The following is an 84,179-nucleotide window of genomic DNA, read 5'->3' on the forward strand; positions in this document are numbered from 1 at the left end:
CCCATTAGTCCGTTGGGGTCTGTCTCCGCCAGTTTGTCGGCGCAGTCTGTGCAGCAATACGTTTCCGATCTTTGCAGGGTAATGGCGCAGAACACGCACACCAAAGCAGATAGCTCGCCAGCGCCAGTAGGCGGATTTGATGGGGTTGTGTTGCTCATACTCCTCCCACTTGAGGTCTGTTTCACACGTTTCGCATGCGACTGAGTACCAGTGCTTATCTTCACTGGTGAGGATGGTGTGGCAGCGGTGGCAGCGTTCAGGCATGGTTTACCGTCCACTTTTCTTTGGTGGTGTACTTAATCAAACCTTTCTTTCGTAGCGCCTGGAGTCTGCGGTCGATTATGCGGAATGCTGAGCTTTTTGTTTGCCCCTTTAGAAATTGAGCTTGCTTATAAACCTCACCGCTATCGATTTTTGAGAACGTATTGTTGCCATCTTCAATGCGCTGCTGAATTAGCATGTCGAGGTATGAGTAATCCGTTTTATTGTTCATCACTGGCTCCATAATGAATTCTGATGCTGCTTGCTGGGTTTGGGTTCGTGGCTGGATTCGGGTAGCAGCGCGGAAACGAGCCAGAACTTCGGATCGAATGCGAGCGTCTTTTTGGTTTGAATCTGCCGGGAGGTGTAGTGCTGAATGAGTTCGTTTGCGGTGTTGGTGTCGAGTGGTTCCGGGTGGGTGAACCATGTTCGCTTCATCTCGCCCTCGCACACATATGGCGGCATGTATCGATGCTGCATCCCATTCGCTGGCTGATGATTGCGTATGTCAGCCCCATTTTTCTCAGCTTCCCTACCTTGTTGCACTCTTCCTGTGTGTGGTGTTGGTATCTGCCTTTGCTCATGCTGCCCTCCCGAAGTAATCGCCGGTGTACCGCACTTCGCGAAGGTTCACGCCGTTGCCGACTGCCCACGCGGTTGAGTACTCGATTAAACTTGTCATGCGCTTAATGCCCATTTTTGCGGTTGATTCCCTGATGTTGCAGAACTCACCTTCCAGCCCCGGAACCACATCAGCGCCAAGACCAGTCGCCACTGAGTGACCAGACACGAAGAGCGTTTTCCACTGCACCGCTGTTCGCTGCGCATTCAGCCAGATAGCCTGACGCGCCACGTCGCCACATAGCGCGTGGAACATGCTGTTCTGTAGTAGTGAGCGGTCGAAGTCGGTTATGCGTACTGTGAGGGGGTGATGGTCGTTCAGGGGGAGTTTGTTGATTTGCTCTATCAGGTTTCGTCGTACCTGCTCGTTACGCAGGAAAAACGTTTGTTTGTCCATTGCGTGCCTCAATCATTTTCTGCACCAATGCCAAAGCCTCATCAGCGATGCGCTTAGTCTCTGGTGTAGGGTTGGTGTCGTGGATGCTGTCGATTAGTTCGTAGAGATTGCGGAGTGGGTCAGGTCTGAGGGGAAACACGTTGTTCATCTGGTTTTCTCCGGTGTTCGTCTGTTTCCGGGATTGGGAATTTGCCGATTGGAGATGCTTCACATCGTATGCACCACTTGTTCCACCACGGCTGGTCTTTACGGTAACGATCCGGCGGCTTTCTGACTCCGCACCGGTCACATCGATAATGCGGCTCTTTTTTAATGGTTTGCCCCTCTCCACTTTCACGGCAATCATCGCCGATGGTTTGATGGTTCATAAACCCTCCGGCTTTTCTGGTAATGGCTGCCAGTGGACATCTTCCTGCCTTGTATCAACTTTTGTTGCTTGCCATCCGCCAGCGTCATAAATAGAAATAATTTTCCCGCCGAACGTCATGCCGAATTCCCAATCGTTCCGATACCAAACGAGAACGGTTTTACCTTTAGGCGGCATTTGCTCTGCGCATTTAATCCATGTGCTCACTATCCTTCCCTCCCATCATTTTCAATCACCCGATAGGCGATGATGTCGTATGGATCTTGGTCGCCTAGCGGGCTTCTGCTCCATAGTAATTCGCCAGCAAAATTATTTTTGGAAACCGACCCATCCCGAAACCTAACATCAACAATATTTTCAACGCGAACAGGCCTAGCCCCACCCTTCCACTCAATCCAGTCATCATTTTCAATCTGCTGGTAGGTGTCCGTTGTGGTCTGCGGTGGTGATTTCACTTCCTGCGCATTGAGGATTTCAGTTATCACTTTCACTAGTCGGTCGGTGTTGCTCAGGGCTGCATGGCGATGAAAATCCTTAACCTCTCCACCCTCAAGAAGGTCTCTGGCAAGGAATGCGCCATCACTCATGGATATCCGTAAAAGCTCTTTCCAACCACAAGGGAATGGGCACTCGATTGGTTTCGCTGTCTCGGCCTGCTGCTCCAGTACTGGCAGGGCAATCTCAATCAGCGTCAAAATGTTCTCCGGGCTGGCTAAATCCTGCCATGCGTCTGACGTGTCAGAAGCTTCGCGACACATGATTTCTTCTTGTGCTGCTGACTTGAGTTGGTGCAATAGTTCAGCGGTTAGTTTGTTCATTGTCGACTCCTTCTCCGGAATAGCTGCCATACCACCAACCATCATCGGCAAGCGTCAGGAAAATGCGATCAGCACCAAGGATTTTAAACAGGCGAATACTGCATGAGAACTGACCACCTTTAGGTTCTACACGGTAACCGTTTTCATCTCTGCCTATGCGAATCTGCTTATCTTCTTCGTCAATCTGGATGTCAATCTGCTCGCCACGAAAAGGCATAGACCGGTTCAAGCTCCCACAGCAGGCTCCTGATTTAGACCGCCTGAACACCACGAATGGCGGAAGCTTTGCTGCGCCTTGCCGACCTTTTGTAACTGCTAGGCCAATTTGAGATACGAATGCCATAGTTAAAACCCACCCTTAGTTTTGCTCTTGCCGCCTTTGTCGGAACGGGAATCGCTCTGGTTCAGGCCTTTGACGATGATGGTTGTCACCGCTCCAGCTACCAGTGACTTGTTGAATACCTGCGCCAGCAACTGCTCGCGGGTTAGTCCGTGAATTACCTGTGTCATTGTGCCCTCGCTGATTTCAGCCTTGCGCGGAGCATGGCGACACCTTCAAGAGCCTTCTCGCTGGTTGATGGGATCGACAATTTCAGCAGCTGCTTGCGCGGTTCCGGGATGTCTTCGCCAGCCTCAATGCGCTGCGACATCTTGCGCAGCTCTGACCGGCATTTGATACGCAGCTCTGCTTCACTCAGGTTTCCGGCGCGCATCATGCTGTACAGGCCAGTGACCATCCAGTAATCAGCATTGGTCTTCCACGGGTATAGCTCGGCGGTCTCGTAGTCACCACGCTTAGCGCAGTAGGTCATCACCATCGAATACAGGCTGTCTTCATCAGGCAGGCCAAATGCGCTGAAAGACGCCTCTTTGCACCACTCAATGAACTGGCCCGGCGATGGCAGGAACGGCGAACCGCTGGCGCGCGCGTGTTTCATGCCTGCTGATAGCTGCTGCTTGCTGTGGATTCCGTTCTCTGCGAAAGCCGCAATCCACTGGCGTTTGGCATTCGCTTCGTCGGCGGGATTCTTCCAGGCGGTGCTGACCGATGCCGGGAATACCTGTTTCAAACTGCTAAACAGCGCATCGACTAACCTTTCATCGCCCTCTTGCAGGACACGGTCAGCCGGTTGTGCGCTATCACCAGCCAGGCGAGCCAGCGCGCTACCGTCGCGGTTCTGAATTGCTGATACGAGTTGTCTCATATGAAATTGTCCTCCCAGGCTTCGCGGCTGTTCCAGTGCTGAGCGGGTTGCTGCGGCTCTGGCGCCTGTCGGTTTCGGTTAGGTTGATTCATCTGTGCCTTGAGCGTGTCCCACTTTTCGCGGAGCTTTGCAGGGCTCATAACGTTGGTTTGCCAGAAGTGATCGGCGTTGGCCCATTTGAACAACTCGCATATTTCGTGATGGCTGACGTTCAGGGCATTGCGCATTAGTCGGATGTCGTTCGACCAGGCTGGAAAATTTGGTTGCTGCGCAGTTGGTGCGACGATCACCACTTTGCAGAACATCCATTCAGCAGCCTTCAGGTCGTCAGCAGTCCCCCACTTGTCACCCTTGGGTGATTGAATGGCTGCATCAGGACGAAGAACTGGAGGCTGTTTGGAGGGTGAGTCAGGGGATTCGTTAGAATTCTCTGACGTAGTGTTTTTAATACTGTTCTTGTTCTTGTATTGGGTGGCTACCGTTTCCGGGAAGGTTTTTCCTGCTTTCGGGAAGGATTTTCCCGTTTTCGGGAATCTTCTTCCCGTTTCCGGTTTGTCCAAAATCCATGCTGAAATCTCGGTATTCACCCCAACAATTTTCATCATTCCCTGCTTCTGGCTGAAGATGATTTTTCTCTCTGCCAGAGATTTGATGGCGTCCGATACGTGTGTGTCGCTCAACCCTGTTAGGTCGGCGATCACCGTGTTCGTTACCCTGTCCTGTTTTTTATTCCATCCGTAGGTGAGCCATATCACCGCTTCGAAACATTGCCATTCCCTCCCTGATAATCTCAGGCGCGGTTTAAGCTTCTGAATCTCGTTGGCGACTTTGGTGTACCCGTTGGACAGGTCGGCCATATGACCTCCTGTTTGCTCGGTTTTCTTGGGGAATGAAATGACTTTGGCGAGGCTCATGAATCCTCCCACTTACCGGGAAAGCCAGCGCGATAGTCGGCGACGATCTGTTTAATCTCTTCGGAGGTATCCATTGCCAGCATGAAGTCGGCTTCGTCATTGCTGTAAATCTCAGCTTGAGCAACCAACTCAACCAGGCGACGAGCCTTAGTGGCGCTAAATAGAGGTATGGCAGCACTGCGTGACAGCTTGGTTTTACCAGCAGCCTTCACCTTAGCCATCTGCTCAAGCGCTACCGCGCCAGCCTTTGGCCCATGCTCTCGTGAAAGCGCCACAGCCGTTGTTGCCGCCACGGCGCCAGACTTAACCATTTCGATCAGCTCGTCGCCGCAGGTAAGCAACTGGAGATGGTGATCGACATCGGAAGGAGATCGCTTAACGCGTTTGGCAATTTCAGCCGGTTCCCATCCCTGATTAGCCAGGCGCTGATATGCCGCCGCGCGTTCCAGAGAGGTTAGCGGCTTGCCCTGACTACTGGTAACCATGAAGGCGATGCGATCGGCTTCAGTACCGGAAAAATCCTTGCACTCAAGGCGCGGGATTTCGGTACCGGATTGAGTCGCCAGCAACGCGCCGTGATAGCGGTGGTGACCGTCGATTATCTTGATGCCTTTGTCGGTCACCTGAACCGCCAGAGGCGGCACAAATTCACCGGCGATGTAAGCGTCGCGGAATTCTTCAATGTGCGCCTGGTCGATTTCACGCACGTTGTAACCCGGCTCGATATACAGCTCAGACAGCGGCACCAGGAACGTTTTCTTGGCTGACATTTCGGTGCCGTTTTTCTCTTTGGCCTTGTAAAGCGAAAGTAAACTACTCATAATTACTCCTGTATGTTGATCCAGTTAATCCATACATCAGGCCGGGAATGAGTTACCGCTCATCTCGGCTTTTTCTTTGCCCAAAATCAGGGCCACTTCTTTCGCCACTGCTTTAGCCAGTTGCGCTGCGTCGTCATCAACAATCCCGTATTCCAGAATGTCGATTGCCATGCTCATCTGACGGAAGAAATTTTTCTTCATGCGGCTGACCTGGTACTCGGCGATACCCAGCCTTTCAGCGAAGGTTTTCTGGCTGATTGATGCCAGCTTATTCAGCAGCGCCGATTCGATGCGGCGTGCGTTCTTGCTTTGAGTTGCTTGTTCCATAGTTGATACTTGTCCTTGTTAGTTAATTGGTTGCGTGACATTGCGGTGAGCAAGTCACTTAGGTTTTGCCCTGGTGTTCCGAGGGCGGTCAGATTGATAAAGAGCGGTGTTACTTAAGCTGCTTGACCCGGGTGTGGGAACAGAGCTGGTAAATCAGGTCGAATCTGATGCGCCTCAATCTTCCCGTCTGTCGCCTTAACCAGAGAAGCAACGTTTTGTGGCGCTACCTTTGCCTTGTTATGTAGCCACTTCTGTACAGCGGCTTGGCTGACTCCGCACGCTTGGGCTAATTCCTTTTGCGTGCCAACAATGGCAATGGCAGTTTTAATAACTTGGTTCATAAAACCACCTCCGTTGTAATGCAGTAACAAATATAAAACTATGGTTGTTATTTTGCAAACACTTTAGTTGTTTGACGCTGTATTACTGTGGTTGTATTTTTGCGGCATGAAAATGACACTTGCAGAACGTTTAAAGCTCGCAATGCGAGAGGTAGGACTGACTCAGACTGGCCTTGCTGATAGGGTAGGTGTGTCTCAGGCCGCCATTCAAAAATTGACATCAGGTAAAGCATCTAGCTCTACAAAGCTGATTCAGATCGCAGAAGCTTTGGGCGTAAGCGCAGCGTGGTTGGCAGACGAAACAGGACCGATGTATGTTAGTAGCAAAGGCGAACATCACCCGGCTTCAACTACCCCGCCGCTCAATGACTGGTACCCAGTAGACCCGTGGGATAAAAACACCCCTCTTGAGGATGATGAGATAGAGATCCCATTCCTCAAAGACATTGAATTTGCATGTGGTGATGGAACGATCTCTGACGAGGACTACAACGGATTTATGCTGCGTTTCTCAAAATCCACAATGCGCAGGAGTGGAGTTAACACGGATGGCTCAGGCGTTTTATGCTTCCCAGCCCATGGGAATAGCATGGAGCCTGTGATACCTGAAGGAACTACAGTTGCCGTTAACTGCTTTGACAAGAAAGTAGTTGATGGGAAGCTCTACGCCATCAGCCAGGGCGGATGGAAGCGCTTAAAGCTGCTCTATCGCACCGGGCCTGACAAGTTAGGCATCAGAAGCTATAACTCTGCCGAGTACCCTGATGAAGAGGCCGATATGAAAGAGGTCGAGATTATTGGTAGAGTATTCTGGTCTTCTACACTCTGGTAAGAATTGCCCCCACCTACTAACCCGCCAACGAGCGGGTTTTTTATTGCCTTTAAAAAAAAATCACAACTTTTTTCCTTTCTAAAACAACCACAAAACAACCAACACGCAAATAATAACAACCTTAGTTGTTGACATGATTACAACCATAGTTTTAAATGAGCTCATCAGCAGGACGCTGGCGAACAACGAAACGGATTTCAGCTCTTTAAAAATTTAGCCCTGTGAATACACAGGCCGAGGCGAGTGCTTCGGGGTGGCAAGAATTGCAGCGTGAAAAAGCGCAATCACGAAGATCAGCGGCGTGACATGTCACCACCTAAGCACTCATCGAGGAATACCCATGAACAGAAATCAACGCCGTATGGCTGCGTACAACGCACGTAAAGCCACTGAACATATTGAGCGTGACGGTTACACCAAAAGAATCGATCGGGCCTTCACGAGGCTCTCATTGGGCTGCACGGCGAAGGTTGCCCGCGCCACCTCATCCCCTAGTCTGCGTGATAAGCAGGAAGGTGGAGGGGTTTGTTTGCCGGATGTGGCTCAGTTCGCAGCTGGCTATCGGAAATCTAAAGACAACGTGACGGCGAGGTGAACTATGGCACTTGACCACGGCATGTTAAATGTCCCGCTGAATAAGCGTGGCAACTTCCATAAGGAACTGGATGACCATCTGGCGGCTGAGAAGAGCCGCAAAGAGGATGAGATATTCGTCCGCAAGTCAGCATTCAATGACGCCAAATCTCAGGCACAGCACCTTTATCTGAAGTTGGATAACGACCTAGTTAAAGCCGAAGCAAAGCGCCGTGGAATGAAGTTGAGTGAGTTTCGAGAAGTTCTGAAAGACATCAGGGACTTCAGGCCAAAGCAGGCGCCAATAGCGTTTGCACCATTCATCAAGGCTACCTAACCCGCAGCTATTAGTCCCAGCGTGGACGCAGCAGAACTGATAAGAGGTGAGTATGGAAACTAAGTTTCTCTCAGATGGCCGCAAGGTCGTCATTGTTGGACAGTTGAATAACACTGAAACCATCGTGCAAGAAGTGTTTGTAACTCAGGCTGGCGACGAGTTGCCCGGTGGCGAGCGCTTTGTGGTTAAAAGCCTGCATGACCAGCCCGTTGAATCATGGCTGTCTCGCGAGACAGTTAAGCACGAGAAAGCGCTGGCTGATGCCAAATCTAAGGTTGAAGGAATCAACAAGGAAATCGACGACTTACGTAATAAACTGAGTTTCTGGAAAGGCATGGTTAAGCAGGTCGCCGCATTTGCTAAGCACATCAACGATGCTAATTTGGATCACTTTGCAGACGTGCTGACCGGGCAGGTTAAATATGCGGTGAGTCGCGGGTACGGGTTACCTGAAATCGAAAAATTCGAAGATTATATGTCTTCAATTGATAACTATTACGGACGTAAAGAATTCAAAGGCATTAAGTGCATATCCGTCCTAGGTAGCACTGACGGAAATATTGCTTTAACTGTTTCTGTTTATTCAGATGGAAGTGGCGGCAGTAATCAAGTTGAGTTTTACAAGACCATCGAGGAGGCCAGAAAGCGAGTGAAACAAATTGCTTTGGAGATGCTGAATGGGAATGGTTTGAGCCTTGATGCTGTCAGGAAGTGCAGCAGTATGGGCATTATTTTCAGCAAGGATGAGTTACAGCAAGTAAGAGATCGCCTGTTTGTTGCCTCAGAGAAGAGCCTCGCCCATCACCAAGAGCAATTCGATAAGCAGGTTGTCCAAATAAACAGTAATAAGCAGGCCATAGAGCAAATGCTTAACGAAGCAATCAACTAACCCGCCCCCGAGCGGGTTTATTTTTACCTACACAAAGGCCAACCATGAGCACATATGGAAGTGTAACCAGCTTGATATTGATAGCGCTGCTTATGGTGATTGGGTTTATAGCGAGGATGTGATGGAAATTCAGGAAAGCAAAACAGTTTGGTTAACGATGACCAATGAAAACCTAACGGATGGTTACGGCAAATCAAAAATTCTCTTTGTTTGTGAGCAGAAAGAGACTGCGCGCAGGCTGGGGAAAAAAGGTTACATACAGGGAAGCGATTGCCCAGTTGAGCGGGCAACCGCAGTTAAAATTTCTGGGGTGTGGTTGGTGCCGGGAAATATTCAGCAGGAGAGTGATTCAGACAAAAAAATACGAATCGCTAACGAGGAGCGTGATGCAGTTTTAAACAAAATGCGTGACGCAGGATTCTCTGAGGAAGAAATAGCAAAACTAAACAGGTAGGTGAAACATGAGCGAAGAAACAATGAAGGGATTTGAAGAGGCAGCGAAGCCATTAATTAAATGGCTAGCTGAGAACGTCAATCCTCACCATCAGGCAGTTGTAACAAGCACTGATGCTGAATTGCTTTCTACCGAGTGCTTCGTGAAAAACGAGTCATTCCTGAAAGACTGAATAGCAGCGCAATGGCTTGTCACGACAGGCCATGACGGTGCTAGTCACCAACGCTTTAGCATTGAGCCGCTGAGCAACAAATAGAACGTTACATCCTTATGGGGACCGCAATGGTTCCCTTCTTTTTGCCTGAAGGAAATCAAATGAGTGAAACAACGGATCTTGTCGTCATTGAGAAGGCTAACGCCCTCACCGTTTTCAAATCAGCCGACCAGATTGAAGAGATTCTGGCAAAGGTTGAGCGTGAAGTTATGTCCTTTGTGCCGGATGTCACCACGGCGAAGGGCAGAAAGGAGATCGCTTCACTGGCCTACCGTGTATCGCAGACGAAATCTTATCTGGATGGCTTGGGTAAGGATTTGGTCGCGGAGCTGAAAGAGGTTCCAAAGCTAATCGATGCCAACCGCAAGACGGTGCGTGACCGGTTGGATGCACTGCGCGATAAGGCTCGCCAGCCAGTAACGGATTGGGAGGCCGAACAGGAACGAATCAAGGCCGAAGAAGAAGCGCGTATCGCCGCGGAGAAACTGGCTGCACAAATCGAAGCCGACCATGAAATTGCCCTGCTCCTTAATGACAAATTCGACCGTGACGCCGCGGAAGCGAAAGCCGAAAAAGAGCGCCAGCGCATTGCTCACGAAGAAGATATTAAGCGTCAGGCTGTCGAGCAGGCACGCATTGAGGCTGAGCAGAAAGCACAGCAGGAACGCGAAGCAGCAGCACGGCGCGAGGCTGATTTGAAGGTAGCCAAGGAAAAGGCTGAGGCCGACGCTAAAGCCGCACAGGAGCGTGCAGAGCGTGAAGCCAAAGAAGCGCAAGAGCGCACTGCAAAACTGGCGCAGGAAGCGCGTGAGCAGGCTGAGCGTGAGAAACAAGCGGCTATCGCCGAAGAGCAGCGGAAGGCTAAAGCAGCTGAAGATGCCCGCCTGGCTGAAGAGAAACGCATAGCCGATGAAGCCGCAGCGCGTGCAGCGAATGAAGCGCATCGTAAAACAATCGGAACCGCTGTCGTAAACGCTCTGATGGGCCACGCCGGATTAACCCGAGTACAGGCCATCGACGTTCTGACTCAAATCAAAGACGGCAACATCCCGCATACCAGCATCACCTACTGATTTAACCACTTAACCAACACCAAGGAATCACCCATGCAGACTTACGCCGTCGCTGGGGCCACCCACATGGGTGACCTCGGCTTTAACACGTCACAACTTGACCGCATAGTGCGCCGCCTTCGTTCTGGCTTGCGCTCCCTTATCAACACGCTGAAACAACCGGGCACCCCATGAAAATTCGTTACTTCATGAAAGCACAGGAGCTTTCGAGAGAAGCACATTTATTCGGCGATAGCGCTAAGTGGGCAATGGCAATGCAACTTCTACGGAGAGCAATCGGATGAAATTTCCTCAATCCCGTATCGCGCTTATCTCATGGCACCGGCACTACCTATTGCTGGCTAAGGAGAGTCGCAACAGTGGCGACCGTGAGTCCGCAGCGCACCTACAGATGATGGCGGCAACAACGCGCCAACACATCGTAACTCTTCACACAAAGGCGGCGGCATGAGCGAGGACGACTCAGCATTCATTGAATTCATGCAGGGCGCGCTGGGCGACCTGTCCGACCCTATGACATACGAGCAAGCCGCAAAGGATGCGATTGCCGATCACCGCACGGAACGCCAGTCGGATCGAATGGAGGGCTGAATGGAGCTGAACAGATTAGATGAGCCGTTTGCACCACAGGATATTGAGTGGCGCATTCAGCAGTCAGGCAAATCAGGGCAAGGAAAGATTTACGCCATGGTGCTGGCATACGTTACCAACCGGGCAATCATGGCTCGTCTGGACGATGTTTGCGGCAAGGCTAACTGGCGCAATGAGTACCAACCTGCACCGGCTGGCGGCGTGATGTGCGGCATATCCATCAAGGTTGATGGTGAATGGATTACGAAATGGGACGCAGCTGAAAACACCCAGGTTGAAGCTGTTAAGGGCGGCATGTCTGGCGCCATGAAGCGCGCCGCTGTGCAGTGGGGAATCGGTCGATATCTCTACAACCTCGAAGAGGGCTTCGCGCAGACCAGCGATACGAAACGCAATGATTGGAACCGAGCAAAACTGAAGGACGGAAACACCACGTTCTGGTGGTGCCCACCTCAACTGCCATCATGGGCGCTTCCTCCAGATAATCAGCAGCATAAACAACCCGCCACTCAACCTGAAACGCCTACCCGAACACCTGACGATATTCTCCGTGAATTCACGGAAATGGTGAGCAAGGAGAGCGATTTAGAAACAATTAAAGGCCTGTACAAAGCTGCATGGAATGCACTTTCTACATCAGCCGAACACCAAACCAAGTGTATTGAGGTTTACCAGATACGCGCTAAAGAACTGAATAAGGCGGCATAAATGAGCAGCAGAGGCGTCAACAAAGTAATTTTAGTGGGCAATCTTGGGCAAGATCCGGAAATTCGGTACATGCCAAATGGTGGTGCGGTCGCCAATATAACCCTGGCAACATCGGAGAGTTGGCGCGACAAAACCACTGGCGAACAGAAAGAAATTACCGAATGGCACCGGGTAATTTTATTCGGGAAGCTGGCTGAAGTTGCAGGCGAATACCTGAAAAAAGGTTCACAAGTCTACATCGAAGGCAAACTTCGAACCCGCAAATGGCAAGACCAATCAGGCCAGGATAAATACACAACGGAAGTGATCGTGAATGTCGGCGGTGTGATGCAGATGTTGGGCGGAAAACAGGACGGTGGTGCGGGAAACAAACCGCAGCCATCGCAGCAGCAGCAGCGCCAACCTGGGCCATCTACTCCACCGGCGAATAACGAACCTCCAATGGACTTTGACGACGACATTCCCTTCTGATTTAACCCACCAATAAGGCCTCAACCATGGAAATGTCACCGCTACAAGCGGCGCATTGCGCTCGCCTGAATGATGCAGATCGCGCCCGATACATCGCAAAACTTCAGTTCGATAAGCAGCAAGCGGCGCAGAAGGCGGCGATGCTGGAAGACCTGAAGTTAGCACTCAAATGCGCTGAAGAGGGTAAGGACCACCCTCGCCTTAGAACGCAGGAAAAGAAAAAGAAATGGATGGAGTCGTCAATCGAAAAGCGCCTGAACCGGTATTTCGACTTTAGGGATGCAGTCGAAAGAAACCATCAAATTGAACATGCAGCGCCAGACAACGATACCAACCCGGCATATCCGCAATGGGCTGAAAAGCACTTCCATGGCGACTAGCAGATTAATCGACGCTGGCCTGTACCCGGTTGGCGAATGAGGGGAAATAGGATGAATGAAGTTAAGCGCTTTGATGGCTTTGGCATTGTCGACGAAGAGGGCTGTTTTGTTCGTCACAAAGATTACGCCGCACTACAGAAGCAAAACGAAAGCAACGAAGCCCTGCTATACGCAATGCGCCAAGACATGCGGGAGTCGCGCAAGAAGATGGGAGCGATGCTGGGTGAGAATGTGGCGCTGAAGCAGGCCATCGACACCCATAAGCATGGCTTTGTTCGATGCGAGTGCTGTGGTGAAGAGAATATGTGCCACAACGACGATGTCTGTCGTGTGTTAGGCGAAACGCCCGCCACCGACACCATTGCCAACGAATTGCGCGCTGAAGGTATTCATTATCTGTCATCAGAAGCTGGCGAAATGGCCCAGAAATTTAAGCAAGGATCATCTGACTGGAGGCGATGGAAGTCGATCGTGTTTTTCGCTGAAACTGTAGAAACACAACTCCGCGCCGGCAACGTAGAGGGAGGTGAGTGATGGGCAAGAGACACACTAACCGCAAAGCACGCATCGAGAAAAAACTCAGCAAGCAAGCGATGGAGCTGCTTATTCAACTCCTCCCAAACACCTGCAAGCGAGAAGATTTCAGCCTGGAATATGACACATTCGACGGACCGCGCGGACTTGTTTACCACGAAGATTGGTGCATGAACTTCGGGCCTGACTATTGGGGAGAATGTGATGCCACCTCTGCATTCTTTTATCTCCACGACCACTTAATAACACGCACCACTGATTGGGAAGGTGAAATGAAAGCGCGTGAGGAGCATGGCTGGGAACGTGATGATTTCGACTGTTCGCCATATTACTCGCCGTGGCGACTTGGTGACATCACGCGAGGTCAGATTATCGGTCACTGCCGCCGATTAGTTAAAGCCGGAATTACTTGGGAGCCGAAATGATGACTAACCAACAACTAGCCGAAACCTGCCGCGATATTCTGGCAGAAGCGGAGAAGCACGAATCATGGTGCGTTGAGATTGCTCGCGTGGCGCTGGCGAGTCTGATGGCTAAGCCGATTGCGTATGCTGATTCGAAAGCCATTATACGCATGCTGGATGGTGACATACGATTCTTCACGGCTTTCCCTAAAACATCAAAAACAAAGCTCATACCACTATTCATTGAAGCTCCAGAACCAACGGTGAAGTTACCAGAACTTAAACCGGAAGATATCAACTTTGCTGCACATCGCATCGAGGCAATATCGTGGAACCGCTGCATCGCCGAAATTAAGCGACTGAACCGAGTGACATCATGATGACCGAAGAGCAACAGGCGCTGATTGATACATGCCATCACATGATTTCACGTGAATCATCATCAGAATACTCAGGAAACTTGCGGGAGGTTGCACGCATCGCACTTGCCGCACTCACCCAACCTGCAAGCCCGGCTTTGAAGTTGCCTGAAACTATCAGTGTGAGAACTGCAATTGCAGCGCTCGATAATGCCAGTGAGGTAACAACCATGGCGCAAAGCTACAAGATGGCGTGGAACGCATGTATTGCCGAAGTGAAGCGCCTCAACGCCCCACACACAGCGCATATTGAGCCTTCATGCGCTACAGGTGGTGCATGGGTGAAGTGTAGTGAGCGGATGCCGCTAGAGTTATCAGATGTGCACATCAGTGAGGTTGAAGTCATCGTGACGGACGGAACTCAGGTAGGAACCTGTGAATGCCGTAGGGGATATATGCCTCGTCCGTGGGTAGAATGGTCTAATTACGGTGATATTGACGCCGAGAAAATCACCCATTGGATGCCACTACCAGCAGAGCCGGAGGCAGAATGAAGAATTACGATTGCCTTCGCTTCGATGGCGGCAACGCGTCAATAGCTGAGTTGCAGGCTGGCGGTTTAACTTACTTTATTCACCTTCCATCGGTGAGCATGATTAGCACTCGCGTACATAACCTTGAGGAATGCACGGAAGTCGTGAACATGGTTATCGATGGCGAAAATACGCAAATAATTTTGAACTGCGATGTGTATGACGAACTGATAAACGCCTGGCTTTTCTGCAGGGGAGATAACCGACCTTCCCGCCCATTTCGTTGATAACCCACCCCGAATAAATCCCAATGCCGCGAAAGCGGTTTTTTTATTTCTGGAGAATCATTATGTGTGCCGATCCAATTGATGATGCAGCAGAACTCGAAATGCTCAACACGCAGATTGCGCTGGCTAACAGGAAAAAACCTAGCATGGTATTTACCGGCGCTTGCCACTACTGCGAAGATAAAGTGGATAAGGGCTTCTTCTGCTGCCCTGAATGCAAAGATGATTATGAGCGCATTGAGCGTGCGGCTAAGCACCGGAGGGCGGCATGAAAATAACGCAAAGCACCATTCAGCAACTAGTCATCACCGATGTTAAATCACTCGACCCAGTGAAAGTGATGATCGAAAACATTCAGCCTGGCGTCGGCAATATCACAATCACCTGCTTCGGCAAATCATGGACGTCATATTGGGGCGCGATGTCCGATCAGACGATTCAGGAATTCTTCGTCGATTGCAACGATTCATACCTCATTAACTGTCTCGACCGCGGCATCAGGTCAATGATTGATGGCGAAGATAACGAAGCCAACATTCAGTTCGTGAAGGCTGAGATTTGCAGGCAGCGCCGCGAACGTGACATCGAGCGATTAGAAGCGCGTGAGTGGTGGGATGAAGCCGAAGATGCGGTCGACATAAAAGACTTAGTTTGCAGCTGGCATAGCAATTCAACCTTATGCAAATTATTTGGCGACGAACCGTGGCATGCAAACTGGCCTAGCGTCCCAAATCCTGATTACGAATACCTTGAGCGCATCGTTCAGGTTGTCCGCGAAGCAATTAAGCAAACGTTAGCCGTTCCAGCCTAATCCCCCACACCATTAACCTTTATCGCGCTCTGCGTGAGGAGTTGTTATGCGCCGGATTTCATTGTTCGCACCAACCATTATGGCCTCCATGATGAGCATGACACGTTCTTGGTCGCCGCCGGTTTATCACTGGCATTCGCATCCGTCAGCGCCGGGCGCTAAGGCAACAAATGCCGCGGCAATCAAGCGTCAGGCAAAGAAGCGCCGCAATCGGAAATGACCACCACCTGCGAAGACATCACCCCGGCTGAGGTCATCATAGATTTCAGCCTTCTCGCTGCTGTAATCATCGCTTTTATCCTCGGCAAACCACCTAAGGAGTGAATGTGCCTATATGGTCACATTTGCTCTGATTGGGTGGGATTGTTGCTATATACCGACATTGGAGAATCCATGGAACACGACGAGCCGTTAACGCTGTCGGAGGCGGCCTGCTTCCTGAAAGTATCTTCCCGCACAGTGAGCAATCTCATTAAGCGTGGCGATTTGGTGGCGCGGAGAACCGGCGGCGACAGTGGCAAATACCTGGTGCTGCGTTCGGCCTGCCTTGCTTATCTTTCCAATCCATCTCAAAATCGCCCGGCGAGCATGGGTGATGGCACAACTGGAGGTCCATCATGTCAATCACCCTCAGGGGCGGAGTATGGCACTGTCATTTCTTTACCCCGAATGGCAAAAGAGTTAGACGATCGCTTGGCACAACGGACAAAAAGCAAGCTCAGGAGTTGCACGACAAACTGAAGGCGGAAGCCTGGCGTGTCGAAGAGTTGGGAGATTTACCGCAGCGGTCATTTGAAGAGGCTTGCATGCGGTGGCTGGATGAGAAGGAGCACAAACGCAGCCTTGATGATGACAAGGTAAAGATTGGCTTCTTCCTTCAGCATTTCGGCGGGAGGGATATCGCCACCATTACCGGCGAAGAGGTTCAGAAGATTGTCAGCAAGATGATCGACCGAAACCACCGGCGCAAATGGGAAATTCAACGCGATGCGGCCGTCAGGGATGAAAAACCATTTCCGCTGTATAAGGAAAAGCAGGTAAGCGCTGGCACAAAGAGCCATTATCTTTCCTTCATGCGTTCTTTGTTGCGCGCCGCGGCGAATGAATGGGGATGGATTAAAGCCGCGCCGGTTATCAAGACCAAGAAGCCTGTCAGTAAGCGCATCCGATGGCTGACGCGTGAAGAAGCAAATCGCCTCATTGAATGCATGCCTGAAACGCTAAAGCCTGTGGTCATCTTCGCCCTTTCTACCGGCCTGCGCCGTTCCAACATTTTGGATCTGGAATGGACTCAGGTTGATATGCAGAGGAAGGTCGCCTGGATAAATCCAGAGAACGCCAAAGCGGGCAAGGCTATTGGCGTGGCTCTGAATGATACGGCGTGCAAAGTGCTGAAGGGGCAAATCGGAAAGCATTCTCGTTGGGTGTTCGTGCACATCAAACCGAAGCACCGAAGTGATGGGACGCTTGCACCGGCTGGCAGGAAAATGCGCAGTGATGATAACACGGCGTGGAATATCGGTCTAAAGAAGGCAGGCATCGAAGACTTTCGTTTTCACGACTTGCGGCATACGTGGGCAAGCTGGCTTATTCAGTCCGGCGTTCCATTGTCAGCGCTTCAGGAAATGGGCGGATGGGAAAGCATCGAAATGGTTCGTCGTTACGCTCACCTTGCACCGAATCATTTAACGGAGCACGCGCGCAAAATTGACTCACTTTTGGGAGGTGACGACACAAATACGACACAAGGAGAAAATCAGGTGGGATTGAAGCTGGCGTAACTCATTGAAATCACTTGGCACGCCCTACAGGATTCGAACCTGTGACCTACGGCTTAGAAGGCCGGTGCTCTATCCAGCTGAGCTAAGGGCGCATAGTGATGGGGTCGGATTATACGTCCAGCGGCTCGCGCGTCAACGTTTTTGCCCTTGAACCACTGCGAAGTGCTGGCAGATTAACCAAAACGCCTTAATGCCGCTTGCGCCAGTCGCTCATCGACACCAAATTGCCGCCCTGCGCGGTTTCGCCTTCCAGCTCAATCCCTTGCTGCGAGAAGTGCGCGTTGTACTGATCGCGCAGCGCGTGCAGTTCCTGGCTGTCCGGCTCAAGCTGGCGCAAGAAGCCCAGCGCCAGCAACAATTGCTGCCGTGATATCAGCGCCGAAAAGCCTGCGCGGTTCAAAATGCCGTGCCAGCGCTGCATGTTCTCTTCGCTGCCATCGACAATTAACACCTGCCAAATCAGCAGCACCGCCGCGCCATTGTACAGATGCGTGTCGTTATCGCCCGCGATGTAATCGGTGAACTCTTTGGCCGCCTCTTTGCCCATCAACGAAAGCATCGATTCAAGATGCACCGGCGGCAGTTGCAGCCGTTTGTTCAGCGCCTGCACCGCGTGGCGCGAGCTGGCGGTCAGCAACTGAAAACCTATTACAAACACCACCGCCAGCGTGGCGAGAATTAACCAAATCATCACGTCATCCATATCATTCACTGCCCGGCATCATAAGCGCTAACGCGGTGTTTCGTCACGGCGAAAAAATCGGGAATGCGGCGCGCAAAGCGAATCTCTACCTGACAGCCGCACGCGCTTCTGACAGAATAGGCGCCATCCCCGATCTAACCCTCTACAGATGGATTTCCTCTCTGATGGCAGCAAAAATTATTGACGGTAAAACGATTGCGCAGCAGGTGCGCCTTGAGGTTGCCGAAAAAGTACAGCAGCGTCTGGCGGCCGGTAAACGTGCGCCAGGTTTGGCAGTCGTGCTGGTGGGTGAAAACCCCGCTTCGCAGATCTATGTCGCCAGCAAACGTCGCGCCTGTGATGAAGTCGGCTTCGTGTCGCGTTCTTACGATCTGCCCGCGACCACCAGCGAAGCGGAGTTGCTGGAGCTGATTGATGCGCTCAACAACGATAACGAGATCGACGGCATTCTGGTGCAGTTGCCGCTGCCGGCTGGCATCGATAACGTCAAAGTGCTGGAGCGCATCACGCCGGACAAAGACGTCGATGGCTTTCATCCCTACAACGTCGGTCGTCTGTGCCAGCGCGCGCCAAAACTGCGTCCGTGCACGCCGCGCGGCATCGTGACGTTGCTGGAGCGTTATAACATCGATACTTACGGCCTGAACGCCGTGGTGGTTGGCGCGTCGAATATCGTCGGCCGTCCGATGAGCATGGAACTGTTGCTGGCTGGTTGCACCACCACCGTAACGCATCGTTTTACCAAAGATTTGCGTCATCACGTTGAGCACGCCGATCTGCTGGTGGTTGCGGTGGGTAAACCGGGCTTTATTCCGGGCGACTGGATTAAGCCGGGCGCGGTGGTGATCGATGTCGGTATTAACCGTCTGGAGAGCGGTAAAGTGGTGGGCGATGTGGAGTTTGAAGCGGCGTCTGAGCGCGCTTCTTACATTACGCCAGTTCCGGGCGGCGTCGGTCCAATGACCGTTGCCACCCTGATCCAAAACACGCTGACGGCGTGCGAAGAATTTCACGATATTGAGGAGGCATAATGGCCAGTTTTTCTCTCGGTACACATGCCCACGTTGATTTGTGCGATCTGCTGAAAATCGAAGGTTGGGTGGAAAGCGGTGCGCAGGCGAAAGCCGTGATTGCTGATGGTGAAGTGCGCGTTGATGGCGCAGTTGAAACGCGCAAGCGTTGCAAGATTGTGGCAGGCCAGAAAGTTGAGTTTGCCGGTTATAAGATTACGGTTGTCGCGTAATCGTTGGGCGTCCCAATCGGGACGCCTTAAATCAGATCTTCCCCTATCACCCGCGTTTCCCCTTCTATTTGTTGCAACTCGATATGATTCACCGCCGTATGTTGAGCAATCAGCGTCGCCAGTTTTGGTGAATGGCTAGTGATCCATAATTGGCTGAACTGGCTGGCTTCGGCAATCAGGCGCGCTAACGCCGGTAGCAAATCTTCATGCAGACTGTTTTCCGGTTCGTTGAGCGCCATGAACTGCGGCGGACGCGGGCTGAGCAGCGCCACCACTAAACACAGAAAACGCAGCGTGCCATCCGAAAACTCGGCGCTTTCCAGCGGACGCAAGATGCCGCGCCGCGACATCAGCATCTGAAAACGCCCATTCTGCACATCAACGTGAAACTCGCTGTCGGGGAAGGCTTCGGCTATCACCTGAAACAGCAATTCGGAATGGCCACGTTCGACAATCGTCGCCCACGCCGCTGCCAGATTGCTGCCATCATGCGACAACACCGGCGCACGCACGCCAATTTGCGGTGCACGAATCGGTGAACCGGGCCACACGGCGAATTCGTGATAGAAGCGCCATTCGCGCAGCCGTTCACGCACCTGCGACAGTTCCGGATAAAGATGCGGTTCGCCCAGTTGCCCAAACAGCGACTCTTCAGGATGCAGCACCGCCGGATACGCCACACGCTCGCCATCGACGTTGTGCAGAAACGCGGTCTGATTTTCGCGCTGCATAATGCACGACGAGGGACGCCGACGCTGACCGCTCAGCCAAATGCGTTCGTCTTTCACCAGCGGATCGAGATTGAACATGCTGGTGGCTAGCGGCTCAGGAAAACCGACCTCGAGCTGATAATCCATGTCATCCATCACCACCGCCAGCGACAGACGTTTTGGATCGTGCCGACGATCGCCGCGTCGCAATCCGCCCGCCCACATCGCTTTCTGAATGCCGCCCTCTTCCGCCAGCGCCAAGGCCAAACGTCCGCTGGCCGCTTCGTGCAGCAATCGCACCGCTTTGTAGAGATTGGATTTGCCGCAGCCGTTTGGGCCGCTGACTACGTTGAGCTGTTGCAGTGGCAACGTGAGATTGCGTACCGAGCGGAAGCCGCGAATCTGGATCTGTTCAATCGACATAATAAAAAAGGGCGATTTCTCGCCCTCTCCGGTTATTTACGACGCCAGCTGGAACCTTGCGGCCCGTCTTCGACGATGACGCCCAATTCGTTGAGCTTGTCGCGCGCCACATCTGCCTGCGCCCAATCTTTGGCCGCACGCGCATCGGCACGGGTTTTGACCCAATGCTCGATTTCCGCCACTTCTTCGTCATTGACCTGCGCACCACTTTGCAGGAACTGTTCAGGATCTTGCTGCAAGATGCCAAGCACGTTGGCGATCTGGCGCAGTTTCGCTGCCAGCGCATCCGCCGCCGCGTTGTCTTCGCCTTTCAAACGATTGACTTCACGCGCCATGTCGAACAGCACCGAATAGGCTTCTGGCGTATTGAAGTCGTCATCCATCGCCAGACGGAAACGCACTTCAAACTCCTCGCCGCCCGCTGCGGTGGCATTGGCATCGGTGTGACGCAGCGCGGTGTACAAGCGCTCCAGCGCGGCACGTGCCTGATTGAGGTTATCTTCGCCATAGTTGAGCTGGCTGCGATAGTGGCCCGACATCAGGAAGTAACGCACGGTTTCAGCATCGTAATGCTGCAACACGTCGCGCACAGTGAAGAAGTTATCCAGCGATTTCGACATCTTCTCGCGATCAACCATCACCATGCCGGAGTGCATCCAGTAATTCACATACGGGCCGTCGTGCGCGCAAGTGGATTGCGCCACTTCGTTTTCATGGTGCGGGAACATCAGATCCGAGCCGCCGCCGTGAATGTCGAAATGGGTGCCGAGCTGTTTGCAGTTCATCGCTGAACATTCGATGTGCCAGCCGGGACGACCGTTGCCCCACGGCGAATTCCACGCCGGTTCATCGGCTTTGGACATTTTCCACAGCACGAAGTCCATTGGATTGCGTTTCACATCGGCCACTTCAACGCGTGCGCCAGCTTGCAGCTGTTCCAGATCCTGACGCGATAGCGCGCCGTAATCTTTGTCGCTCAGCACGTCGAACATTACGTCGCCGTTATCCGCGACGTATGCGTGACCGCGTTCGATCAGCTTGCCGACCAGTTCGATGATTTCATCAATATGGCGCGTGGCGCGCGGTTCGAGATCCGGCGGCAGAATGCCCAGCGCGGCAAAATCGGTGTGCATTTCGGCAATCATGCGATTGGTCAGCGTTTCAATGCTTTCACCGTTCTGATTGGCACGTTTGATGATTTTGTCATCAATATCGGTGATGTTACGCACATACTTTAGCGTGTAGCCCACGTAACGCAGATAACGCGCCACCACATCGAATGCCACAAAAGTCCGCCCATGACCGATATGACAGAGATCGTAAACCGTGATACCACAGACGTACATGCCGATTTGACCGGCGTGGATAGGTTTAAATTCCTCTTTCTGTCGACTCAGGGTGTTATAGATCTTCAGCATTGAATGGTTCCGTTATTGACGTTTGCGGGATACGCCCTTGCAGCGTAGCCGGTTATTGTGCCGTATTTTTCTGACTTGTGCATCGCTCGCTTGCCAACTGAAGTCCGGTTACTGACGCGTTATTGGAAATTGTGATATAAGAAGCGTCTACAAAAAAAGCCGCGCTGCCTTGCGGCGTGGTAGTTGACACTGACGACAAACTTTACAGGAAGAAAATAATGGTCACTTTCCAGACGAACCATGGCGATATCGTAATTAAAACCTTCGATGACAAAGCGCCGGCTACCGTGAAGAACTTCCTGGAATACTGCGCGGAAGGTTTTTACGATAACACTATCTTCCATCGCGTAATCAACGGTTTCATGATTCAGGGTGGTGGTTTTGAGCCTGGCATGAAGCAGAAAGACACCAAAGCAGATATCCGCAACGAAGCGAACAACGGCCTGAAAAACACCAAAGGCACGCTGGCGATGGCGCGTACCCAGGCTCCTCACTCTGCTACTGCCCAGTTCTTCATTAACGTGGCAGACAACGACTTCCTGAACTTCCGTGACGAAAGCCTGCAAGGTTGGGGTTACTGCGTGTTCGCAGAAGTGGTTGAAGGCATGGACGTGGTTGAGAAAATCAAAGCGGTGAAAACTGGCCGCAGCGGCATGCATCAGGACGTTCCGGTTGACGACGTTGTCATCCAGAAAGTGACTGTTAGCGAGTAATGTCGCGCACGCTGTTTATCGCAGATCTGCATCTGTGCACTGAAGAACCGGCAATTACTGCCGGTTTTCTGCATTTTTTGCAGGGTGAAGCGCAACAATGCGATGCGCTTTATCTCCTCGGCGATCTGTTTGAAGCGTGGATTGGCGACGACGATCCCAATCCGCTGCATCAGCAGATCGCTGCGGCGCTCAAGGCGCTGCCGGTGCCGAAATTCTTCATTCATGGCAACCGTGATTTCCTGCTCGGCCAGCGTTTTGCGCGCGCCGCAGGCATGACGTTGCTGCCGGAAGAACAAGTGCTGGAACTCTATGGCCAACGCGTGTTGATCATGCATGGCGATACCTTGTGCACCGATGATCAAGGCTACCAACGCTTTCGCGCCAAAGTGCATCAGCGCTGGTTGCAACGGCTGTTTCTTGCCTTGCCGCTGCGCCTGCGGATGCGCATTGCCGCGCGCATGCGCAATGGCAGCAAGCAGGCCAATCAGCACAAATCATTGAACATCATGGACGTCAATCAGCAAGCGGTGGAAGCGGCGATGACGCGCCAACAGACGCCGATTCTGATTCACGGTCACACCCATCGTCCCGCCATTCATCAATTTTCGCTGCACGGCGAAAACGTGCAACGCGCGGTGCTCGGTGCCTGGCATGAAAACGGCTCGATGATTCAGGTGGATGCCAGCGGCGTCAGCTTGATCGAATTCCCCTTCTGAAATCCGGGCATCAATGCCCGTTTTCCGCCTACGCAACCGTTTTCCTTGCTGCCATCTCATGCTATTCTCTGTGCCCTTCTTCGCCTGCCCGCCCGGCCAGGTTCGTTTTGCATATTCACAGGAGTTGACCGCATGTCATCCAACGCCACCCCGGCTCGTATCGCCATTGTCATGGGTTCCAAAAGTGACTGGGCTACCATGCAGTTCGCCGAGGAAATTCTTAACAGCCTGGATGTTCCGTTCCACGTAGAAGTGGTCTCCGCTCACCGCACGCCAGACAAACTGTTCAGCTTCGCCGAAAGCGCTGCCGAAAACGGCTATCAGGTGATCATCGCCGGTGCCGGCGGTGCAGCCCATTTGCCGGGCATGCTGGCCGCCAAAACGCTGGTTCCAGTGCTGGGCGTGCCGGTGCAAAGCGCCGCGCTGAGCGGTGTCGATAGCCTGTATTCCATCGTGCAAATGCCGCGCGGCATTCCGGTTGGTACGCTGGCGATTGGTAAAGCCGGTGCAGCCAACGCGGCATTGCTGGCAGCGCAAATCCTGGCGATCCACGATCAAGCGCTGTCCACGCGCCTCGCCAACTGGCGTCAAACACAGACCGATGAAGTGTTGAACAACCCGGATCCGCGGGAGGACGCATGAAGCCGGTTTGCGTATTAGGAAATGGTCAGTTAGGCCGCATGTTGCGCCAGGCGGGTGAACCGCTGGGCATCGCGGTATTCCCGGTGGGATTGGATGCTGAACCGTCGGCATTGCCTATCGCCGAAAGCGTGATCACCGCTGAGATCGAACGTTGGCCGGAAACCGCCTTAACCCGCGAACTGGCGAGCCATCCGGCGTTTGTGAATCGCGATATTTTCCCGCGTCTGGCCGACCGCCTGACGCAAAAACAACTGCTGGATCAGCTCAATCTCGCTACCGCGCCGTGGCAATTGCTGGCGGATAAAGCCGAGTGGCCGAGCGTGTTTGATTCGTTGGGTGAGCTGGCGATTGTTAAACGTCGCACTGGCGGCTACGACGGTCGCGGTCAATGGCGTTTGCGCGCCAATGAAACCGATGCGCTGCCGGACGAGTGCTACGGCGATTGCATCGTCGAGCAAGGCATCAACTTCAGCGGCGAAGTGTCGCTGGTCGGTGCGCGCGGACACGATGGCAGCACGGTGTTTTATCCGCTGACGCATAACCTGCATCAGGATGGCATTCTGCGCACCAGCGTAGCTTTCCCGCAGGCCGATGCCGCACAGCAGCAGCAAGCCGAAGCAATGCTCAGCGCCATCATGCATGAGCTGAAATATGTCGGCGTTATGGCGATGGAGTGTTTTATTACGCCGGAAGGTTTGCTGATTAATGAGCTGGCGCCGCGCGTGCACAACAGCGGACACTGGACGCAAAATGGCGCATCAATCAGCCAGTTCGAACTGCATCTGCGCGCCATTCTGGGTCTCGCGCTGCCGCAGCCGGTGGTGTTTGCGCCGTCGGTGATGGTGAATTTGATTGGCACCGCAGTGAATCTCGATTGGCTGCAACAGCCGCTGGTGCATCTGCATTGGTACGATAAAGACGTGCGTCCGGGCCGCAAGGTGGGGCATCTTAATCTGACCGATAGCGATCAGGTACGTTTGGTATCCGCGCTGAATGCGCTGGTGCCGTTGCTGCCAGAAGAGTATGCCAGCGGTATCGCGTGGGCGGTTGAGAAGCTTTGATCGACAAGGTCGCCATCACTGGCGTAATGCTGATCAATTAACCGCACATTCCGTAGCGGCGCAATTTATTGCGTTCCGTTGATTTTAAAAGGTCAACATAACGCAATAAATTGCGCCGCTACGATACGTGCGCTTTAGAATTTCGATTACCCGCTTTAAGCTGCCTCAAACCGTCTAAACAACGCCTTTCCTTGCAGCAATCGCACGCCCAGCCAGCCGCCGCACAGCGACAACAGCAGCGCGCCGACAATGGGCAGCGCAAACCACAGCGTCCAATCTGGCTGCCACGGGAAATCAAAGATCTTACGCTGTAATCCCCACAGCGCCGCCTCAGCACCTAACGCCGCCGCAATCCCTGAAACCACGCCCAACAGCGCAAACTCGCACCACAAGGTACCGCGCAGCAGTCGTTTACTGGCCCCCAACGTGCGATAGACCACTAACTCTTGTTGACGCTGACGCATGCCAACCTGAATCTGCGCCATGAGCAACAATACGCCACAAATCGTTACCAGCACTACCATCACTTCCAGCGCCTGGCTGACCTGCGTCAACACCTGGCCGATCTGGCGCATCATGCTGCCGATATCCAGCAAACTCAGCGTCGGAAAGGCGCGATTGAGCTGCGCCAGCAGCGCCGGATTGTTATCCATGCGGAAGCTAGTCAACCAGGTTTGTGGCTGTTGATCCAACGCGCCCGGTGGGAAGATGAAGAAGAAGTTGGGCCGTAAACTCTCCCAATCCACCTTACGCAAGCTGGTGATTTTGGCGCTGAACTGCTGAGTATCGCCGCTGAAGGTCAGGGTATCACCCAGCTTCACGCCGAGACGATCTGCCAGTTCCCCTTCCATCGACACTTCACCGGTTTTCGGCGGCCAATCACCGGCGATCAGCGGATTGTGATCTGGGCGCTGTGCCTGCCACGTCAGATTCAGCTCGCGATTCAGCGCGTTATCCATCTTTGGATCGGCTTCTTTGCCGTTCAGCTCGGTTAAACGCGCTCGCACAATCGGATAGAAGGTTTCCGGTTTGATGTGATGTCCGGTGAGAAAATCGCTGACTTGCGGCACCTGCTCTTTGGTGATGTTCAGCAGGAAATAGTTCGGGCTATCGGCGGGCAATTGCTGCTGCCAGCGATCCAGCAGGTCGCCACGCATTACCAGCAGCAGCGCCAGCAACATAAATGACAACGAAAATGCCGCCAGCTGACTGAGCGTCATCGCCGGTTGACGCAGCAGGCGATTGATCGCCAAACGCATCGCCAGATTGCGCACCACCAACCGACGCAGCAGCAGCAGCGTGCCCCAACCCAACAACGCCAGCAGCAGCGCCAGCAACACCACGCCCGCCAGCAACGCCCACAACATTTTGCTGCCGCCCATTAATAGCGCCAGCAAGCCAATCACTACCAACGCCATCACCGGCAGATAGATGCGCAGCGGCCAAACATTGGCGACCGCATCACGCCGCAACACGCGCAGCGGCTGCGTTGCCATCAGCAGGCGATACGGGCGTAAACCGACCAGCAGCGAAATGACAAACATCGCGCCAATCGCCCACAACCACGGCCAGAAGCTGGCGGCAGGTAACGCGCCCGGCAGCACCGGTTTCAACATCAATAGCAGGATAACTTCAATCCCCTGCCCCAACACGCTGCCAACAATAGCGGCCAGCAGCAGCACCGCCAGCCATTGGCCGATGATCAGCCGCTGTAAGGCTTTGCGTGAGGCACCGAGGGTTTTCAGCACCGCCACCAAATCGTAGCGACTGCGGCAATAATGGCTCATCGCCACCGCCACCGCGGCAATCGCCAGCATCAGCGTCAGCAACGCCGAGAGCAGCAGGAATTGCTGCGCGCGCTGCATCGAGCGCCCGAGCGCATCTTCCGAATTCTCCACGCTGATCCAGCGCTGATCGGCTTTAAGTTGCGGTTCGATCCAACTGTCATAACGCGCTAATGGGGCCGGTTCGCCGGAGAATTTATAACGCCAACTCAAACGACTGCCGGGCTGCACTGCACCAGTTTTTTCGACATCAGCTAGGTTCATCAGTAGGCGCGGCGCGGTTTGGAATGGATTGAAACCGCCATCCGGCTCCTGAATCACTTCGCCAGCAATACGCAGCGTGGTATCGCCGACATCAACATTATCGCCAACCTTAAGATTGAGTAGCGCCAGCAAACGCGGCGCAACCAGCACCGTTCCGGCTTGCGGACGCAATCCTGGCGGATTGGTTTGCAGCGTGCCAAACATCGGATAGGCATCATCCACCGCTTTAACATCCGCCAGCTGCGGCGTCTCTTGCGCGAAGGTCATGGTCATAAAATGCAGCTGGCTGCTGACCGACAATCCTTCATCGCGCGCTTTGGTTAGCCACGCATCCGGTGCGGGCGACGTGGTGCGCAGCGTGCGGTCGCCCGCCATAAAGTCGCGGCTTTGCTGGCTTAAGCCTTTTTCCATACGATCGCTGATCGATCCCAGCGCCAGCACGCACGCTACCGCCAAGGTTAAGGCCAGCCAGACAATCAGCAGCGAAGGCGAACGCCACTCGCGCCAAAACCAGCGCCAAATCATGTTTCCTCCCACAATTTGCCGTCTCGCAGGCGCAGGCGACGATCGCAGCGCGCCGCCAGTTGCTCATCGTGCGTCACCAGAATCAGCGTGGTAGCGAAATCACGATTAAGGGAGAAAAGCAGATCGGCAATGCGATCGCCGGTTTTGCGATCCAGGTTGCCCGTCGGTTCATCGGCAAACAGCAGCCCCGGACGGCCGCTAAAGGCACGCGCCAGCGCCACACGCTGTTGTTCGCCACCAGAAAGTTGCGCAGGAAGATGATGCAGACGATCTTTCAGCCCCAACACGGTGAGCAATTCCACCGCTTGCGCGCGACTTTCGCGATCGCTATCGCCGCGCAGCAGCGCCGGAAGCTGCACGTTTTCCAATGCGTTAAGCGTTGGCACCAGCATAAAGGATTGAAACACAAAGCCGACTTCACGCGCACGCAGCGCGGCACGCTGCTCTTCATTCATGCTGTGCAGCGGCTGGCCAAGCAGATGCACTTCGCCGCTGCTGCCATCATCCAATCCAGCCAGAATCCCCAGCAACGTCGATTTCCCCGAACCCGATTCGCCAATCAAGGCGATGGTCTCAGCTGGTTTGACAACCAGCTCAACTCCGGTAAGGATGGTCAGCTGATGCTCTCCCTGACCGACGGACTTAGTAAGATGATGAACTGCAACAATGTTTTCCGCTGGCATTATCCCTTCCTGTTGTTATTGCTTCTGCTGGTGTCCCGCATCGCCGCCGCCGACACCTTGTTGGTGTTGGGGGACAGTTTGAGCGCCGGTTATCGCATGTCAGCGACCGCAGCCTGGCCGAGCCTGCTGGATAAAACCTGGCAACAGCAGCCCAAAATTGTTAACGCCAGCATCAGCGGAGATACCGCCGGACAAGGGCTGGCGCGTTTACCGAGCCTATTAAAACAGCATCAACCGCGTTGGGTGTTAATCGAATTGGGCGGTAACGATGGCCTGCGTGGCTTCCCGCCGCAAAATATTGCCGCGGATCTGACCAAGGTGATCGACGAGGTAAAAGCCGCTAAGGCGCAGCCGCTGCTGATGCAGATTCGTCTACCTGCTAATTATGGACGTCGCTATACCGAAGCGTTTAGCGCCATCTATCCGCGCCTGGCACAGCAGTACAACATTCCTCTGGTGCCGTTCTTTATGGAGCAAGTCTATCTGAAGCCGGAATGGATGCAGCAGGACGGAATTCACCCCAATCCGGATGCTCAGCCGTTTATCGCCAATCTGATGGCGACCGAACTGGCTCCGCTAGTAAAGCATGATTAATGCAGACGTGTGATTTTTAACGGGTAAATAAATGCAAAGAACAATTCTGATCACCGGCTGTTCCAGCGGCATTGGTTTAGTCGCCGCCAACGATCTGTTATCACGCGGCTATCGCGTGATTGCCGCCTGCCGTCGCGACGAGGATGTGGTGCGCATGGACGCATTGGGCTTTATCGGTTTACAGCTGGATCTGGATGATGCCGCTAGCGTTGATGCCGCCGCCGATCGCGTGCTTGAACTCACCGAGCATCGCCTGTTTGCGCTGTTTAACAATGGCGGTTTTGGTCAATATGGCCCGCTCAGCAGCGTTTCACGACAGCAACTGGAAAAGCAGTTCTCCACCAACCTGTTTGGCACTCATCAACTGACTATGCGCCTGCTGCCCGCTCTGCAAGCCAGCGGCAACGGACGCATCATCAATACCAGCTCGGTTTTAGGGCTGATCTCCACGCCAGGACGCGGCGCGTATGCCGCCAGCAAATGGGCGCTGGAAGCGTGGAGCGATGCGCTGCGCCTTGAAGTCCGCGATTCTGGCGTGCGCGTCAGCCTGATCGAACCCGGCCCAATCAGCACCCGATTTAGCGACAACATCCATCAAGGCCAACAGGATAAACCGGTGCGCAATCCGGGCATTGCCGCGCGCTTTACCCTGCCGCCAGAAGCGATTCTGCCGAAGCTGCGTCATGCGTTGGAGAGCAAACATCCGCGCCTGCGTTATCCGGTGACGCTGGTGGCCTGGGCGATGAGCGTGCTTAAACGTCTGCTGCCAGGTTGGATACTGGATCGCATTTTGCGCAGCAACTAAGCTGCAACACAGATTCGAACTTGAACCGGGCCGCCTTGCCCCCATATCCTCAACACACTTTCTGCCAAGAGACGTATTCATGTCACACGCTTTGATTATCGACATCAACGAAACCAACCTGCAACAGACGTTAGAGCAGTCAATGCAGCTGCCGGTGCTGTTCTATTTCTGGTCCGATCGCAGTCAGCATTGTCAGGAACTGACGCCGGTGCTGGAGCGCCTGGCGCAGGAGTATGCCGGTCAGTTTCTTTTAGCGAAGCTGGATTGTGATAAAGAGCAGATGGTGGCGTCGCAGTTTGGCCTGCGCTCCATCCCGACCGTGTATCTGTTCCAGAATGGTCAGCCGGTAGATGGCTTCCAGGGACCGCAGCCGGAAGAGGCGATTCGCGCTCTGCTGCAAAAAGTGCTGCCGCGTGAAGAAGAGATGAAAGCGCAGCAGGCAATGCAATTGATGCATGAAGGTAAACCGCTGGAAGCGCTGCCGCTGCTGAAAGATGCGTGGCAGCTCAGCAACAAAAACAGTGAAATTGGCTTCCTGTTAGCTGAAGTGCTGATCACGTTGAACCGTAGCGATGAAGCGGAAACCGTGCTGGATGCGGTGCCGTTGCAGGATCAGGACACCCGTTATCAAAGCCTGATTTCGCAGATCGAACTGCTGAAACAAGCCGCCGATACGCCTGAAATTCAGTTGTTGCAGGAACAGTTAGCCAGCGATCCAACCAATGCCGAACTGGCTGCTAAACTGTCGTTACAGCTGCATCAAGTGGGCCGCAACGAAGAAGCGCTGGAACTGCTGTTCGGCTTCCTGAAAAGCGATCTCAGCGTCGGTGATGGTCAAGTACGTAAAATGTTCCAGGAAATTCTGGCTGCGCTTGGCACCGGCGACACGCTCGCCACGCGCTATCGTCGCCAGCTTTACTCGCTGCTGTACTGATCGGTACCGCGCGTTAAACGGGCCGAAGCGACTCGGCCCGACAATCTGACAGCCAGGAGGTTATATGTTAACGGTTATTCCGGTTCTGATTCTGTTCGCACTGGTGGTGGTGTGGGCTGGCGTAAAAATTGTTCCACAAGGTTATCAGTGGACGGTTGAACGTTTTGGCCGCTATACCAAAACGCTGGCGCCCGGTCTGAATTTGCTGGTGCCGTTCATGGATCGTATTGGTCGCAAGATCAATATGATGGAACAAGTTCTCGACATCCCTTCGCAAGAAATCATCTCCAAAGATAACGCCAACGTCACCATTGATGCGGTGTGTTTCATTCAAGTGGTCGATCCGGCACGTGCGGCTTATGAAGTCAGCAATCTTGAGCTGTCGATTCTCAACTTAACCATGACCAACATCCGTACCGTGCTCGGCAGCATGGAGCTGGATGAAATGCTGTCGCAGCGCGATAACATCAACACGCGCCTGCTGCATATCGTCGATGAAGCCACCAACCCGTGGGGCGTGAAAATCACCCGTATCGAAATCCGTGACGTGCGTCCGCCGCAGGAACTGATTGCCGCAATGAATGCGCAGATGAAAGCCGAACGTACCAAACGTGCCGACATTCTGGCGGCGGAAGGCGTGCGCCAGGCAGCGATTCTGCGCGCTGAGGGTGATAAACAATCGCAAATTCTTAAAGCGGAAGGCGAACGCACCTCTGCCTTCCTGCAAGCTGAAGCTCGCGAACGTCAGGCCGAAGCCGAAGCCACTGCCACACGCATGGTGTCTGAAGCCATCGCCGCTGGCGATATTCAGGCGGTGAACTACTTCGTGGCGCAGAAATACACTGATGCACTGCAAAAAATCGGTGAAGCCAACAACAGCAAACTGGTAATGATGCCACTGGATGCCAGCAGTTTGATGGGCGCGATTGGCGGCATCAGTGAACTGCTGAAGGAGAGCCGTCAGGAGCGAAGACCATGATCCTGATGGAGCTGATCGCGCATCCACACTGGTTCTGGCTCACGCTCGGCGGTTTGCTGTTGGCTGCCGAAATGCTCGGCACCAGCGGCTATCTATTGTGGAGCGGATTAGCGGCGGTGCTGGTTGGCGTCACAGAGTGGTTTATTCCACTTTCATGGACCGGACAGGGCCTTCTGTTTGCGGTTTTGACGTTGCTTTGTGTCTATTTCTGGTATCGCTGGATGCGCTATCGCGAATCATCGCAACAGGCCAATACGCTGAATCAGCGCGGCAGCCAATTGATGGGCATGCAACTGACGCTAGATAGCACGCTGCAAAACGGTTTGGGCCACGTGCGCATTGGCGACAGCAGTTGGCGCGTGCAGGCCGATAGCGATCTGCCCGCAGGCACCAAGGTGATCGTTACCGGCGTGGTCGGTATCACGCTGATGATTCAACCGCGCTCGCCATCCGCCTGATGGCAGCAACCGGCAAGGTGATTGATAATCGGGCACTCTGCACTGTCATCGCCCGGACAGGCTTCCGCTAGCGCCAGCAGCTGCGCGCGCATCGCATGTAACTCTTCAATGTGCGCAGCGATCTCATCCGCTTTCTGCAAAGTACGCGCTTTAACATCCGCGCTATGCCGCGCCGGATTGTTGAACAGCGCCACCAGCTCGCGGCACTCTTCTAACGTGAAGCCGACCTGACGCGCCTGGCGTAGCAGATTCAATTCATCGAGATGGTGCGCTGCGTAATGGCGATAGCCATTTTCACCGCGCGCCGGTGGCGTCACCACGCCCTTCTCTTCGTAAAAGCGAATTGCTTTGCTGGTGAGTCCGGTTTTTTTTGCCACATCACTGATGTTCATTTTCACCTCTTGACCTTCCATTCAGGGGAAGGTTTAGCATCTAGTTCTAATGCAAATCTTGCATGCAGTCAAAATCATTACCTGAGGAGTTAAGCATGTCACATACCCAACTGCTGGCGCTGGATGGCTTATCCTGCGGCCACTGCGTTAAACGCGTAAAAGAAGCACTGGAACAACGCGGTGATGTTGAACAAGCCGAGGTTACCCAGCAAGAAGCACGCGTGACCGGTGCGGCGAGCGCTGACGACCTGATCGCTACCGTTGAACAGGCCGGTTATCACGCAGTATTAAAAGACGGCACAACCCACCCAAAGCCTGAACCGTTGACAGCTACAGAGCCGCCGCCGGAGGCGCTGACAACGGAGTCGCAACCGGCAGCAACCACGGAAGCGGTGCATCACTTACTGATTGGTGGTATGAGCTGCGCCAGTTGTGTCAGCCGTGTGGAGCAGGCGCTGCAAAAGGTGCCCGGCGTGAGCCAGGCACGCGTTAATCTCGGCGAGCGCAGCGCGCTGATTTTAGGGGATGCAGAAGCCGATGCGCTGGTGCGCGCCGTCGATCAAGCCGGATATTCCGCCGAAGTGATCGATGATGAACAAACCCGCCGCGAACGCCAGCAAGTTAGCGCCCAACAAGCGATGCGCCGCTTTAGCTGGCAATCAGCATTAGCATTGCTGCTCGGTGTGCCGATGATGATTTGGGGCATGCTCGGCGACAACATGATGCTGAGCGCCGAAAACCAAACGCTGTGGCGTTCGCTGGGTGTCATTACCTTGCTGGTGATGATGATTGCCGGTGGCCATTTCTATCGCAGCGCATGTCGCAGTTTGCGTCACGGCAGCGCAACCATGGATACGTTAGTGGCGCTGGGAACCGGTGCAGCGTGGCTCTACTCGATGAGCGTGGCGTTGTGGCCGGCGTTTTTCCCGCATCAAGCGCGACATCTCTATTTCGAAGCCAGCGTAATGATCGTTGGCCTGATTAATCTGGGGCATGCGCTGGAACAACGGGCACGCCAGCGTGCCTCGAAAGCGCTGGAACGTTTGCTGGATTTAACTCCAGCGCAGGCGCGAGTGATCAAGGATGGCAGTGAAACGCTGCTGCCGTTGAGCGAAGTGCAGCCCGGCATGACCATCAAACTGGTAACCGGCGATCGCGTACCGGTGGATGGCGAAGTCACTAGCGGTGAAGCTTGGTTTGATGAAGCGATGTTGACCGGCGAAGCGGTGCCACAAGCCAAGCAACCCGGCGATAAAATCTTTGCTGGCACGCTGCTGCAAGATGGCACGCTGCACTTTATTGCACGCGCCACCGGTAGCCACACCACGTTGGCGCGCATCATTAATCTGGTGCGTCAGGCGCAAAGCAGCAAACCGGATATCGGTCGATTAGCGGATCGCATTTCGGCGGTGTTTGTGCCGGTGGTGGTAGCGACTGCGCTGATCAGCGGCGCGATCTGGTATTGGGTCGGCCCACAGCCGCATTTGGCCTACACGCTGGTGATCGTGACAACGGTGCTGATCATCGCCTGCCCTTGCGCGTTGGGATTAGCCACACCGATGTCGGTGATTGCAGGCGTCGGGCGCTCCGCAGAATTGGGCGTGCTGGTGCGCGATGCCGATGCACTGCAGCGCGCCAGCGAAGTCGACACCATCGTATTCGATAAAACCGGCACCTTAACGCGCGGCACGCCGCAGGTCAGCGATGTGTTGATCTATGGTGATTGGAATCGCCAGCAAGTACTCAGCGCCGCCGCGCAGATGGAGCAAGGTTCCAGCCATCCGCTGGCAAAAGCGATTATCGAGGCGGCCCCCGATGTCAGCAGCGAGGCGGTTAAGCAATTTCGTACAATACGCGGCAAAGGTATCAGCGCTAAAGTGGCCGACAGAACGCTGCTGCTGGGCAATCAAGCCTTGCTGGATGAGCAGCACATTGATTACAGCGCCGCACAAGCCGATATCGAGCGCTTGGCAGCACAAGGTGCTACGCCGGTATTGCTGGCCGATCGCCGTCAATTGCTGAGTTTGATCGCACTACGCGACAGCTTGCGTCCGGAGAGCCAAGCGGCGCTGCAACGGCTGCATCAATTAGGCTATCGCTTAATTATGCTGACTGGTGATCACCAAAAAACGGCGCAAGCTATTGCCGCTGAAGCGGGCATTGATGAAGTGATTGCTGGGGTGCTGCCGGATGGCAAAGCGCAGGCGATTAGCCAGTTGCAGCAGCAAGGCCGCAAAGTGGTGATGGTTGGCGACGGTATCAACGATGCACCCGCGCTGGCGCAGGCCGATGTCGGTATCGCAATGGGCGGCGGCAGCGATGTCGCGGTAGAAACCGCCGCGATGACGCTGATGCGTAACGATTTGCACTGCGTTGCCGATGCGCTGTCGATTGCCGGTGCCACGCTGCGCAATATGCGCCAGAACTTGCTGGGCGCATTTATCTACAACAGCTTCGGCATCCCGATTGCTGCGGGCGTGCTTTATCCGTTTACCGGCATGTTGCTCAGCCCGATTGTTGCGGGCGCGGCGATGGCGCTGTCATCGATTACCGTGGTGAGCAATGCGAATCGCTTGTTGCGCTTCAAGCCTGCGCCGCGCGAATAGCCATCGCGGCCCTGTTTTTCAGTGAGTGAAATCGCTAGCATGGATTTTTGCATTTAAAAGGACAGGGAATGAGACACGGTCTGTGGCACAGCATCCAACAACGGATCGCGAACCTTTTCCCGGCTAGCTACAGTTGGCCGGCCATGGATATCCAACTGGGCGATCGCCGTTTGCATCTGGCGGGCAGCATTCATATGGGCACGCGCGATATGCAGCCGCTGCCCGCAGGTTTGCTGCGCCAGCTCAACAAAGCTGATGCGCTGGTGGTGGAAGCCGATATCACCCAAGGCGGCTCGCCGTTTAGCGAAGACGATCAATGTCCGCCGCTGGCAACACGCTTAGAAGAGGCGACGTTGCAACGGCTACAAGCGTTGTGCGATGAGGTTTCGCTATCGATTAGCGTGTTCGACACTCTGCCGTTTTGGCAAATCGCCTTGATGTTGCAGGCGCAACAGGCGCAGCGCCTGGGATTACGTCCACAGTTCGGTATTGATTATCAGTTGTTGCAGGCAGCAAAAGCGGCGAATAAACGCATTATCGAGCTGGAAGGCCCGGAAACGCAGATCGCTTTGTTGAAATCGCTGCCGCAGGACGGCGTAGCGCTGCTGCTGGATACGCTGGAGCATTGGCACACCAACGCGCGCCTGCTGCAAACCATGATCAGCTGGTGGCTGGATACGCCACCCAAGCAGCAACCGGTCGCGCTGCCCAGCACCTTTAGTAGCGAGTTAAACGATACGCTGATGCGCAACCGCAATCAGCATTGGCGCGAGTTGTTGTTGGCGTTACCGAAAGGACGTTATGTGGTGGCGGTCGGCGCATTGCATCTGTACGGCGACGATAATTTGCCGGAGTTGCTGAAGCGTTAACGCGGTTTGCGGTCACCATAAATGGCGACCCTACGAATATTCTGAGCGTTTTTGTAGGGTCGCCATTTATGGTGACCGATACCCATGATGCAGAAATACGGCCACTGAACCGCCGTTGTAGGGTCGCCATTTATGGTGACCAACGATGCGAATGGGTGTAGCCAAACGTGGAAAAAATCCAAAAAAGAAGGCCAATAGTGATATTGGCCCGTCAAAGAGGAATTTGTTTATGATTTTGGTTATCACCAGCAATCTCTTACTGGCGCGGGGCAATTCTCGCGCAAAGTTCAGAATTTCGCCACTATTTTTCCACCAAAACTGAAATAAGAATTTTCCTAACAAGGAACGATCATGACGCCCGCGGTAAAACTTCTGGAAAAACAAAAAGTCACCTTTACCCTGCATCCTTACGATCACGACAGCCACGAAACCAATTTTGGTGATGAGGCGGTACGAAAATTGAATCTGGATGCGCGCCAGGTTTTCAAAACGCTGTTAGTGGCGCTCAACGGTGACGCCAAAGCCTTAGCGGTTGCAGTCACGCCAGTCTCGACTCAGCTGGATCTAAAAAAAGTCGCCAAAGCATTGGGCGCGAAAAAAGCCGATATGGCCGATCCGCAACTGGCGCAGCGCGTAACCGGCTATCTGGTGGGCGGCATCAGTCCGTTGGGGCAGAAAAAACGCCTGCCAACGGTGATTGATCAGCAGGCGGCGGAATTCGCCACCATCTTTATCTCAGGCGGCAAACGCGGATTGGATCTGGAACTGGCGGCACAAGATTTGTCTCGCTTGCTCGACGCGCCGCTGGCCGATATCGCCCGACGCGATTAATCGGGCTGCTGGGCGCAAAGCTGATCGATCATCCAGCGCCCGGCCGGTCCCGGTGGATTGCGTCGCGACCAAATCACATCCACCGCAATACGCTGCGGCCAACCCGGCACCGGCAACTCTTTCAGCACCTGATGACCAAACTGCTCCACCAGCCAGCGTGGCAACACGCTCCAGCCAAAGCCTTGTTCCGCCATTTCCAGCAGCAGTAAATAAGACGGCGCCGACCAGACGCGCCCGGCCGGCAATGGATCGCGGTTTTGCACCCACGTATTGAGCCGCAGATGCCGCAGCTCGCCGAGTTGCCCTTCACTGACCTGTTCCAACTGCGAAAACGCGTGATCCTGATGCAGATAAATCGCCATCTGCGCGCCAACCTGTAAACGCGCCACCGCGATATCTGGCGGCAATTGTGGCTGCGCGCGCACCACGCCAAGGTGCACGCGACCAGCCTGAATTAGATCGATAGCATCGGCATCTTCAGCAATCATGCATTCGAACTCGATATCGGGATAACGCGCCTCAAAGCGATTAAGCAAATTGACGTGATGATCGGCCTGCCAGAAATCGGAGATCGCCATGCTCAAGCGCGGCTCAACGCCCTGTGACAAGCGCATTGCCAGTTCATCTAACCGCTGACTGGCCGCCAAAATCTGCTGCACCTGCGCTAACGCGCGCTGGCCTTGCTCAGTGAGCACCGGCTGACGGCCGCTGCGATCAAACAAGGTGAAACCGAGATCATCTTCCAGATTCGCCACCGCGCTGCTGATGGTTGACTGGCTTTTGGCTAACGCACGCGCCGCCGCCGAGAACGATCCGCTCGCCACCGTTTGCACAAACGCCTCAAGAGATTCCGGGGAGTATTTCATGGTGAACCATCGCTTTTATCGATAGGTATTCATTTTATCTTAGCATCACGCAGTGAGAAAATGCGCGTCCTAACCAATTTGGAGGTTTATATGCGTACCCGTTCGCTGAAAGAACGTTTTTGTCATGCCGCAGGCTTTGAAGTGTTGGCGATTATCACAGTTGCACCGCTGGCTGCCTGGGTTATGGATAAACCGCTGTTTCAGATGGGCGCATTGGCGATCATGTTATCGACCGTCGCCATGCTGTGGAACATGATTTATAACGCCGGTTTTGACCGTATCTGGCCGCCGCAGGCTAAACGTGGTCTTGGTTTGCGTGCGTTACATGCGCTGGGCTTTGAAGGTGGATTTATTGTGATTGGTCTACCGATTGCTGCGTGGATGCTGGATATTAGCCTGCTGCAAGCCTTTATGGTCGAAGTGGCGTTCTTCCTGTTCTTCCTGCCGTATACCATGGCTTACAACTGGGCGTGGGATAAATTGCGCCAGCGTTGGGTGACGCAAAAATCCTGCCAAGCGTGATGGTTGCGATAAACATCGGTCACCATAAATGGCGACCCTACAGGCACGGTGCGCGTTATGCGCACCGAAACCACGTCGTTCAATGTTGCTGCTGTGACGCCCGCGGCCAGATCCACGCCAGAATCATCTGCGGATAGCTGGGCTTCTTTTGTTGCTTCTCCTGCGCTTTGTTGCGCTCCTGAATCTGCGCTTCGGTCAGATGCACAATGCCGCTTGGCGCATAATCGCTGATTTTCAGCGGTGAATGTTGGCTAACATACTCGCGCAGCACATCCGCATCACGTTGCCCGCTATTAGTGAAACCGGCATGGGTTTCAATTGCGGGATAACCGTCGCCGCCGCTGGCGTTAAAGCTATTGGTCGCCATGCGATAAGTTTTGTCTTTTTGCAGCGGCTCACCGTTAATTTTCACCTCGCTAACGCCTTTGCCATCCGCCACCAGACTGATATTGCTGAACTGCGCATAGCCGCCGGAATCCACTTTAATGTTGGCGACGGTTGCCAGATAACTCAGCAACTCATTGCCGGTCAGCGTGACGGAAACCACTTGATTGCCAAACGGCTGCACCTGCAACAGGTCGCGCCAGCTCAGATTGCCCTGCGCCAGAGACGTGCGAATACCGCCGCCGCTCATCACCGCAAAATCCGCTTTGGTGGCGGCCATTTGTGCGCGCAAAATCAGCTGGCCGAGATTGGTTTGCTCAAAACGCACTTTGTCGCGTTCACCGACAAATACGCCGTCGCTGCTACCGACTTTAACGTCCAGCTTCTTCGCGGCACGCAATTGGAACGGCGTTAACAGCTTCATCATCGCGCTGTTTGGTGGGATCTCTTCCTGCCAGGTCAGCCAGGATTCGCTGCCGTCGAGGTTCTTGATTTTGTGCTTGAGATTGACCGGAATCAGTTGATAGCTATCCAGCGTCAACTCGCCATTTTTGAAGGTGAAGTCACCGCGTCCGACATATTTGCCCCACTCCTTAGCCTGCATGATCCACACGCCGTTCTGACGATCCGGCTGGCAAGGCTGACCCGGTTGATAATCCTTCACGCTGACATTGTCTTTTTCCATGCACACTGCATCCTGCGAATGGCCGCCAATGATCACGTTGATGGTGCCAGGCGGCAAGCTGCGCGCCAGTTCGACATCGCCCGGCGCATTACTGCCGTGCTGGCCGTCATCGTAATGGCCCATATGGGTTAGCGCGATAATCACGTCCGGTTTTTCGCTGGCGCGCAGTTCGGCTACCGCTTTCTCGGTCTCTTTTACCGGATCGCGGATATCCAGCGTGGCGATGTTTTCTGGATTGGAAATGCGCAACGTGTCAGTGGTAGTCAGGCCGATCACCGCGATCTTCAATCCCATGCGATTAAAGGTCGCCCACGGTTTGAACATGCGTTTATCGGTGCCTTTTTGGTAGATGTTGGCCGACAGGAACGGGAATTTGGCCCACTTCTGCTGCTTTTGCAGCACGTTGAGCGGTTTATCGAATTCGTGATTGCCCAACGCCATCGCATCGTAGCCAACCAAATTCATGCCACGAATATCGGGCTCGGCATCCAGCATGTCCGACTCCGGCACGCCGGTATTCACATCACCCGCCGACAGAATGAGTGCACCACCGCCTTTGGCCTGCACATCATAGCGTTGTTGATCCATTAAGGTTTTCTGCGCGGCCAGGCCGTATTCGCCTTGGGCGTTGGTCCAGTAGCGACCATGATGATCGTTGGTGTGCAGAATGCTAAAACGATAACTGCGATCCGTTTGCCACGCCTGCGCCAACACTGGCAGCAGTAACATGATCAGCGCCAACCAGCGCCCTTTATGCGGTGATAAAAACAAAGCCGATCTCCTTATGCTGCGTTTTCCAAACCTAATGTGCTTTATCGCCCTCTTGTGTCGCACAGTTGGCCCTTTAACTCAAGACGAAAGGCTTATAGAGTCAGCAAGTAGTAACAATCTGATAACTAAAACCCCCTTCAGGATTTTTATGGCAAGTGAAATCGCATCACCGGCGCGCGCGCCCGGTCGTACCGCTTTTGGCATTTTAGGTGCCATCAGCCTCGCGCATCTGCTCAACGATATGCTGCAATCGCTGTTGCTGGCGATCTATCCAATGCTGCAAAAGGATTTCAATCTGAACTTTGTGCAGATCGGCTTGATCACGCTGACCTTCCAGGTCACCGCATCGCTATTACAGCCGGTTATCGGCCATTACACCGATAAATATCCCAAACCCTGGTCGCTGCCCGTCGGCATGGCCTTTACGCTGTGCGGGCTGATTTTGCTGACCTTCTCCACCAGCTATCTGCAAGTGTTGCTGGCTGCGGCGCTGGTCGGTAGCGGTTCATCGGTGTTCCACCCTGAATCCTCACGCGTGGCGCGCATGGCGTCTGGCGGTCGGCATGGTTTGGCACAATCGCTGTTCCAGGTCGGTGGCAACTTTGGTAGCGCGCTCGGTCCGTTACTGGCGGCGATGATCGTTGCGCCTTATGGCAAAGGCCATTTGGGCTGGTTTGTGCTGGCGGCCTTGCTGGGCATTATCGTGTTGCTACAAGTGAGCCGTTGGTACAGTCATCAGCAACGTGCCAGCAAATCTGCCGCTAAAGTCACGCCGGTGAATCCGCTGCCACGCAAAAAAGTGGTGTTGGCGGTGAGCATTTTGCTGCTGCTGATTTTTTCCAAATACTTTTATCTCACCAGCATCAGCAGCTATTACACCTTCTATTTAATGCAGAAATTCGGGCTTTCGGTGCAAGCGTCGCAATTCCATTTGTTTGCCTTCCTCGGCGCGGTGGCGGCCGGCACCATTATTGGTGGACCGATTGGCGATAAGATTGGGCGTAAATACGTGATTTGGGTGTCCATCCTTGGCGTTGCGCCCTTTACCCTGCTGCTACCGCACGCCAATTTAATGTGGACCAGCGTACTGAGCGTGATCATCGGTTTGATTCTTGCATCGGCTTTCTCCGCCATTTTGGTGTACGCGCAGGAGCTGATGCCGACACGTATCGGTATGGTTTCTGGACTGTTTTTCGGCTTCGCCTTCGGCATGGGCGGATTGGGCGCCGCCGTGTTGGGCGTGGTGGCTGACCACACCAGCATCGAATGGGTCTATCAAATCTGCGCCTGGCTGCCACTTATCGGCCTTTTGACCGCTTTCCTGCCTGATAATCGTCACGCCTAAGCCTGTTTTAGGGGGCAACTATTTTTCCTTGCCCCCTTCATTCTGCATGAAATCTGCCGATATTATGAGATAACTGAGGAAAATGGAGCTTCAGCTGCGTTTTAGTCTCATTTTTTCAATTTAGTCGCCTTTTACCGCTCAAATGTTTAAACGCAGTGCGTGATTGTGCATTACACTAAGTTGTTACAAGCGGATACATTTTCACACAAGGAGACAGGCATGCATCACACTACCCCGTTGATCACTACCATTGTCGGAGGACTGGTCCTCGCCTTTCTCCTTGGTATGCTGGCGAATCGCCTGCGTATTTCACCGCTGGTCGGATACCTGTTAGCAGGCGTGCTCGCCGGCCCTTTCACACCTGGCTTTGTCGCCGATACCAACCTTGCGCCGGAACTGGCTGAACTCGGCGTGATTCTGCTGATGTTTGGTGTCGGATTGCACTTCTCGCTCAAGGATTTGATGTCGGTAAAGTCGATCGCCATTCCTGGCGCCATCGCGCAAATTGCCGTGGCGACGCTGCTGGGAATGGGGCTTTCGTGGACCATGGGCTGGTCGTGGATGACCGGTTTGGTCTTTGGTCTCTGCCTTTCCACTGCCAGTACCGTGGTGCTGCTGCGCGCGCTGGAAGAACGTCAACTCATTGATAGCCAGCGCGGGCAAATCGCCATTGGCTGGTTGATTGTGGAAGATTTGGTGATGGTGCTGACGCTGGTGCTGCTGCCGGCCATCGCGGGCATGCTGGAAGAAGGCAACGCCAGCCCAACGCTGCTGCTGTGGGATTTGATGCTAACCATCGGCAAAGTTGTCGCCTTTATGGTGCTGATGATGGTGGTGGGTCGTCGCGTGGTGCCGTGGATTCTGGCCAAAAGCGCGGCCACTGGCTCACGCGAGCTGTTTACCCTTGCCGTTTTAGCGCTGGCGCTGGGCATCGCCTTTGGTGCGGTCGAATTCTTCGATGTCTCGTTTGCGCTCGGTGCCTTCTTTGCTGGCATGGTGTTGAACGAGTCTGAACTCAGCCACCGCGCGGCGCACGATACCTTGCCGCTGCGTGATGCGTTTGCCGTACTGTTCTTTGTTTCAGTCGGCATGCTGTTTGATCCGATGATTTTAATTGAGCAGCCGCTGGCCGTGTTGGGCGCACTGGCGATTATCGTGCTGGGTAAATCCATTGCCGCCTGGCTGCTGGTGACGTTGCTTGGCCATTCGCGTCGCACCGCGATGACCATTTCGGTCAGCCTGGCGCAGATTGGTGAGTTCGCCTTTATTCTCGCTGGTCTCGGCATCTCACTCGGCATGCTGAGCGATGAAGGCCGCAATCTGGTACTGGCGGCGGCGATCCTCTCGATCATGCTGAACCCAATTCTGTTTACCTTGCTGGAACGCTATCTCGATAAAACCGAGACCATTGAAGAGCAGACGCTGGAAGAAGCCATTGAAGATGAGAAGCAGATTCCGGTGGATATCTGTAATCACGCGGTGCTGGTGGGATACGGTCGTGTCGGCAGCCTGTTAGGGCAAAAACTGATGGAAGCCGATGTGCCATTGGTGGTGGTCGAGAGTTCGCGTCCTCGCGTTGAAGCGCTGCGTGAGCAAGGGATTAAAGCGGTGCTGGGCAATGCGGCACGCGTCGATACCATGGAACTGGCGCGTCTGGATTGCGCCCGCTGGCTGCTGCTGACCATTCCCAATGGCTATGAAGCGGGCGAAGTGGTGACAGCGGCACGTGAGAAGCGTCCCGATATCGAGATTATTGCGCGTGCGCATTACGACGATGAAGTGACGTACATTCTGGAACGCGGCGCCAATCGCGTGGTGATGGGCGAGCGCGAAATTGCTAATAGCATGCTGAATGTGCTGGAAGAAGAGATTGCGCAGAATCCGATTGTGCGTGAATGCCCGATTTAAGCCTTAATCTGCAATGAAAAGGGCGTCCCAATGGACGCCCTTTTCAATCAACGCTCGAACCTTAGCGATCCCAATACGACTCTTCTAAGCTGTCTTCCCGCTCCGGCAAGCCGCGAGTTAAACGCGGTGAATGCTGGTTCAGCACCTGATAACTCACCCGGTTAGCATATTTGCACACTTGCGCCAGCGACGAATAGGTCAGATACACGCGGCCATGTTTGCTGGAGTTGGGTACTTTTTGGCGATGGAAATTGTTGGCGGTGATGTCGTGTAACAACGCCGCTAATGCGCCATCGCCTGCGCCGTTGGTGTTCATGATTTTCTCCGGGCCGCCCATATACGGCGCGATGTGCGAGAAGATACGCAACGGTTGCTGGCAATCTTTGTGGCGCATCGCCCGGCTAAATTCGTATTGGTTGAACTCCGCCAGCGCGCCTGGCAGCAACGGATGATTGGTTTTGCGCTTGAACTCGTCTTCGGTGAATCCCGCCATGTACAAGCCGGTCGGCCCGGCGGTGCATAACACTAAATCAACCCAATCCAGCGCCATATTCGACGCTAATAGCGGATCTTGCTCACCGGTCAGTGCAAACGCTTCTTCTTCGTTCATCGCCACAATCGACACGTGATCGCGCAGGAAATCGCGCCAGAACTGTGGATTATCCTGAATCACGTATTTGGTACCGAGCGTCAGCACCACCGGCACATTGTGTTTTTTCGCGTATTCAATGGCGCGCAGCGTGGCGGCGGGCATCGGTTCGCCCGGCTGGCAACGCACCAGATATGAGGTCAGCACCAACGCCGATGCGCCAGCAATCACTTCTTCTGGAATGCTGTCAGCCTGCAATTGGTTCATTAAGCCAGGGCTGATGGCAAAGGTGCGCTCGCCTTGTTCACCAATCAGCGTAAAGCAGCGGCCAATTGCGCCATCGACGCCTTGAAGGAAGTTGAGATCCATGCGGCTGGAGGTGTTGCACAGGTAGCGATAGGCATAGCCGCCGATCTGGATGTTGTTGCACATCACGCCGAGCAGCACTGAGCGGTCGTCAGCTAATACTGAATAGTTGTGCAGCGTATTACCGATGGTGCCACCAGCAAATTGATGGCTGATCAATTCATCGCGCATCAGTTCGTTGTAGAGCGCTTCCGCGGTGACATCGTCAATCACCAACGAATGACCGGCACTGAGACCGTAACGCTGCAAAAAGTCGTCATCGACTTTGGCTTCAATATCCACCAGCGTTTGGTCGATACCCACTACCCAACTGCCCTCTTCCTGCTCTTGCTGCGTGGCTTGCAGCAGCGGATCGCGCGCGTTGACCGGGAAATAGTGTTTGGATTTGCGTTTGCCGGGAAATTTCATCTGGAGTGCCGTCAGGGAAAATCAGGCAGAGAATGATAGCACACTCTCTGCCACCACTTTAACGGCGTGCGTTGACCAGCTGCACCATCATTTCGATATGCTCAGCATCATCATTAAGCGCGGGAATGTATTCGAATTTCTCACCACCTGCATGCAGGAAGAATTCGCAGTTCTGCTCGCTGATCTCCTCCAGCGTTTCCAGACAATCGGCGGCAAAGCCCGGACTCATCACCTGCACATGTTTGATGCCTTTGGCCGGCAACCCTTGCATGGTTTCATCGGTATACGGCGTCAACCAGGGCTCACGACCGAAGCGTGACTGGAAGGTCATCATAATTTTGTGCGGCGCAATGCCCAAGGCAGCGGCCAGCGCATCGGTGGTGTCTTTGCAGCGCTGCGGATAATCATCACCTTCATCAGCGAAACGCTGCGGAATGCCGTGATACGACAGCACCAGCAGATCGGGCTCACCGTGCTGAGCAAATGAGCGTTCAACCGAGGCTTTCAGCGCCGCAATGTATGCCGGATGCTCGGCGTAATCGCGAATGAACGCAACATCCGGCAAGGAACGCAGTGGCTTGAAGCTGGTGGCTAAGCCATCCCACACCGCCGCAACGGTTGAGCAGGAGAATTGCGGATAAAGCGGCAAGACGATCAGTTTGGTGACGCCTTGATCCAACAGGCGTTTTAACGCGCTGTCGAGGCTTGGCTGGCCGTAGCTCATGCCGAGTTCAACCGGCATATCAAGGCGTTGGGCTAGCGCATCACGCTGGCGCTTGCTGAACACCATCAGCGGCGAGCCTTCTTCCATCCACACCGACGCATACAGTTTTGACACGCGCGGCGAGCGGAACGGCAAAATAATGAAATTGAGAATCGGCCACCATAATAAACGCGGCGTATCAACCACGCGTGGATCACCGAGGAACTGTTTCAGATAGCGTTTAACCGCAGGTGTGGTGGGTGCATCTGGTGTACCTAAGTTGACCAGCAAAACCCCGGGCTTTTCTTGCCTCATTGTATTTCCTTGATGTCGAAACGAATGGGTCACATTCAAAATCAGGGGGAAATTGTAGCGGAAAACGTGGGAGGGGAAAGCAATTGCTGCAAAAGGGCCGGTCAACCGGCCCTTGAACGCCTTAACCGAGGATTTCGGCCAACTGCGTGCTCACTTCAGCGACAGGACGTGTGCCGTCGATTTTGTGATATTCGGTGTTGCCGTCTTGCGCTTCTTTGCCGTAATAGGCAATCAGCGGCGCGGTCAGCTGATGGTATTCCACCAGACGCTTACGCACGGTCTCTTCCTGGTCATCTTTACGCGTGGTCAGCTCTTCGCCGGTCACGTCATCTTTACCTTCCACTTTCGGTGGCTTGTTGACGACGTGATAAACGCGGCCAGATGGCGCATGCACGCGACGTCCGACAATACGATCCACAATCAGCTCGTCCGGTACGGCAAACTCCAGCACGTAGTCGACCTTGATTCCCGCTTCTTTCATGGCATCAGCCTGAGGAATCGTGCGTGGGAAGCCATCGAGCAGGAAACCGTTTTTGCAGTCTTCCTGCGCGATACGCTCTTTAACCAGCGCAATCACTAACTCATCAGTTACCAGCTTGCCGGCATCCATGATCGCTTTTGCTTGTTGGCCCAGTTCCGAACCGGCTTTAACTGCCGCGCGCAACATGTCACCGGTGGAGATCTGCGGAATACCGTATTTCTCCATGATAAATTGAGCCTGAGTGCCTTTACCTGCGCCCGGTGCCCCGAGCAGAATAATACGCATTGCGTAATTCCCCTTGCGAATCGCATTGATCAATCTGAGAAGGCGAAGAACATACCATTATGACCCGCGCACCACAAGGAAACGGGCACGCTCGCCGGCAAAGGTCTACTTTGACCTGCTTTAGCGGCGAATACTAGCAGAGCGCCTGTTTTTAGGAATCACGGCTAAGCGCCAGCGCTTCTTTCAGGCGTTTTTTAAGCGTTGGCGTGACGTTCTGATGTTTGTTTAACGCACCGCGGATGTTGGCATGCAGCTGCATGCGATTGTGCTCAGTCACTACCTGAATATCCTGCGGCAGCTTGTTGATGTTGAGACCTTCCGGTAACGGGAACAATGCAAACGGCAAACCCGGTTGCTGAATGGAGTGCAGCATCAATGGGAAATCCAGCGCGATGCTTTCGACAGTGGCGATATTGAACGGACGCCATTCGCCGTTATCCATTATTGCCAGCGCCTGTGCTGGTGCCTCACCCAAGGTTAATCCTTGTTCGAACAGCCGCAGTTCGCTGCGCACCAGCGTGCTGAAATCGGCGGTGCGCAAGGCGATTAACACTAAATCGCCGCACAGCGCGGCATGGCGATCGAGGCGAGCGACAAATAAGCGCGCGTCGCTCACCAAGCGGCGATGAAGTTGAGTGGCAAAGGATTCTGAGGCATCAGTCACGCCCTGGCTTTGGCATTCGCTCAGTGCACGAACGCGCCCCTGTTGCATATCAACGTGCTCTACTAATGCCACATTGCCCGCCATCATCGGCAAGGTCGGCAGCACGCTGAGTTCGCTGACCGGATAATGCGAGGCGTAACGTGTTTGATTGCGCGCCTGTTCCTGACGCAGAAAAAGTTGTGAAAGCAGCACTCGCGCAATATGCAGCGAAGGCGCAAAGAATAGATCGTAATTTTCAAGCCGGTAATGACGGGATAGCAAGCCGCGAAGCTTATCGCGCGCCGCCGCCGCCCTGGCAGTAGCAAGTTGTGGAGCCATCGCGTGACATTTCTCTTTGTTATTGTGCTGTGTGCTGGAGCTGAAAGGTGGCAGCAAAATGGCGGGTAACCACAGAGAGGCGCACCCGTCAACCCGCCATAATCTGGGGGAAAGGTTAGGCCAATGCGGCTGGACATTAAAATGATATAAACTGACAATCCCTGTTAGGTTTTTACACAGGGGATGAGTATGACCGCGCTTCCATCGTTACGTGCACTGCATTATTTCCACCAGGCGGCACTGCACAGCAGCTTTAGCGTGGCAGCCGAACGTCTGCATGTGACCCACAGCGCCATAAGCCATCAGATTCGCCAGCTGGAAAGCTGGATGGGTAAGCCGCTGTTTGTGCGCACCAATGGACGCGTCAAATTAACCTCACACGGTGAGCGCTTGTTGGTAAGTTGTCAGAAAGCCTTCAGCGAACTCTCCACCACCTGCGAAAGCATTCGTACCGGCATGCGTCATCATCTCAGCGTCTCGTGCGCGCCGAGTTTTCTCTCGCAATGGCTGATTCCGCGCATCGCCAGCTTTTATCAGTGCTATCCCGATATTGAAGTGCAATTTCAGCCGCTGGTTGAGATCGACCAACTGCGCAGCGAGCACACCGATGTGTTGATTCTCAGCGCTGAGCAATCGCCGGATGAAGATATTGATGCAACGCTAATCAGCGATGATTACATCGGCCCGCTGTGCGCTCCGCAGTTTGCCGCGCGATTTAACAGTGAACAGGATTTGGCGACGCTGCCGCTGCTGCACGCCGATACGCGGCTGCATGCGTGGGCCGAATGGGCAAAAACCAGCGGCGCGCGCGGTAATTTCTGGATCGGTAAGCATTTCGATAATTTGACGTTGGGGATTCAGGCGGCAAGAAACGGTTTGGGCGTGATTATGGCGCCGCGTTTGTTGGTACGTCAGGAGTTGAGCGATGGCACGTTAATCGCGCCGTTGGGTTTTGTGCGCGTGGATCGCGCAACGTTGATGATGACCAAAATTTCACGCCAGCACGATGCGGAAATCACCTTGTTTCGTGATTGGTTGCGCGATCAGGCGTTGCATTAAAAAGGCGGCCCCGTTGGGCCGCCATTTTGTTTATGCCGTCAACAACTGGTTCATACGACGGATAAACTGGTTTGGATCGTCGAGCGTGCCGCGTTCCGCCAGCAGCGCCTGATCAAGCAGCAACTCAACCCACTCGGCAAAGCGCGTTTCGTCCTGCGTATCCGCCACACGTTTCACCAGCGTATGATCCGGATTGATTTCAAAGATGTACTTCACGTCCGGCACTTCCTGACCGGCCGCCGCAAACAGCTTCGCCATCTGCGTGGTCATTTCGTTAGCGTCGGTAGTAACGATCGCTGGCGTGTCGGTCAGGCGATGTGTTAAACGCACCTCTTTCACGCGCTCGCCCAGCAAGGTTTTCACTCGCTCAACAAAAGGCTCCAGCGCTTTTTCCGCTTCTTTCTGCTCTTCGGTCTCTTCGTCGGCCAGCTTGCTCAGCGAATCATCCGCTTTGCTCACTGACTGGAAGGTTTTACCGTCGAACTCGGTGAGGTAGCTCATCATCCATTCGTCGATGCGATCGGAAAGCAACAGCACTTCGATGCCTTTCTTGCGGAACAGCTCCAGATGCGGACTGCTCTTCGCCGCGGCATAGCTATCTGCGGTGATGTAGTAAATCTTGTCCTGACCTTCCACCATACGCGTCAGATAATCTTCGAGCGAAATGGTCTGCTCAGCGCCTTCGCTCTGAGTGGTGGCGAAGCGCAGCAGCTTGGCAATCGCTTCCTGGTTGGCGTTGTCTTCGGCTGGGCCTTCTTTCAATACCAAACCGAACTCTTTCCAGAACTGCTGATATTTTGCCGCGTCGTCTTTCGCCAGTTTTTCCAGCATCTGCAAGCTACGCTTGGTCAGCGCGGCGCGCAGGCTTTGCGTTACGCGGCTGTCTTGCAGGATTTCACGCGAGACGTTAAGTGGCAGATCGTTGGAATCAATCAGACCACGCACAAAGCGCAGATAGTTCGGCATGAACTGCTCGGCGTCGTCCATGATGAAGACGCGTTGCACATACAGTTTCAGACCGTGCTTGCTGTCACGATTGAACATGTCGAACGGCGCGCGCGATGGCAGATACAGCAAGCTGGTGTACTCCTGCTTACCTTCCACACGGTTGTGGCTCCAGATCGCCGGATCGCTGAAATCATGGGCGATATGTTTGTAGAACTCGTTGTACTCATCGTCGCTGATCTCAGACTTGTTGCGCGTCCACAGCGCCTGGGCTTTGTTGATCTTTTCCCAGCTGCTTTCGCCGCTCTCTTCGTCTTTGGTTTCGATTTCAACCGGCAGCGCGATGTGATCGGAATATTTGCTGATCACGTTACGTACGCGCCATGCATCGAGGAAATCATCCTCACCTTCGCGGAAGTGCAACGTGATTTCGGTGCCGCGATCGGCTTTCTCAATTTCGCCAAGCGTGTAATCGCCCTCGCCCGCTGATTCCCAGAACACCGCTTCGTCGGCTTTTGCGCCAGCGGCACGGGTGCGCACCGTGACTTTGTCGGCCACGATAAAGGCCGAGTAGAAGCCCACGCCGAATTGACCGATCAATTGGCTATCTTTAGCCTGATCGGAACCCATCGATTCGAGGAAAGATTTGGTGCCAGATTTGGCGATGGTGCCGAGGTTTTCAATCACCTCATCGCGGCGCATACCAATACCGTTGTCGCTGAGCGTCAGCGTGCGGTTTTCCGGGTTGACCGAGATACGTACGCGCAGATCGCCGTCGCCTTCATACAGATCGGGCGTCGACAGCGCGCGGAAACGCAGTTTGTCGGCGGCATCCGAAGCGTTGGAAATCAGCTCGCGCAGGAAAATCTCTTTATTTGAATAGAGGGAATGGATCATCAGGTGCAGAAGTTGTTTTACCTCTGACTGGAAGCCACGCGTCTCTTGTCCTTTAATGGTGGTCATTGCTACCTCAACTGAATCGGGGTTAATGAAACGTTGAGAGAGAAATGGGGATGAAGCGGGAGAATTCAAGCCGATGTCAGTGAAGACATCGGCAAGTGATTAGAATTTAATCTTGTGGCGTCCAGCGAGCGAGTGCGACAGCGTGGTGCCATCGACCATTTCCAGCTCGCCACCAACCGGCACACCGTGTGCAATGCGGCTGGCATCAACGCCATATTGCCCGCACAACTCAGCGATGTAGTTGGCTGTGGCTTCCCCTTCCACCGTTGGGTTGGTGGCGAGGATCACCTCGGTGAGGGTTTCGCTTTCCAGACGCTGCTCCAGCCGATCCAGGCCGATATCCTGCGGACCAATGCCATCCAGCGGTGACAAGTGGCCCATCAGCACAAAGTAGCGGCCGCCAAACTGGCCGGTCTGCTCAATGGCGTGAATATCTGCCGGGCTTTCCACCACGCAAATCTGGCCGTTTTGTTGACGACGCGGATTAGCGCAGATGGTGCAGATTTCCTGCTCGGTGAAGGTGCGGCAATCGGCGCAATGGCCGATTTCCGACATGGCGCGGGTCAATGCCTGCGCCAGACGCATGCCACCGCTACGATCGCGCTGCAACAGCTGAAAAGCCATGCGTTGCGCCGACTTAGGGCCAACGCCCGGCAGGCAACGCAACGACTCCATCAAAGATTCAAGCAGTGGACTGGTTTGCATCAGAACGGCATCTTGAAGCCAGGTGGCAGCTGCATACCATTAGAAACGGACGCCATTTTCTCTTTCTGCGTTTCATCGATACGACGTGCCGCATCGTTGAAAGCCGCAGCAATCAGATCTTCCAGCATGTCTTTGTCATCTTCCAGCAAGCTTGGATCGACTTCGACACGACGGCAGTTGTGCGCACCGTTGATGGTTACCTTAACCAGGCCAGCACCAGATTCACCGGTGACTTCCAGCGCGGCGATCTCTTCCTGAACCTTGGCCATTTTGTCTTGCATCTGCTGGGCCTGTTTCATCAGGTTGCCCAATCCGCCTTTACCAAACATAGTTTTCTCTCTCTGCTGGGGCTGCGCGCAATTAACGCGCGGCAGCATGTTCACACCGGTCGAATACTCTCTTCATCCAAATCGGCATCGAAGAATCGACGCAATGTCTGAATATGGGTATCACTACTGATCGACTGACGCGCTTGCGCCAGCTTCTCTTCATAAATGGCCTGCCGCCACTCCAGTGGCGTCAAAACCTGGGGATTATCGTCTTCAATAATAGTCAATTCAACCGGCTGACCGGCTGATTGACTCAGCGCTTCTGTTAGCGATTGCTTAGCAGAGGCAGAATTCAAATGGCGTTGGCTGCTACGCAAATGCAGCGTAATGCCATTTTCAGCCACTTCTTTCCACGCGTTGAGCGCCACTTGCTGCACCAGCTTCGGCAGCGTTAGCGCAGCGATTTCCGCCGCCCACGCATCGCGCTGCTGGGCTTCTTCCGCCAGACGCAGCGCCAGCTCAGGCGTTTTCTCATGCTCCAACGCTGAACGCAAGGCTTTTGGCGTCGCCACCGGTTCAGGCTTGTCTTCCACCGGCAACTGCGTTTTCCAGCGATAGGCTTCCGGTTTGGCTGGCGCTTTTACCGTGGATTCAGTGGCACGCTGCTGCACGCGTTCAGTGACACTGGCGAGACGTTCCAGCGCCGGATTCGCCGGCCGCGCGGAACGCGCTGCCGGCTCACTCTTTTTTGCTTTGCCGGCTCCCTGACGCAGCAACTGCGTTCGCGCCTGTAATAACTGGCTGGTGGAATCGGGGAGCGGATCGGGCGACGGCTGCATGTCGGGATAATCATCCGACATCGGCGGCGCTTCGTTAACAGGCGGTGCCATTTGCGGCTGCGTTGCCGCAGGCTTGGCGCTGGCAGGTGCGGCGCTGGCGGCAACTTGCGGTGCGGCCTGCGGCATTAAGCTGGGACGCGCAACCGGTTCAGCAATAGTGGCTTGCGGATGAAACGCCAATGCGCGCAGCAGCGTCATTTCCACGCCAAGGCGACGATCCGGCGCCAATGGCAGATCTTTGCGGCCCATCAACAGCGTTTGGTAATAAAGCTGCACATCGGCGGGCGGCAGCACGCGTGCGAGTTCACGCAGGCGATCGGCCTGGCTGATATCGTCATCACTGAGCGAACTCGGCAACAGTTGCACCATGGCGATGCGGTGCAACAAGCGCAGCATTTCCACCAGCAGCGCTTCCCACTCCACGCCACGCGACGCCGCCTGATTCAGCAACGCCATCACCTGTTCGCCCTGCCCATCAACCAGCGCTTCAATCAACGCCAGCGGCTGTTCATCGTCGAGCGTACCCAGCATCTGCGCTACCGTGTCGCGCGTGACGCTGCCCTGCCCCATGGCAATCGCCTGATCGGTCAGGCTTAAGGCATCACGCATACTGCCGTCGGCAGCGCGCGCCAGCAGATGCAATGCGCGTGGCTCGGCAGCGATCTGCTCTTGCGTTAACACATGCGCCAGCTGTTGCTGAATTTGCTCGACGTCGAGCGCCTTGAGGTGGAATTGCAGGCAACGCGACAGAATGGTCACCGGCAGTTTCTGCGGATCGGTGGTCGCCAGCAGAAATTTAACGTGTGAAGGCGGCTCTTCCAGCGTCTTCAACAGTGCGTTGAAGCTGTGACGTGACAGCATGTGCACTTCATCGATCAAGTAGACCTTGAAGCGGCCGCGCGCCGGCGCGTATTGCACGTTATCGAGTAAGTCGCGCGTATCTTCGACTTTGGTACGTGAAGCCGCATCAATCTCAATCAGATCGACAAAACGGCCTTGCTCGATTTCGCGGCAGTTATCGCATTGTCCGCACGGCGTCGAGGTGATGCCGGTTTCACAGTTCAGCCCTTTTGCCAGCAGACGGGCGATCGAGGTTTTACCCACGCCGCGCGTGCCAGAAAAGAGATAAGCATGATGGATTCGTCCCAGTGACAACCCGTTGGCCAGCGCAGTCAGCACATGTTCCTGACCGACTACGTCAGCGAAAGCCTGGGGACGCCATTTTCGCGCAAGTACCTGATAGCTCATGTGGATTCAATCACTGGATTTTAGGGAGAAGGGAGAAAATGCAGCATCGCAAACCCTGTTTATTTTGGCAGTAGTTTAACAGCCACAACGGGATCAGCAACCGATAACTTTGCGGAGGTTGCGCCCCGCCACACCGCGGAGCGCACAGGCCTTAGTGGCCGGGGAAATTCACCAGGCTAAAGCACTCAACGCCCATCGCGGTCAGGCGCGCTTCGCCGGTTAAATCGAACAGATTAATCACGAAGGCAGCATCTTTTACTTCACCACCGGCGCGGCGGATCAGTTTTACCGTGGCTTCCAGCGTACCGCCGGTGGCCAGCAGATCGTCCACCACCAGCACCACATCGCCTGGTTTTATGGCATCTTTGTGCAGTTCCAGCGCATCAGTGCCGTATTCCAGCTCGTAACTTTCGCTGAAAGTTTCACGCGGCAATTTACCCGGCTTGCGCACCGGCACAAAACCCACGCCCAACCCCAACGCCACAGGTGCACCAAACAGGAAGCCACGCGCTTCGGTTCCCACTACTTTGGTGATGCCTTTACCACGATAACGTTCCACCAAGATGGCGATCGACGCAGCATACGCCTGCGGATCTTCCATCAAGCTGGTGACGTCGCGGAACAAAATGCCCGGCTTCGGATAGTCAGGGATGCTTTTGATGCTGTTTTTGATGAGTTCAAGCTGCTGCGCAGTTGCGGTCATAAATGTTACGCCTGGAGAAAATATCTAATACGCGCAGCTTCTCTAGCGCCAAACCCCGGAAACCGGGTTCAGGAGAGACGTTAATAGGGGAAGCCACACACGAAGATGCCCAAATCTATGCAAATAGCTGGCTAAATGCAACCCTGACGCTACGGTTCAGCAGAGTCGCTGCTTTCTGCCACCACCGGAATACGCCACATAAACAGCAACAGCAGGCACAACATCACGCCCAGCATCATGCGCACCCACTGCAGATTGACCAGATAAATTGACACCGAAAAGGTAATCACAATCAGCAACATGGCGCGCAGCTTGGCACCAGGCGGCATCGCGCGATGCTGCTGCCAATGGCGGATATAACGACCAAACGGCGATTGCCACAGCAACCAATGATGAAAACGCGGGGAAGAACGGGCAAAACACCAGGCCGCCAGCAACACAAATGGCGTCGTCGGTAATAAAGGTAATACAATGCCCAGCGTGCCTAGCACAATCGCCAGCCAGCCAAGGCTCAGTAGTAAAATACGCTGCATGCCTGATGCCTGAAATGAGTCAAAACAGTGTTACGTTAACACAGACGGAAACAGAGTGATGCCCCAACCGCCCGCACAACAGCGCCTGCACGCCGTGCTAGATTTACTGCGCCAGCAAATTGCGCAGCAGCCGGATGGTGCTTGTCGTCAGCCACGTTTCGATACACAGCTGTTTCGCACCAGCGGCACCCGTCTGGCCGATTATCTGCGCGAATTGGAAGGCAATATTAGCCAGTTAAGCGCCGCGGATAACGATGTGGCGCGTCGTCAGTGGTTAGCAGAGAAAGTGGTGGATCAAATTGCCGCGTTGCAGCGTGAATGTCAGAGCCAACAACTGCGCGTACAGCGCGAACGTCCGCGTATCGATCCACGTCAGCACAAGCTTGATGAGTATCAAGGCTATGAACAACGCTTATTGACGATGATTGCACAGCGTGAGCAGCATTTGGCGCGCGCAGAAACCTTGAGCATCCAGCAGCAATTAATGCGTGAAGTCGATCAGCTGCAAGAGCGCCTGGCACGTTGCCGCGCGGCGATTTACAAACTGGGGCTGCAATTTACCGCCCGCTGATCGTTGCTGCTTTTCCTCTATACTCATGACAATGGAAAGAGGAGCAAAATCATGACGCTGGTGATGTGGATAGTGATTGGCTTGGCCGCAGGCTGGTGCAAGCGAGTGATTTTTCCCGGTCGTCCGGGCGGATTCGTTCCCACGCTTATGCTGGCCATGATTGGTGCGCTGATTGGTGGCTATATCGCCACCTACTTTACCACCGGCGATCTTGCCACCCTCGCGCCAGCCGGATTTATTAGCGCGCTAATCGGCGCACTATTGATGCTGCTGGTTGCGGCAAAATTACGCATTTAGGAGAAGTGATGTCACTGGAGAGCGCACCGGATGAAGTGAAACTGGCCGTCGATTTGATTCAACTGCTGGAAGAGAATCAGGTTCCCACCGCGACGGTATTAGCGGCGCTGGCGATTGTGCAGCGTGATTATCAGCAAAAGCAGGCGGCGGAAACTAAGGCTGAGTGATGAGCGCCGGGCTAAGCCGCAGCATATCAAGAAATGCATCCACCAATTGCGGCGCATCTTCCGCCAGATCAAAGCTTTGTGGATTGAATAACCAGCTTTCCATCATGCCATTAATATAGCCGCGCATTAGCAGTGCGGCCTGGCGCGTGTTCAGCCCCGCTGGCAACTGTCCCGCATCAATACAAAGACGTAGTACGTTTTCAATTCGATCGTAACACTCTTGCAGTAAACTTTGCTGCATGTCCTGTAACGTCGACATTTCGCCGACAAACTCACATTTATGAAAGATAATCTCCATTAATGCGCGTCTTTGCGGATCCTTTGCAGTGGCGTCAAGGATATAGATCAACATTGAACGTACAACAGAAAGTGGATCGCCAGGGTATTTTGTCTGATACTCAAGGTCCACATCGTCCAGCCCAGCGTCACAACGCAGCCAGATCTCATGTAATAGATCGGCTTTATTTTTGAAATGCCAGTAGATAGCTCCGCGCGTGACGCCGGCCGCTGTTGCGATATCCGCCAGAGACGTGGCGGCCACACCGTGTATAGAGAAGTGTGCTAATGCGGCGTCAAGAATTTGATGCCGTGTTTCAAGAGCTTGCGCTTTAGTCTTTCGTGCCATAGAGGGCTTTTTTTACAAACTATCAAGTTTACATACATTTGTGAATGTATGTACCATAGCACGACCCGTGTTTTAACGCAGCAATGGGTTTATCGGTTTGTGATCCATTGATCATTTGATATCGGACACTAGAGGTTTATTTATGAATAAAAACAGAGGATTAGCGCCTCTGGCGGCCGTCCTGATGCTTTCAGGCAGCTTTGTGTTAACAGGATGTGATGATAATAAATCCCAGCAAGCCGCCCAGCAGCAGCCCCCAGAAGTGGGTGTTGTGACGTTAAAAAACGAGCCATTGAAAATTACCACTGAGTTGCCGGGCCGTACTTCGGCGTTCCGCGTTGCGGAAGTTCGTCCTCAGGTGTCAGGTATTATTCTGAAGCGCAATTTTGTTGAAGGTAGTGACGTCAAAGCCGGTCAATCGCTGTATCAGATCGATCCCGCCACTTATCAGGCCGCGTATGACAGCGCGAAAGGCGATTTAGTCCAGGCCGAAGCCAATGCGCGCGTTGCGCAGTTAACTATCACCCGTTATAAGCCGCTGCTGGGTACTAAGTACATCAGTCAGCAGGATTATGACACCGCCGCGGGTACCGCCGCACAGACCGCCGCGGCAGTTCAGGCTGCCAAAGCCAATGTTGAAACCGCACGCATCAATCTGGCGTATACCAAAGTGACCTCGCCGATCAGCGGTCGTATTGGTAAATCGTCAGTGACCGAAGGTGCGTTAGTGTCCAGCGGGCAAACCACGGCGCTGGCAACGGTACAACAGCTCGATCCTATGTATGTCGATGTGACCCAATCCAGCGATGAATTCCTGCGTTTACGCGGTGAACTGGAATCGGGTCAGCTTAAACAGAATGACGGTAAAGCCAACGTCACCTTGTTGATGCAAAACGGTAGCGCATACAGCCAGCCAGGCACATTGGAATTCTCTGATGTGACCGTGGATGAAACCACCGGTTCAATCACCCTGCGTGCCATCTTCCCCAATCCGGACGGTCGCCTGCTGCCAGGCATGTTTGTACGTGCACGTCTGGACGAAGGTACCAATCCCAATGCATTGCTGGTGCCGCAACAGGGCGTAACGCGTACCCCTACCGGCCAGGCTACGGCGATGGTCGTCGGTGCAGATAACAAAGTGGAATCTCGTAATATCACCGCTAATCAGGCATTTGGCGACAAATGGCTGGTGACGGAAGGTCTTAAAGCAGGCGATCGGGTGATCACCACCGGTATCCAGCGTGCCAAACCGGGTGCGCAGGTAACGCCACAAGAAGTCTCCGATGATGCCAAAGCTGCGCCAGAATCACCGTCTGCTAAATCATCGTCATAAACAGGAGCCACTGATACATGGCTAAGTTCTTTATTGATCGCCCCATATTTGCTTGGGTGCTCGCCATCATCATCATGTTGGCCGGTGTGCTATCGATTATCAGCCTGCCGATTGAGCAATATCCCAATGTTGCGCCGCCGGCGGTTGAAATCCAGGCCACTTACCCTGGTGCTGATGCGAAAACGCTGCAGGATTCGGTGACGCAGGTCATCGAGCAAAATATGAACGGTATCGATGGCCTGATGTATATGTCATCGAGCAGTGACTCGTCAGGTACGCTGACGCTGACACTGACCTTCCAGTCAGGTACTGACGCGGATATCGCGCAGGTTCAGGTGCAGAACAAACTGCAGCTGGCCACGCCTTTACTGCCGCAAGAAGTACAGCAACAGGGGATTCAGGTTAAGAAATCCTCCAGTAGCTTCCTGATGGTGGCCGGTTTCGTCAGTGATGACGGCAGCATGACGCAGAATGATATCTCTGACTACGTTGCTTCTAACATCAAAGATCCGGTCAGCCGTATGCCTGGTGTCGGTGATACGCAGGTGTTTGGTGCGCAGTACGCGATGCGTATTTGGCTCGACCCGCACAAGCTGAACAACTATTCACTGACGCCAGTGGATGTGATCAGTGCATTGAAAGTGCAGAACACCCAGATCGCCGCCGGTCAGTTGGGCGGTACGCCTCCAGTGCCGGGCCAGCAGCTGAATGCCTCGATCATTGCGCAAACCCGTCTGACTTCCGCAGACGAGTTCGGCAATATCTTGCTGAAAGTGAATCAGGACGGTTCGCAGGTGCGTCTGCGTGACGTGGCGAAAATTGAACTCGGTGGTGAAAACTACGAGATCATCGCGCGTTATAACGGCAAACCGGCTTCCGGTATTGGTATCAAACTGGCAACCGGTGCGAATGCGCTGGATACCGCTGATGCGGTTAAAGCCGAGCTGGCAAAATTGCAGCCGTTCTTCCCGGCTGGCATGAAAACCGTTTACCCGTATGACACCACGCCATTCGTTAAGATCTCGATTTTCGAAGTAGTGAAAACGCTGTTCGAAGCGATCGTGCTGGTGTTCCTGGTGATGTATCTGTTCCTGCAAAACTTCCGCGCGACGTTGATTCCAACCATCGCCGTACCGGTCGTCTTGCTGGGTACTTTTGCGATTATCAGCGCCTTTGGCTACTCGATAAACACCCTAACGATGTTCGGGATGGTGCTCGCCATCGGCTTGCTGGTGGATGACGCCATCGTGGTGGTCGAGAACGTCGAACGTGTTATGGCCGAAGAAGGCTTACCGCCGAAAGAAGCCACCAAACGTTCGATGGAGCAGATTCAGGGCGCATTGGTCGGTATTGCCTTGGTGTTGTCAGCGGTATTCATTCCGATGGCATTCTTTGGCGGTTCAACCGGCGTAATTTATCGTCAGTTCTCCATCACCATCGTTTCAGCGATGGCGCTGTCGGTGCTGGTGGCGTTGATTCTGACGCCAGCGCTGTGTGCCACCATGCTGAAACCCGTTGCGAAAGGTGCTCACGGAAAAACCACCGGTTTCTTCGGCTGGTTCAACCGTCTGTTCGACAAGAGCACCAACCACTACGTGGATAGCGTTGGCCACATTGTACGTAGCACCGGCCGTTACTTGCTGATCTATCTGGTGATTGTGGTGGGCATGGCGTATCTGTTCCTGAAACTGCCAACCTCCTTCCTGCCGGAAGAGGATCAGGGTCTGTTACTGGCGCAGGCGCAGTTGCCGGCCGGCGCAACTCAGGAACGTACCCAGAAAGTGCTGGATCAGGTGACGGATTACTTCCTGAACAAAGAGAAAGACAGCGTAAATTCGGTGTTTACCGTTAACGGCTTCGGCTTTGCTGGTCGTGGACAGAACACCGGTATCGCGTTCGTCAGCCTCAAACCGTGGGATGAGCGTGGCGATGCCAACCTGAAAGTCCCTGCGATTGCCGGACGTGCCATGAAGGCGCTCGGTCAAATCAAAGATGCGATGGTGTTCCCATTCAACTTACCAGCGATTATCGAATTGGGTAACGCCACCGGCTTCGACTTCATGTTGACCGATCAGGGTAACCTGGGTCACGAGAAGCTGACCGCCGCGCGTAACCAGTTGTTCGGCATGATTGCCCAGCATCCGGATACGTTGGTGGGCGTGCGTCCAAACGGTATGGAAGATACGCCGCAGTACAAACTGATTATCGATCAGGAAAAAGCGCAGGCGTTGGGTGTGTCGCTGTCTGACATCAACACTACGCTGGGTTCTGCATGGGGCGGTTCATACGTAAACGACTTCATCGACCGCGGTCGTGTGAAGAAGGTGTACGTCATGGGCCAGGCCGATTCACGTATGTTGCCGGACGATATCAGCAAGTGGTACGTGCGTAACAGTGGAGGCACCATGGTTCCGTTCTCCGCCTTCGCTTCGGCGAAATGGCAGTACGGTTCACCGCGTCTGGAACGTTATAACGGCTTGCCATCGATGGAGATTCTCGGCCAGGCAGCGCCAGGTAAGAGCTCCGGTGATGCGATGAACCTGATGGAACAACTGGCATCGAAACTGCCTGCGGGTATCGGTTACGATTGGACCGGCATGTCCTATCAGGAACGCTTGTCCGGAAACCAGGCTCCTGCGCTGTATGCTATCTCGCTGATTGTGGTGTTCTTGTGTCTGGCAGCGCTGTATGAGAGCTGGTCGATTCCATTCTCAGTAATGTTGGTGGTACCGCTGGGTGTGGTTGGTGCGCTGATCTTCACCACGCTGCGTGGCTTGAGTAACGACGTCTACTTCGTGGTGGGCTTGTTAACCACCATAGGGTTGTCGGCGAAGAACGCCATCCTGATCGTTGAATTCGCTAAGGATTTGATGGAGAAGGAAGGCAAAGGCTTAGTCGAATCAACGCTGGAAGCATCCCGTATGCGTCTGCGTCCGATTTTGATGACCTCACTGGCCTTTATCCTCGGCGTAATGCCGCTGGCGATCAGCACCGGCGCCGGTTCTGGCGCGCAGAATGCGGTAGGTACTGGCGTAATGGGCGGGATGGTAACAGCGACCGCGCTGGCTATCTTCTTCGTTCCGGTGTTCTTCGTGGTCGTGCGTCGTCGCTTTAGCAAGAACAAAGCGGAGATTGAACAGGGACATCCTGTTGAGCACAAACACTAAGTTCTCCTCCTGATTAAAAGGCCGCTGATGCGGCCTTTTTTATTGCCTCTCCCCTGCCCTCGCCAATTCCTCATACTCGACACGGTTGCATTCATTCTGCTTCGGGTTCATACTATTGTTATAGTATAACATTACATATCGAGGTTATGATGAAACCGAATATCCATCCCCATTATCGTCCAGTGGTGTTTCACGACACTTCAGCAAACGAATATTTCAAAATCGGCTCCACGATTAAGACGGAGCGCACCATTGAGTTCGAAGGTGAAGTGTTGCCGTACGTGACGCTGGATGTTTCCTCTAAATCCCACGTGTTCTATACCGGCAAGCAGAAAGACTTCGCCAAAGAAGGCAGCACTGCGCGCTTCAACCAGCGCTTCGGCAGCTTCCTGACGCGCAACAAGTAAGCCGGAGAATTATCGTGCAGGTATTGAGTTCATTGCGGTCTGCCAAGACCCGTCACAAAGATTGCAAAGTGGTGCGTCGTAAAGGTCGCATTTATGTGATTTGCAAAACCAACCCGCGCTTTAAGGCGGTTCAGGGAAGAAAGAAAAAAAGGTAGGAAAGTGTCGTGATAATTGGCCGGGATGCTCCCCGGCCTTTTTTTTTACTTCATGCTTTGCAACATGGTATCGACATTGTGCCTGAACGCAGCGACATAGGTCGCGGCTGGGCCATTGGCCTCTGACAACGCTTCTGGATACAGTTCGCCGCCCGGCTGCGCGTTCGTCTCGCTGGCAATCTGTTTCACCAAACGCGGATCGGTTTGATTCTCCATAAAGTAGGTTTTGATGTGCTCGGCCTTCAGCTGTTTGATGATCGAGGCAACATCGCTGGCGCTGGCTTCGGCTTCAGTCGAGAACCCCACAGGCGCAAGGAAGCTCACGCCATAACGCTGGCCAAAGTAACCGAACGCATCGTGGCTGGTCAGCACTTTACGCTTGTTTTTTGGCACATCAGCAAACGCCGTTTTCGCCCAGCTATCCAGTTTCTGCAACTGCTGAATATAACTTTCACCGCTTTTGCGAATATCTGCCGCATCTTGCGGGTCGGCTTTGATCAGCGCATTCATCACGTTGGTAGCGTAGATCACACCGTTTTGCATGCTGTTCCACGCGTGTGGATCGGTGACGGTTTTGCCATCCTCTTCCATTTTGCGTGTGTTCACACCATTTGATGCCACCACAATAGTGCCTTTATAACCTGAAGCGCCAATCAGGCGATCCATCCAGCCTTCCATGCCCAAACCACTGACAAAGACCACGTCCGCTTTTGACAGCGCCTGGCTATCCTGCGGCGTCGGTTCAAAGGTATGTGGATCGCCATTCGGGCCAACTAACGATTTAACCTGCACGTGATCGCCGCCCACTTGCTTGACGATATCCGCCAGCACAGTGAAACTGGCGACAACATCCACGGTTTTCGCCATCGTCAGCGGGCTCGCTAACATCATGCCCATCGCCAGACTCAGCGGTAACTTTTTCATTCATATCCCCTTATTGGTTTCATTATTTACGGCGCAACAGGCCGCCACATGGTCCTGTCAAAACAGAAAGCAGAAATAGCACCGCAGCACTCAGCACCACCGCCGGTCCAGCCGGTAGCGAGAAATGCCACGATAAAATCAGTCCAACGAATGCGGAGATGATCGCCAGCAGCATGGCGATGCCGAGCATGCAGGCGAGATGGCGACTCCAGAAACGCGCGCTAGTAGCGGGCAGCATCATCAAACCCACCGACATCAAGGTGCCGAGTACCTGAAAACCGGCCACCAGATTGAGCACCACCAGCATCAGGAACAAGCCGTGCACCAACGGCGCACTCCATTTGCCCTGCGCGCGCAGGAAGTCGGGATCGAAGGCATCAATCACCAATGGGCGAAAAATCACGGCCAACATCAGTAAAGTGAACGCCGCAATCGCGCCGACCAGCAAGATGGCGGCGTTATCCACCGCCAGCAGCGATCCGAACAAAACGTGCAACAGATCGACACTGGAACCGCGTAATGAGACCAACGTGACGCCCAGCGCCAGTGAACCGAGGTAGAAACCGGAGAAACTCGCATCCTCTTTTAAGTGGGTGTAACGACTGACCGCGCCCGACAGCAGCGCCACAGCCAATCCGGCAATCAAACCGCCGATCCCCATCGCCACCAACGATAATCCCGACACCAGATAGCCGATGGCAGCACCGGGTAATACCGCGTGTGATAAGGCATCGCCGACTAAACTCATGCGGCGGAGAGAAAGGAAAACCCCCAACGGCGTTGCGCTGAGCGCCAATGCCACGCAAGCAACCAGCGCGCGGCGCATAAAACCAAATTCGATAAAAGGCTGAATTAATGTCACGACGCGACCCTGCGTAATTGCGGCGTTTGTGCGGAATCCACTTCATCAAGCGAAAGCACATCCTGAAAATGACGCGCCACCAATGGGCGATCGTGCAGCACAACTAATAAAGTGGTTCCGGCTTGCTGCTGCTGTTCGAGGATCGACATCAGCAACGCGACGGTTTGCGTATCAATGCCATTAAAGGGTTCATCGAGCAGCCAAAGCTGACTGCGTTGCAGCATTAAACGCGCGAACAGCACGCGCTGAAGTTGTCCGCCGGATAACGTGGATGGCTGAGCGTCGGCGAACTCGCGCATTTGCACCGCATCCAGCGCCGCATCAATTTCCAGACGCAATGCCCGGTTGATGCCGCCAAACCAGCCGCAACGTGGCCAACAGCCCATCGCCACCAATTCATAGGCGGTTAAAGGAAAGCGGGTTTCGAGTTCACTGCGCTGCGGCAACCAACCCAGCGCTTTGCGTGAGATTTGTAATTCACAGCTTCCCGAAATAGGCGGCAATAACCCGGCAATGGTTTTTAGCAGGGTCGATTTTCCAGTGCCGTTGGCGCCAATCAGTGCCGTCATGCTGCCCGCAGCCAACTCGCCATTCACTACCGGCGTGACTGCGCGCCCCTGATAACCAGCCTGTAACCGGTTGAATTGCATCATTTCTGCATTCCCCACCATAAGGCCAACGCTAAGAAGGCGATCAGCATTAGCGCAATCAGCAGGCGGCCGCCAAGAGAAAGAAGTAATCCGCTGTGATTCATTTTTAACAACCAAAAATGTTATAACATAACAATTATACTATCCGATCCTTACACGCTTATGCTTGAGTAAAAGTGTTTCAAAACTTGTTTTCTAATGTTTGAAGCCGCCGTAATTCACCGTTTTGGCCAGATTGAGTTATGAAACCCATCACAACGATTACTCTTTCTGTTTATTAGCGACTTGCAATATGCTGCGATAAGCTCAATGATATAAACATGATTCTTTTACTGGTTACCCAATGACGTCTATTATTCATTGTGATATTGCTTTGAATGAGGACGATTGCGAAAAGTTACTGGGAATTATCCAGGGGAATATTCTCAAAATAGCCGAGGCATTAGCCGGTGATTTACACTGGTATTCTCAAAACGCGCAATTAGTTCCCGACAGCTTCCACATTATTTCTATTCAGCCAAGTGACAACAATCGATTTAAAATGCTTTACGATTTCAGCTGGAATTTATTTAATCCTTGCCTGGATTTAAATGAAACCTTTAAGCGTCGTGAAGAAGTGATGTTCCAGGTAACGCCCGGCGCGCTGGTGTTTGAAGTGATTGACAATACCCGCCCCTCTCCTGCCGACGAATTGTAATATTTGGTAATTGAGGTGAGCAAAGCTAATGATTGTGGATTACATTTAAGGAGTCGCTGAATACATTTTTATTCGTGATCGCTTCCTGGTAGCTTTTCCTAATCTCGCCGCGCTGCGGTAACTGTGCTAGCTATGGAGGGGAAAAAGATGGACGAATACTCACCGAAACGGCATGATATTGCCCAGCTTAAATACCTGTGTGAGAACTTGTTCGACGAAAGTATGGCGACCTTGACTGACAGCCATCATGGTTGGGTTAATGATCCTACTTCGGAAAGCAATTTACAGCTCAACGATTTGATTGAGCATATCGCTTCTTTCACAATGAATTACAAAATTAAGCACGTTGAAGATGAAGCCTTGATTACGCAAATCGATGAATATCTTGATGATACCTTTATGCTTTTTAGCAGTTATGGAATCAATACTCAGGATCTACAACGATGGCAGCGTTCAGCAAAACGTTTATTTAATCTGTTTGCCGAAGAGTGCGCTTATCTCCAACAACCTAGCCATTCCTTTTAGCATCAGACTGAGACCGGTTTATTTATGAGCAACCAAGCCTTAACCAAAACAGATTATTTGATGCGACTGCGCCGCTGTCGCTCAATCGATACGCTTGAAAGAGTGATCGAAAAAAACAAGTACGAATTACCTGATAATGAACTCGCGGTATTCTATTCTGCAGCCGACCATCGTCTGGCTGAACTGACGATGAATAAGCTGTATGACAAAGTGCCCGTTTCTGTCTGGAAGTTCGTCCGCTAAGATTTCTTCCCCAATCGCTTCGGTAATATCTTCGTTTAATCAAGGAATGATTCATCGGCAAAGGAGTGCCAGATTTCTCTGCGCATGAAATAAGTGGGTGTTTTGGGCGGGCTAGAATTGGGTGGGGGCCCTGCCAGCTACATCCCGGCACACGCGTCGCCTGCTGCGGCTGCTTCCTTCCGGATCTGACCGAGTTCACAAGTTAGCGTTGCGGGAGAACCAACAGGGCCCCCATTGAGGTGCCCTCATTTCGAGAGCGCAGGCATTATCAAGTAAGCCCCTGGCAATTGCAAGCGCAGGCCCGACAACCGTTGGTTTCTTGCACAAGCACACATCAATCCGATGCTGTCTACCCTTCTGCATGCTAAAGTTTGCCCTTTCCGGCTTGAAAATAGGTGCGCGTATGGGCGACCAAAACAACTTCTCTGAGCGCGTCTGGCAAATCATTGCCGCCATTCCTAAAGGCAAGGTCACCACTTATGGTGATGTGGCGCTACTTGCGGGATCTCCGCGCGCGGCGCGTCAGGTCGGCGGCGTATTGCGTCGATTACCGGAAGGCAGCAAATTACCCTGGTTTCGCGTGATTAATCGTCATGGGCGCATCTCGTTGCAAGGCGACGATCTTTTTCGCCAGCGCGATGCGTTAGAAGCGGAAGGCATTGAAGTGAGTGATGCGGGCGAAATCGAACTGGGAAGGTATCGCTGGGAATATTAGTGGTGCTCTATGTCGTGCTCTGACCCGCTACCGTTACGTAAAGCCGCTGTCTCGTCCCTGATCGCTCGGCACACGCCATCCCTGGCGTGTGACGCTTTACTTCACGGCAGTGGGCCATTTCACTTAGTCTAAAGCCGTTTGTAAATTACAAACTCGTCGGCGCTGGCACCGAAGACGATGGTGTGACCTGCGTCGGTGAAGTCGAAGGCACGGTTGTAGCCGCACCCGGCTGCGCTGGCATCGCCATATTAGTGACCGGCACCAACAGCAGTTCCGCTTTAGTTCCGCCCTGATTGATCACTGGTTTCACCGTATCGGTGATAAACGCCAGTTTGCCATCAATGGTAATCGCCGCACTCAGCAGAATGCGTGCATTAGGCTGAATGTCCGCAGGATTGAACGGCAAGACAAACTGGAACGGCGACTGTTTCCCTTCAGTACGCACCGCGCGCTGCGATAGCACCTTCGATGGCGCATCCGCCAAAGATGCATCCGCCAATGTGACAGTCAAAACGGCATCCGGCGGTAGCGCAATACGCTGGCGGATATACACCGAACCACTCACGTTAGGCTGCTTAATTGCATCTGGCTGCCCTGCCACCGTTGAACCGAGCGTCGGGGTTGCAATCGGTTTACTGTGATCGGCACAACCGCTGATCGCCGCGGCCAAGGTAATACCGCTAATAACTTGCCAGAGTTTCATCGATGTCGTCTCCTTATGAACACTATGATTGTCGGCGGGTATTTTACTCCGTAGCTTTTCACCCGCTGAATGCCCTTAATTCTGGCACAAAAATCGGCTTTATGCCTAAAGCCACTGCCAGCTCGCTGAAATCACGGCAAAATCATTGACGGAAACTGGTCGGATCTTTCAAACTCACTCCATCGGTATCACTGAGGAATCCGCTATGAGCCAGGCACTGCACAACCTGCTTAATTTATTGAATCTGGAAAAACTGGAAGAAGGGTTATTTCGCGGGCAAAGCGAAGATCTCGGCCTGCGACAAGTGTTTGGTGGTCAGGTAGTGGGACAAGCGCTGTACGCAGCAAAGCAAACGGTGCCAGAAGATCGCATCATCCACTCATTCCACAGCTATTTCCTGCGCCCGGGCGATAGCCAGAAAGCCATCATTTATGATGTTGAAACGCTGCGTGACGGCAAAAGCTTCAGCGCTCGCCGCGTCAGCGCGGTGCAGAACGGTCAGCCGATTTTCTACATGACAGCGTCGTTCCAGGCGCCTGAAAGCGGTTTTGAACATCAGAACACCATGCCGCAAGTACCAGGCCCGGATAATTTGCCGTCAGAACAGGATTTGGCGCAAAAGCTGGCCGCCCATTTGCCGCTCAAACTGAAAGAGAAATTCCTCGCCGAACGCCCGCTTGATATCCGCCCGGTGCAGATTCACAATCCGCTAAAGGGGCGTGTCGATGAACCGGTACGTCAGGTTTGGATTCGTGCGAATGGCGCATTGCCAGATGACCGTCGCATCCATCAATATTTGCTGGGATATGCTTCCGATCTCAACTTCCTGCCGGTTGCGCTTCAGCCACACGGCAAAGGCTTCCTGGAGCCGGATATGCAAGTTGCCACTATCGATCACTCAATGTGGTTCCATCGCCCGTTCGATTTGACGGAATGGTTGCTGTATAGCGTGGTCAGCACCTCAGCATCTGGCGCGCGTGGTTTCGTTCGAGGTGAGTTTTATACGCAGGATGGCACCTTGGTGGCGACCACGGTGCAGGAAGGTGTGATGCGCCAACGCGACGCATAAAAAAAGGGGCGATACTATCGCCCCTTCTGCTTTTTATAGTTTTAGCGCACTGCTCTTCTTCAGCCCGGCTCTTACTGGTTGTAAGCGTTTTCGCCGTGGCTGTTCACATCCAGACCTTCACGTTCCTGATCTTCCGGAACACGCAGGCCAACAATCATATCTGCCAGTTTGAAGCCGATGAAGGCCACAACGGCGGTCCACACGATGGTCACACCTACGCTAAACAGCTGTACCCAAACCTGATGGCCCATGGTCACGCCTTCTGCGTAGCCCACGCCGCCCAGTGAAGAGGAAGCGAACACACCCGTCAGGATACAACCGAGGATGCCACACACGCCGTGCACACCGAACACGTCACATGGGTCATCAACACGCAACCATCTTTTCAGGGTAGTGACGCCCCAGATACCAGCCAAACCACCTGCCAGACCGATAATCAGCGCGCCGCCGACACCGACATAACCACAGGCTGGGGTAATCGCCACCAGACCCGCGATGAAGCCTGAGCAAGCACCGAGCAGAGAAGGTTTGCCACGCATCGCCCACTCGCCAAACACCCAAGACAGCACCGCACCCGCAGTTGCAACAACGGTGTTGAGGAACGCCAGCGCCGCGATTTCGTTAGCAGATGAAGCAGAACCGGCGTTGAAGCCGAACCAGCCAACATACAGAATCGCAGTACCCAAGAACACCATCGGCAGATTGTGTGGTTTGAAAGCTTCTTTGCCGAAACCAGCACGTTTACCTACCAGGTAAGCACCCACCAGGCCAGCAACAGCGGCGTTGATGTGAACAACCGTACCACCCGCGAAGTCGAGCGCGCCGTCTTGCGCCAGCAAGCCGCCAGCCCAAACCATGTGTGCGATTGGCAGGTAAGCCAGCGTCAGCCAGACCACCACGAAAATCAGCACCGCAGAGAAGCGAATACGTTCAGCCAAAGCACCCACAATCAGACCCACGGTGATACAGGCGAAAGAAGCCTGGAACGCCACGTGAATGTACTGGTAGAAGCTGCCCATAACGGCTTTCAGTTCGATATTTTTCAACATCGCCCACTGGAAGTTACCGAAGAAGGAGTTACCTTCGCTGAACGCCAGCGAGTAGCCATACAGCACCCACAGCACGCATACCAAGGAGAAGGTCACCGCCACCTGCGTTAACATTGACAGCACGTTTTTACCGCGAATCAAACCGCCGTAGAACAGCGCAATTCCCGGAATCGACATAAACAGTACCAACGCGGTACAGATCATCATAAAGGCGTTATCGGCTTTATCCGCTACGGCAGGAGCTGCCGCCATGGCCAGAGACGGTAACAGCGCGAGGCTAGCAAGGCCCAACTTCGTCATTACTTTATTCATTTCTTTCCATCCCATCACAATTCAGAGCCCCAGTTACAGTGCTGCTTCGTCGGTCTCGCCGGTACGAATACGGATAACGCGCTGTAGTTCTGCGACGAAAATCTTACCGTCGCCAATTTTGCCGGTATAAGCGGCTTTGCTGATGACATCGACCACTTCGTCAAGTTGATCGTCCGCAATAGCGATATCAATTTTTACTTTTGGCAGGAAGTTAACGCTGTACTCGGCACCGCGATAAAGCTCTGCGTGACCTTTCTGGCGACCGAAACCTTTCACCTCGGTAACTGTCAGTCCCTGAATGCCAATAGAGGATAAGGCTTCACGCACGTCCTCCAGCTTGAATGGTTTGATTACCACGGTAACCAGCTTCATACGTTCCCCTCCAGATAAGAAATTGAGTGAGTCTTCGCGGACACGCAGAGATATAAGCAAACGCTGTGCCATAAATAAAAAAAGGGGAATGTCAGTAGCATAGGCGCGCTGCATCGCGCTTCGTTATGTGATGCGCGACGCAATTTGGGGAGAGAGAACAGAAAAGGTGTTGCATTAACGCACTAATTTGGTGCTTTAAGCCTCAAAGAAGTGCATCAATACAGAACATTCCGAGAAAACTGTGCAAAAAAGGTGCAATTCACCCTTCAGCGTGTACGGGGATGCCCGCCGCGAGTTCATCGCCCGCTTGTTGCAATTGATACATCTGCCAATAACGACCCTGCTCGGCCAACAATTCGGCATGCGTACCGCGTTCGACAACCTGACCGCGATGCAGCACCAAAATCTGATCGGCTTCGGTGATGGTGGAAAGCCGATGTGCGATCACCACCAAGGTACTGTGCTGGCGCAACGCACGTAACGCATGCTGGATCGCCTGCTCGGTGCCGGAATCGATATTGGCGGTGGCTTCGTCGAGGATCAGAATCTGCGGCAATGACACCAACACGCGCGCCAGCGCCAGCAACTGCTTCTGCCCTACCGAAAGATTATTGCCCTGCTCGCCCAGCCGCGTATGAATGCCCTCCGACATACTGCGCGCCAGCGGTGCCAGCTGCACCGTTTCCAGCGCTTGCCACACTTGCTCTTCCGGGATATCACGGCCTAAACGCACGTTGGCCAGCAATGAGTCAGCCAACACCACCGGATCTTGCTGCACCATCGCCACACTCTGACGCAATGCCGCATGGGAAAGCTGCGGTAGCGGTCGGCCATCGAGTTCAATCGAACCGCGCGTCACCGGATAATAGCCCATCAACAAGTTGGCTAAAGTGCTTTTACCGCTGCCGGTATGGCCAACCAATGCGACAAAATTGCGCGACGGCACATCAAGATTAATGTTGCTTAACACATCACGATCATCGCGATAGGCAAAGCTGACATCGCGCAGCGTGATGCTGCCGGATTTAAGCGGTTGAGTATCGCTGCCGTAACCTTGTTGATCGGCATCCATCAACTCGAAGATACGTTCGCCGGAAACCACCGCTTGTTGCAGCATTGATTGCTGGGTGGTGAGTTCAATCAGCGGTTCGTTGAGACGCCCTAAATAGGTGATGAACGCGTACAACACGCCGACTTCAAACACGCCGGGCGTGGCAAAGCTGAACAACATCAGCAAGCCACACAGAATCATGGCTGAAAACAGGCTCAACAAGGGGCGCAGCAAGAAGCCATCAAGACGCAAGGTTTCCATGCGTGCCAGATAATGCGAGCGACTGGCTTCACCCATGCGTTCACCAAAACGCGCTTGCTGGCGGAACTGCTGGATCACGCTCATGCCGTTGATCACTTCGTTAAAGCCGTTGTTGATGTCCGCCAGATAACTGCGTACGCGGCGCGCGATTGGCGTACTGTAGCGCTGATAAATTAGCATCACCGTCAGCACCAGCGGGAAGATCACAATCGCCACCAGCGCCATACGCCAATCCAGCGAGAACATCGCCACTAACATGGCTCCAATCAGCGCGGCAGCACGTAAAACCGTGGCGACCACCGTGACATACAGATCTTTGATCACTTCGGTGTCGTTGGTGACGCGAGAGATAATTTGCCCCACCGGCTGGGTATCAAAAGCGCTAAGCGGTTGGCGTAGCGCGGCATTCATCACATCGACGCGCAGTTGCTGCACCACGCCAATCGCGGCGCGGTTAAACAGTAATGCCTGAAAATAGTGCAAACCGGCAGCTAATAATTGCAGTAGCACAAAGCCCACCAGCAATCCCGCCACAATGCCCCACGGCATTTGATGCTTGGCCACTAAATTATCAATGAAGTAGCTCACTAACACTGGCCCAGTAACTTCAGCCGCTGCGGCAATCCACAGCATGCCGACCGCCAGCCACAGCGATTTGCGCCACGGTTTGCCATACGCCAGCAGGCGTTTCAGCGTTGGCCACAAAGGTTTTGCTTTAGCCACGGATCGCTCCTTCTGCCACTTCATCCTCATCCAACGCCGCTTCCAATTGCTGATAACGGTACATATCGCGATACCAACCTTCATTTGCCGCCAGCGTGTCATGATCGCCACGCTGCGTCACCGCGCCTTGTTGCAGCACCAGAATTTCGCTGGCTTCGGTTAGCGCCGACAAGCGATGCGCGCTGATGATCAAAGTGCGGCCTTTGCCCCAAATGCGCAGGTTATGCAGGATGTCATGTTCGGTGCGACCGTCTACCGCTGAAAGTGCATCATCCAGGATCAGGATTTCGGCATTCAGCAGCAGCGCGCGAGCAATCGCGATACGTTGTTTTTGTCCACCGGATAACATCACGCCGCGCTCGCCTACTTCGGTTTCATAACCTTGCGGCAAACGTAAAATATCGTCGTGCACGCAGGCCATCTGCGCCACGCGCTCCAACTCTTCCTGCGTGGCATTGGGCCGACCTAATGCCAGATTATTGGCAATGGTGTCTGAGAACAGGAATGGCGTTTGGCTGACCACCGCCAAACGGCTGCGCCAGCTATCGAGTCGCAACTGCGGCAACGGCGTGTTGTGATAGCGAATATCGCCCTGATCGATATCGAAATGACGTTGGATCAGGCTCAGCAAGGTACTTTTGCCGCAGCCAGTTGGTCCGCACAAACCGAGCATTTGCCCCGGTTTCAACTGGAAATTGACATGACTGAGCACCGCGCCGGAGCTGGCCGGGTAGCGGAACTCACGAATCGCCACCTGCAATACGCCCGGTTCCGATGGCAGGATTTTTTGCCCATCCTCCACCGCCGGAGCTTCGTTCAATAGCGCACGGATACGACTCCACGCCGCACTGCCGCGCTCGACAATGTTGATCATCCACGCCAACGCCAGCATCGGCCAAATCATTAAACCGAGATACATCACGAAACTGGTGAGCTGGCCGAGCGTCAAATTACCTTCCCACACCATCCAGCCGCCGCCAGCAATCGCCAGTAAATTGGAGAAGCCAACGGCGATATAAATGATCGGATCGAAACGCGCATCAACGCGCGCCACATGCAGGTTTTTCTTACCGGTATCCGCCGCTATCCCGGCGAACTGCTGCGATTGATGATCTTCCAGACCAAAGGCTTTGATCATGCGAATACTGGTCAGGCTTTCCTGCGTTTGATCGTTGAGGCTAGAGAATGCAGCCTGCGCCACTTTGAATCGCTGATGCAGACGCGCGCCGTCTTTTTGGATGGCAAACGCCATAATCGGCATCGGGATCAGCGCCAATAACGTCAGTTCCCAGCTGATTTGCGTACTCATTACAATCAGCACCACCAAGCCCATCACCAACGAATCCACCAGCGTCAGCACGCCCTCACCAGCCGCAAATACCACGCGATCAACATCGTTGGTGGCGCGCGCGATCAGATCGCCGGTGCGATGACGTAAATAAAAAGCGGGATGCTGGCGGCTGAGTTGACGATAGAAATCTTCGCGCAGTTCGACCGCTAATTGGTAGGAGGCGCCAAACAACAGCACGCGCCAAACGTAGCGCAGCAGATAGACGATCACCGCAGTGACCAACATCACACCGATCCACATGAAGATCTGACCAGTGCTGAGGCGATGTTGCGTTACACCATCAACAATCACGCCCACCACATGCGGCGGCAATAATTGCAGCAAAGCAATCACGATCAGCAAGCTGACGGCACCCAGATATCGCCGCCACTCGCGCAAAAAATACCAACTTAACTGGCTGAATAATCGCACAAGCGTGTCTCTTTCTTTGCCCTTAGGGCGCTACCGGCAATGCGGTGGTGTATTTAATCTCTTCCATGGCAAAACTGGATGTCACATCCATCAGCCCCGGTACGCCATTCACCAGGCGCTTATAAAAGCTGTCGTAACTCTTCATGTCCGCGACCTGAATGCGCAACAAATAATCGTACTCACCCGCCATGCGATAAAACGCCATCACTTCCGGCATTTGTTGCACCACAGTGACAAACTGCTTAAACCACTCGCTGCTGTGCTGCTGCGTTTTAACAAACATAAAGGCAGTGAGCGATAAACCGATCTTCTCGCCGTCGAGCAGCGCCACGCGCGCACGAATAATGCCATCATCTTCCAGTTTTTTCAGGCGTTTCCAGCACGGCGTAGTGGTGAGATTGACCGCATCGGCCAGATTTTGCAGCGACAGAGTACAATCCTGCTGCAATAGCGCCAGCAATATGCGGTCAGTTTTATCTAACATTTGCCACTCCGGGAGAAAAATTTTCTCTAATCTCGCCATTATAGCGCGGTTTTAGCAACCTCTTTTTCCTGCCAGTGCCTTAGAATATGCCCAATAATGATTACGGAAATGCAACATGCAAACGCTCTGGGTTCGCCACGCCATTAATGAAATTAACGCCGACTTTCAGCGCTCGGCGGATACCCATCTGATCCGCTTCAAGCTGGATGATTTTCCTGGCATTCACTTCTACCTCAAAGATGAAAGCACCCATCCCAGCGGCAGCCTGAAGCACCGTCTGGCGCGTTCGCTGTTTCTGTATGGTTTGGCGAATGGCTGGATTAACGAAAACACGCCGATCATTGAAGCGTCTTCTGGCAGCACGGCGGTTTCAGAGGCTTACTTTGCGCAATTGTTAGGTTTGCCGTTTATCGCCGTAATGCCCGCCAGCACCGCCAAACGCAAAATCGAGATGATTCGTTTTTATGGTGGCGAATGCCATTTCGTTGCTGATCCTTGCGAGCTGTACAGCGAATCTGAACGCCTGGCGCGTGAACTCAACGGTCACTTTATGGATCAGTTCACTTACGCCGAGCGCGCCACCGATTGGCGCGGTAACAACAATATCGCCGAGAGCATTTTCCGCCAGATGTCGCATGAACCGTTCCCGGTGCCGCATACCTTGATCATGAGCGCGGGTACCGGCGGCACCTCGGCAACGTTAGGCCGCTACATCCGCTATCAAGGGCATAACACGCGCTTGTTGGTTGTCGATCCGCAGCATTCGGTGTTCTTTGATTACTGGCACAGTCGCGACAATACGCTGCGCAGTGAACGTGGCAGCGCCATTGAAGGGATTGGTCGTCCGCGCGTTGAGCCGTCATTTATGCCTGCGGTGATTGATGAAATGATTAAAGTGCCGGATGGTGCGACGGTAGCCGCAATGCTGCAACTGGAGAAAATCCTCGGTCGTCGCCCTGGCGCGTCAACTGGTACCAACTTCTGGGGCATGTTGCAGGTAGCAAAACGCATGCGCGAAAACGGTGAACAGGGTTCGTTGGTGACGTTGCTGTGCGACAGCGGCGAGCGTTATCCCGATACTTATTACAATCCAGAGTGGGTTCAGCAGAATATTGGCGATATCGAACCGTGGGTGCGTGAGCTGCAATAAAAAACCGGACATCATGTCCGGTTCACTGTAAGCCTCAGCATTCGGGGGAATAATCGAGGTGTGGTGTAGTCATCCAGTGATTTAAGTAGTGAGACACCGCCTGTGTCTCGCAATGTCCGATAACCGGTAAATGCGGCAACGACGCTTTAAGTTGATTCATCGCGTTACCCATAATGAAACCGTTGCCCACCCGCTCCAGCATTTCGCGATCGTTCATCGCATCACCAAATGCCATGCAATCGTTCAGCGACAGCGAAAGATGCTCGCACAAACGGCCCAGCGCCGCGCCTTTATGGCAATTAACCGGCAACACTTCTAAGCAATCCCACGCTGAGAAACAAATGTTGGCTCGTTCACCTAATGCGGCCTGCAACTCGGTACGTAACGCTTGCAGCATCTCATGTGGCGCAATAAAACAAATTTTGGTCACTTCATGGGCCGACATTTGGCGTAAATCACGTAATTGATAATGGAAACCGCTCATCGCATGCGCTTCCAGCGCGCCCAGCAACGGTTTATCAGTGAACCAGCCTTCATCGTTGAAGATATGAATCGACGCTGGCGTTTGCCAATGGGTGTGAATCACCTCTTCCGCCACCGATGAAGTTAAATCACAGCCATAAAGCTGATTGCCTTCTAAGTCGTGAATGCGCGTGCCGTTGCCGGTAATCAACCAAGCTGGCAAGGTGATTTGTTCACGCACGCGCTGCATATCCATCAGATGGCGTCCGGTGGCAAAAGTCAGCGTGACACCGCGTTGGTGCAATGCGTGTAGGGTCGCCAGCGTTTCATTACCTAATCGGTGCGTTGGCAGCAACAACGTGCCGTCCATATCAAATGCCGCGAGGCGAGCCATGCAAATTCTCCTGTATGAATGAGGAGCTTACTATCGCCTGGTAATTACGGAACTAATAGTGAATACTTTTTAAAAACTGTTCCGGGTTTATTCTATGCGCGAGCTTCACCGGGTTAATCAATTTCAGCGGCTGTGGCAGATCAGCCACGGCAAACCGCAACGTCTTAGCGTTGCTGATATGGCGAAACACTGTTTTTGCAGCGAACGCCATATCCGCACGCTGCTGCGCCAATGGCAGGATGCAGGTTGGTTGCGCTGGCGCGGTGAATCCGGCAGAGGAAAACAGGGCGAACTGACGTTTCTTCTGTCGCCTGAACAATTGCGCCAGCAGTTGTTAACGCAGCAATTGGATGCCGGCGAGGCGGTGCAAGCTTTGCAAGTGCTGGATCTGCAACCGGAACGGTTGGTGCGGATGCTGCGACCTTTGATGGGTGGACAATGGCAAAACCAATCACCGGTTTTGCGCATCCCCTATTACCGTGCCATGGAACCGTTGCGCCCGCTGCAACTGACCGGACGCGCCGAACAACATCTGGCACGTCAGGTCTTCTCAGGATTAACGCGTTTTCGTGACGATGATGTTGAAGGTGATATTGCCCACCATTGGCAGCATGACGAAAGCGGCCGCGATTGGTACTTTTGGCTGCGCCCGCAACTGAGTTGGCATAACGATGAGCCGCTGCACGCGGCACAATTGGTTGAGCAGTTACAGCAGATTATGCAATCGCCGCGCGGCGCGCGCCTGTTGGCCGCCGTTGAACAGATTGAAGCACCCCATCCACTGGCAATTCGTATTAGGTTGCGTGCCAGCGATTACTGGCTGCCGCAGCGTTTGGCGCACCAATTCTGTTTGCTGCCACATCCTGAATATCCCGATATCGGTAGTGGGCCGTGGAAACTCACCCATTTCACCGCTGAATTGGTGCGTTTGGAAAGCCATGCACGCTGGCATTTACAGCGTCCGCTGATACAGCGCATGGAATATTGGATCACGCCGCAACTGTTCGATCGCGATCTGGGAACCAGTTGCAGCCATCCAGTACAGATTGCCATTGGCGATCCTGATGAATTGGCTTCGCTGCGCCCGGTTGATCGCAGTATTAGCTTGGGATTCTGCTATTTGGCACCACGCATCTCGGCAAATTTCAGCGCCGAACAGGCCAAATCATTGATTGCTCTGATTCAGCGCAGCGGCGTGATTCAGCAGTTGCCGCTGGATGAAGGCTTGATTACGCCGAGCCATGAACTGTTGCCTGGCTGGCCGGTGCCGATTGCTCAGCAAGAAGTCATCTCTCTGCCGGCTAAGCTAACGCTGCATTACCATTTGCCGGTCGAGTTACATGTCATGGCGCAAGCGTTGATTCCATTGCTGGCACAACATGGCTGCACGTTGACCTGTATTTTCCATGATGTAAAAAGTTGGCGCGATGACATCGATCTTAGCGCTGCCGATGTGGTGATGGGCGATCGGCTGATTGGTGATGCACCACTGTTCACACTGGTGAATTGGCTGGAGAACGACGCAGTGTGGCTACCGCAGCGTGAGAAAGTGCTACAACCGGCATTAAACCGGATCTCTCAGCAGATCAATACCTTGCAGCGCAGCGCATTAACTCGACAATTATTTCAGCAACTGATGCGCGAAGGACATCTGTTGCCGTTGTTTAATTATCGCTATCAGGTCTTTGCCCCGCCGGGCGTTGAGGGGATTCAGCTGAATAGCTTAGGTTGGTTTGATTTCACCCGCGCCTGGATTCCGCCGCCAACCGCTATACCCTAAATAATTCAAATTAGAGAAAGGCGGCAAGTGTGTGAATCCCTAAGAGCTTACAGAAGTAAGCGACTAGGGTGAACACACGCAGCCAACGCATCTCTACTTTGAAGTATGACGGGTATACTGTTCAGCCTGCGCCTGAGCCAGTACCATAGGCGCACTGATTTTTGGGGAACAAATGATGAAAAGAGCCGTTGTGGTCTTTAGTGGCGGGCAAGATTCCACCACCTGTTTAATTCAAGCGCTGCAACAGTACGACGAAGTGCATTGCGTCACCTTCGATTACGGTCAACGCCATCGTGAAGAGATTGAGGTTGCGGCTGAACTGTCACACAAACTCGGCGCGCGTGCACATAAAGTGCTGGATGTTACGTTGCTGAACGAACTCGCGGTGAGCAGCCTGACGCGCGATAACATCCCGGTGCCGACTTACGATCCGAATGCCAGCGGTTTACCCAGCACTTTTGTGCCGGGCCGCAACATTCTGTTCTTAACGCTGGCATCGATTTACGCCTATCAGGTTGAAGCCGAAGCAGTGATTACCGGCGTGTGCGAGACCGATTTCTCCGGCTATCCGGATTGCCGTGACGAGTTTGTTAAAGCGCTGAATAACGCGGTGAGCCTGGGTATGGCGCGCAACATCCGTTTTGAAACGCCGCTGATGTGGTTGAACAAAGCAGAAACCTGGGCACTGGCCGATTACTGGCAACAACTGCCGCTGGTGCGGGCCGAAACGCTGACCTGCTATAACGGCATTAAAGGCGATGGCTGTGGCGAATGCGCGGCTTGCCATTTGCGCGCCCGCGGTTTAGCGGATTATCAGGCCAATTCGTCTGCGGTGATGGCCGCGATGAAGCAAAAAAGCGGCCTGAACTGATTCGGGCGCGGTCCACACTGGCGCCGTTGGCGTCAGTGACTTTCCACCATTAATGCCGCCAGACGCTCGCGCAGTTCCCCTTCCATCGGCACCGCTTTTTGCGTGCGCAAATCAATACAGACAAAGGTTAACGCCGCATCAGCAACGACGGAATTGTCACTCGCCAGCAATACGCGTTGCGCAATCACTCCGCTTTTACCGCTCAACTGCGACACTTCACTTTCGATATTCAGCACATCACCCAGTACCGCCGGACGACGATAATTGATGTTGATATTCACTACCACGAAGGCCAACTGCTGTTCCAGCAGCCAGTGGAACGCATCGACATCCTCCAGCCACTGCCAGCGCGCTTCTTCCAGAAACTCCAGATAGCGCGCATTGTTCACGTGCTGATAAACATCCAGATGATAGCCGCGCACTTTAATTGTGGTTCGCATTGTTGCTCCTGTTCAGGCTGAGAATGACAACTGGTAAGACCTGTTGAGCATAGCACAGCCTGAATCCGGACTATTTCAATCGTTCAAAGTCGCGAGTTGGCTCACAATTTCAAGCGCGTGCTGTTGCGCTCAATCAATGCGCTGCCAATCCCCGGCACCTCCTTGAGTTGTTCTATCGCGGTAAACGGACCGTACTGATCGCGATAACTGACAATCGCCTGCGCTTTCTTGAGTCCGATGCCATTCATACCCGCAGCCAGTTGTTCGGCTGTGGCGGAGTTGATGCTGACCTGCCCTTCCTGCGACGTCGAGACTTGTGTGGCCTGCGTTTCGCTGGGACTTTCGGCAGCCGCCAGTCCGGTGGTGTAAACTGCGCCGCCCAGCGCCAGCGTAATGCATAAGGCATGAAAAGTTGATTTCACCATGCTGTGTTTCTCCTTGTGTTTGACAGCCACAGCAGGGTGTCACAGCGCAAATCAGGGTACAAAAGGCCATTTTCAGAAATGGAAAAGGCCGCATAAGCGGCCTTTCGGTGTTGCAGTGTTTTAACTTTTTTTGTGAGGCTTACTGGTTTTGTGCTGCGGCGCCGTACTTAATCTTCGCCTCTTTACGCAGGTTTTCCAGCAATGCTTCAAAGGCGATCTGCGCGTTGTTTTGCGTCACACCTTTCACCATCTCATCGATTTGTGCCTGCGGCATATTGCCCGCGCTAACTTTATCCAGCGCAACCAGCACCACATTGCCCTGCATATCTTCGCTCACGCCCCACGACGGCTTATTGTCAGCAGGTTCTGGCAGATTAAAGGCAGACTGCGCGACAGGGTCTTGCGCATTGCGGTCAAACGATTTGCTGGCGCTGAGCGTTAGGCCAGCCGCTTTCAGGGCGTCTTCTTTACCGGCTTTCAAATCTGCCAGTAATTTATCCGCTTGTGCTTTAGCCTGCTGGGTCGCTTTATCATGCTTCAGCGTATCAACAATCTGCGCTTTAACCTGATCCAACGGCTTCACCGCTTCCGGCTTGTGCTCGCTGATACGCAATACAAAGGCGCGATCGCCATCAACAGAAATGATGTCTGAGTTATTGCCCGGCGTACCGTTCTGGCCGACTAAACCACCGTTGAAAATCGCTTGCTTAACCTGGTCGAAGTTCAAATCGTCCGGCAGATTGTCACGCGTGATCCAGCCCGTTTCAGTCACTTTCAAGCCTGAAGCCTGTGCAGCGCCTGCCAACGACTCATTATCGTTGCTGGCAGCTTCGCTGACTTTCTGCTGCATCTTGTAGAAGGCATCAACCGCTTTCTCTTGCTTCACTTTGTCGGCAATCGCGTCATGCACTTCAGCCAAAGGTTTAACCTGCTCCGGCTGGATATCATCCAGACGTACCACGAGGAAACCAACCGACGACTTGATCGCACCAGACAGTTGACCTTTCTGCGTCAGATTGGCAGTTTTCAGCTCATCTGGCGTAGTGCTTGGCTCCAGCCAACCCATGTCGCCGCCTTTACGCGCCGAGATTGGGTCGATTGATTTGCTTTTTGCCAGCGTAGCGAAATCTTCACCTTTCTTCAGCGCATCAACAACCGCGTTCGCATCCGCTTCAGTTTTGGTCTGAATGATGCTGTAACGATTACGCTGTGGCTGTGAGTAATCCGCTTTATGTTGATCGTACCAGCTCTGGATATCCGCTTCGCTGGCGGTTTCCTGCATGCTAGCCGCATCCATTTTGATGTAGCTCACGCGGAACTGCTCAGGCGCCATGAAGCTGTTTTGATGCTGCTGATAATACTGGCTAACTTCTTCATCACTGGCGGTTTGCTTGGCAGCTAACGCGTTAACGTCAATCACCGCCTGGCGTACTTCGCGCTGCTGTGACACCAAATCCACCAGCTTGCTGGTTTCGCCTTTCAGCATGAAATCGGTATTCGCAACCGCGTTGATCAACTGTTGCGTCGCCAACTGCTTGCGCAGCGCTTCCGCATATTGATCGGCGGTATAACCCATGCTGGTGATCAGGCCGCTGTATTTGGCGTTGTCGAATTTACCGTTGGTCTGGAAGGCTTTCTGATTGAAGATGGCCTGTTTTACCTGGTCATCGCTGATGCCGATATGCAGATCTTTGATGTATTGATCAAGCAGCGCCTGATCGATCAACTGTGACAGCGCCTGCTGGCGCATCTGCTGCATGTAGCCTTCGTTGCTGGCTAACTGTGAGAATTGGTCGCCCAGCATCTGCTGCTGACGATTACGCTCACTGTTATAACCTTGCTCCAGCTCTGCTCGGCTGATCTCGTGTCCGTTGACTTTAGCGGCATAATCGCTGCCGCCACCAATCAGGTAGTTGCCCACCCCGGTGAGTACGAAAGACAGGATGATCAATCCCAGAATAATCTTGAGCACGACATGATTCGACGCCGCGCGTAAATTGTCCATCATGGTATGACAACACTCCGCTGTAGTGTGAATGTAAAGCTCTAACACGATGTCATCATCGTGCAACTGCTGTTCAGGCTGGCAGTTGGCAACCATGCGGAGACAACAACCAAAGGGCTATCGCCGCGCATCAAGAATAAAAAAAGGCACATCAAAAAAGATGTGCCCGTATGTTACATGAGAACGGCTTTTACGTCCTCAATCCATGGAAGAAAATGCTTCAATGGATGTGTCAGCGGTCATTAATTGACGGAATCTTTCAGTGCTTTACCTGCACGGAAGCCCGGAACTTTACCAGCCGGGATGGTGAGCTCTTTACCCGTTTGCGGGTTACGGCCAGTACGCGCCGCACGCTCACGCACAGAGAAAGTACCGAAACCAACCAGTGCCACTTCATCACCACCCTTCAGGGTTTCAGTGACGGAGTCCATGAATGCATCTAAAACACGTCCCGCTGCTGCTTTAGAAATGTCAGCGTCTGCAGCAATTTTGTCGATCAACTGTGACTTATTCACTCTATTCATCCCCTCTTTTATTATTCACATCGCACCTGCGCTTCCCGCCCGGTACGAACGCGCAGCCAGTTATATCAAGCCTGTGGAGCCGAAACAACGGTATTCATCTTAATCGTTGATCCAGCAGCCCACTAACTTAGCGGCACAAAAAAAAGCTGGCAAGCACCAATTTGCCTGCCAGCTTCGCTTTTTAGCGGTTTCTGCCACTAATCACTATTTTGCGGTCGCAACCTGCATGCCGTAAGGCGCATTTTCCAATGCCAGGTTCAACACTTCTTCAATACGCTTAACCGGGTGAATATCCAGATCGGCAATCACGTTCTGCGGAATGTCTTCCAGATCGCGCTTGTTTTCATCCGGGATCAACACGGTTTTGATACCACCACGGTGCGCGGCCAGCAGCTTCTCTTTCAGGCCACCGATGGGAAGAACCAAACCACGCAGCGTGATTTCGCCGGTCATCGCCACATCTGAACGTACTGGGTTGCCGGTCAGGCATGACACCAACGCAGTACACATCGCAATACCCGCGCTTGGACCGTCTTTCGGTGTCGCACCTTCAGGCACGTGTACGTGAATGTCACGCTTCTCATAGAAATCAGCGTTGATGCCGAGTTTCTCCGCACGCGCGCGCACTACGGTCAGCGCTGCCTGAATTGACTCTTGCATCACTTCGCCCAGCGAACCGGTATAAGTCAGCTTGCCTTTGCCTGGTACGCAGGCGGTTTCGATGGTCAACAGATCGCCGCCCACTTCCGTCCACGCCAAACCGGTCACCTGACCCACACGGCTTTCGCTCTCTGCGCGACCATAATCAAAGCGCTGCACGCCAAGGAAATCCTTGAGGTTATCGCCATTGATCACGATGTGTTTTTTCGCTTTATCCATCAGCAACGCTTTCACCGCTTTGCGGCACAGCTTGGAGAGTTCGCGTTCCAGACTACGTACACCCGCTTCACGCGTGTAGTAACGGATGATGCCAACAATCGCGCTGTCATCTACGCTGATCTCTTTCTCTTTCAGCGCGTTACGCTCAATCTGCTTCGGCAATAAATGCTGCTTAGCGATGTTCAGTTTTTCATCTTCGGTGTAACCCGACAGACGAATCACTTCCATACGATCCAGCAACGGCGCCGGGATGTTCATCGAGTTAGACGTGGCGACGAACATCACGTCAGAAAGATCGTAATCGACTTCCAGATAGTGATCGTTGAACGCGATGTTTTGCTCAGGATCCAGCACCTCAAGCAGCGCTGAAGCCGGATCGCCACGCATGTCCGAAGACATTTTGTCGATCTCATCCAGCAGGAACAGCGGGTTCTTGACGCCAACTTTCGCCATTTTCTGGATCAGTTTGCCCGGCATAGAACCGATGTAAGTACGACGATGTCCACGGATTTCCGCTTCATCGCGCACGCCACCCAGCGCCATACGCACGTATTTACGCCCGGTGGCTTTCGCGATGGATTGACCCAGCGAGGTTTTACCTACGCCCGGCGGTCCAACGAGGCACAGAATCGGGCCTTTGATTTTGCTGACGCGACTTTGCACCGCAAGATATTCAAGGATGCGATCTTTAACGCGTTCCAAGCCGTAATGGTCGATATCCAGGGTCTCTTGCGCTTTACGCAGGTCTTTTTTGACTTTACTGCGCGCCACCCAAGGCACCTGAACCATCCAATCGATATAACCACGCACCACGGTGGCTTCAGCAGACATCGGCGACATCATTTTCAGCTTCTGCAATTCTGCTTCGACTTTTTCGCGTGCTTCTGTCGGCATTTTGGCCGCTTCGATTTTACGTTTCAGCGCTTCGTATTCATCCGGCGCATCGTCCATTTCGCCCAGCTCTTTCTGAATGGCTTTCATTTGCTCATTCAGGTAGTACTCACGCTGGCTTTTTTCCATCTGCTTTTTAACGCGGTTGCGAATACGCTTCTCAACCTGCAGCAGATCGATCTCTGATTCCATCATCGCCATCAGATATTCCAGACGCTCATTGACGTCGGACATCTCCAGCACTGACTGTTTATCAGCCAGTTTCAGCGGCATGTGCGCTGCGACGGTGTCGGCCAAACGGGCCGCATCGTCAATGCTGTTCAGTGAGGTTAATACCTCTGGCGGGATTTTTTTGTTGAGCTTGATGTAGCCTTCAAATTGATTGATGGCGGTGCGCACCAACACTTCCTGTTCACGCTCTTCAATTTCTGGCGAGATCAGATATTCGGCCTGGGCAACGAAATGGTCGCCGTTATCAGCCAACGTGGTGATGTGCGCGCGCTGTAAACCTTCAACCAGCACTTTTACCGTGCCGTCTGGAAGTTTCAGCATCTGCAATACAGAAGCGACGGTCCCTACAGAAAAGAGATCGTTAATGCCAGGTTCATCCGTTGAAGCCTCTTTCTGTGCAACCAGCATGATTTTTTTATCATGATCCATCGCGGCTTCGAGGCACCGAATCGATTTTTCCCGGCCAACAAACA

At 53.7% G+C, this 84,179-nt stretch carries 100 protein-coding genes, 1 tRNA gene, 1 other RNA gene and 1 other annotated feature; of the genes, 53 read left to right on the plus strand and 49 right to left on the minus strand.

Annotation, left to right across the window (positions count from 1 at the left end):
* Positions 1-256: 256 nt before the first annotated feature.
* The 13 genes from ABDW13_RS08630 to ABDW13_RS08690 all read right to left on the minus strand — a co-directional run bounded on the left by ABDW13_RS08630 (position 257) and on the right by ABDW13_RS08690 (position 6,072).
* Positions 257-493 carry a hypothetical protein gene (locus ABDW13_RS08630; RefSeq protein ID WP_343552130.1) on the minus strand — a complete coding sequence of 79 codons (237 nt, stop codon included), beginning with the start codon at positions 491-493 and terminating at the stop codon, positions 257-259.
* Positions 493-726 (minus strand): hypothetical protein, encoded by a 234-nt coding sequence (locus ABDW13_RS08635; protein ID WP_343552131.1) that lies wholly within the window; start codon positions 724-726, stop codon positions 493-495. Before ABDW13_RS08635 ends, ABDW13_RS08630 begins: the two co-directional genes overlap by 1 nt.
* Positions 727-841: 115 nt before the next feature.
* Positions 842-1,279, minus strand: coding sequence for a recombination protein NinB (locus tag ABDW13_RS08640; RefSeq protein ID WP_343552132.1), 438 nt, complete (start codon positions 1,277-1,279; stop codon positions 842-844).
* 119 nt (positions 1,280-1,398) lie between these two features.
* Entirely contained in the window at positions 1,399-1,647 is a 249-nt protein-coding gene (gene ninD, locus ABDW13_RS08645) for a protein NinD (protein ID WP_343552133.1), read from the minus strand.
* Positions 1,644-1,853 (minus strand): DUF551 domain-containing protein, encoded by a 210-nt coding sequence (locus ABDW13_RS08650; protein ID WP_343552134.1) that lies wholly within the window; start codon positions 1,851-1,853, stop codon positions 1,644-1,646. Before ABDW13_RS08650 ends, ninD begins: the two co-directional genes overlap by 4 nt.
* Complete coding sequence (locus ABDW13_RS08655; protein WP_343552135.1) at positions 1,853-2,464, minus strand: hypothetical protein; 612 nt, start codon at positions 2,462-2,464, stop codon at positions 1,853-1,855. The genes ABDW13_RS08650 and ABDW13_RS08655 overlap by 1 nt, the downstream gene beginning before the upstream one ends.
* Complete coding sequence (locus tag ABDW13_RS08660) at positions 2,445-2,807, minus strand: hypothetical protein (RefSeq protein WP_343552136.1); 363 nt, start codon at positions 2,805-2,807, stop codon at positions 2,445-2,447. The genes ABDW13_RS08655 and ABDW13_RS08660 overlap by 20 nt, the downstream gene beginning before the upstream one ends.
* A 2-nt stretch (positions 2,808-2,809) precedes the next feature.
* A complete protein-coding gene (locus ABDW13_RS08665) occupies positions 2,810-2,974 on the minus strand; it encodes a hypothetical protein (RefSeq protein ID WP_343552137.1) in 165 nt (54 codons plus the stop codon).
* Positions 2,971-3,669 carry a replication protein P gene (locus tag ABDW13_RS08670; protein ID WP_343552138.1) on the minus strand — a complete coding sequence of 233 codons (699 nt, stop codon included), beginning with the start codon at positions 3,667-3,669 and terminating at the stop codon, positions 2,971-2,973. Before ABDW13_RS08670 ends, ABDW13_RS08665 begins: the two co-directional genes overlap by 4 nt.
* On the minus strand, positions 3,666-4,583 hold the full coding sequence (locus ABDW13_RS08675) for a replication protein (protein ID WP_343552139.1): 918 nt from the start codon (positions 4,581-4,583) through the stop codon (positions 3,666-3,668). The genes ABDW13_RS08670 and ABDW13_RS08675 overlap by 4 nt, the downstream gene beginning before the upstream one ends.
* Complete coding sequence (locus ABDW13_RS08680; protein WP_343552140.1) at positions 4,580-5,404, minus strand: DNA-binding protein; 825 nt, start codon at positions 5,402-5,404, stop codon at positions 4,580-4,582. Before ABDW13_RS08680 ends, ABDW13_RS08675 begins: the two co-directional genes overlap by 4 nt.
* 36 nt (positions 5,405-5,440) lie before the next feature.
* Entirely contained in the window at positions 5,441-5,731 is a 291-nt protein-coding gene (locus ABDW13_RS08685) for a CII family transcriptional regulator (protein ID WP_343552142.1), read from the minus strand.
* Positions 5,732-5,844: 113 nt separating this feature from the next.
* A complete protein-coding gene (locus tag ABDW13_RS08690) occupies positions 5,845-6,072 on the minus strand; it encodes a YdaS family helix-turn-helix protein (RefSeq protein ID WP_343552143.1) in 228 nt (75 codons plus the stop codon).
* Positions 6,073-6,178: 106 nt separating this feature from the next.
* Here ABDW13_RS08690 and ABDW13_RS08695 point away from each other — a divergent pair, with 106 nt between their 5' ends.
* The 20 genes from ABDW13_RS08695 to ABDW13_RS08790 all read left to right on the plus strand — a co-directional run bounded on the left by ABDW13_RS08695 (position 6,179) and on the right by ABDW13_RS08790 (position 17,303).
* Positions 6,179-6,904 carry a helix-turn-helix transcriptional regulator gene (locus tag ABDW13_RS08695; RefSeq protein WP_343552144.1) on the plus strand — a complete coding sequence of 242 codons (726 nt, stop codon included), beginning with the start codon at positions 6,179-6,181 and terminating at the stop codon, positions 6,902-6,904.
* 340 nt (positions 6,905-7,244) lie between these two features.
* Positions 7,245-7,499, plus strand: coding sequence for a transcriptional regulator (locus ABDW13_RS08700; RefSeq protein ID WP_343552145.1), 255 nt, complete (start codon positions 7,245-7,247; stop codon positions 7,497-7,499).
* 3 nt (positions 7,500-7,502) lie between these two features.
* Positions 7,503-7,814: a hypothetical protein gene (locus ABDW13_RS08705; RefSeq protein WP_343552146.1), complete on the plus strand. Its 312-nt coding sequence runs from the start codon at positions 7,503-7,505 to the stop codon at positions 7,812-7,814.
* Between the two features lie 52 nt (positions 7,815-7,866).
* Positions 7,867-8,703: a hypothetical protein gene (locus ABDW13_RS08710; protein ID WP_343552147.1), complete on the plus strand. Its 837-nt coding sequence runs from the start codon at positions 7,867-7,869 to the stop codon at positions 8,701-8,703.
* Between the two features lie 121 nt (positions 8,704-8,824).
* Positions 8,825-9,157: a hypothetical protein gene (locus ABDW13_RS08715; protein ID WP_343552148.1), complete on the plus strand. Its 333-nt coding sequence runs from the start codon at positions 8,825-8,827 to the stop codon at positions 9,155-9,157.
* 7 nt (positions 9,158-9,164) lie between these two features.
* Positions 9,165-9,329 (plus strand): hypothetical protein, encoded by a 165-nt coding sequence (locus ABDW13_RS08720; RefSeq protein WP_343552149.1) that lies wholly within the window; start codon positions 9,165-9,167, stop codon positions 9,327-9,329.
* A 143-nt stretch (positions 9,330-9,472) separates the two neighbouring features.
* Positions 9,473-10,444 (plus strand): cell envelope biogenesis protein TolA, encoded by a 972-nt coding sequence (locus ABDW13_RS08725; RefSeq protein ID WP_343552150.1) that lies wholly within the window; start codon positions 9,473-9,475, stop codon positions 10,442-10,444.
* Between the two features lie 33 nt (positions 10,445-10,477).
* A complete protein-coding gene (locus tag ABDW13_RS08730; RefSeq protein ID WP_343552152.1) occupies positions 10,478-10,618 on the plus strand; it encodes a protease FtsH-inhibitory lysogeny factor CIII in 141 nt (46 codons plus the stop codon).
* 273 nt (positions 10,619-10,891) lie between these two features.
* On the plus strand, positions 10,892-11,035 hold the full coding sequence (locus ABDW13_RS08735) for a hypothetical protein (protein WP_343552153.1): 144 nt from the start codon (positions 10,892-10,894) through the stop codon (positions 11,033-11,035).
* Positions 11,036-11,743, plus strand: a complete 708-nt coding sequence (locus ABDW13_RS08740; protein WP_343552154.1) for a Rad52/Rad22 family DNA repair protein — start codon at positions 11,036-11,038, stop codon at positions 11,741-11,743.
* Positions 11,744-12,214 (plus strand): single-stranded DNA-binding protein, encoded by a 471-nt coding sequence (locus tag ABDW13_RS08745; RefSeq protein ID WP_343552155.1) that lies wholly within the window; start codon positions 11,744-11,746, stop codon positions 12,212-12,214.
* A gap of 26 nt (positions 12,215-12,240) precedes the next feature.
* Positions 12,241-12,594 (plus strand): hypothetical protein, encoded by a 354-nt coding sequence (locus ABDW13_RS08750; RefSeq protein ID WP_343552156.1) that lies wholly within the window; start codon positions 12,241-12,243, stop codon positions 12,592-12,594.
* 51 nt (positions 12,595-12,645) lie between these two features.
* Positions 12,646-13,128, plus strand: a complete 483-nt coding sequence (locus ABDW13_RS08755) for a hypothetical protein (RefSeq protein WP_343552157.1) — start codon at positions 12,646-12,648, stop codon at positions 13,126-13,128.
* Positions 13,128-13,553: a hypothetical protein gene (locus tag ABDW13_RS08760; protein WP_343552158.1), complete on the plus strand. Its 426-nt coding sequence runs from the start codon at positions 13,128-13,130 to the stop codon at positions 13,551-13,553. Before ABDW13_RS08755 ends, ABDW13_RS08760 begins: the two co-directional genes overlap by 1 nt.
* Entirely contained in the window at positions 13,550-13,912 is a 363-nt protein-coding gene (locus tag ABDW13_RS08765; protein ID WP_343552159.1) for a hypothetical protein, read from the plus strand. The genes ABDW13_RS08760 and ABDW13_RS08765 overlap by 4 nt, the downstream gene beginning before the upstream one ends.
* On the plus strand, positions 13,909-14,445 hold the full coding sequence (locus ABDW13_RS08770; RefSeq protein WP_343552160.1) for a DUF551 domain-containing protein: 537 nt from the start codon (positions 13,909-13,911) through the stop codon (positions 14,443-14,445). Before ABDW13_RS08765 ends, ABDW13_RS08770 begins: the two co-directional genes overlap by 4 nt.
* Positions 14,442-14,711: a hypothetical protein gene (locus ABDW13_RS08775; protein WP_343552161.1), complete on the plus strand. Its 270-nt coding sequence runs from the start codon at positions 14,442-14,444 to the stop codon at positions 14,709-14,711. The genes ABDW13_RS08770 and ABDW13_RS08775 overlap by 4 nt, the downstream gene beginning before the upstream one ends.
* Positions 14,712-14,773: 62 nt before the next feature.
* Positions 14,774-14,983, plus strand: a complete 210-nt coding sequence (locus ABDW13_RS08780) for a hypothetical protein (RefSeq protein ID WP_343552162.1) — start codon at positions 14,774-14,776, stop codon at positions 14,981-14,983.
* On the plus strand, positions 14,980-15,522 hold the full coding sequence (locus ABDW13_RS08785) for a hypothetical protein (RefSeq protein WP_343552163.1): 543 nt from the start codon (positions 14,980-14,982) through the stop codon (positions 15,520-15,522). Before ABDW13_RS08780 ends, ABDW13_RS08785 begins: the two co-directional genes overlap by 4 nt.
* Positions 15,523-16,139: 617 nt before the next feature.
* Complete coding sequence (locus ABDW13_RS08790; protein ID WP_343552164.1) at positions 16,140-17,303, plus strand: site-specific integrase; 1,164 nt, start codon at positions 16,140-16,142, stop codon at positions 17,301-17,303.
* Positions 17,304-17,318: 15 nt separating this feature from the next.
* Here ABDW13_RS08790 and ABDW13_RS08795 read toward each other — a convergent pair.
* Both ABDW13_RS08795 and ABDW13_RS08800 read right to left on the minus strand, forming a co-directional pair.
* Positions 17,319-17,395 (minus strand) — tRNA-Arg (locus ABDW13_RS08795).
* A 95-nt stretch (positions 17,396-17,490) separates the two neighbouring features.
* Positions 17,491-17,994, minus strand: a complete 504-nt coding sequence (locus ABDW13_RS08800) for a DUF1198 family protein (protein ID WP_343552166.1) — start codon at positions 17,992-17,994, stop codon at positions 17,491-17,493.
* 176 nt (positions 17,995-18,170) lie between these two features.
* Between ABDW13_RS08800 and folD the strand changes: the two genes are divergently transcribed.
* Together folD and ybcJ are read left to right on the plus strand one after the other, a co-directional pair.
* Positions 18,171-19,037: a bifunctional methylenetetrahydrofolate dehydrogenase/methenyltetrahydrofolate cyclohydrolase FolD gene (gene folD / locus ABDW13_RS08805; protein WP_343552168.1), complete on the plus strand. Its 867-nt coding sequence runs from the start codon at positions 18,171-18,173 to the stop codon at positions 19,035-19,037.
* The gene (gene ybcJ, locus ABDW13_RS08810; protein ID WP_343552169.1) at positions 19,037-19,249 is read left to right on the plus strand and encodes a ribosome-associated protein YbcJ; all 213 of its coding nucleotides are present in this window, start codon (positions 19,037-19,039) and stop codon (positions 19,247-19,249) included. The genes folD and ybcJ overlap by 1 nt, the downstream gene beginning before the upstream one ends.
* Positions 19,250-19,275: 26 nt before the next feature.
* Here ybcJ and ABDW13_RS08815 read toward each other — a convergent pair whose 3' ends face one another.
* Both ABDW13_RS08815 and cysS read right to left on the minus strand, forming a co-directional pair.
* Positions 19,276-20,382 (minus strand): AAA family ATPase, encoded by a 1,107-nt coding sequence (locus ABDW13_RS08815; RefSeq protein WP_343552170.1) that lies wholly within the window; start codon positions 20,380-20,382, stop codon positions 19,276-19,278.
* Between the two features lie 32 nt (positions 20,383-20,414).
* Positions 20,415-21,800 (minus strand): cysteine--tRNA ligase, encoded by a 1,386-nt coding sequence (gene cysS / locus ABDW13_RS08820; RefSeq protein WP_343552171.1) that lies wholly within the window; start codon positions 21,798-21,800, stop codon positions 20,415-20,417.
* A gap of 218 nt (positions 21,801-22,018) precedes the next feature.
* Between cysS and ppiB the strand changes: the two genes are divergently transcribed.
* The 4 genes from ppiB (at position 22,019) to purK (ending at position 24,932) form a co-directional block, all read left to right on the plus strand.
* On the plus strand, positions 22,019-22,513 hold the full coding sequence (gene ppiB, locus ABDW13_RS08825; RefSeq protein ID WP_097094653.1) for a peptidylprolyl isomerase B: 495 nt from the start codon (positions 22,019-22,021) through the stop codon (positions 22,511-22,513).
* On the plus strand, positions 22,513-23,229 hold the full coding sequence (locus ABDW13_RS08830) for a UDP-2,3-diacylglucosamine diphosphatase (RefSeq protein WP_343552172.1): 717 nt from the start codon (positions 22,513-22,515) through the stop codon (positions 23,227-23,229). The genes ppiB and ABDW13_RS08830 overlap by 1 nt, the downstream gene beginning before the upstream one ends.
* Positions 23,230-23,361: 132 nt before the next feature.
* Positions 23,362-23,871: a 5-(carboxyamino)imidazole ribonucleotide mutase gene (gene purE / locus ABDW13_RS08835; protein WP_343552173.1), complete on the plus strand. Its 510-nt coding sequence runs from the start codon at positions 23,362-23,364 to the stop codon at positions 23,869-23,871.
* A complete protein-coding gene (gene purK / locus ABDW13_RS08840; protein ID WP_343552174.1) occupies positions 23,868-24,932 on the plus strand; it encodes a 5-(carboxyamino)imidazole ribonucleotide synthase in 1,065 nt (354 codons plus the stop codon). The genes purE and purK overlap by 4 nt, the downstream gene beginning before the upstream one ends.
* 155 nt (positions 24,933-25,087) lie before the next feature.
* On the opposite strand, the gene ybbP is transcribed toward purK, so the two are convergent.
* Together ybbP and ybbA are read right to left on the minus strand one after the other, a co-directional pair.
* A complete protein-coding gene (gene ybbP, locus ABDW13_RS08845) occupies positions 25,088-27,505 on the minus strand; it encodes a putative ABC transporter permease subunit YbbP (RefSeq protein ID WP_343552175.1) in 2,418 nt (805 codons plus the stop codon).
* Positions 27,502-28,188, minus strand: a complete 687-nt coding sequence (gene ybbA / locus ABDW13_RS08850) for a putative ABC transporter ATP-binding protein YbbA (protein WP_343552176.1) — start codon at positions 28,186-28,188, stop codon at positions 27,502-27,504. Before ybbA ends, ybbP begins: the two co-directional genes overlap by 4 nt.
* Between ybbA and tesA the strand changes: the two genes are divergently transcribed.
* The 5 genes from tesA (at position 28,156) to ABDW13_RS08875 (ending at position 31,958) form a co-directional block, all read left to right on the plus strand.
* Positions 28,156-28,782: a multifunctional acyl-CoA thioesterase I/protease I/lysophospholipase L1 gene (gene tesA, locus ABDW13_RS08855; RefSeq protein WP_343552177.1), complete on the plus strand. Its 627-nt coding sequence runs from the start codon at positions 28,156-28,158 to the stop codon at positions 28,780-28,782. The two genes, ybbA and tesA, sit on opposite strands and share 33 nt — an antisense overlap.
* Positions 28,783-28,813: 31 nt before the next feature.
* A complete protein-coding gene (locus ABDW13_RS08860; RefSeq protein WP_343552179.1) occupies positions 28,814-29,587 on the plus strand; it encodes an SDR family oxidoreductase in 774 nt (257 codons plus the stop codon).
* Between the two features lie 79 nt (positions 29,588-29,666).
* Positions 29,667-30,521 (plus strand): co-chaperone YbbN, encoded by an 855-nt coding sequence (locus ABDW13_RS08865; RefSeq protein WP_343552180.1) that lies wholly within the window; start codon positions 29,667-29,669, stop codon positions 30,519-30,521.
* A 64-nt stretch (positions 30,522-30,585) separates the two neighbouring features.
* On the plus strand, positions 30,586-31,500 hold the full coding sequence (locus tag ABDW13_RS08870; protein WP_343552181.1) for an SPFH domain-containing protein: 915 nt from the start codon (positions 30,586-30,588) through the stop codon (positions 31,498-31,500).
* Positions 31,500-31,958, plus strand: coding sequence for an NfeD family protein (locus tag ABDW13_RS08875; protein ID WP_343552236.1), 459 nt, complete (start codon positions 31,500-31,502; stop codon positions 31,956-31,958). Before ABDW13_RS08870 ends, ABDW13_RS08875 begins: the two co-directional genes overlap by 1 nt.
* On the opposite strand, the gene cueR is transcribed toward ABDW13_RS08875, so the two are convergent.
* The gene (gene cueR / locus ABDW13_RS08880) at positions 31,934-32,350 is read right to left on the minus strand and encodes a Cu(I)-responsive transcriptional regulator (protein ID WP_343552183.1); all 417 of its coding nucleotides are present in this window, start codon (positions 32,348-32,350) and stop codon (positions 31,934-31,936) included. The two genes, ABDW13_RS08875 and cueR, sit on opposite strands and share 25 nt — an antisense overlap.
* A gap of 95 nt (positions 32,351-32,445) precedes the next feature.
* Between cueR and copA the strand changes: the two genes are divergently transcribed.
* From copA to ybaK, 3 genes are all read left to right on the plus strand, one after another.
* Positions 32,446-34,956 carry a copper-exporting P-type ATPase CopA gene (copA, locus tag ABDW13_RS08885; protein WP_343552184.1) on the plus strand — a complete coding sequence of 837 codons (2,511 nt, stop codon included), beginning with the start codon at positions 32,446-32,448 and terminating at the stop codon, positions 34,954-34,956.
* 68 nt (positions 34,957-35,024) lie between these two features.
* On the plus strand, positions 35,025-35,825 hold the full coding sequence (locus ABDW13_RS08890) for a TraB/GumN family protein (protein ID WP_343552185.1): 801 nt from the start codon (positions 35,025-35,027) through the stop codon (positions 35,823-35,825).
* A 351-nt stretch (positions 35,826-36,176) separates the two neighbouring features.
* On the plus strand, positions 36,177-36,656 hold the full coding sequence (ybaK, locus tag ABDW13_RS08895) for a Cys-tRNA(Pro)/Cys-tRNA(Cys) deacylase YbaK (RefSeq protein ID WP_343552186.1): 480 nt from the start codon (positions 36,177-36,179) through the stop codon (positions 36,654-36,656).
* On the opposite strand, the gene ABDW13_RS08900 is transcribed toward ybaK, so the two are convergent.
* On the minus strand, positions 36,653-37,522 hold the full coding sequence (locus tag ABDW13_RS08900; protein WP_343552187.1) for a LysR family transcriptional regulator: 870 nt from the start codon (positions 37,520-37,522) through the stop codon (positions 36,653-36,655). The genes ybaK and ABDW13_RS08900 overlap by 4 nt on opposite strands.
* Before the next feature lie 90 nt (positions 37,523-37,612).
* Here ABDW13_RS08900 and ABDW13_RS08905 point away from each other — a divergent pair, with 90 nt between their 5' ends.
* Positions 37,613-38,044, plus strand: coding sequence for a multidrug/biocide efflux PACE transporter (locus ABDW13_RS08905; protein ID WP_343552188.1), 432 nt, complete (start codon positions 37,613-37,615; stop codon positions 38,042-38,044).
* 79 nt (positions 38,045-38,123) lie between these two features.
* Here the strand turns inward: ABDW13_RS08905 and ushA are convergent, their stop codons facing one another.
* The gene (gene ushA, locus ABDW13_RS08910; protein ID WP_343552189.1) at positions 38,124-39,884 is read right to left on the minus strand and encodes a bifunctional UDP-sugar hydrolase/5'-nucleotidase UshA; all 1,761 of its coding nucleotides are present in this window, start codon (positions 39,882-39,884) and stop codon (positions 38,124-38,126) included.
* Positions 39,885-40,032: 148 nt separating this feature from the next.
* Between ushA and ABDW13_RS08915 the strand changes: the two genes are divergently transcribed.
* Entirely contained in the window at positions 40,033-41,229 is a 1,197-nt protein-coding gene (locus tag ABDW13_RS08915; protein ID WP_343552190.1) for an MFS transporter, read from the plus strand.
* 219 nt (positions 41,230-41,448) lie between these two features.
* On the plus strand, positions 41,449-43,137 hold the full coding sequence (gene ybaL, locus ABDW13_RS08920; protein ID WP_343552191.1) for a YbaL family putative K(+) efflux transporter: 1,689 nt from the start codon (positions 41,449-41,451) through the stop codon (positions 43,135-43,137).
* Positions 43,138-43,198: 61 nt separating this feature from the next.
* Here ybaL and ABDW13_RS08925 read toward each other — a convergent pair whose 3' ends face one another.
* The 4 genes from ABDW13_RS08925 to ABDW13_RS08940 form a co-directional block, all read right to left on the minus strand.
* A complete protein-coding gene (locus ABDW13_RS08925) occupies positions 43,199-44,500 on the minus strand; it encodes an inosine/guanosine kinase (protein ID WP_343552192.1) in 1,302 nt (433 codons plus the stop codon).
* Between the two features lie 58 nt (positions 44,501-44,558).
* On the minus strand, positions 44,559-45,518 hold the full coding sequence (hemH, locus tag ABDW13_RS08930; protein WP_343552193.1) for a ferrochelatase: 960 nt from the start codon (positions 45,516-45,518) through the stop codon (positions 44,559-44,561).
* A 121-nt stretch (positions 45,519-45,639) separates the two neighbouring features.
* Positions 45,640-46,284, minus strand: coding sequence for an adenylate kinase (gene adk / locus ABDW13_RS08935; RefSeq protein WP_343552194.1), 645 nt, complete (start codon positions 46,282-46,284; stop codon positions 45,640-45,642).
* A 151-nt stretch (positions 46,285-46,435) separates the two neighbouring features.
* Positions 46,436-47,266: a DUF6024 family protein gene (locus tag ABDW13_RS08940; RefSeq protein ID WP_343552195.1), complete on the minus strand. Its 831-nt coding sequence runs from the start codon at positions 47,264-47,266 to the stop codon at positions 46,436-46,438.
* 189 nt (positions 47,267-47,455) lie between these two features.
* Between ABDW13_RS08940 and ABDW13_RS08945 the strand changes: the two genes are divergently transcribed.
* Positions 47,456-48,325, plus strand: a complete 870-nt coding sequence (locus ABDW13_RS08945) for a LysR substrate-binding domain-containing protein (RefSeq protein WP_343552196.1) — start codon at positions 47,456-47,458, stop codon at positions 48,323-48,325.
* A 30-nt stretch (positions 48,326-48,355) separates the two neighbouring features.
* Here the strand turns inward: ABDW13_RS08945 and htpG are convergent, their stop codons facing one another.
* The 6 genes from htpG to ABDW13_RS08975 all read right to left on the minus strand — a co-directional run bounded on the left by htpG (position 48,356) and on the right by ABDW13_RS08975 (position 54,530).
* Positions 48,356-50,233, minus strand: a complete 1,878-nt coding sequence (gene htpG, locus ABDW13_RS08950; protein ID WP_343552197.1) for a molecular chaperone HtpG — start codon at positions 50,231-50,233, stop codon at positions 48,356-48,358.
* Positions 50,234-50,332: 99 nt separating this feature from the next.
* Complete coding sequence (gene recR / locus ABDW13_RS08955) at positions 50,333-50,938, minus strand: recombination mediator RecR (protein ID WP_343552198.1); 606 nt, start codon at positions 50,936-50,938, stop codon at positions 50,333-50,335.
* Positions 50,938-51,267: a YbaB/EbfC family nucleoid-associated protein gene (locus ABDW13_RS08960; RefSeq protein ID WP_343552199.1), complete on the minus strand. Its 330-nt coding sequence runs from the start codon at positions 51,265-51,267 to the stop codon at positions 50,938-50,940. The genes recR and ABDW13_RS08960 overlap by 1 nt, the downstream gene beginning before the upstream one ends.
* A 50-nt stretch (positions 51,268-51,317) precedes the next feature.
* Positions 51,318-53,294, minus strand: coding sequence for a DNA polymerase III subunit gamma/tau (dnaX, locus tag ABDW13_RS08965; protein ID WP_343552200.1), 1,977 nt, complete (start codon positions 53,292-53,294; stop codon positions 51,318-51,320).
* Positions 51,915-51,976 (minus strand) — a sequence feature (DnaX frameshifting element). Its footprint overlaps the gene before it by 62 nt.
* A 151-nt stretch (positions 53,295-53,445) precedes the next feature.
* On the minus strand, positions 53,446-53,997 hold the full coding sequence (gene apt / locus ABDW13_RS08970) for an adenine phosphoribosyltransferase (RefSeq protein WP_343552201.1): 552 nt from the start codon (positions 53,995-53,997) through the stop codon (positions 53,446-53,448).
* Positions 53,998-54,146: 149 nt separating this feature from the next.
* On the minus strand, positions 54,147-54,530 hold the full coding sequence (locus ABDW13_RS08975; RefSeq protein WP_343552202.1) for a DUF454 family protein: 384 nt from the start codon (positions 54,528-54,530) through the stop codon (positions 54,147-54,149).
* Between the two features lie 58 nt (positions 54,531-54,588).
* Here ABDW13_RS08975 and ABDW13_RS08980 point away from each other — a divergent pair, with 58 nt between their 5' ends.
* The 3 genes from ABDW13_RS08980 to rsmS are packed head-to-tail and all read left to right on the plus strand — an operon-like array spanning position 54,589 to position 55,565.
* Positions 54,589-55,101: a primosomal replication protein gene (locus tag ABDW13_RS08980; RefSeq protein WP_343552203.1), complete on the plus strand. Its 513-nt coding sequence runs from the start codon at positions 54,589-54,591 to the stop codon at positions 55,099-55,101.
* 51 nt (positions 55,102-55,152) lie between these two features.
* Positions 55,153-55,398: a hypothetical protein gene (locus ABDW13_RS08985; RefSeq protein ID WP_343552204.1), complete on the plus strand. Its 246-nt coding sequence runs from the start codon at positions 55,153-55,155 to the stop codon at positions 55,396-55,398.
* A gap of 8 nt (positions 55,399-55,406) precedes the next feature.
* Complete coding sequence (rsmS, locus tag ABDW13_RS08990; RefSeq protein ID WP_343552205.1) at positions 55,407-55,565, plus strand: pleiotropic regulatory protein RsmS; 159 nt, start codon at positions 55,407-55,409, stop codon at positions 55,563-55,565.
* Here the strand turns inward: rsmS and acrR are convergent.
* Complete coding sequence (acrR, locus tag ABDW13_RS08995; protein ID WP_343552206.1) at positions 55,552-56,190, minus strand: multidrug efflux transporter transcriptional repressor AcrR; 639 nt, start codon at positions 56,188-56,190, stop codon at positions 55,552-55,554. The two genes, rsmS and acrR, sit on opposite strands and share 14 nt — an antisense overlap.
* A gap of 142 nt (positions 56,191-56,332) precedes the next feature.
* Between acrR and ABDW13_RS09000 the strand changes: the two genes are divergently transcribed.
* From ABDW13_RS09000 to ykgO, 4 genes are all read left to right on the plus strand, one after another.
* Complete coding sequence (locus tag ABDW13_RS09000) at positions 56,333-57,523, plus strand: efflux RND transporter periplasmic adaptor subunit (protein WP_343552208.1); 1,191 nt, start codon at positions 56,333-56,335, stop codon at positions 57,521-57,523.
* 17 nt (positions 57,524-57,540) lie between these two features.
* A complete protein-coding gene (locus ABDW13_RS09005) occupies positions 57,541-60,690 on the plus strand; it encodes an efflux RND transporter permease subunit (RefSeq protein WP_343552209.1) in 3,150 nt (1,049 codons plus the stop codon).
* 149 nt (positions 60,691-60,839) lie between these two features.
* Positions 60,840-61,097: a type B 50S ribosomal protein L31 gene (locus ABDW13_RS09010; RefSeq protein ID WP_343552210.1), complete on the plus strand. Its 258-nt coding sequence runs from the start codon at positions 60,840-60,842 to the stop codon at positions 61,095-61,097.
* A 14-nt stretch (positions 61,098-61,111) separates the two neighbouring features.
* The gene (gene ykgO / locus ABDW13_RS09015) at positions 61,112-61,252 is read left to right on the plus strand and encodes a type B 50S ribosomal protein L36 (protein WP_008103894.1); all 141 of its coding nucleotides are present in this window, start codon (positions 61,112-61,114) and stop codon (positions 61,250-61,252) included.
* A gap of 45 nt (positions 61,253-61,297) precedes the next feature.
* Here ykgO and ABDW13_RS09020 read toward each other — a convergent pair whose 3' ends face one another.
* From ABDW13_RS09020 to ABDW13_RS09030, 3 genes are read right to left on the minus strand one after another with little or no spacing between them, the layout of a single operon-like run.
* The gene (locus ABDW13_RS09020) at positions 61,298-62,176 is read right to left on the minus strand and encodes a metal ABC transporter substrate-binding protein (RefSeq protein ID WP_343552211.1); all 879 of its coding nucleotides are present in this window, start codon (positions 62,174-62,176) and stop codon (positions 61,298-61,300) included.
* Positions 62,177-62,198: 22 nt separating this feature from the next.
* Positions 62,199-63,038, minus strand: a complete 840-nt coding sequence (locus ABDW13_RS09025; protein WP_343552212.1) for a metal ABC transporter permease — start codon at positions 63,036-63,038, stop codon at positions 62,199-62,201.
* On the minus strand, positions 63,035-63,691 hold the full coding sequence (locus ABDW13_RS09030; protein WP_343552213.1) for an ABC transporter ATP-binding protein: 657 nt from the start codon (positions 63,689-63,691) through the stop codon (positions 63,035-63,037). Before ABDW13_RS09030 ends, ABDW13_RS09025 begins: the two co-directional genes overlap by 4 nt.
* Positions 63,692-64,031: 340 nt before the next feature.
* Here ABDW13_RS09030 and ABDW13_RS09035 point away from each other — a divergent pair, with 340 nt between their 5' ends.
* The 3 genes from ABDW13_RS09035 (at position 64,032) to ABDW13_RS09045 (ending at position 65,153) form a co-directional block, all read left to right on the plus strand.
* Positions 64,032-64,385, plus strand: a complete 354-nt coding sequence (locus ABDW13_RS09035; protein ID WP_343552214.1) for a hypothetical protein — start codon at positions 64,032-64,034, stop codon at positions 64,383-64,385.
* Positions 64,386-64,532: 147 nt separating this feature from the next.
* Positions 64,533-64,910: an Hha toxicity modulator TomB gene (gene tomB / locus ABDW13_RS09040; RefSeq protein ID WP_007886936.1), complete on the plus strand. Its 378-nt coding sequence runs from the start codon at positions 64,533-64,535 to the stop codon at positions 64,908-64,910.
* Between the two features lie 24 nt (positions 64,911-64,934).
* On the plus strand, positions 64,935-65,153 hold the full coding sequence (locus tag ABDW13_RS09045; protein WP_007886938.1) for an HHA domain-containing protein: 219 nt from the start codon (positions 64,935-64,937) through the stop codon (positions 65,151-65,153).
* A 128-nt stretch (positions 65,154-65,281) separates the two neighbouring features.
* Here the strand turns inward: ABDW13_RS09045 and ffs are convergent.
* Positions 65,282-65,378, minus strand: an RNA gene (ffs, locus tag ABDW13_RS09050) — signal recognition particle sRNA small type.
* Between the two features lie 178 nt (positions 65,379-65,556).
* On the opposite strand from ffs, the gene ABDW13_RS09055 reads away from it, so the two are divergent.
* Positions 65,557-65,868 carry an MGMT family protein gene (locus ABDW13_RS09055; protein ID WP_343552215.1) on the plus strand — a complete coding sequence of 104 codons (312 nt, stop codon included), beginning with the start codon at positions 65,557-65,559 and terminating at the stop codon, positions 65,866-65,868.
* Between the two features lie 145 nt (positions 65,869-66,013).
* Here ABDW13_RS09055 and ABDW13_RS09060 read toward each other — a convergent pair whose 3' ends face one another.
* Positions 66,014-66,571, minus strand: coding sequence for a YbaY family lipoprotein (locus tag ABDW13_RS09060; protein WP_343552216.1), 558 nt, complete (start codon positions 66,569-66,571; stop codon positions 66,014-66,016).
* 205 nt (positions 66,572-66,776) lie between these two features.
* Between ABDW13_RS09060 and tesB the strand changes: the two genes are divergently transcribed.
* Positions 66,777-67,640 (plus strand): acyl-CoA thioesterase II, encoded by an 864-nt coding sequence (gene tesB, locus ABDW13_RS09065; RefSeq protein WP_343552217.1) that lies wholly within the window; start codon positions 66,777-66,779, stop codon positions 67,638-67,640.
* A 71-nt stretch (positions 67,641-67,711) separates the two neighbouring features.
* Here the strand turns inward: tesB and amtB are convergent, their stop codons facing one another.
* The 5 genes from amtB to ABDW13_RS09090 form a co-directional block, all read right to left on the minus strand.
* Positions 67,712-69,001: an ammonium transporter AmtB gene (gene amtB, locus ABDW13_RS09070; RefSeq protein WP_343552218.1), complete on the minus strand. Its 1,290-nt coding sequence runs from the start codon at positions 68,999-69,001 to the stop codon at positions 67,712-67,714.
* Positions 69,002-69,034: 33 nt separating this feature from the next.
* The gene (gene glnK / locus ABDW13_RS09075) at positions 69,035-69,373 is read right to left on the minus strand and encodes a P-II family nitrogen regulator (protein ID WP_007886947.1); all 339 of its coding nucleotides are present in this window, start codon (positions 69,371-69,373) and stop codon (positions 69,035-69,037) included.
* 259 nt (positions 69,374-69,632) lie between these two features.
* Positions 69,633-71,408, minus strand: a complete 1,776-nt coding sequence (locus ABDW13_RS09080; RefSeq protein WP_343552219.1) for a SmdB family multidrug efflux ABC transporter permease/ATP-binding protein — start codon at positions 71,406-71,408, stop codon at positions 69,633-69,635.
* Positions 71,401-73,170: a SmdA family multidrug ABC transporter permease/ATP-binding protein gene (locus tag ABDW13_RS09085; RefSeq protein ID WP_343552220.1), complete on the minus strand. Its 1,770-nt coding sequence runs from the start codon at positions 73,168-73,170 to the stop codon at positions 71,401-71,403. Before ABDW13_RS09085 ends, ABDW13_RS09080 begins: the two co-directional genes overlap by 8 nt.
* A gap of 22 nt (positions 73,171-73,192) precedes the next feature.
* Positions 73,193-73,654 (minus strand): Lrp/AsnC family transcriptional regulator, encoded by a 462-nt coding sequence (locus ABDW13_RS09090; protein ID WP_343552221.1) that lies wholly within the window; start codon positions 73,652-73,654, stop codon positions 73,193-73,195.
* A 115-nt stretch (positions 73,655-73,769) separates the two neighbouring features.
* Between ABDW13_RS09090 and ABDW13_RS09095 the strand changes: the two genes are divergently transcribed.
* Positions 73,770-74,804 carry a PLP-dependent cysteine synthase family protein gene (locus ABDW13_RS09095; RefSeq protein ID WP_343552222.1) on the plus strand — a complete coding sequence of 345 codons (1,035 nt, stop codon included), beginning with the start codon at positions 73,770-73,772 and terminating at the stop codon, positions 74,802-74,804.
* Between the two features lie 34 nt (positions 74,805-74,838).
* Here the strand turns inward: ABDW13_RS09095 and cof are convergent, their stop codons facing one another.
* Positions 74,839-75,660, minus strand: coding sequence for an HMP-PP phosphatase (cof, locus tag ABDW13_RS09100; protein ID WP_343552223.1), 822 nt, complete (start codon positions 75,658-75,660; stop codon positions 74,839-74,841).
* A 94-nt stretch (positions 75,661-75,754) separates the two neighbouring features.
* Here cof and ABDW13_RS09105 point away from each other — a divergent pair, with 94 nt between their 5' ends.
* The gene (locus ABDW13_RS09105) at positions 75,755-77,440 is read left to right on the plus strand and encodes an SgrR family transcriptional regulator (protein ID WP_343552224.1); all 1,686 of its coding nucleotides are present in this window, start codon (positions 75,755-75,757) and stop codon (positions 77,438-77,440) included.
* Between the two features lie 175 nt (positions 77,441-77,615).
* The gene (gene queC / locus ABDW13_RS09110) at positions 77,616-78,311 is read left to right on the plus strand and encodes a 7-cyano-7-deazaguanine synthase QueC (protein WP_343552225.1); all 696 of its coding nucleotides are present in this window, start codon (positions 77,616-77,618) and stop codon (positions 78,309-78,311) included.
* Positions 78,312-78,343: 32 nt separating this feature from the next.
* On the opposite strand, the gene ABDW13_RS09115 is transcribed toward queC, so the two are convergent.
* The 5 genes from ABDW13_RS09115 to lon all read right to left on the minus strand — a co-directional run.
* On the minus strand, positions 78,344-78,751 hold the full coding sequence (locus ABDW13_RS09115) for a YbgC/FadM family acyl-CoA thioesterase (protein WP_343552226.1): 408 nt from the start codon (positions 78,749-78,751) through the stop codon (positions 78,344-78,346).
* Between the two features lie 101 nt (positions 78,752-78,852).
* A complete protein-coding gene (locus ABDW13_RS09120; protein WP_343552228.1) occupies positions 78,853-79,176 on the minus strand; it encodes a ComEA family DNA-binding protein in 324 nt (107 codons plus the stop codon).
* A gap of 139 nt (positions 79,177-79,315) precedes the next feature.
* The gene (ppiD, locus tag ABDW13_RS09125; protein WP_343552229.1) at positions 79,316-81,184 is read right to left on the minus strand and encodes a peptidylprolyl isomerase; all 1,869 of its coding nucleotides are present in this window, start codon (positions 81,182-81,184) and stop codon (positions 79,316-79,318) included.
* A gap of 239 nt (positions 81,185-81,423) precedes the next feature.
* A complete protein-coding gene (gene hupB / locus ABDW13_RS09130) occupies positions 81,424-81,696 on the minus strand; it encodes a nucleoid-associated protein HU-beta (RefSeq protein WP_343552230.1) in 273 nt (90 codons plus the stop codon).
* A gap of 213 nt (positions 81,697-81,909) precedes the next feature.
* Positions 81,910-84,179: endopeptidase La (gene lon / locus ABDW13_RS09135; protein ID WP_343552232.1), on the minus strand; the 2,270-nt coding region annotated here is incomplete at its 5' end.

The sequence above is a fragment of the Pantoea sp. genome (assembly GCF_039594315.1).
GTDB lineage: Bacteria > Pseudomonadota > Gammaproteobacteria > Enterobacterales > Enterobacteriaceae > Pantoea.

Bases quoted from the DNA above. Each gene is read 5' to 3' on its own strand.
- purK (WP_343552174.1), top strand. From the start codon at position 23,868: ATGAAGCCGGTTTGCGTATTAGGAAATGGTCAGTTAGGCCGCATGTTG.
- hemH (WP_343552193.1), bottom strand. From the start codon at position 45,518: ATGAGGCAAGAAAAGCCCGGGGTTTTGCTGGTCAACTTAGGTACACCA.
- ABDW13_RS08685 (WP_343552142.1), bottom strand. From the start codon at position 5,731: ATGGAACAAGCAACTCAAAGCAAGAACGCACGCCGCATCGAATCGGCG.
- ABDW13_RS08630 (WP_343552130.1), bottom strand. From the start codon at position 493: ATGAACAATAAAACGGATTACTCATACCTCGACATGCTAATTCAGCAG.
- ABDW13_RS08775 (WP_343552161.1), top strand. From the start codon at position 14,442: ATGAAGAATTACGATTGCCTTCGCTTCGATGGCGGCAACGCGTCAATA.
- ABDW13_RS08695 (WP_343552144.1), top strand. From the start codon at position 6,179: ATGAAAATGACACTTGCAGAACGTTTAAAGCTCGCAATGCGAGAGGTA.
- purE (WP_343552173.1), top strand. From the start codon at position 23,362: ATGTCATCCAACGCCACCCCGGCTCGTATCGCCATTGTCATGGGTTCC.
- ABDW13_RS08765 (WP_343552159.1), top strand. From the start codon at position 13,550: ATGATGACTAACCAACAACTAGCCGAAACCTGCCGCGATATTCTGGCA.
- htpG (WP_343552197.1), bottom strand. From the start codon at position 50,233: ATGACCACCATTAAAGGACAAGAGACGCGTGGCTTCCAGTCAGAGGTA.
- ABDW13_RS08860 (WP_343552179.1), top strand. From the start codon at position 28,814: ATGCAAAGAACAATTCTGATCACCGGCTGTTCCAGCGGCATTGGTTTA.
- ABDW13_RS09020 (WP_343552211.1), bottom strand. From the start codon at position 62,176: ATGAAAAAGTTACCGCTGAGTCTGGCGATGGGCATGATGTTAGCGAGC.
- ABDW13_RS08640 (WP_343552132.1), bottom strand. From the start codon at position 1,279: ATGGACAAACAAACGTTTTTCCTGCGTAACGAGCAGGTACGACGAAAC.
- ABDW13_RS08675 (WP_343552139.1), bottom strand. From the start codon at position 4,583: ATGAGCCTCGCCAAAGTCATTTCATTCCCCAAGAAAACCGAGCAAACA.
- cysS (WP_343552171.1), bottom strand. From the start codon at position 21,800: ATGCTGAAGATCTATAACACCCTGAGTCGACAGAAAGAGGAATTTAAA.
- ABDW13_RS09095 (WP_343552222.1), top strand. From the start codon at position 73,770: ATGCAAACGCTCTGGGTTCGCCACGCCATTAATGAAATTAACGCCGAC.
- ABDW13_RS08940 (WP_343552195.1), bottom strand. From the start codon at position 47,266: ATGGCTCCACAACTTGCTACTGCCAGGGCGGCGGCGGCGCGCGATAAG.
- ABDW13_RS08750 (WP_343552156.1), top strand. From the start codon at position 12,241: ATGGAAATGTCACCGCTACAAGCGGCGCATTGCGCTCGCCTGAATGAT.
- ABDW13_RS08830 (WP_343552172.1), top strand. From the start codon at position 22,513: ATGTCGCGCACGCTGTTTATCGCAGATCTGCATCTGTGCACTGAAGAA.
- ABDW13_RS08960 (WP_343552199.1), bottom strand. From the start codon at position 51,267: ATGTTTGGTAAAGGCGGATTGGGCAACCTGATGAAACAGGCCCAGCAG.
- ABDW13_RS08945 (WP_343552196.1), top strand. From the start codon at position 47,456: ATGACCGCGCTTCCATCGTTACGTGCACTGCATTATTTCCACCAGGCG.
- queC (WP_343552225.1), top strand. From the start codon at position 77,616: ATGAAAAGAGCCGTTGTGGTCTTTAGTGGCGGGCAAGATTCCACCACC.
- ABDW13_RS08720 (WP_343552149.1), top strand. From the start codon at position 9,165: ATGAGCGAAGAAACAATGAAGGGATTTGAAGAGGCAGCGAAGCCATTA.
- ABDW13_RS09000 (WP_343552208.1), top strand. From the start codon at position 56,333: ATGAATAAAAACAGAGGATTAGCGCCTCTGGCGGCCGTCCTGATGCTT.
- ABDW13_RS08665 (WP_343552137.1), bottom strand. From the start codon at position 2,974: ATGACACAGGTAATTCACGGACTAACCCGCGAGCAGTTGCTGGCGCAG.
- ABDW13_RS08635 (WP_343552131.1), bottom strand. From the start codon at position 726: ATGCCGCCATATGTGTGCGAGGGCGAGATGAAGCGAACATGGTTCACC.
- ABDW13_RS08915 (WP_343552190.1), top strand. From the start codon at position 40,033: ATGGCAAGTGAAATCGCATCACCGGCGCGCGCGCCCGGTCGTACCGCT.
- ABDW13_RS09105 (WP_343552224.1), top strand. From the start codon at position 75,755: ATGCGCGAGCTTCACCGGGTTAATCAATTTCAGCGGCTGTGGCAGATC.
- ABDW13_RS09010 (WP_343552210.1), top strand. From the start codon at position 60,840: ATGAAACCGAATATCCATCCCCATTATCGTCCAGTGGTGTTTCACGAC.
- ybaL (WP_343552191.1), top strand. From the start codon at position 41,449: ATGCATCACACTACCCCGTTGATCACTACCATTGTCGGAGGACTGGTC.
- ABDW13_RS08670 (WP_343552138.1), bottom strand. From the start codon at position 3,669: ATGAGACAACTCGTATCAGCAATTCAGAACCGCGACGGTAGCGCGCTG.
- ABDW13_RS08905 (WP_343552188.1), top strand. From the start codon at position 37,613: ATGCGTACCCGTTCGCTGAAAGAACGTTTTTGTCATGCCGCAGGCTTT.
- tomB (WP_007886936.1), top strand. From the start codon at position 64,533: ATGGACGAATACTCACCGAAACGGCATGATATTGCCCAGCTTAAATAC.
- ABDW13_RS08980 (WP_343552203.1), top strand. From the start codon at position 54,589: ATGCCCCAACCGCCCGCACAACAGCGCCTGCACGCCGTGCTAGATTTA.
- cof (WP_343552223.1), bottom strand. From the start codon at position 75,660: ATGGCTCGCCTCGCGGCATTTGATATGGACGGCACGTTGTTGCTGCCA.
- ABDW13_RS08725 (WP_343552150.1), top strand. From the start codon at position 9,473: ATGAGTGAAACAACGGATCTTGTCGTCATTGAGAAGGCTAACGCCCTC.
- tesA (WP_343552177.1), top strand. From the start codon at position 28,156: ATGATGAACTGCAACAATGTTTTCCGCTGGCATTATCCCTTCCTGTTG.
- ABDW13_RS08690 (WP_343552143.1), bottom strand. From the start codon at position 6,072: ATGAACCAAGTTATTAAAACTGCCATTGCCATTGTTGGCACGCAAAAG.
- ABDW13_RS08890 (WP_343552185.1), top strand. From the start codon at position 35,025: ATGAGACACGGTCTGTGGCACAGCATCCAACAACGGATCGCGAACCTT.
- ABDW13_RS08660 (WP_343552136.1), bottom strand. From the start codon at position 2,807: ATGGCATTCGTATCTCAAATTGGCCTAGCAGTTACAAAAGGTCGGCAA.
- ABDW13_RS08865 (WP_343552180.1), top strand. From the start codon at position 29,667: ATGTCACACGCTTTGATTATCGACATCAACGAAACCAACCTGCAACAG.
- ABDW13_RS08715 (WP_343552148.1), top strand. From the start codon at position 8,825: ATGGAAATTCAGGAAAGCAAAACAGTTTGGTTAACGATGACCAATGAA.
- apt (WP_343552201.1), bottom strand. From the start codon at position 53,997: ATGACCGCAACTGCGCAGCAGCTTGAACTCATCAAAAACAGCATCAAA.
- ABDW13_RS08760 (WP_343552158.1), top strand. From the start codon at position 13,128: ATGGGCAAGAGACACACTAACCGCAAAGCACGCATCGAGAAAAAACTC.
- ABDW13_RS08800 (WP_343552166.1), bottom strand. From the start codon at position 17,994: ATGATTTGGTTAATTCTCGCCACGCTGGCGGTGGTGTTTGTAATAGGT.
- copA (WP_343552184.1), top strand. From the start codon at position 32,446: ATGTCACATACCCAACTGCTGGCGCTGGATGGCTTATCCTGCGGCCAC.
- ABDW13_RS08925 (WP_343552192.1), bottom strand. From the start codon at position 44,500: ATGAAATTTCCCGGCAAACGCAAATCCAAACACTATTTCCCGGTCAAC.
- ABDW13_RS08815 (WP_343552170.1), bottom strand. From the start codon at position 20,382: ATGTCGATTGAACAGATCCAGATTCGCGGCTTCCGCTCGGTACGCAAT.
- ppiB (WP_097094653.1), top strand. From the start codon at position 22,019: ATGGTCACTTTCCAGACGAACCATGGCGATATCGTAATTAAAACCTTC.
- tesB (WP_343552217.1), top strand. From the start codon at position 66,777: ATGAGCCAGGCACTGCACAACCTGCTTAATTTATTGAATCTGGAAAAA.
- ABDW13_RS08680 (WP_343552140.1), bottom strand. From the start codon at position 5,404: ATGAGTAGTTTACTTTCGCTTTACAAGGCCAAAGAGAAAAACGGCACC.
- cueR (WP_343552183.1), bottom strand. From the start codon at position 32,350: ATGAACATCAGTGATGTGGCAAAAAAAACCGGACTCACCAGCAAAGCA.
- acrR (WP_343552206.1), bottom strand. From the start codon at position 56,190: ATGGCACGAAAGACTAAAGCGCAAGCTCTTGAAACACGGCATCAAATT.
- ninD (WP_343552133.1), bottom strand. From the start codon at position 1,647: ATGAACCATCAAACCATCGGCGATGATTGCCGTGAAAGTGGAGAGGGG.
- ABDW13_RS09030 (WP_343552213.1), bottom strand. From the start codon at position 63,691: ATGATGCAATTCAACCGGTTACAGGCTGGTTATCAGGGGCGCGCAGTC.
- ybbA (WP_343552176.1), bottom strand. From the start codon at position 28,188: ATGCCAGCGGAAAACATTGTTGCAGTTCATCATCTTACTAAGTCCGTC.
- ybcJ (WP_343552169.1), top strand. From the start codon at position 19,037: ATGGCCAGTTTTTCTCTCGGTACACATGCCCACGTTGATTTGTGCGAT.
- glnK (WP_007886947.1), bottom strand. From the start codon at position 69,373: ATGAAGCTGGTTACCGTGGTAATCAAACCATTCAAGCTGGAGGACGTG.
- ABDW13_RS09045 (WP_007886938.1), top strand. From the start codon at position 64,935: ATGAGCAACCAAGCCTTAACCAAAACAGATTATTTGATGCGACTGCGC.
- ABDW13_RS08790 (WP_343552164.1), top strand. From the start codon at position 16,140: ATGTCAATCACCCTCAGGGGCGGAGTATGGCACTGTCATTTCTTTACC.
- amtB (WP_343552218.1), bottom strand. From the start codon at position 69,001: ATGAATAAAGTAATGACGAAGTTGGGCCTTGCTAGCCTCGCGCTGTTA.
- ABDW13_RS08700 (WP_343552145.1), top strand. From the start codon at position 7,245: ATGAACAGAAATCAACGCCGTATGGCTGCGTACAACGCACGTAAAGCC.
- ABDW13_RS09005 (WP_343552209.1), top strand. From the start codon at position 57,541: ATGGCTAAGTTCTTTATTGATCGCCCCATATTTGCTTGGGTGCTCGCC.
- ABDW13_RS08705 (WP_343552146.1), top strand. From the start codon at position 7,503: ATGGCACTTGACCACGGCATGTTAAATGTCCCGCTGAATAAGCGTGGC.
- ABDW13_RS08985 (WP_343552204.1), top strand. From the start codon at position 55,153: ATGACGCTGGTGATGTGGATAGTGATTGGCTTGGCCGCAGGCTGGTGC.
- ABDW13_RS08745 (WP_343552155.1), top strand. From the start codon at position 11,744: ATGAGCAGCAGAGGCGTCAACAAAGTAATTTTAGTGGGCAATCTTGGG.
- ABDW13_RS09115 (WP_343552226.1), bottom strand. From the start codon at position 78,751: ATGCGAACCACAATTAAAGTGCGCGGCTATCATCTGGATGTTTATCAG.
- ABDW13_RS08780 (WP_343552162.1), top strand. From the start codon at position 14,774: ATGTGTGCCGATCCAATTGATGATGCAGCAGAACTCGAAATGCTCAAC.
- ybbP (WP_343552175.1), bottom strand. From the start codon at position 27,505: ATGATTTGGCGCTGGTTTTGGCGCGAGTGGCGTTCGCCTTCGCTGCTG.
- ABDW13_RS09060 (WP_343552216.1), bottom strand. From the start codon at position 66,571: ATGAAACTCTGGCAAGTTATTAGCGGTATTACCTTGGCCGCGGCGATC.
- adk (WP_343552194.1), bottom strand. From the start codon at position 46,284: ATGCGTATTATTCTGCTCGGGGCACCGGGCGCAGGTAAAGGCACTCAG.
- ABDW13_RS08755 (WP_343552157.1), top strand. From the start codon at position 12,646: ATGAATGAAGTTAAGCGCTTTGATGGCTTTGGCATTGTCGACGAAGAG.
- ABDW13_RS08655 (WP_343552135.1), bottom strand. From the start codon at position 2,464: ATGAACAAACTAACCGCTGAACTATTGCACCAACTCAAGTCAGCAGCA.
- dnaX (WP_343552200.1), bottom strand. From the start codon at position 53,294: ATGAGCTATCAGGTACTTGCGCGAAAATGGCGTCCCCAGGCTTTCGCT.
- folD (WP_343552168.1), top strand. From the start codon at position 18,171: ATGGCAGCAAAAATTATTGACGGTAAAACGATTGCGCAGCAGGTGCGC.
- ppiD (WP_343552229.1), bottom strand. From the start codon at position 81,184: ATGATGGACAATTTACGCGCGGCGTCGAATCATGTCGTGCTCAAGATT.
- ABDW13_RS08735 (WP_343552153.1), top strand. From the start codon at position 10,892: ATGAGCGAGGACGACTCAGCATTCATTGAATTCATGCAGGGCGCGCTG.
- ybaK (WP_343552186.1), top strand. From the start codon at position 36,177: ATGACGCCCGCGGTAAAACTTCTGGAAAAACAAAAAGTCACCTTTACC.
- ABDW13_RS08770 (WP_343552160.1), top strand. From the start codon at position 13,909: ATGATGACCGAAGAGCAACAGGCGCTGATTGATACATGCCATCACATG.
- rsmS (WP_343552205.1), top strand. From the start codon at position 55,407: ATGTCACTGGAGAGCGCACCGGATGAAGTGAAACTGGCCGTCGATTTG.
- ABDW13_RS09120 (WP_343552228.1), bottom strand. From the start codon at position 79,176: ATGGTGAAATCAACTTTTCATGCCTTATGCATTACGCTGGCGCTGGGC.
- ABDW13_RS08900 (WP_343552187.1), bottom strand. From the start codon at position 37,522: ATGAAATACTCCCCGGAATCTCTTGAGGCGTTTGTGCAAACGGTGGCG.
- recR (WP_343552198.1), bottom strand. From the start codon at position 50,938: ATGCAAACCAGTCCACTGCTTGAATCTTTGATGGAGTCGTTGCGTTGC.
- ABDW13_RS08870 (WP_343552181.1), top strand. From the start codon at position 30,586: ATGTTAACGGTTATTCCGGTTCTGATTCTGTTCGCACTGGTGGTGGTG.
- ABDW13_RS09035 (WP_343552214.1), top strand. From the start codon at position 64,032: ATGACGTCTATTATTCATTGTGATATTGCTTTGAATGAGGACGATTGC.
- ABDW13_RS08730 (WP_343552152.1), top strand. From the start codon at position 10,478: ATGCAGACTTACGCCGTCGCTGGGGCCACCCACATGGGTGACCTCGGC.
- ABDW13_RS08740 (WP_343552154.1), top strand. From the start codon at position 11,036: ATGGAGCTGAACAGATTAGATGAGCCGTTTGCACCACAGGATATTGAG.
- ABDW13_RS09055 (WP_343552215.1), top strand. From the start codon at position 65,557: ATGGGCGACCAAAACAACTTCTCTGAGCGCGTCTGGCAAATCATTGCC.
- ABDW13_RS08785 (WP_343552163.1), top strand. From the start codon at position 14,980: ATGAAAATAACGCAAAGCACCATTCAGCAACTAGTCATCACCGATGTT.
- ABDW13_RS09090 (WP_343552221.1), bottom strand. From the start codon at position 73,654: ATGTTAGATAAAACTGACCGCATATTGCTGGCGCTATTGCAGCAGGAT.
- ABDW13_RS08975 (WP_343552202.1), bottom strand. From the start codon at position 54,530: ATGCAGCGTATTTTACTACTGAGCCTTGGCTGGCTGGCGATTGTGCTA.
- ABDW13_RS08710 (WP_343552147.1), top strand. From the start codon at position 7,867: ATGGAAACTAAGTTTCTCTCAGATGGCCGCAAGGTCGTCATTGTTGGA.